Annotated in this window: 116 protein-coding genes and 4 tRNA genes (2 of these 120 only partly in view); 100 read left to right on the top strand and 20 right to left on the bottom strand. The window is 64.3% G+C overall.

Translation table 11 applies throughout. The features are described 5' to 3' along the window. A protein-coding gene (locus tag IIB36_02970; protein ID MCH7530708.1) for a cation acetate symporter crosses the window boundary here: on the top strand, nt 1–1,616 show its 3' portion. Its footprint begins 82 nt before the window's first position; 1,616 of the gene's 1,698 nt are visible here — the last part of the coding sequence; its start codon lies off the left edge, out of view; the stop codon is at nt 1,614–1,616. A 26-nt stretch (nt 1,617–1,642) separates the two neighbouring features. Here the strand turns inward: IIB36_02970 and IIB36_02975 are convergent, their stop codons facing one another. Together IIB36_02975 and IIB36_02980 are read right to left on the bottom strand one after the other, a co-directional pair. After that, a complete protein-coding gene (locus IIB36_02975) occupies nt 1,643–1,861 on the bottom strand; it encodes a HipA N-terminal domain-containing protein (GenBank protein MCH7530709.1) in 219 nt (72 codons plus the stop codon). A gap of 58 nt (nt 1,862–1,919) precedes the next feature. Continuing rightward, nucleotides 1,920–2,564: an aquaporin family protein gene (locus IIB36_02980; protein MCH7530710.1), complete on the bottom strand. Its 645-nt coding sequence runs from the start codon at nt 2,562–2,564 to the stop codon at nt 1,920–1,922. 208 nt (nt 2,565–2,772) lie between these two features. Here IIB36_02980 and IIB36_02985 point away from each other — a divergent pair, with 208 nt between their 5' ends. Then, nucleotides 2,773–3,933, top strand: a complete 1,161-nt coding sequence (locus tag IIB36_02985) for a hypothetical protein (protein MCH7530711.1) — start codon at nt 2,773–2,775, stop codon at nt 3,931–3,933. Nucleotides 3,934–4,094: 161 nt separating this feature from the next. Further along, a complete protein-coding gene (locus IIB36_02990; protein MCH7530712.1) occupies nt 4,095–6,551 on the top strand; it encodes a carboxypeptidase regulatory-like domain-containing protein in 2,457 nt (818 codons plus the stop codon). Between the two features lie 33 nt (nt 6,552–6,584). On the opposite strand, the gene IIB36_02995 is transcribed toward IIB36_02990, so the two are convergent. Beyond that, nucleotides 6,585–7,841, bottom strand: coding sequence for an amidohydrolase family protein (locus tag IIB36_02995; protein MCH7530713.1), 1,257 nt, complete (start codon nt 7,839–7,841; stop codon nt 6,585–6,587). Nucleotides 7,842–7,985: 144 nt separating this feature from the next. Here IIB36_02995 and IIB36_03000 point away from each other — a divergent pair, with 144 nt between their 5' ends. Next, entirely contained in the window at nt 7,986–9,683 is a 1,698-nt protein-coding gene (locus IIB36_03000; protein MCH7530714.1) for a hypothetical protein, read from the top strand. 41 nt (nt 9,684–9,724) lie between these two features. Here the strand turns inward: IIB36_03000 and IIB36_03005 are convergent, their stop codons facing one another. The 4 genes from IIB36_03005 to IIB36_03020 all read right to left on the bottom strand — a co-directional run bounded on the left by IIB36_03005 (nt 9,725) and on the right by IIB36_03020 (nt 16,259). Further along, entirely contained in the window at nt 9,725–11,020 is a 1,296-nt protein-coding gene (locus IIB36_03005) for a beta-lactamase family protein (protein MCH7530715.1), read from the bottom strand. 29 nt (nt 11,021–11,049) lie between these two features. After that, the gene (locus IIB36_03010; protein ID MCH7530716.1) at nt 11,050–11,601 is read right to left on the bottom strand and encodes a hypothetical protein; all 552 of its coding nucleotides are present in this window, start codon (nt 11,599–11,601) and stop codon (nt 11,050–11,052) included. A gap of 371 nt (nt 11,602–11,972) precedes the next feature. Next, nucleotides 11,973–14,108 (bottom strand): dehydrogenase E1 component subunit alpha/beta, encoded by a 2,136-nt coding sequence (locus IIB36_03015; GenBank protein MCH7530717.1) that lies wholly within the window; start codon nt 14,106–14,108, stop codon nt 11,973–11,975. Nucleotides 14,109–14,192: 84 nt separating this feature from the next. Next, nucleotides 14,193–16,259 carry a thioredoxin domain-containing protein gene (locus IIB36_03020; GenBank protein ID MCH7530718.1) on the bottom strand — a complete coding sequence of 689 codons (2,067 nt, stop codon included), beginning with the start codon at nt 16,257–16,259 and terminating at the stop codon, nt 14,193–14,195. 588 nt (nt 16,260–16,847) lie between these two features. Between IIB36_03020 and IIB36_03025 the strand changes: the two genes are divergently transcribed. The 10 genes from IIB36_03025 (at nt 16,848) to IIB36_03070 (ending at nt 26,789) form a co-directional block, all read left to right on the top strand. Beyond that, complete coding sequence (locus tag IIB36_03025; protein ID MCH7530719.1) at nt 16,848–17,054, top strand: hypothetical protein; 207 nt, start codon at nt 16,848–16,850, stop codon at nt 17,052–17,054. Next, a complete protein-coding gene (locus tag IIB36_03030; protein MCH7530720.1) occupies nt 17,047–17,430 on the top strand; it encodes a type II secretion system protein GspG in 384 nt (127 codons plus the stop codon). The genes IIB36_03025 and IIB36_03030 overlap by 8 nt, the downstream gene beginning before the upstream one ends. A 43-nt stretch (nt 17,431–17,473) precedes the next feature. Beyond that, nucleotides 17,474–18,733 (top strand): dephospho-CoA kinase, encoded by a 1,260-nt coding sequence (locus IIB36_03035; protein MCH7530721.1) that lies wholly within the window; start codon nt 17,474–17,476, stop codon nt 18,731–18,733. A 62-nt stretch (nt 18,734–18,795) separates the two neighbouring features. Next, a complete protein-coding gene (locus IIB36_03040) occupies nt 18,796–19,839 on the top strand; it encodes a bifunctional oligoribonuclease/PAP phosphatase NrnA (GenBank protein ID MCH7530722.1) in 1,044 nt (347 codons plus the stop codon). Next, nucleotides 19,836–20,276 (top strand): hypothetical protein, encoded by a 441-nt coding sequence (locus IIB36_03045; GenBank protein MCH7530723.1) that lies wholly within the window; start codon nt 19,836–19,838, stop codon nt 20,274–20,276. Before IIB36_03040 ends, IIB36_03045 begins: the two co-directional genes overlap by 4 nt. Then, entirely contained in the window at nt 20,273–20,773 is a 501-nt protein-coding gene (locus tag IIB36_03050; protein MCH7530724.1) for a transcriptional repressor, read from the top strand. Before IIB36_03045 ends, IIB36_03050 begins: the two co-directional genes overlap by 4 nt. 46 nt (nt 20,774–20,819) lie before the next feature. Further along, nucleotides 20,820–21,785, top strand: coding sequence for an agmatinase (gene speB, locus IIB36_03055; protein ID MCH7530725.1), 966 nt, complete (start codon nt 20,820–20,822; stop codon nt 21,783–21,785). A 163-nt stretch (nt 21,786–21,948) separates the two neighbouring features. Beyond that, nucleotides 21,949–24,399, top strand: a complete 2,451-nt coding sequence (locus IIB36_03060) for an ABC transporter permease (protein ID MCH7530726.1) — start codon at nt 21,949–21,951, stop codon at nt 24,397–24,399. A 132-nt stretch (nt 24,400–24,531) separates the two neighbouring features. Next, the gene (locus IIB36_03065) at nt 24,532–26,061 is read left to right on the top strand and encodes a cardiolipin synthase B (protein MCH7530727.1); all 1,530 of its coding nucleotides are present in this window, start codon (nt 24,532–24,534) and stop codon (nt 26,059–26,061) included. Beyond that, nucleotides 26,058–26,789, top strand: a complete 732-nt coding sequence (locus IIB36_03070; protein ID MCH7530728.1) for a cytochrome c biogenesis protein CcdA — start codon at nt 26,058–26,060, stop codon at nt 26,787–26,789. Before IIB36_03065 ends, IIB36_03070 begins: the two co-directional genes overlap by 4 nt. A 50-nt stretch (nt 26,790–26,839) precedes the next feature. Here IIB36_03070 and IIB36_03075 read toward each other — a convergent pair whose 3' ends face one another. Beyond that, complete coding sequence (locus IIB36_03075) at nt 26,840–28,639, bottom strand: ABC transporter ATP-binding protein (protein MCH7530729.1); 1,800 nt, start codon at nt 28,637–28,639, stop codon at nt 26,840–26,842. Nucleotides 28,640–28,649: 10 nt separating this feature from the next. Further along, nucleotides 28,650–28,805, bottom strand: coding sequence for a hypothetical protein (locus tag IIB36_03080; protein MCH7530730.1), 156 nt, complete (start codon nt 28,803–28,805; stop codon nt 28,650–28,652). Between the two features lie 353 nt (nt 28,806–29,158). On the opposite strand from IIB36_03080, the gene IIB36_03085 reads away from it, so the two are divergent. From IIB36_03085 to IIB36_03095, 3 genes are all read left to right on the top strand, one after another. Continuing rightward, nucleotides 29,159–31,576 carry a hypothetical protein gene (locus tag IIB36_03085; protein ID MCH7530731.1) on the top strand — a complete coding sequence of 806 codons (2,418 nt, stop codon included), beginning with the start codon at nt 29,159–29,161 and terminating at the stop codon, nt 31,574–31,576. 6 nt (nt 31,577–31,582) lie between these two features. Then, a complete protein-coding gene (locus IIB36_03090; protein MCH7530732.1) occupies nt 31,583–31,801 on the top strand; it encodes a PadR family transcriptional regulator in 219 nt (72 codons plus the stop codon). Nucleotides 31,802–32,517: 716 nt separating this feature from the next. After that, on the top strand, nt 32,518–32,844 hold the full coding sequence (locus IIB36_03095) for an iron-sulfur cluster assembly accessory protein (protein ID MCH7530733.1): 327 nt from the start codon (nt 32,518–32,520) through the stop codon (nt 32,842–32,844). Between the two features lie 326 nt (nt 32,845–33,170). On the opposite strand, the gene IIB36_03100 is transcribed toward IIB36_03095, so the two are convergent. Next, nucleotides 33,171–33,680: a hypothetical protein gene (locus IIB36_03100; GenBank protein MCH7530734.1), complete on the bottom strand. Its 510-nt coding sequence runs from the start codon at nt 33,678–33,680 to the stop codon at nt 33,171–33,173. 272 nt (nt 33,681–33,952) lie between these two features. Between IIB36_03100 and IIB36_03105 the strand changes: the two genes are divergently transcribed. Both IIB36_03105 and moaA read left to right on the top strand, forming a co-directional pair. Beyond that, nucleotides 33,953–34,222, top strand: a complete 270-nt coding sequence (locus IIB36_03105) for a hypothetical protein (protein MCH7530735.1) — start codon at nt 33,953–33,955, stop codon at nt 34,220–34,222. A gap of 44 nt (nt 34,223–34,266) precedes the next feature. Beyond that, complete coding sequence (moaA, locus tag IIB36_03110) at nt 34,267–35,283, top strand: GTP 3',8-cyclase MoaA (protein ID MCH7530736.1); 1,017 nt, start codon at nt 34,267–34,269, stop codon at nt 35,281–35,283. A gap of 19 nt (nt 35,284–35,302) precedes the next feature. Here the strand turns inward: moaA and IIB36_03115 are convergent, their stop codons facing one another. Beyond that, nucleotides 35,303–35,518 (bottom strand): hypothetical protein, encoded by a 216-nt coding sequence (locus IIB36_03115; protein MCH7530737.1) that lies wholly within the window; start codon nt 35,516–35,518, stop codon nt 35,303–35,305. 153 nt (nt 35,519–35,671) lie between these two features. Between IIB36_03115 and IIB36_03120 the strand changes: the two genes are divergently transcribed. Continuing rightward, nucleotides 35,672–37,054: a radical SAM protein gene (locus IIB36_03120; GenBank protein MCH7530738.1), complete on the top strand. Its 1,383-nt coding sequence runs from the start codon at nt 35,672–35,674 to the stop codon at nt 37,052–37,054. 184 nt (nt 37,055–37,238) lie between these two features. After that, the gene (locus IIB36_03125; GenBank protein MCH7530739.1) at nt 37,239–37,649 is read left to right on the top strand and encodes a DUF309 domain-containing protein; all 411 of its coding nucleotides are present in this window, start codon (nt 37,239–37,241) and stop codon (nt 37,647–37,649) included. Between the two features lie 67 nt (nt 37,650–37,716). Here IIB36_03125 and IIB36_03130 read toward each other — a convergent pair whose 3' ends face one another. Beyond that, nucleotides 37,717–38,577, bottom strand: a complete 861-nt coding sequence (locus IIB36_03130) for an RNA polymerase sigma factor RpoD/SigA (protein ID MCH7530740.1) — start codon at nt 38,575–38,577, stop codon at nt 37,717–37,719. A gap of 253 nt (nt 38,578–38,830) precedes the next feature. Between IIB36_03130 and IIB36_03135 the strand changes: the two genes are divergently transcribed. Continuing rightward, nucleotides 38,831–39,325: a ferritin gene (locus IIB36_03135; protein MCH7530741.1), complete on the top strand. Its 495-nt coding sequence runs from the start codon at nt 38,831–38,833 to the stop codon at nt 39,323–39,325. A gap of 35 nt (nt 39,326–39,360) precedes the next feature. On the opposite strand, the gene IIB36_03140 is transcribed toward IIB36_03135, so the two are convergent. The 3 genes from IIB36_03140 to IIB36_03150 all read right to left on the bottom strand — a co-directional run bounded on the left by IIB36_03140 (nt 39,361) and on the right by IIB36_03150 (nt 41,371). Further along, complete coding sequence (locus tag IIB36_03140) at nt 39,361–39,756, bottom strand: NifU family protein (GenBank protein ID MCH7530742.1); 396 nt, start codon at nt 39,754–39,756, stop codon at nt 39,361–39,363. A 395-nt stretch (nt 39,757–40,151) separates the two neighbouring features. Next, a complete protein-coding gene (locus IIB36_03145; GenBank protein ID MCH7530743.1) occupies nt 40,152–40,817 on the bottom strand; it encodes a peroxiredoxin in 666 nt (221 codons plus the stop codon). A gap of 59 nt (nt 40,818–40,876) precedes the next feature. Next, on the bottom strand, nt 40,877–41,371 hold the full coding sequence (locus IIB36_03150; protein MCH7530744.1) for a carbonic anhydrase: 495 nt from the start codon (nt 41,369–41,371) through the stop codon (nt 40,877–40,879). A gap of 708 nt (nt 41,372–42,079) precedes the next feature. On the opposite strand from IIB36_03150, the gene murQ reads away from it, so the two are divergent. Both murQ and IIB36_03160 read left to right on the top strand, forming a co-directional pair. Continuing rightward, nucleotides 42,080–42,982, top strand: a complete 903-nt coding sequence (gene murQ / locus IIB36_03155; protein ID MCH7530745.1) for an N-acetylmuramic acid 6-phosphate etherase — start codon at nt 42,080–42,082, stop codon at nt 42,980–42,982. Next, entirely contained in the window at nt 42,979–44,658 is a 1,680-nt protein-coding gene (locus IIB36_03160) for a glycosyltransferase family 39 protein (GenBank protein MCH7530746.1), read from the top strand. The genes murQ and IIB36_03160 overlap by 4 nt, the downstream gene beginning before the upstream one ends. On the opposite strand, the gene IIB36_03165 is transcribed toward IIB36_03160, so the two are convergent. Then, on the bottom strand, nt 44,604–45,164 hold the full coding sequence (locus IIB36_03165; GenBank protein ID MCH7530747.1) for a hypothetical protein: 561 nt from the start codon (nt 45,162–45,164) through the stop codon (nt 44,604–44,606). The genes IIB36_03160 and IIB36_03165 overlap by 55 nt on opposite strands. A gap of 137 nt (nt 45,165–45,301) precedes the next feature. Here IIB36_03165 and IIB36_03170 point away from each other — a divergent pair, with 137 nt between their 5' ends. The 5 genes from IIB36_03170 (at nt 45,302) to rocD (ending at nt 54,695) form a co-directional block, all read left to right on the top strand. Further along, entirely contained in the window at nt 45,302–48,382 is a 3,081-nt protein-coding gene (locus IIB36_03170) for a PD40 domain-containing protein (GenBank protein ID MCH7530748.1), read from the top strand. A 357-nt stretch (nt 48,383–48,739) separates the two neighbouring features. Beyond that, the gene (locus IIB36_03175) at nt 48,740–51,232 is read left to right on the top strand and encodes a vitamin B12-dependent ribonucleotide reductase (protein MCH7530749.1); all 2,493 of its coding nucleotides are present in this window, start codon (nt 48,740–48,742) and stop codon (nt 51,230–51,232) included. A gap of 195 nt (nt 51,233–51,427) precedes the next feature. Beyond that, nucleotides 51,428–52,390 carry a M28 family peptidase gene (locus tag IIB36_03180; GenBank protein ID MCH7530750.1) on the top strand — a complete coding sequence of 321 codons (963 nt, stop codon included), beginning with the start codon at nt 51,428–51,430 and terminating at the stop codon, nt 52,388–52,390. 18 nt (nt 52,391–52,408) lie between these two features. Then, nucleotides 52,409–53,353 (top strand): carbon-nitrogen hydrolase family protein, encoded by a 945-nt coding sequence (locus IIB36_03185; protein MCH7530751.1) that lies wholly within the window; start codon nt 52,409–52,411, stop codon nt 53,351–53,353. A 127-nt stretch (nt 53,354–53,480) separates the two neighbouring features. Continuing rightward, the gene (gene rocD / locus IIB36_03190) at nt 53,481–54,695 is read left to right on the top strand and encodes an ornithine--oxo-acid transaminase (protein ID MCH7530752.1); all 1,215 of its coding nucleotides are present in this window, start codon (nt 53,481–53,483) and stop codon (nt 54,693–54,695) included. Between the two features lies 1 nt (nt 54,696). On the opposite strand, the gene IIB36_03195 is transcribed toward rocD, so the two are convergent. Continuing rightward, on the bottom strand, nt 54,697–54,981 hold the full coding sequence (locus IIB36_03195) for an oxidative damage protection protein (GenBank protein ID MCH7530753.1): 285 nt from the start codon (nt 54,979–54,981) through the stop codon (nt 54,697–54,699). A 98-nt stretch (nt 54,982–55,079) separates the two neighbouring features. Between IIB36_03195 and IIB36_03200 the strand changes: the two genes are divergently transcribed. After that, on the top strand, nt 55,080–56,075 hold the full coding sequence (locus IIB36_03200; GenBank protein ID MCH7530754.1) for a ketoacyl-ACP synthase III: 996 nt from the start codon (nt 55,080–55,082) through the stop codon (nt 56,073–56,075). Between the two features lie 40 nt (nt 56,076–56,115). Continuing rightward, nucleotides 56,116–56,499, top strand: coding sequence for a TraR/DksA C4-type zinc finger protein (locus IIB36_03205; protein ID MCH7530755.1), 384 nt, complete (start codon nt 56,116–56,118; stop codon nt 56,497–56,499). A 10-nt stretch (nt 56,500–56,509) separates the two neighbouring features. Here the strand turns inward: IIB36_03205 and IIB36_03210 are convergent, their stop codons facing one another. Further along, nucleotides 56,510–57,655: an HRDC domain-containing protein gene (locus IIB36_03210; protein ID MCH7530756.1), complete on the bottom strand. Its 1,146-nt coding sequence runs from the start codon at nt 57,653–57,655 to the stop codon at nt 56,510–56,512. A gap of 165 nt (nt 57,656–57,820) precedes the next feature. Here IIB36_03210 and pyk point away from each other — a divergent pair, with 165 nt between their 5' ends. The 66 genes from pyk to IIB36_03540 all read left to right on the top strand — a co-directional run bounded on the left by pyk (nt 57,821) and on the right by IIB36_03540 (nt 109,517). Continuing rightward, entirely contained in the window at nt 57,821–59,239 is a 1,419-nt protein-coding gene (pyk, locus tag IIB36_03215; GenBank protein ID MCH7530757.1) for a pyruvate kinase, read from the top strand. A gap of 10 nt (nt 59,240–59,249) precedes the next feature. Beyond that, nucleotides 59,250–60,029, top strand: a complete 780-nt coding sequence (locus IIB36_03220; GenBank protein MCH7530758.1) for an MBL fold metallo-hydrolase — start codon at nt 59,250–59,252, stop codon at nt 60,027–60,029. Continuing rightward, nucleotides 60,029–61,417, top strand: coding sequence for a glucose-6-phosphate isomerase (locus tag IIB36_03225; GenBank protein ID MCH7530759.1), 1,389 nt, complete (start codon nt 60,029–60,031; stop codon nt 61,415–61,417). The genes IIB36_03220 and IIB36_03225 overlap by 1 nt, the downstream gene beginning before the upstream one ends. A gap of 109 nt (nt 61,418–61,526) precedes the next feature. Beyond that, nucleotides 61,527–61,961, top strand: a complete 435-nt coding sequence (locus tag IIB36_03230; protein MCH7530760.1) for a YtxH domain-containing protein — start codon at nt 61,527–61,529, stop codon at nt 61,959–61,961. Between the two features lie 102 nt (nt 61,962–62,063). Beyond that, nucleotides 62,064–63,068 (top strand): YihY/virulence factor BrkB family protein, encoded by a 1,005-nt coding sequence (locus IIB36_03235; protein MCH7530761.1) that lies wholly within the window; start codon nt 62,064–62,066, stop codon nt 63,066–63,068. After that, nucleotides 63,065–63,670, top strand: coding sequence for a L,D-transpeptidase (locus IIB36_03240; protein MCH7530762.1), 606 nt, complete (start codon nt 63,065–63,067; stop codon nt 63,668–63,670). The genes IIB36_03235 and IIB36_03240 overlap by 4 nt, the downstream gene beginning before the upstream one ends. 2 nt (nt 63,671–63,672) lie before the next feature. Further along, nucleotides 63,673–64,143 carry an SsrA-binding protein SmpB gene (smpB, locus tag IIB36_03245; protein ID MCH7530763.1) on the top strand — a complete coding sequence of 157 codons (471 nt, stop codon included), beginning with the start codon at nt 63,673–63,675 and terminating at the stop codon, nt 64,141–64,143. Between the two features lie 41 nt (nt 64,144–64,184). Continuing rightward, nucleotides 64,185–65,426, top strand: a complete 1,242-nt coding sequence (locus IIB36_03250) for an N-acetylmuramoyl-L-alanine amidase (GenBank protein MCH7530764.1) — start codon at nt 64,185–64,187, stop codon at nt 65,424–65,426. Next, complete coding sequence (locus tag IIB36_03255) at nt 65,423–66,754, top strand: hypothetical protein (GenBank protein MCH7530765.1); 1,332 nt, start codon at nt 65,423–65,425, stop codon at nt 66,752–66,754. The genes IIB36_03250 and IIB36_03255 overlap by 4 nt, the downstream gene beginning before the upstream one ends. After that, nucleotides 66,751–67,689 (top strand): dihydroorotate dehydrogenase, encoded by a 939-nt coding sequence (locus tag IIB36_03260; protein ID MCH7530766.1) that lies wholly within the window; start codon nt 66,751–66,753, stop codon nt 67,687–67,689. The genes IIB36_03255 and IIB36_03260 overlap by 4 nt, the downstream gene beginning before the upstream one ends. Continuing rightward, nucleotides 67,656–68,372 carry an orotidine-5'-phosphate decarboxylase gene (pyrF, locus tag IIB36_03265; GenBank protein MCH7530767.1) on the top strand — a complete coding sequence of 239 codons (717 nt, stop codon included), beginning with the start codon at nt 67,656–67,658 and terminating at the stop codon, nt 68,370–68,372. Before IIB36_03260 ends, pyrF begins: the two co-directional genes overlap by 34 nt. Continuing rightward, nucleotides 68,362–69,795: a cysteine--tRNA ligase gene (locus tag IIB36_03270; protein MCH7530768.1), complete on the top strand. Its 1,434-nt coding sequence runs from the start codon at nt 68,362–68,364 to the stop codon at nt 69,793–69,795. The genes pyrF and IIB36_03270 overlap by 11 nt, the downstream gene beginning before the upstream one ends. A 2-nt stretch (nt 69,796–69,797) precedes the next feature. Beyond that, entirely contained in the window at nt 69,798–70,160 is a 363-nt protein-coding gene (locus tag IIB36_03275) for a hypothetical protein (GenBank protein MCH7530769.1), read from the top strand. 20 nt (nt 70,161–70,180) lie between these two features. After that, nucleotides 70,181–70,253, top strand: a tRNA-Thr gene (locus tag IIB36_03280). 209 nt (nt 70,254–70,462) lie between these two features. Beyond that, a tRNA-Tyr gene (locus IIB36_03285) sits at nt 70,463–70,544 on the top strand. A 39-nt stretch (nt 70,545–70,583) separates the two neighbouring features. Beyond that, nucleotides 70,584–70,657, top strand: a tRNA-Gly gene (locus IIB36_03290). Between the two features lie 35 nt (nt 70,658–70,692). Next, nucleotides 70,693–70,764 (top strand) — tRNA-Thr (locus IIB36_03295). Nucleotides 70,765–70,815: 51 nt separating this feature from the next. After that, nucleotides 70,816–72,012: an elongation factor Tu gene (gene tuf / locus IIB36_03300; GenBank protein MCH7530770.1), complete on the top strand. Its 1,197-nt coding sequence runs from the start codon at nt 70,816–70,818 to the stop codon at nt 72,010–72,012. A 445-nt stretch (nt 72,013–72,457) separates the two neighbouring features. Further along, the gene (rpmG, locus tag IIB36_03305; protein ID MCH7530771.1) at nt 72,458–72,607 is read left to right on the top strand and encodes a 50S ribosomal protein L33; all 150 of its coding nucleotides are present in this window, start codon (nt 72,458–72,460) and stop codon (nt 72,605–72,607) included. A 2-nt stretch (nt 72,608–72,609) separates the two neighbouring features. Further along, on the top strand, nt 72,610–72,822 hold the full coding sequence (secE, locus tag IIB36_03310) for a preprotein translocase subunit SecE (protein ID MCH7530772.1): 213 nt from the start codon (nt 72,610–72,612) through the stop codon (nt 72,820–72,822). Beyond that, complete coding sequence (nusG, locus tag IIB36_03315) at nt 72,822–73,376, top strand: transcription termination/antitermination factor NusG (protein MCH7530773.1); 555 nt, start codon at nt 72,822–72,824, stop codon at nt 73,374–73,376. Before secE ends, nusG begins: the two co-directional genes overlap by 1 nt. 3 nt (nt 73,377–73,379) lie before the next feature. Then, complete coding sequence (gene rplK, locus IIB36_03320; GenBank protein ID MCH7530774.1) at nt 73,380–73,805, top strand: 50S ribosomal protein L11; 426 nt, start codon at nt 73,380–73,382, stop codon at nt 73,803–73,805. Nucleotides 73,806–73,880: 75 nt separating this feature from the next. Next, complete coding sequence (locus IIB36_03325) at nt 73,881–74,579, top strand: 50S ribosomal protein L1 (protein MCH7530775.1); 699 nt, start codon at nt 73,881–73,883, stop codon at nt 74,577–74,579. Beyond that, entirely contained in the window at nt 74,579–75,106 is a 528-nt protein-coding gene (gene rplJ, locus IIB36_03330; GenBank protein ID MCH7530776.1) for a 50S ribosomal protein L10, read from the top strand. Before IIB36_03325 ends, rplJ begins: the two co-directional genes overlap by 1 nt. 61 nt (nt 75,107–75,167) lie before the next feature. Continuing rightward, on the top strand, nt 75,168–75,551 hold the full coding sequence (gene rplL, locus IIB36_03335; GenBank protein MCH7530777.1) for a 50S ribosomal protein L7/L12: 384 nt from the start codon (nt 75,168–75,170) through the stop codon (nt 75,549–75,551). 217 nt (nt 75,552–75,768) lie between these two features. Continuing rightward, complete coding sequence (gene rpoB / locus IIB36_03340; GenBank protein ID MCH7530778.1) at nt 75,769–79,965, top strand: DNA-directed RNA polymerase subunit beta; 4,197 nt, start codon at nt 75,769–75,771, stop codon at nt 79,963–79,965. Next, nucleotides 79,965–84,251, top strand: a complete 4,287-nt coding sequence (gene rpoC, locus IIB36_03345) for a DNA-directed RNA polymerase subunit beta' (protein MCH7530779.1) — start codon at nt 79,965–79,967, stop codon at nt 84,249–84,251. The genes rpoB and rpoC overlap by 1 nt, the downstream gene beginning before the upstream one ends. Before the next feature lie 194 nt (nt 84,252–84,445). Next, complete coding sequence (locus IIB36_03350; protein ID MCH7530780.1) at nt 84,446–84,817, top strand: 30S ribosomal protein S12; 372 nt, start codon at nt 84,446–84,448, stop codon at nt 84,815–84,817. A gap of 12 nt (nt 84,818–84,829) precedes the next feature. Next, a complete protein-coding gene (gene rpsG, locus IIB36_03355; GenBank protein MCH7530781.1) occupies nt 84,830–85,300 on the top strand; it encodes a 30S ribosomal protein S7 in 471 nt (156 codons plus the stop codon). 227 nt (nt 85,301–85,527) lie between these two features. Beyond that, nucleotides 85,528–87,630 (top strand): elongation factor G, encoded by a 2,103-nt coding sequence (fusA, locus tag IIB36_03360; GenBank protein MCH7530782.1) that lies wholly within the window; start codon nt 85,528–85,530, stop codon nt 87,628–87,630. A gap of 44 nt (nt 87,631–87,674) precedes the next feature. Continuing rightward, nucleotides 87,675–88,871: an elongation factor Tu gene (tuf, locus tag IIB36_03365; protein ID MCH7530783.1), complete on the top strand. Its 1,197-nt coding sequence runs from the start codon at nt 87,675–87,677 to the stop codon at nt 88,869–88,871. Between the two features lie 343 nt (nt 88,872–89,214). Continuing rightward, nucleotides 89,215–89,523, top strand: coding sequence for a 30S ribosomal protein S10 (rpsJ, locus tag IIB36_03370; GenBank protein MCH7530784.1), 309 nt, complete (start codon nt 89,215–89,217; stop codon nt 89,521–89,523). 13 nt (nt 89,524–89,536) lie between these two features. After that, a complete protein-coding gene (gene rplC, locus IIB36_03375; protein ID MCH7530785.1) occupies nt 89,537–90,154 on the top strand; it encodes a 50S ribosomal protein L3 in 618 nt (205 codons plus the stop codon). Between the two features lie 2 nt (nt 90,155–90,156). Further along, entirely contained in the window at nt 90,157–90,885 is a 729-nt protein-coding gene (rplD, locus tag IIB36_03380; protein ID MCH7530786.1) for a 50S ribosomal protein L4, read from the top strand. Next, nucleotides 90,878–91,189, top strand: coding sequence for a 50S ribosomal protein L23 (gene rplW, locus IIB36_03385; GenBank protein ID MCH7530787.1), 312 nt, complete (start codon nt 90,878–90,880; stop codon nt 91,187–91,189). Before rplD ends, rplW begins: the two co-directional genes overlap by 8 nt. Nucleotides 91,190–91,191: 2 nt before the next feature. Next, nucleotides 91,192–92,031 carry a 50S ribosomal protein L2 gene (rplB, locus tag IIB36_03390; GenBank protein ID MCH7530788.1) on the top strand — a complete coding sequence of 280 codons (840 nt, stop codon included), beginning with the start codon at nt 91,192–91,194 and terminating at the stop codon, nt 92,029–92,031. A 17-nt stretch (nt 92,032–92,048) separates the two neighbouring features. After that, on the top strand, nt 92,049–92,333 hold the full coding sequence (gene rpsS, locus IIB36_03395; GenBank protein MCH7530789.1) for a 30S ribosomal protein S19: 285 nt from the start codon (nt 92,049–92,051) through the stop codon (nt 92,331–92,333). Nucleotides 92,334–92,338: 5 nt separating this feature from the next. Continuing rightward, complete coding sequence (gene rplV, locus IIB36_03400; GenBank protein MCH7530790.1) at nt 92,339–92,692, top strand: 50S ribosomal protein L22; 354 nt, start codon at nt 92,339–92,341, stop codon at nt 92,690–92,692. Nucleotides 92,693–92,696: 4 nt separating this feature from the next. Beyond that, nucleotides 92,697–93,356, top strand: coding sequence for a 30S ribosomal protein S3 (gene rpsC / locus IIB36_03405; GenBank protein ID MCH7530791.1), 660 nt, complete (start codon nt 92,697–92,699; stop codon nt 93,354–93,356). A 14-nt stretch (nt 93,357–93,370) separates the two neighbouring features. Next, the gene (gene rplP, locus IIB36_03410) at nt 93,371–93,787 is read left to right on the top strand and encodes a 50S ribosomal protein L16 (protein MCH7530792.1); all 417 of its coding nucleotides are present in this window, start codon (nt 93,371–93,373) and stop codon (nt 93,785–93,787) included. Nucleotides 93,788–93,796: 9 nt separating this feature from the next. Then, on the top strand, nt 93,797–94,009 hold the full coding sequence (rpmC, locus tag IIB36_03415; GenBank protein MCH7530793.1) for a 50S ribosomal protein L29: 213 nt from the start codon (nt 93,797–93,799) through the stop codon (nt 94,007–94,009). 11 nt (nt 94,010–94,020) lie between these two features. After that, a complete protein-coding gene (rpsQ, locus tag IIB36_03420; GenBank protein ID MCH7530794.1) occupies nt 94,021–94,365 on the top strand; it encodes a 30S ribosomal protein S17 in 345 nt (114 codons plus the stop codon). Between the two features lie 23 nt (nt 94,366–94,388). Next, the gene (gene rplN / locus IIB36_03425; GenBank protein MCH7530795.1) at nt 94,389–94,757 is read left to right on the top strand and encodes a 50S ribosomal protein L14; all 369 of its coding nucleotides are present in this window, start codon (nt 94,389–94,391) and stop codon (nt 94,755–94,757) included. Then, complete coding sequence (rplX, locus tag IIB36_03430; GenBank protein MCH7530796.1) at nt 94,757–95,092, top strand: 50S ribosomal protein L24; 336 nt, start codon at nt 94,757–94,759, stop codon at nt 95,090–95,092. Before rplN ends, rplX begins: the two co-directional genes overlap by 1 nt. After that, nucleotides 95,089–95,667, top strand: a complete 579-nt coding sequence (gene rplE / locus IIB36_03435; GenBank protein MCH7530797.1) for a 50S ribosomal protein L5 — start codon at nt 95,089–95,091, stop codon at nt 95,665–95,667. Before rplX ends, rplE begins: the two co-directional genes overlap by 4 nt. Nucleotides 95,668–95,682: 15 nt before the next feature. Beyond that, nucleotides 95,683–95,868: a type Z 30S ribosomal protein S14 gene (locus IIB36_03440; protein ID MCH7530798.1), complete on the top strand. Its 186-nt coding sequence runs from the start codon at nt 95,683–95,685 to the stop codon at nt 95,866–95,868. Between the two features lie 16 nt (nt 95,869–95,884). After that, a complete protein-coding gene (gene rpsH, locus IIB36_03445) occupies nt 95,885–96,277 on the top strand; it encodes a 30S ribosomal protein S8 (GenBank protein MCH7530799.1) in 393 nt (130 codons plus the stop codon). A 21-nt stretch (nt 96,278–96,298) separates the two neighbouring features. Then, entirely contained in the window at nt 96,299–96,838 is a 540-nt protein-coding gene (gene rplF / locus IIB36_03450; protein MCH7530800.1) for a 50S ribosomal protein L6, read from the top strand. 8 nt (nt 96,839–96,846) lie between these two features. After that, nucleotides 96,847–97,233: a 50S ribosomal protein L18 gene (gene rplR / locus IIB36_03455; GenBank protein MCH7530801.1), complete on the top strand. Its 387-nt coding sequence runs from the start codon at nt 96,847–96,849 to the stop codon at nt 97,231–97,233. Further along, nucleotides 97,233–97,769, top strand: coding sequence for a 30S ribosomal protein S5 (gene rpsE, locus IIB36_03460; GenBank protein ID MCH7530802.1), 537 nt, complete (start codon nt 97,233–97,235; stop codon nt 97,767–97,769). The genes rplR and rpsE overlap by 1 nt, the downstream gene beginning before the upstream one ends. A gap of 16 nt (nt 97,770–97,785) precedes the next feature. Further along, nucleotides 97,786–97,965 (top strand): 50S ribosomal protein L30, encoded by a 180-nt coding sequence (rpmD, locus tag IIB36_03465; protein ID MCH7530803.1) that lies wholly within the window; start codon nt 97,786–97,788, stop codon nt 97,963–97,965. Between the two features lie 143 nt (nt 97,966–98,108). Beyond that, nucleotides 98,109–98,570 carry a 50S ribosomal protein L15 gene (rplO, locus tag IIB36_03470; GenBank protein MCH7530804.1) on the top strand — a complete coding sequence of 154 codons (462 nt, stop codon included), beginning with the start codon at nt 98,109–98,111 and terminating at the stop codon, nt 98,568–98,570. Nucleotide 98,571: 1 nt separating this feature from the next. After that, nucleotides 98,572–99,885, top strand: a complete 1,314-nt coding sequence (gene secY, locus IIB36_03475) for a preprotein translocase subunit SecY (protein ID MCH7530805.1) — start codon at nt 98,572–98,574, stop codon at nt 99,883–99,885. Nucleotides 99,886–99,891: 6 nt separating this feature from the next. Further along, entirely contained in the window at nt 99,892–100,539 is a 648-nt protein-coding gene (locus tag IIB36_03480) for an adenylate kinase (protein MCH7530806.1), read from the top strand. Nucleotides 100,540–100,545: 6 nt separating this feature from the next. After that, nucleotides 100,546–101,340: a type I methionyl aminopeptidase gene (gene map / locus IIB36_03485; protein ID MCH7530807.1), complete on the top strand. Its 795-nt coding sequence runs from the start codon at nt 100,546–100,548 to the stop codon at nt 101,338–101,340. A gap of 62 nt (nt 101,341–101,402) precedes the next feature. Then, on the top strand, nt 101,403–101,519 hold the full coding sequence (rpmJ, locus tag IIB36_03490; protein ID MCH7530808.1) for a 50S ribosomal protein L36: 117 nt from the start codon (nt 101,403–101,405) through the stop codon (nt 101,517–101,519). 17 nt (nt 101,520–101,536) lie between these two features. Beyond that, the gene (gene rpsM / locus IIB36_03495) at nt 101,537–101,917 is read left to right on the top strand and encodes a 30S ribosomal protein S13 (protein ID MCH7530809.1); all 381 of its coding nucleotides are present in this window, start codon (nt 101,537–101,539) and stop codon (nt 101,915–101,917) included. A 124-nt stretch (nt 101,918–102,041) separates the two neighbouring features. Beyond that, the gene (gene rpsK, locus IIB36_03500; GenBank protein MCH7530810.1) at nt 102,042–102,431 is read left to right on the top strand and encodes a 30S ribosomal protein S11; all 390 of its coding nucleotides are present in this window, start codon (nt 102,042–102,044) and stop codon (nt 102,429–102,431) included. Nucleotides 102,432–102,470: 39 nt separating this feature from the next. Then, nucleotides 102,471–103,106: a 30S ribosomal protein S4 gene (gene rpsD, locus IIB36_03505; protein MCH7530811.1), complete on the top strand. Its 636-nt coding sequence runs from the start codon at nt 102,471–102,473 to the stop codon at nt 103,104–103,106. Nucleotides 103,107–103,165: 59 nt separating this feature from the next. Continuing rightward, nucleotides 103,166–104,209, top strand: coding sequence for a DNA-directed RNA polymerase subunit alpha (locus IIB36_03510; GenBank protein MCH7530812.1), 1,044 nt, complete (start codon nt 103,166–103,168; stop codon nt 104,207–104,209). Between the two features lie 2 nt (nt 104,210–104,211). Further along, nucleotides 104,212–104,565: a 50S ribosomal protein L17 gene (gene rplQ, locus IIB36_03515; protein MCH7530813.1), complete on the top strand. Its 354-nt coding sequence runs from the start codon at nt 104,212–104,214 to the stop codon at nt 104,563–104,565. Between the two features lie 50 nt (nt 104,566–104,615). Continuing rightward, nucleotides 104,616–105,182: a hypothetical protein gene (locus tag IIB36_03520; protein ID MCH7530814.1), complete on the top strand. Its 567-nt coding sequence runs from the start codon at nt 104,616–104,618 to the stop codon at nt 105,180–105,182. Between the two features lie 62 nt (nt 105,183–105,244). Next, on the top strand, nt 105,245–105,463 hold the full coding sequence (locus tag IIB36_03525; protein MCH7530815.1) for a 50S ribosomal protein L28: 219 nt from the start codon (nt 105,245–105,247) through the stop codon (nt 105,461–105,463). Nucleotides 105,464–105,488: 25 nt separating this feature from the next. After that, nucleotides 105,489–106,358 carry an NAD-dependent epimerase/dehydratase family protein gene (locus IIB36_03530; GenBank protein ID MCH7530816.1) on the top strand — a complete coding sequence of 290 codons (870 nt, stop codon included), beginning with the start codon at nt 105,489–105,491 and terminating at the stop codon, nt 106,356–106,358. Nucleotides 106,359–106,503: 145 nt separating this feature from the next. Then, nucleotides 106,504–108,063, top strand: coding sequence for a hypothetical protein (locus tag IIB36_03535; GenBank protein MCH7530817.1), 1,560 nt, complete (start codon nt 106,504–106,506; stop codon nt 108,061–108,063). Nucleotides 108,064–108,218: 155 nt separating this feature from the next. Beyond that, the gene (locus IIB36_03540) at nt 108,219–109,517 is read left to right on the top strand and encodes a nucleotide sugar dehydrogenase (GenBank protein ID MCH7530818.1); all 1,299 of its coding nucleotides are present in this window, start codon (nt 108,219–108,221) and stop codon (nt 109,515–109,517) included. Nucleotides 109,518–109,544: 27 nt separating this feature from the next. Here IIB36_03540 and rfbC read toward each other — a convergent pair whose 3' ends face one another. Further along, complete coding sequence (rfbC, locus tag IIB36_03545) at nt 109,545–110,114, bottom strand: dTDP-4-dehydrorhamnose 3,5-epimerase (protein MCH7530819.1); 570 nt, start codon at nt 110,112–110,114, stop codon at nt 109,545–109,547. A 5-nt stretch (nt 110,115–110,119) separates the two neighbouring features. Between rfbC and rfbD the strand changes: the two genes are divergently transcribed. Genes rfbD through rfbB form a run of 3 tightly spaced genes read left to right on the top strand, consistent with a single transcriptional unit; the run spans nt 110,120 to nt 112,766 of the window. Next, nucleotides 110,120–110,965, top strand: coding sequence for a dTDP-4-dehydrorhamnose reductase (gene rfbD / locus IIB36_03550; protein ID MCH7530820.1), 846 nt, complete (start codon nt 110,120–110,122; stop codon nt 110,963–110,965). Then, a complete protein-coding gene (locus IIB36_03555; protein MCH7530821.1) occupies nt 110,962–111,738 on the top strand; it encodes an NTP transferase domain-containing protein in 777 nt (258 codons plus the stop codon). Before rfbD ends, IIB36_03555 begins: the two co-directional genes overlap by 4 nt. Further along, entirely contained in the window at nt 111,735–112,766 is a 1,032-nt protein-coding gene (gene rfbB / locus IIB36_03560) for a dTDP-glucose 4,6-dehydratase (GenBank protein MCH7530822.1), read from the top strand. Before IIB36_03555 ends, rfbB begins: the two co-directional genes overlap by 4 nt. Nucleotides 112,767–112,777: 11 nt before the next feature. Here the strand turns inward: rfbB and IIB36_03565 are convergent, their stop codons facing one another. After that, nucleotides 112,778–114,619 carry the 3' portion of a polysaccharide biosynthesis tyrosine autokinase gene (locus IIB36_03565; protein ID MCH7530823.1) on the bottom strand. The gene runs 570 nt beyond the window's last position, so the window shows 1,842 of its 2,412 coding nt (coding positions 571–2,412); its start codon lies beyond the right edge, outside the window; it ends in the stop codon at nt 112,778–112,780.

Genomic DNA, 114,619 nt, shown 5'->3' on the forward strand with positions numbered 1-114,619 from the left:
CCTCCACCAAGGACTTCTACGTGGCGGGGACGAGCGTGTCTCCGCTCGCGAACGGCATGGCGACCGCCGCCGATTGGATGAGCGCCGCATCCTTCATCTCGATGGCGGGTCTGATCTCTTTCATGGGGTACGATGGCTCCGTCTATCTCATGGGATGGACGGGGGGATACGTACTGCTGGCGCTGCTGCTGGCGCCGTACCTGCGCAAGTTCGGGGCGTTCACCGTTCCGGACTTCGTGGGCGACCGCTACTACTCACAGACCGCGCGCATCGTCGCGGTCGTGTGCGCGATCTTCATCTCGTTCACTTACGTCTCCGGCCAGATGCGGGGCGTCGGCATCGTCTTCGGGCGATTCCTCGAAGTGGATGTGAACACCGGCGTGTACATCGGCATGGCGGTCGTCTTCTTCTACGCCGTGCTCGGAGGCATGAAGGGGATCACCTACACGCAGGTCGCTCAGTACTGTGTGTTGATCTTCGCGTATATGGTGCCGGCGATTTTCCTGTCGATCATGGTTACCGGCAACCCGATTCCGCAGCTGGGGTTCGGGGGAGTCGATCAGGCGTCGGGAATTCCATTGCTGGAGCGCCTGAACGGCCTCCACCAGGAGTTGGGCTTCGCGGAGTACACGTCGGGAACGAAGTCCATGCTGGACGTTTTCTTCATTACGACGGCGCTCATGGTCGGCACGGCCGGCCTACCGCACGTCATCATTCGTTTCTACACGGTGCCCCGCGTGAGGGACGCTCGCCTCTCGGTTGGTTGGGCGCTCGTCTTCATTTCGCTGCTCTATACGACCGCCCCGGCGATCGCAGTGTTCGCGCGCACCAACCTCATCAACAGCGTGTCTGAAACCCCGTATTCGGAGGTTCCGGAGTGGTTCACCAAGTGGGAGGAGACGGGCCTGCTCAGGTTCGAAGACGCCAACGGGGACGGCCTGATCCAGTTCGTCGGGCCCGACTCCCCGTTGACGAACGAGCTCTTCGTAGACAATGACATCATGGTGCTCGCGAACCCCGAGATCGCGGAGTTGCCCAATTGGGTGATCGGACTCGTCGCGGCGGGTGGCCTGGCGGCTGCGCTCTCGACCGCGGCCGGTCTGTTGTTGGTCGTGTCGTCAGCGATCAGTCACGACCTGCTGAAGCGGTCTCTGATGCCGGATATCAGCGAGCGTGGAGAACTCCTCGCCGCGCGCATCGCGGCGGGAGCCGCCGTGCTCGTCGCGGGCTATCTGGGGGTGCATCCACCCGGCTACGTCGCGCAGGTGGTCGCGTTCGCGTTCGGCCTGGCGGCGTCGTCCTTCTTCCCGGTCATCATCCTGGGCATCTTCTCGAAGCGCACGACGCGGGAAGGCGCGATTCTCGGCATGGTTTCGGGCATCGCGCTCACGGGGACCTACATCGTCTGGTTCACGTTGATGCATCCCGAGCTCAGTAACGCCGACAACTGGTGGCTCGGGATCAGTCCGCAGGGTATCGGCACCGTGGGCATGTTGCTCAACTTCGCGGTGACGATGACCGTTTCGCGCTTCACGCCCGAGCCACCTGCGCACGTGCAGCGCCTCGTGGAGTCGATCCGAGTACCGAGGAGTGGGGCCGGCGAGGCCAGCGCCTAGCGCAGGTGGGAAGGCGCGCTTCAGCCTCACCTGCGCCCAGAATACGATCTCTCCGAGTGGCGTAGAACGACCCGCTCGGTCCATCCCTCCGGAAGTAGATTCTCGAAGAAGGCGGGCATAGCGGGTCCTTCGTAGGAAGCGATCCCCTCCGGGTGAATCGGCAACTGTCCGGAAAGAGGGATCGTCCAGTCTCGGTCGTAGACGAATCGAAACTCCCCGTTCCCGCGTGTAGCGAGCATTCCCACGGGCCAGCCATAGAAGAAGAGCGCGAACTCGCGGTCGGGGGAGCGCCAGCTGTTGCGATCAGCCTTCCGAGCCTTCGGGGTTCTGCATCCGGAAGACCGGGACCGCCAGCGAGGCGCCGGCCAGGGGGCCGACGATGTAGAACCACAGGTTACCCATCGAACCGTCCCCGGCGAGCAAGTCTACGATGATCGGTCCGATGCCGACCGCCGGGTTGAACGCGCCACCCGAGACCGGTCCGACCGCGTAGACGCCCGCGAGCACCGTGAAGCCGATGGCAAGACCGTAGTAAGAATTCCCCTCCGTCGCTTTGGCTGTCGCCACGTTCAAGATCACGAGCACCAGCGCGAACGTGACCAGGACTTCGGCCATCAAGACGGAAAGCGTGCCGTAATCGGTGCCGGGTGCCGGCGCGAAGGTCGACCCCGTGATCACAAGAACGGCTCCCCCGGCAAGCCAGGAGCCGAGGATCTGCGCGGCGATATAGGGCACGAGCTCGGACCCCTCGAGCTTTCCCCTCAGGAAGATCGCCACGCTCACCGCCGGGTTGTAATGCGCTCCGGAGACGTGACCACCCATGTAGACCATCACCATGAGCGTGCAGCCGATCGCGATGGGAGCCGCCGCCAATCCCGCCACGGCGGTCATCCCGATCGTGAAGACGAGAAAGAACGTACCGATCAGTTCAGTCAGATAGCGGGCCATGGGTCCGTGGGGTCGGGGATACGTTACGCAGCATAGTATGCCGGCATCTGAGATTGCGGGAGCGTGGTCCTCGAAGTCGTGCGCGTCAGGCAACCTCCGCGCGGAGGCAACCGCTGGGGTCCCCTCCTGCATCTACACCCGTAGTTTCTGTCACCGCCCCTCGATCGGAGCGATACACTCGATGGTACAGTCTCAGTCAGCCCCACGCATGCTCTCAGTCCTCCTAACCGCCGTTGTCCTGCTCGCGCCTCTGCCCGTGCGGGCTCAGCTGTCTCTCGGCTCGCCCACCGCGGTGTTTCCCGAGGATTTCGGGTCGATCCAAACCATCAGGGAGCTTCCGGACGGGCGTGTGCTCGTAGCCGATCCTCTGAGCAACGCGCTGTATGCGGTCGACATGAACGCGGGCACACGGGTCGTGATCGGGCGGGAGGGGGAGGGCCCCGAAGAGTACCTACAGCCCGACGCGGTGTGGCCGCTGCCCGGCGGCTCGACTCTGCTGGTCGATCTGGGCAACGGGCGACTCACCACACTGGATGCGGATCTCGAGTTCGTCGACACGAGGCCGATCGCGACGGGGGACCCCCGCCCCGGTAGTGACAGTCCGCTGGTGCTCGCGATGCCACGCGGCGTGGACGGGGAAGGGAATATCTATGCGGAGGCAGTTGGAATGGGTTTCAGTGGACCGACTCCCGACTCCGCGGCCATTCTTCGCATCTCCAGCACGGGGCAAGGCGTCGACACCGTCGCGATGGTGAAACGCCAGGAACGGAGGCGGACCGAGTCCGGTGGCGCGAACAACCGCAGCGTCTCTATCAGCCCGATCCCGCTCTCGCCTCAGGACGCGTGGGGCGTCGCGGCCGACGGCTCGGTCGTGGTGGCGCGCACGCTCGACTACCACATCGATTGGGTGAGCGCGGATGGCACAGTGGTTCGTGGCGCCCCGCAGCCGTTCGATCCCGTGCGGATCGGCACAGCCGAAAAGGAGGAGTACGTCGCGGCGCAGAGCCGGAGTGGTGGTGGCGTTGGAATGCAGGTCATGATCAATAACGGCGTCATGCAGATGAGCTTCCAGCGTGGGGTGGGTGGCCGGCGCGAGATCGACCAATACGAGTGGCCGGACCGGAAGCCGCCCGTGTACGGTGGTAGGGTGATCGTCGATCCGCTCAACCGAGCCTGGGTCCAGCGACACGTGGATGCGGGTGAGCCCACGACGTACGATCTCTTCGACCGGGCCGGCTCCCTGACCGGTACGGTCACGCTCGATCACGGCAAGCGGGTCATCGGGTTTGGAAGCAACTCGGTGTACGTGGTCACCTACGACGAGTTCGACCTGAACTACCTGGAGAGGTACGCGTTGCCGTCGACCTAGGCCCGGCGGCGATGTGGCCGAGTTGGGATTGGCACGGGGTATCGCTTGCGGGCGTGCGGTTCCGTCGACCTATTCCAGGTCCGGGCTTTGGTACTGTCGTGGAGGACGGAAGGGCGTGCGTGTTGGAGAATCCGCTTGACGGCCCCGCGGGCTGAGACCGCATGGTACCGCTGAGGGCTCATAGGCGATGGATCCCTGGGCTGGCGCTGCTGGCTCTAGCGGCTGGGCATGGTCCGCTCGAGGCCCAGAGGATCGTCGGTCGAGTGCTGGAAGAGGGAGGGGCTGGACCGGTCGCCGGTGCCATGGTGCGTCTCGTGAACGACACGGGAGTGACCGGTAGCGGCTGGCTCACCGCCGCGGACGGACGGTTTCGTCTGGAGGCTCCGGCGGGCGGCACCTACGAGATCCGTGTCGAGCGCATCGGTTTCGCGACCGTGGTCATCGGTGGCGTCAGCGTGGCCGACAACGGCATCGCATCGATCGACGTGACGGTCGAGACCGAGCCCATCACCCTCGAGGGCCTTCAGGTCGAAGCGGAGGCCGGACGGTGTCGAATAGACGAGTCCGGAGGAATGACCCAGGTCGTGTGGGACGAGGCCCGGAAGGCGCTCGCAGCCGCCACCTGGACTGAAGCCCAAGTGAACTTGCGTTTCGTAGTCTCGGTCTGGGACCGCCAGATCTCGCCCCGCACGAGCCAGATTCTGTTCGAGGAGCGGGAGCAGCGCGAGACCCTGGGAGCGAATTCCGTGCAGAGCCTGCCTCCTGAAGAGCTGGTGCGCGACGGCTACGTGCAGTCACATCCTGGATTCTTGTTCTACTATGCGCCCGACGCGGCGGTGCTGCTCTCGGATGAGTTCCTGGAGACCCACTGCTTCCGTGTAGTCGAGGACCAGGCAGACGGGTCCGCATTCGTCGGTTTGCGGTTCGAACCCGATCGCGAGCGTGACCGGCCGGATGTCGAAGGGGTCATTTGGCTCGACGAAGCGAGCGGCCGTCTCGACCGCGTGGAGTTCCGCTATACGGGGCTGCGGATCGCCGGTGCGAACCGTGCCCGCGGTGAAGTGCGATTCGCGCAGGTCGCCGATGGGCGGTGGATCGTTCGCGAGTGGTTCATCCAGGCGCCCATGGCGAGCGGACGCGTGGGTACGCCGGGCGCGATCCGCCGCGGCAACCGCTCGTTGATCCACGAAGTGGGGAATCGAGTCGAACTTGTCGAGGGGGCCGGTTTCTCCTGGACTCCGGATATCGTGCCGGCGACCGTCAGCGGGCTTGTCTTTGACAGTGTCTCCGGCGGCGTCTTACCCGGAGCCGAGGTGAGGATCGCGGGCAGGGCGGCACGGTCGAACTCGGATCTCTCGGGGCGCTTCGAGCTGCATGATGTGCACCCGGGTATGCACCGCCTGACATTCAGCCACCCTCGACTCGACTCTTTGGGCGTGACCCCTGGTTGGACCACCATCGTAGCCGAGTCGGGGGAGGAGCTCGAGGTGGATCTCGCGGTGCCGCGGTGGGAGACGTTGTTAGCCCTCTCGTGTGGCGAGCAAGGCGCGGGTGCGCTCGTGGGTGTGGTCCGTTCACGGGAGGGACTCACCATAGGCGGAGCGACGGTGGAGGTGCTCGACGCCCTCGGGCCGGACAGCTTACCGATCACCGACATCTCTGACCAGTACGGGGCCTACGTTCTGTGCGATGCCCCGGAGGGTGTGACCCGCGTTCGTGCGTCTCGTGGCGGATCCCGGTCGGAGGTAGCGGAAGCGAGCGTTCTGCCCGAATCTTTCGTCCAGATCGACCTCACGCTTCCGCCCCCGCCTGTTCGCCCCCTGGCGGTGCCTGGCGTCCTGAGGCCAGCGATCGTGGGCACTGTGCTCGCTCGGGAAAGTCGGCAGCCACTCCAGGATGTTGAAGTCCGGCTGCTCGACGAGGACGGCGAAGTCGTCGCCACCGACCTTTCAACCGCCGAAGGTGAGTTCAGGATGGTGCTCGACGATGGCCTGCCGGTCGCATACCTGAGCGTCGCGCGCCTCGGGTACACCGGCGCCGTGAGTGAGGCGCTGGATCTGAGTGAGGGCACGCGGCGGGTCGAGATTCTGCTCCCGTCCGAGGCGATCGAGATCGAACCGGTCATCGTGATCGTGGACGGCCGCGTCCCGCGACTCGAGCGAGAGGGCTTCTACGCCAGAGCGACCTCGATCCCGGGCCTCTTCCTCCGCCGGGACGACATCGACGCCGTCGCACCGGCGAGAACGAGCGACTTGCTCGAGCGGGCACCCGGAGTGCGCAGCTGGACCGACCCCCTCAGCGGCGACCTCAGGAGGCGCATCGTCTTCACGCGCCTCACGCTAGCGGGTGGCGACCGCTGCTACCCGTCGTTGTACGTGGACGGCGACATGGTGCGACTTGGGGGGTCGAGGAACGAGCCGGGTGCGCCGACGATCGAGGGCATCGAACCGCCGGCAGATGAGGACGTTCCCTCCCTGGACGAGCTGATCCCGCCACACGAGATCGAGGCAGTCGAGATGTACCCGACGCCCGGCCAGGTGCCGCAGCGATTTACCGGACTCGGCACGCGCTGCGGTGTGATCGTGGTGTGGACGCGTAGGGGCGGGGACGCCCGCTAGCTCCGTGCCGTTGGATGCACGCGTGGTGGTCCGTCAGCGCATCGGCTTGCCGGCCACGTACACCTGTTCGAGCGTCTGCGTATTGTTGATGTCGGTCATCGGCGAAGACGCGAGCACGATGAAGTCCGCCCACTTCCCGACCTCGAGCGTACCCACGTCCTCCAGGCCGAGACACGCCGCCGCACGGCTCGTCGCGGCGATCAGCGCCTGTTCTGGCTCCAGACCCGCGTCGACCATGAGCGCCAACTCGAGGTGCTCGAAGAACCCCGGGAAGCGCGCGGCCGGCCCGGCGTCCGTGCCGAACGTGACGGGGGCGCCTGCGTCGACGAGGAGCTTCAAATTCCGAAGAGCCTGCCGAAGCGCTACGCGGTAGCCGGCAGCTGCCGAGCTCTGTCTCATGCGCTCCATGAAGGCTGGCTCGCTCAGTCTGGCGACTTCTCGCTCGTCGGCCAATTCGGTGAAGAAATCATTGTCGAAGAAGTCGGGTCGTTCGGCATATACGAAGGTGCTCAGTTCGCGCGTGAGCGTCGGCACGTAACAAGCCCCGCTGTCGATGAGCGCGGCGATGAAAGCCTCGTCCACGTCGGTGTCGCGCACCGAGTGCGCCACCAGGCCTGTCCCCATCTCGAGCAGCCTCTTCGCGTCATCCAGGTAAAACACGTGCGTGGCGACGCGTAGGCCCCGTTCCTCACCGACGTCGAATACCGCTTGCACGGCATCCCACGGCATCTTCCGTCCCTCGCCGAGGTTGTCGTCGACGCGGAGCTTCAGCCAGTCGACGCCGGCTTCGGCGTTCGCGATCGCAGCCGCGCGTGCCGCGGCCGGGTCGCTCCCGGCGACCACGGAGCCGGCCGCGAGCAGTCGCGCCCGAGGGTCGGTCGGGGACGCGGCGTCACGAACGGCGATGACCGCGTCGCCATCACCCAGGCTGTTCACGGTAGTGACGCCGTACTTGGCGAAGAGCTCGAGATCCCCTCGGATGCGGTCCGATTCGCCGGTGACCCCCTCCTGCGCCCATCGGCCGCTGACGTGGCCGTGCGTGTCGATGAGACCAGGGATGATGAACTTGCCATCCAGCCTCACGATCTGCGCAAGCGAGGGCACGTCCCCTGCCGTGGCGATCGCGGTGATGCGGCCGTCCTCCACGATCATCGTGGCGTCGCGGATCGGCGCCGATCCGGTGCCGTCCCATACCGTCGCGCCGACGTAGGCGACGACCTGGGCGTCGAGTGAACCACTGCTCGCCAAGAGCGCGAGCGCGAGAGCCGGAAGAGAGCGTAGTGTAGTCATGTCCGCACCTTAGGTCGCCCGCGTCGCGCACGCAAAGGCTGGCGTCGATTCACTTTCCCCGACGAGGGCTGCTTGCTTGATGGAACGCGCGCTCCCATCGAAGTTGTTGGCGGCACGGCTCTCCTCCGTCACCGCACAGGCACGATGGCACGCACTCCAAGAAAGACGTCTCTGCTCGGAGAGCTGAAGCGGCGCAAAGTCTTCAAGATCGGCGCGACGTATTCGGTGGTGGCGTTCGTGGTCATCCAGGTGGCGGATGTACTGGAGGAGGCGCTCCGGCTACCCTACGGCACGCTCACGACGGTGACCGTTATCGCGATCCTCGGCTTCCCGATCGCCCTCCTACTCGCGTGGGCTTATGAACTGACGGATCAGGGCGTGATGAAGGACGAGGACCTCCCGCGAGAGAAGGCGCTGGTCACCGGAGCTCCGGCACTCACGGCGGGTGACGTCGAGCCCCGTTCGATCGCCGTACTGCCTTTCGCGAATCTGAGCGCGGACGACGACAGCGACTACTTCTCGGACGGCGTGACTGACGACATCATCACGAGCCTGTCTCGCATCCGTGACATCCGGGTGGTCTCGCGCACCTCCGTCATGCGCTACAAGGACAGCAAGGAGCCAATCGGTTCGATCGCGGCGGAGCTGCGAGTCGCGACCGTGCTCGAGGGGAGTGTTCGCAAGGCGAACGGTCGCGTTCGCATTTCGGCTCAGCTCATCGACGCCGTGGAGGATCGACACCTCTGGGTGGAGAGCTACGACCATCCCTTGGAGAACATCTTCGACATCCAGTCTGACGTGTCCCGCCAGATCGCCCAGGCACTCGCTGCGGAGCTGTCAGCCGAGGAGAAGGCGGGCCTCGAGCAGAAGCCCACCGCTGACGTGGAAGCGTACGACCTCTACTTGAAAGGTCGATACCTGTGGGGCCGGCGCACCGTCGACGGCTTGCAGAAGAGCATTCAGTATTTCGCCCGCGCCCTGGAACACGACCCCGAATTCGCTCTCGCGGAAGCCGGTCGCGCGGACAGCTACGTGACCCTAGGCATGTACGGCATGGGCGAGCCGGACGATGTGATGCCGCTCGCACGCGACTCCGCTACCCGGGCGCTCTCCCTGGCCCCGAGACTGGCGGAGGCGTGCACCGCGTTGGCAACCGTCAAAGCTCTCTACGACTGGGACTGGAGGGGCGCCGAGCAGGAGTTCCGTCACGCGATCGAGATCCAGCCCAACTATCCCGTCGCGCACCAGTGGCTGGCCTCGAACCTGCTCACGCCGTTGGGCCGGTTCGAAGAGGCGCGCGCGGCGAACCGAAGGGCCGGCGAACTCGATCCGCTGTCCGAGGCGATAGCCACGACATTCGGCGTGATTTCCCTTTATTCTGCCGAGTACGAGTCGGCGGTGCGGGTACTCTCCGAGGTGCTCGACGTGCACGACCGATTTGGAATGGCCGCGTTCTTCCGAGGGCAGGCGGAGATGGAGCTCGGGCTGTTGGACGACGCCGTGGACTCGTTGCGTCTCGCTTCGCAACTGACCGACTCGAGCAGTGAAGTGCTCGCGACGCTCGCGTGCGCCTACGCGGCAGGCGGCAAGACCGACGAGGCGCGTGACCTTTTGGCGTCGCTCGAAGCCCGTTCGGCGGAGGGCTATGGATCGCCGGTACTCAAGGCTCAGATTTACCTCGGGCTCGGCGAGCAAGATCGCGCGCTGGATCTGCTCGAGCAGGCGGTCGAAGTCCGTGCGGCCGACCTCGTTTGGCTCTGGGTGAGGCCCATCTACCGGCCGCTTCGGGGCAATCCTCGTTTCGAAGCCATCCTGGAGACGGTGGGACTGCGATCCGATTGAGCCGTCCGGGCGGGCCCCACCAGGGGCGCCGATTCGGCTGGCTACATTCCGGCGCGGCGTTCGACGATCGCGGAGTATACGAGCGCCCTGAGCTTGGCGTGGTCGTCGAGGCCGGTCGCCGGGATGATCTGCGTGAAGTACACCACGACGAGGTCCTCCACCGGATCGACCCAGTACGTGGAGTGGTACGCACCCCCCCAGCCGTAGTCCCCCACGGACCCGGCCTCGCCTCCGGCTCCCACGTCCGTACGCACACGGAAGCCCAGCCCGAACCCCACGCCCGCACCGGTCCGAATACCTAGGTGCCCGATGTGGTCGACAGTCATCAGTGCGACGGTGGACGGAGACAGGACCCGGGTCCCGTCCAGCTCCCCGCCGTTCAGCATCATCTGTAGGAATCGCCCGTAGTCTGCCGCCGTGGACAGGAGACCTGCTCCCCCCGAGAAGCTTTTCCGAGGTCCGTCGACGTATTGTCCCTGGGTCTGCATGCCGGGTCCGTCGGGGGCGCGCACGATCGCGCCGTCGGCGTCCTGATTGTACACGGCCGCCAATCGGTCTCGTTTGTCGTCCGGCAAATAGAAGTGCGTGTCTTTCATGCCCAGAGGATCGAGGATCCGGGTCTGCAGGAAGTCTTCCAGGGTAAGCCCGGAGACCTGCTCGATCACGGCGCCGAGAATGTCCGTGTTGTACCCGTAGACGAAACGTTCGCCCGGCTGCGCGTCGAAGGGGAGCTTGGCAAGGCGATCGACCGTGGCACGCACAGGCTCGTCCCTGTGGCCGAAGTACCATCCCTGGATGCCCTCCGCGCCCCACGCGCTGGCAGCCGGTCCGTACCCATATCCGATCCCGGCCGTATGCGTCAGCAGGTCGCGCACGGTGATCGGGCGGTTCCCGTCGACGATCTCGCGGCCCCCACCCTCGCTGCGCACCGCCACCTTGTGATTCGCGAATGCCGGAAGGTATTTCTCCACGCGATCTGAGATCAGGAGCGCGCCGTCTTCCTGGAGCGCGAGAATCCCCACACTCACCAGTGCCTTGGTCTGGGACGCGATACGGAATATCGCGTCCGGCTCCATCGGGGCGCCGGCTTCGACGTCCCGCGCGCCTAACGCTTCGAGGTAGGCCACCTTGCCGTCCCTCAGCACCATCGCGACCACACCCGACAGGCGGTCGGCGTTGACGTAGTCCTGGAGTGCTTGCGTCAGGCGCTCGAGTCGCTCCGACGACATGCCGACGTCTTCGGGCGACGTGTGCCGGAGACTCTGAGCCTGAAGGAGGGTCGTAGCTGCCAGGACGGCGACGATCGCAGCCAGGACGGGACGGCGGACGCTTCGCATGGGGCTCCTCGGTTCCGGTGGTCGACCCCTCAATTGGGCGCCGTCGGCGGACGGGCGCCAGCGTCGGGACGGCTGACCGGCTGGTTGCCGATGCCGCCCGCGTTCGCACAGGCCCAGTTCGCTACTGCCCGCATGGCAACCGAGTCCGGCGCGGCCGGTGCGCGCCAGGCGCGCTCGTTCAGCCGGCTATCGAGTTTCTTGCCCTCTTCGTCGAAGTCGGTGGACTCCCACACGGAGTAGCGTCCGGTCGAACAGCGGATCTCCAGCACCTCTGCGGTCGACGCGTACGCGTCGTAGCCCTCGGTCGGAAGCCCGGCTGCCCTCCGCCAGGCGACCAGGCGACGCCGCTCAGGCTCGCGCTGTCGGACGAGCATGCGATTGATGATCACACGATGCACCCTCAGGGAGTCGACGTCCCCTGGAGATGCAGCGAGAGAACCCGGGTTGACCAGGAAGTCGTAGTCGGGACCCGAGTGTACCCTGCGCCAGTCGTCGAACTGGGCGGCGGCGGCAATCGGTGCGACCAAGGAGAGTATCACCACGCCGGCCGCTATCGCACAGATTCTGAACTGTCCGTTCATGTCCACTGCCCAGCGCTACCAGAAGCGTGATCGATAGCCCAACATCGCGTGGATGGTTCTCCTCGGCCATTGACCCGGGCTCGTGACGCGTAGCGTCCCGAAGGGCTCTGCGGGAGAGCCCGGGCCCCGAATCGCGACGCCGCTGCGCGATGTCGCGATTCGGCTAATCGACGAACGCCCACAGCCAGGTACGGCTCTTGGCATCCAGCTTTTCTGGATCCGCGACGTGATACAGGTCGCCGGCTACGTCTCGGATCACGATCCCCCCGCCCGGCACCTCCATCGGCCAGTCGTCGAGACGACGAGGAGAGACGATGGATCAACCGCGCAACCGCCATGTGAGCGGCCCACCCCCCTTTCCGATCACCCTTCTAGTACGCCGCCAGCTCCACCATCGCCTCGAGCACGTCGGGCGCTTGCGGCAGGATGACGTTCTCGAGCTGTGGCGCGTAGGCGACCCAGGTGTCCATCGACGCCACGCGCTTCACCGGCCCGTCCAGCCAGGGGAAGAGATCGTCGGCGATGCGCGCCGCGATCTCCGCTCCGATGCCCCAGGACAGACTGTCCTCGTGCACGATCAAGACCCTGTTGGTCTTCTTCACCGAATCCGCGATGCGCTCCATGTCGAGCGGCTTCACAGTGCGCAGATCGATCACTTCTGCCTCGATGCCGTTCTGCTCCGACGCCATCTTCGCCGCGTCGAGGCTCCGTTTCACTAGCGCGCCACACGTGACCACCGTGATGTCCGAGCCTTCACGTCGGACCTTCGCTTTCCCGAACGGGATCATGTACTCGGGCCCCGGATTGCGGCCCTTGTTGTAGACCTGGCGGTAGAGGTGCTTGTGCTCGAGGAAGAGCACAGGGTCCTCACAACGGATCGCGGTGCGCAGGAGACCGTTCGCGTCTTCTGCGGTCGCCGGCATGCAGACATACAGTCCGGGGCAGTGCGTGAAGAGCGTTTCACCCGTCTGCGAATGGTAGATCCCTCCACCCTTCAGGTAGCCGCCGTACGGAGTGCGGATCACCATCGGAGAGGAAAACGCGCCGTTCGACCGGTAGCGCATGGTCGCGAGCTCGTTCCGGATCTGCATCATCGCCGTCCAGATGTAGTCGAAGAACTGGATCTCGACGACGGGCTTCATGCCGCGGAGGGCTAGCCCGATGCCGCGTCCTACGATGTTCGCCTCCGCGAGCGGAGCGTTGTACACACGCTCCGATCCGAACCGCTGCTGAAGGCCATGAGTGACCTTGAAGACGCCGCCCTTGCCTTTGACCTGGCTCAACGCCTCCTCACGCGAAGCGTCCGCTACATCTTCTCCGAAGAGGACGATGCGTGGATCACGTTCCATCTCCTCGCTCAGGCACGAGTTCAGGAGGTCGACCATCGTGAGCAACTTGTCGCCTGCGTACTGCGGGTCGTCCTCGGTATCGAAGTCAGAGGAAGTCGGGTCCACATCCTCCGAGTATAGATGGCGCATCGCCGTGCTGGGGTCTGGCTGCGGCGAGGCGAGTGCTTCGTCCGCTGCGGCGGCGACTTCGGCCTCGGTCTCGGCTTCGAGCGCATCGAGCTCTTCGCTCGTCGCGATCCCCGCGCCGATGAGCAATGCTCGCGTCAGGGTCAGCGGGTCGCGAGCCTCTTGCTCAGCGAGCTCCTCCGTCGTCCGGTAGGCGCGCTCGTCGTCGGACATCGAGTGCGAATAGGGCCTCGTGCAGTGCGCGTGAATGAAGGCCGGGCCTTTCCGAGCACGGGCGTACGCGACGGCTTCACCCGCCGCCCGATAGGAGTCCACGATGTCCGTACCGTCACACTCGACGATGTGTAGACCCGGAAAGCCCGCGACTAGCTTCGAGATACTGCCGCCCGCTGTCTGCACCTCGACGGGTACCGAGATCGCGTAGCCGTTGTCCTCGATCACGTAGACGATCGGCAGCTTGAGGTTGCACGCCGAGTTCAGCGACTCCCAGAACTCACCTTCGGACGTCGTACCGTCGCCCGCGCACACGACGACGATCTCGTCGTCCTCGAATCTCTCGATTCGCTCGCGCAGCCCCGGGATGCGCGGGATCTTGGTCGTCGCTTCGGCGGCGCCCACGGCCTGTAGGAACTGCGTTCCGGTCGGCGACGAGGTGTTCGCGATGTTGTAGCGCACGTCGGCGTAGTGCCCGGGCATCTGCCGACCCCCTGAGGCCGGGTCCGCTTCCGCACCCACGGCCTGAAGCAGATGGTCCAGGGGTGTCTGTCCCAGCGCCAACGTCACGGCGCGGTCTCGATAGTAAAGGAAGAACCAGTCGTGTCCGGCCTTGCAGTGCTCGGCAACCGCGACGCCGATCGCTTCGTGACCCGCGCTGGAGATCTGGAAAAAGATCTTGTTCTGCCGCTTGAGACTGATCTCGCGATCGTCGAGGCGCCGCGACGTCACCATCGTGCGGTAGAAGCGCAGGAGCTGCTCGGAGGAGAGTCCCGCCAGATCGTGAGCTTCCAGAACCTCGTTCTCTTGGGTCGCCATGGCGTCCGAGCTGGGTGTTTGCTTCAACCCCGAAAGATAGCCGGCTGCGGCCCCGCCGGCAGGGTTGACGACGGCTTCGCGGAGCTAGCCAAGCGATGTCATCTGCTCACGGACCTGGTCGGGACTCGTGACCGGTTGCCGGCAACTGTACCCGTGGCACACATACGCGGTAGGAAAACCGTCGATGAGGCCACGCGCCTCCTCGAGCAACGGCACGCCTGCTACCAACTCGTCGGGCGCGCGCCCCACGATCGTGAGATTTCGCGCGAAGCCTTGGTGTGCCGCTCGCACGAGCTCGCGGGTGGCGTCGTCTGCTCGGTCCCCGATGATCGCCACCTCGACGGAGTCCGCGAGAGACCGGTCCGCGGCCGACAGCATGCGTCCAAAAGCGGGCCCGAAGCGCTTCAACGCCGCGGCGTCTCCTCCAAAGATCGACAGTGCCAGATCACGGTACCGTGCGTGGTCGAAGACATGCCCCGCTCGAAGAAGCAGCTCGGCGGCCAGGGAGACTCCAGACGGAGTCGCGTTGTCCATGGGGTCTCGTGGCCGGAAGATCAGGCGCTCACCGTCGTCGGGCGTATCGTAGAGCAGGCCGTCCTCGGCACTCAAGAACCGCCCGAGGATGTCTTCGCAAAGCGTGCGGGTCGCCGTGAGCCAACGCGGATCGAGCGAGGCGGCGTGCAACGAGAGTAACGCGTTGCCTAGGGCGGCGAAGTCCTCGAGGAATGCGGGAATCTTGCTCTCACCGTCCTTGAAGACGCGCCGGAGCTCACCTTCTGGGCGCAACTCGGTCCACAGGAAGTCGGCCGCCTCCGTGGCGATGTCCACGTAGTCCCAACGGCCCAGAGTGGCCCCGACTTCCGCGAACGCGCGAATGGCCATCCCGTTCCAGGAGACCAGAATCTTCTCGTCCCTGAACGGTGCCTCGCGGCTTCCACGGGCCTGCAGCAGAGTCGTGCGCGCGGCTCGCATTCGTTCACGGAGGTCCGATTCGCTCATCTCCACGGACCCGGCGATGGCGGCCAGGTCGTGTGGAAGATGCAGGATGTTCCGGCCCTCGAAGTTTCCGCCCGGTGAAACGTCGTAGGCGCGGTGGAACAGCTCGGCGTCCTGCGCTCCGGCGGACGCGTCCAACACATCTCGTATCTCCTCCGCGGTCCATACGTAGAAGGCCCCTTCAACTCCCTCCGAATCCGCGTCGCGTGCAGAGTAGAAACCGCCTTCCGGCGAACGCATGTCCGTCGCCAGATAGTCCAGCGTGTCCTCCGCGACGTCGCGGAGATCTTCCGACGCGGTCAGCCGGTACGCGTCGAGATAGACTCGCGCCAGCAAGGCGTTGTCGTACAGCATCTTCTCGAAGTGGGGCACGAGCCAGCGGGCGTCGACGGAGTACCGATGGAATCCGCCACCCAGGTGATCTCGCATCCCGCCCGCGGCCATCCGACGAAGCGTGTGTTCTGCCATTTCCAGCGCTGCGGGCTCGCCATTCCTCACGTGATGCCGCATCAGCAGCTCCAGCGTGACCGGCTGCGGGAACTTCGGCGCCTCCCCGAATCCGCCGTGTACGCTGTCGTACTGGTTCGCAAGCGCCCGGTATGCCGCCTCCAACGCCTCTCTGGTGCCCGTGTCCGATTCAGCGGTCAGGCCGCCAGCAGCTTGCTTCATCGCCTCGATCAGGCGCTTTCCTGTACTCCGTACCTCCTCAGGGCGCGCGCGATACGCGTCCCCGGCTGCTCTCAGCACCTGCGTAAACGACGGCATGCCGTGTCGGGGCAGCGGCGGGAAGTACGTGCCGCCGTAGTACGGGATCCCGTCCGGCGTGAGGAACGCGGTGAGCGGCCATCCGCCGCCCCCGGTCATCGCCTGCACAGCCTTCATGTAGATCTGATCGATGTCCGGGCGCTCTTCACGGTCGACCTTGATGCTGACGAAGAGCTCGTTCATCAAGGCGGCGACCGTCGCATCCTCGAACGACTCCCGCTCCATTACATGGCACCAGTGGCACGCCGAGTACCCGATGGAGAGCAGGATTGGGCGGTCGTCGTCGCGGGCCCGCGAGAGCGCTTCCTCCCCCCAAGCGTACCAATCGACGGGGTTTTCCGCGTGCTGCAGCAGGTACGGACTCGTTTCCTTGGAGAGGCGGTTCGGCATGCGCCCGATGGGTTCAGAGGAGGAGCCAGGTTAGCGGCGCGAACCGTGCCTGGACAGGAAACATATGTAGCCGGCGCGCTAGAAGGGTGATCCGAACGGGTGGTGGGCCGCCACCCGTGCTGTCGCACGGGTCCCCGGGTGCCACGGCCCCAGAGGGGCGAAGGCGTAGCCATAGCTCCTCCGAGACACTCCAACGACGGAGATGGGGCCGTGCCACCCCAACCCACAGAGGGGTAAGATCCTATCAGCCATGGTGTTGGGCACATGGCGGTTGCGCGGTTGATGCTGCGTCTCTCCTCGTCGGACCACCGCCTTCGGCGGCGGTGCCCGCTCGGCTACGACTCCCCGTCGTTCCTTGCCTGAACGCGCGCAAGCGCGAGGCACCCACGCGGTTAGGCGTGGGTCGCGCGGCCCGCCCCCCGTTCGGATCACCCTTCTATGATCGTTGTGGTGCCGTATCGGGCTACCTAACTTTGGAGTATCGACCTGCCTCCCAGGGGCCGATCTCCGCTGCGAAGGACAAGGATCTTGTCGCTGTACTCGAAGATGGCCGGCTTAGCGCTACGGCGCCCCCGGACGATTCCGTACATGCTCACGAACGCTTGGGCGTTTCGCGCTCGCGGTTGGTACCTGCGGCCTCCTTTCCTTCCCGTCCCGCCCCGCTCGTATATGCGCTGGCGCATGGAGACCGCGTACGGGGACGCCGGTGCGACCCCGAGCGATGAAGAAATCGAGCGGTATCTGCGGTGGACGGCGCACATGAGAGCCCAGATGAAGCGGAGGGTGGGTGGCTAGACTGTTCCTGCTCATCCTGCTCGGAATCGTGGCGGCGTACTACTTCCCGGATTCCCGCCAGGCGATGCAGAATGTCGCCGCACCGGTCATGGCTCCCATCGTCAAGTGGAGCACCCGAGCGGAGATGGCCCAGGTGGGAGGGAACGTAGTGGAGCACGAGCGACTCACAGGTAAGCTCCCAGACCGGCGCAACTGGTCGGGGTGGCTCGACTACCGGTACCTGGTCGACGACATGAAGCAGGACCCTTGGGGCTCGCGCTATCAGCTGCGCGTATGGGCCGACTCCGTGGCGATCGTCTCGGTGGGGCCGGACCGGACGCGCTCGACCGAAGACGACTTCTCAGTCGTGACGCTGCGGGAGCGCAGGGGCCGATAAACGACGCTCCCTGGACTTCGTCGACTCGAGCGTCGCACGACTCGTGCTGAGTGTCGCGCTGACCGGGAACGTCGCATCGGGCAAGTCGACGGTTGCGGAGGTGTGGGAGGCTGCGGGCGTGCCGGTGATCAGCGCCGATGATCTCTCTCGGCGCGCAGTAGAGCCCGGTACGTCCGGTTTTCAGGCGGTGGTCGAGGCGTTCGGTGAGCAGCTCCTCACGGCGGACGGCGCCCTCGACCGGCCCCGTCTGGGCGAGCTGGTCTTTTCAGACGAGGCTGCGCGTGGGCGGCTCGAGTCCATCGTGCACCCCATCATCTGGCAGCTCCGGGATCTATGGCTCGCGGAACGGATGGCGGAGGGCGCGACGCTCGTCGTGTCTGAGATCCCGCTGCTCTTCGAGGCCGACCGGCAAGGTGACTTCGACCGCATCGTGCTCGTCGACGCGCCGGACGAGGAGCGACTTCGCCGCCTCGTGGAGTTGCGAGGCTCTAGCTCCGTCGACGCCCGGCGGATCATGGCTGCACAGATGGATCCCGCAGCGAAGCGAGCGAAGGCCGACTTCGTCATCACGAACGATGGCACGCTCGACCAGCTGCGCGACACGGCCGCCGACGTCCTGCGGCAACTGCGCGTCGGGACGGGCGAAGAGGCCACGCTGCGCATCGACTTGCACTTGCACACGGAGGGGAGCTGGGACTGTCTCTCGGATCCCGAGGCGGTGTTGGAGCGCGCACTCCTGAGGGGGCTCGGTCGGATCGCGATCACAGACCACAACCGACTGGACGTGGCGCTGCGCATGGCCGAGGCGCACACGGATCAGATCATTCCAGGCGAAGAGGTGAAGACCGCCGAGGGCATTGACGTGATCGGGTTGTATCTGTCTGAGGAGATCCCCAGAGGCACGCCGGCCAGGGAGACCATCGAACGCATCCGTGAACAGAGCGGGATCCCATACCTTCCGCACCCCTATGCGGGGGGCAAGGGGGAAGGGGGGCGCCTTGTGGACACGCTGGCCCCGCTCTGTGATGTCGTCGAGGTCTTCAACGCGCGTTTGCACAAGCCGCGGCAGAACGAGCTCGCCGAGGAGTTGGCCGAGCGCCACGGGCGGCTTAGAGGCGCCGGCTCGGACGCGCACACGCTCGGCGAGCTCGGTCGGGCGTACGTCGCTGTGCCGCCACACCCGAACCGACCAGAGGCGCTGCTCACGGCTCTTGAAGGCGGTCGAACCGTGGGCACGGCTTCGTCGCATCTGGTGCATCTCGCGTCCACTTGGGCGAAGGTGCGAAGGGGGTGGAGGCGGTAGCGGCTTCCAGCGACATGGAGATAGCTTCACTGATCTATTCCTCGAGGGTCAGGAGACCATACTTGAGCTACCGGACGCCACGGGCGCGTGCGGCGATGGTCAACGAGGCCAGGGACGCGCTGCTGGCTTCGCGGCGGGCGGTACTCACGACCCACCTCAACGCTGATGGGGACGGGGCAGGCTCCGAAGCGGCCGTCGCGTCGTGGCTCCGCGCCAACGGGACCGAGGTCTGGATCATCAATCCGACGCCGTTTCCGGATTCGTTAGGCTTCCTGATCGAGCGTGAGGAATGGATCGTTCCAGCGGGCTCGTCCCAAGCGCGTGACCTGTGCGACCAGGCCGACCTCGCGGTGGTGTTGGACACCGGTGAGGTGCCACGGATCGGTCGTGTACGCGATCTCATCCGTGATCTTCCGACGGTGGTCGTCGACCACCACCCGTCGTCCGGTGAGCACGCGATCGGAGGCATCTCTGTCCGCGATCCGGAAGCTTGTGCCACCGGAGAGTTGGTATACGACCTCATCCATGCCGCGGACGGTCCCTGGACAGACCACATCGCGCTTGGCATTTATGTGGCGATCCTGACCGACACCGGCTCCTTCCGGTTCTCCAATTCTTCCTCTGCGAGCCACCGGATCGTGGCGGACATGATCGAGCGTGGGGTTGAGCCCGAGAGTGTGTACGAGCGCGTCTATGGCGCTGCGCCCCTGAAGAAGTACCAGCTTCTGCGTCACGCACTGGGCACGCTGGAATACGATGCGGAGCATGGAATCTCGTGGATGACGGTGCCGCACGAGGCCTTCGACGAGCTCAATGCCACCGCAGACGACCTCGAGGGTATGGTGGATGTCCCGCGGTCGATTGAGGGAACCCAAGTCGGACTGCTCTTCCGAAAGACGAGCAAGGGCGATATCAAGGTGTCGTTCCGCTCCAAAGGGCTGGTGGACGTGAATAAGCTCGCTCGCCGCTTCGGCGGCGGAGGTCACGTGAAGGCGTCTGGGGCGATGGTGCCTGGTCCGCTGGACCACGCGATCGAGCGGGTCGTGGGGGCCACCCGCAAGGCCGTCGTACGTGACGCAGCCAAAGGAGAAAAAGAGGACGGATGACGCAGTCTCGAGCGCAGGACCGATCGGCCGACCCAGGTGTTCCGGAGGCGCTGCCTCGGTCGCTCATCCGAGTGCGCGACCGCCTCGGTGTGGACGCGGTCGACCGGCTGTGGATCTTCCCTCCGGTTCGGCGGGGACGGCGGGAACAGGGCCTGGTTGCTGTGAGTACCTTCCTCGTCGGTGAAGACCGACGGGTGATGATCACCGTGGCGTACACAGCGGAGCACACCGGAAAGGGCGTGACGTTCGAGGCGTCGTTCACTCAGGAAGGAGAGGCGCCGCCCGATCGCTTTCCCAGCGTAATGGCCGGAGTCGTGCGCCGCAGCGGGGAGGGACTCGGGGAGGCTCGCGAAGTGGAGATCCACGGTTCCGCCGAGAAGTTCGAGCAATTGCTGGAGGAGGTCGATATGGACTTTTTCGAAGCGCGATATCCGTGAGTTCGCTCCTAGCCCCACATCCGGTCATCCGGCTCTTTGGACGCTTCTTACGTGAACAGGGGCTGCCGGTCACGCATCAGCGCGAAGCGGTTGCGGAAGTCGTGTTCGCCTCGGACGAGCATCTCTCGGTAGACGACATCGAGCAGGATCTTCGTGCACGGGGTGAGCGGATCGGGAAGGCGACCATCTATCGGACTCTGGACCTGCTGGTCCGCAGCCGCCTCGTCGAGGAGCACGACTTCGGCGAGGGCTTCAAACGGTATGAGCACCGCCTCTCGGTGCGCCCCATCCACGAGCACCTCATCTGCCTCAGCTGCGGAAGCGTCGCCGAGTTCGAGAGCAACGAGCTCTACGGCGTGGAGAAGCGCGTGCGGCGCGAGCACGGTTTCGCTCCGGTCCGACATCGGCTCGAGATCTACGGTCTCTGTCAGGAGTGCCGCGAAGCCGGTGTCGAGCTTCCGAGCGAAGGCTTGACCTGTCCGATCGAGACGGTTTGACGGTCCGCTGCGGTCCAAGGTAGTGCCGAATCGACGAGATCCGGAAGTGGCCGGCCGCGGCAACACGGGCCCGGCTCTGTCTGCTCCGCCAGGCGTCCCACCAGAGTTGGCAGAGTTGTCGTGGGAGCTGCCGCATACCTTCCTGGGCCTCGACGAGGTCGGCGGGGCTTTCGAGACGTCGGCGGCGGTCATCCTTCCGGTGCCTTACGAGTCCACCACATCGTGGGGTAGTGGGACGCGTCGCGGGCCTCGGGCGATCATCGAGTCCTCCAGATACGTCGAGCTCCACGACCAGGAGTTCGACTGCGAGCCGGGCAGCGTGCTCGGTGTCCATACGCTTCCTTCGCTCGAACTGACCCGGGCCGGCGCGAAGCCAGCGATGCAAGAACTCGGGCGGGCGTACGGCAGAGTTGCCGACGTGTGCGGTGATCGCTTTCTCGTCATGCTGGGTGGAGAGCACTCGATTTCCTCCCCGGCAGTGCTTGCGCAGGCCGAGCGGCATGAGGAACGGCTGACGGTTCTGCAAATGGACGCGCACGCAGACCTGCGGGGGGAGTTCGAGGGCACCCGCGATTCGCATGCGTCAGCAATGGCGCGCGTGCTTGGCCGCGCGGACGTGTGCGCGGTCGGAGTGCGAGGCGTTAGCCAGGAGGAGGTCGACGTGTCGCGCGCGCATGGTGGCTCGACCCTCATCTGGGCCGACGAGATGTGGGCGGACGACAGCTGGATGGACCGGGCGATGGACGCGCTCGGGCCGAAGGTCTATCTCACCTTCGACGTCGACTACTTCGACCCTTCTCTCGTGCCGTCCACAGGCACTCCGGAGCCAGGAGGCGGCGACTGGTACCCGACGCTCCGGTTTCTCAAGCGGGTCTTCGCGGAACGTGACGTCATTGCGGCCGACGTGGTCGAGCTCGCGCCCACGCCGGGTCTACACGCACCCGACTTCATGGTCGCGAAGCTGGTCTACAAAATCATCAGCTATCGCTTCCAGAGCCGCCTGACGATGTGACTGGCACGGCCCTCGCCGCCGGCCGGACTTGAAATTCGACGCGCTGAGGCCGACGTTGGAATCGTTCAAGACGCTTTCGGCCTTTGGCGTCATTCTGCTCCGATGAAGCGGTGCCGGGATCGTCCCGGGCCGAGTGATGTGGACGTGGGGATAGGGGATCATCATGGTGCGAAACCTTCGTCACGCCGTACGTGGCCTAGTGCGGACCCCTGGATACACGGTCGCGTTCGTATTGACGCTGGGCCTCGGAATCGGCCTCAATACGGCGATCTTCAGCGTCGTCAACGGTGTGCTGCTCGAGCCGCTCCCGTACCAGGACGCGGACCGGATCCTGTACGTGCGTCAGCCGGCTGTTCAGGCGGGCGTCAGAAACGCTCGCTTCTCGTTCAACGAGGTCCAGGACTACCGAGAGCGCTCCCGCACGATCGACCAGTTCGTCGAGTACGGCGACTGGAGCTTCACGGTCGTCGGCGACGATGCCCAGCCCCATCGGGCGGTCGGCGGCCTGGTCACCTCGAACTACTTCGACGTGCTCGGCCTCACGCCGGCGATCGGGCGACTGCTGGGTCCGCAGGACGATGGCGACGACGCCGAACCGGCGGCTCTGCTCACGCACGACTATTGGACCCGCGTCTTCGGCGCGGATCCCGACGTCATTGGCAAGACGGTCCGCCTGTACGCCTTCTCGGCGCCGACGACAACGCGCATCGTAGGCGTACTGGAACCGGGCACGCACTACACTGGATCGGGACAGCAGGACTTCTTCGTCAACTATGCGACGAACGAGCACTACCAGAGCGCGACCATGCAGGACCAGCGTAACCACCGCATGACCGACATCTTCGCTCGCTTGGCTCCGGGTCAGTCCGCCGAGGCGGCGCAAGCCGAACTGAAGGCACTGCAGGCGCCGATGCTCGAGCAGTTCCCCGACGCCTATCCCGACGCGGCCGGCTTCGACATCGTCTCCGCACTCTGGCAGGACGAGCTCACGAGGGATGCTCGTCCCACGTTCTTGATCCTGATGGGAACCGTGGCGCTCGTGCTGCTGTTGGCGTGCGCGAACGTCGCCAATCTCACCCTCACGCGCATCGTGCGGCGTGAGAAGGAGTTCGCCGTTCGTGCGGCGCTGGGAGCCGGGAGGGGAAGACTCCGGCGCCAACTGCTCACCGAGAATCTGGTCCTGTCGCTCGCGGGCGCGGGGCTCGGTCTCTTGCTAGCGGTCTCGGGGCTCGATTTGCTCGTGCAATACGCGAACCGGTTCACGGTGCGCACGGGCGAGATCGGCATCGAAGTGCCAGTACTGCTCTTCACCATCGGGATCGCGGTGGGGGTCGCAGTTCTGCTCGCGTGGGCGCCTTCGCTGCCAGGTGTTCAGGGGCTCGGCAACGCCGCCGGTGCCGCCGGCAGCGCGCGCGGGGTCGTCGGCCTATCCAAGAAGCACCTGCAACGTTTGCTGGCTGTGAGCCAGCTCGCGCTGTCGTTCACATTGCTCATCGGTGCCGGGCTGATGGTGCGTAGCCTCGTGAACCTGACGACGCTCGACACCGGGATCGCATACGAGAACGTGGTTACGATGCAGGCACCGAATACGACCGGAATGTCCGCGCCTGAGAACCTCCTGCTCATGGATCAAGTCGTCGAGGAGATTCGCCAGTTCCCGGGCGTGCGCACGGTGGCGCACGCCTCACGGGCCCCGTGGAGCCCGAACACCGTACTCCGTCCCCTGACCGTCCGCGTGGAAGGGCTGGATCCCGAGGGCGTGGTGAGCCCCATGGTGCAGCGGAACTTCATCTCGCCAGAGTACTTCCAGACAGTAGGCATTCCCCTCGTGGCGGGCCGCGGCTTCATGACGATGGATGACGCCAGCTCCGACACCGTCGCGATCATCAACGAGCGCATGGCGCAGGACCTCTTCCCCAATGAGGACCCGATCAACCGTCGCATCGCGGCGCAGAACTTCAATGGTACCTGGGGTGCATGGACCCGCATCGTCGGCGTCGCGGCAGACACTCGGGAATACGGCCTGTCCGTGGCGGGCGCGCACACGATCTATCGGCCAGCAGCTCAGGGCATTGCCGGCCAGAGCCTCATCGTCAGCACGAGCGGAGAACCCGGTCCGCTCGCGCGGCGCGTCTCCGAGATCGTGGGTGGGCTCGATGCGGATCGCCCGGTCGACAACGTCACCACGCTCTCGGAGCTCCGCGCCGAGAACATTGCGCCAGAGCGTTTGAACGCGACGCTCTTCGCTGCGTTCGCGCTGCTCGCGCTCGTTATCGCGGCGATCGGCGTGCTCGGCGTTCTCGCCTTTGGCGTGAGCCAGAGGACCCGCGAGTTCGGGGTGCGCATGGCGCTCGGGGCGGAACGGGGGCAGGTACTGCGCATGGTACTTCGCGAAGGCGCGCTGTTAGCCGGAGGCGCGCTGTTGGTGGGTGGCGTCGCTGCGGCGACGTTGTCGCGCTTCCTCGTCGGCCTCCTCTACGAGGTCGAGGCTACCGACCCCGCGACGTACGCAGGCGTGGGGGTGATCTTGGCGATTGTGGCGCTGCTCGCCGCGTACGTGCCCGCGAAACAGGCCACGAGGGTCGATCCGATGGAGGCGTTGCGTTCCGAGTGATGGATCGAGCCTAGGCTCACACTGGGTTGATCGGGGGTAGGCGACTCTCGACCTTTCGAGAGCAGTCGCCCCCGATCTCTTTCCAATGGTACCCTACGAGTGCCTGAAACGCTCGATTCAACACCGTCCGCCGTGAAGCCCTCCTCCGCCGTGCCACCGCGGCCCGCTGAGGGTTTCCCGTGGTCTGAAATCGAGCGCGCGACCGGATCTCCCACTCTGCAGGGGAACCGCATCCGGCTCCAGTTCGAGGGCCCGAACACGTTCGAGATCTGGCTCGAGGCGATCAATTCGGCGCAACGCTTCGTCTACTTCGAGAACTACCTGGTCCGAGACGATCGCGTCGGCAGGGCGTTCCGCGAGGCGCTCGTCAGGAAGGCTCGAGAGGGCGTGCCGGTCTTTCTGCTGTACGACTGGATCGGTTGCTGGGCGACCCCTCGCAAATACTGGAAACCGCTGCGTCAGGCGGGTGTCCGAGTGTGCGCGTTCAACCGGCCGTCGCTAGGCGTGGGAGATGCGTTCGGCGTGCTCCAGCGCGATCACCGGAAGCTCGTCGTCGTTGACGGTGAGGTCGCGTACGTCGGTGGATTCTGTGTCGGGAACGAGTGGGCCGGCAGTTCGAGCGAGGCACCTTGGCGGGACACCGGCGTCGAGATACGTGGGTCGGCGGCCCGTGCGGCGGCCGTCGCGTTCGAGTCGCTTTGGGGCGAAATCGGCGAGCCGATCGTCCGGGAGCAGGCGCTTGCGCACCCGCCTGACGCGGGCGAGACGCCCGTCTGGTTGATCGAAGGGGAGCCGGGCAAGACGCGTGTGTATCGAACGCTCCACCTGGTCGCTGCGCGCGCGAGGCAGCGCATCTGGATCACCGATGCGTACTTCGTCGCGCCGCGGTCGATCTCGGAGGCGCTCGGAGCTGCAGCACAGCAGGGCGTCGACGTGCGCATCCTCGTACCCGCCCACAACAACTGGCCGCTGGTGGGCAGCTTGTCCCGCGGCGGCTATCGGTTCTTGCTGGAGTCGGGCGTGCGCATCTTCGAGTGGCAGGGGCCGATGATGCACGCGAAGACTTCGGTTGTCGATGGTCTCTGGTGCCGTGTCGGGTCGAGCAACCTCAACTCGGCCAGCCTGATGGGGAACTGGGAGCTCGATGTCGGCGTTCTGGATGCGGACCTGGCGATGCAGCTCGAGGGGTTGTTCGTCGCCGATCTGGCTTCCTCGGCCGAGATCGTGCTTCCTGGCCGGACAGCAGTCGTGCCTGACCCCGTGTCTTCACAGTCGTTGACGCGGACAGCATCGCTCGATCCGGAGGGCACGGTACCGGAGCGGTTGGAGCAGCAGATCCGTACGCTGGGCAACCCGCCGGGGCAGATCACTCTCGCCCCACTTGTAAGGGCGAGCGCTGCGTTGGGTGAGGCGCTTGCGGGTGATCGGCCTTTGGGCCGCGAAGACCGCACGGTGCTCGGGACGGTATCGGTGATGATCGCCGCGGTTGCGATCTTCGCGTGGTTCTTCCCGACGGCGGTGGGGTGGATCGTATGGGCCGTGGCCGCGTGGCTTGCGGTCACGACGGGGATCCGTGCGTATCTTCAGGCCCGACGCGCGCGGGCGGAGGAGCGCATTGCTGCACTCGACATGGAAATCGAACAGGAAAGCGAGACACCGTGAGCGAAGTCGACATCGGCATCATAGTCGCCTTTTCGGCGGGAATCTTCTCATTCTTGTCCCCTTGCGTGTGGCCGCTCGTGCCGAGCTATCTGGCCCTCGTGACCGGCATGAGCCTCGAGGATCTGCAGGAGGGCGTGAACCGAAAAGCGACGTTCATCCACTCACTGCTGTTCGTGCTCGGCTTCAGCGCGATCTTCATCGTGCTCGGTGCCTCCGCCTCGTTCCTCGGACAGTTCTTCAAGCAGTACGAGCTCTGGATCGCGCGCATCGGCGGCGTGATCATCATCGTGCTCGGTCTGCACCTGTCCGGTGTGTTCAAGCTCACGCCGCTCATGCGCGAGAAGCGCATCCACATCAACGACAAACCGGCAGGCTACCTCGGCACGATAGGTGTCGGCATGGCATTTGCGGCCGGCTGGACCCCATGCCTCGGGCCGATCCTGGGCGCGATTCTCACGTACGGAATGTCCCAGGACACGATGTGGGCGGGTGTCGGGCTGCTCACGGCCTATTCCGCTGGCCTCGCGATACCATTCCTCATGGCGTCGCTCGCGCTGGATGCGTTTCTCCAGGGGTTCAAGCGCTTCCGCCGCTGGATTCCCGTGATCGAGAAGGCGTCCGGCGTCATGCTCATCGGGCTCGGCATCCTACTCCTGACTGGCCAGCTCACGGCGCTGACCGCGATCTTGGCACGCTGGACACCGGACTTCATCTATAATCGGATCTAGTGGCTGCGTCGGCCGCGCCGGACGAACTTGGCCATGTGGCGTAGCCCGGGTCAGTCTCCCGAGCTGGTCGCCAGACGGGACTCCAGATCTTCCTCGAGCATCTGGCGCCGAAGCAAGCGCGCGTACGTCCCGCGGCCGCTGATCAACTCGGCGTGCGTCCCCCGTTCCACCAACTCTCCACCCTCGAGCACGAGGATCTCGTCCGCGTGCATGACTGCCGATACACGATGGCTGATGATGAACGACGTCCGTCGCTTCATCACGGAGCGTAGGTCCTCCAAGATCTTCGCCTCCGTGTGCGTATCGACCGCGGAGAGTGCGTCGTCCAGGACGAGGATCAGCGGGTCGCGCGCGAGGGCGCGAGCTAGAGTGGCGCGCTGCTTCTGGCCCCCGGACAGGTTGATGCCTCGCTCTCCCAACATCGTGCCGTAACCGTCCGGAAAGTCCTCGATCTGCTCGGCAAGCTGAGCGATGCCCGTCGCTTGCGCGATGACGTCGCACGGCTCACCGGACTCCGTGAGGAGCGGCTCCTCTGAATCGAGCCCTAGACCGATGTTGTCGGCGATGGTCGCCGAGAACAGGAAGGAGTCCTGCGGCACCATGCCGATGCGCAGGCGCAGGTCCGCGGGATCGACGTCGGTGAGCTTCACCCCGTCCAGGAGGATTTCGCCGCCCGTCGGGTCGTACAGGCGAGCGAGCAGTCCCACGAGCGTGCTCTTACCCGAGCCGGTGGGCCCGACGATGGCGACGGTAGCTCCCGGCTCCACGACGAAGCTGATGCCTCGGAGCACGTCCCGATCGGTGTCCGGATAGGCGAACGAGACGTTCCGGAATTCGATCCTACCGAGCGCGTGTGCGAGGGAAGCCGGCCGCAGAGGCACTTCGACCGCGGGCTTCACGGCCAGGATCTTGTTCAGGCGTCCCATCGACGCCGCGCCGCGCTGATACAGGTTCACGACCCAGCCGAGCGCGATCATGGGCCAGATGAGCATCACCAGGTAGAAGCCGAAGGCGACGAAGTCCCCGATCGTCATCCGTCCCGCGATCACCTCGAGCGCCCCCATCCACGTTACGATCACAATGGCGATGCCGGAGATCAGCATCAGAACCGGATGGAAGGCCCCCGCCGAGAGCACCAGGCTCATGTTCTTCCGCCGGTAGTCGTCGTTGTAGGCATCGAACTGGCGTGCTTGCTCGGCTTCCTGCGTGTATGCGCGCACGATCCGCACTCCGGTCAGGTTCTCCTGGACGAAGGTCGAGAGCGAGGAGAACTGCTCCTGGATCTCCGCGAAGCGGCGGTGGATGATGCGCCCGAAGCCCAACACGATCGGTGGCAACACGACCATCGGCACCATGGCGTAGAGCGTGAGCCGTGGGCTGATCCAGATCATGAGCGCGAGCGAGAAGACGAAGCCTACGATCGTATTGGCGGTGTACATGATCGCCGGCCCCACTGCCATCCGTACCGCGAGGGTATCGTTCGTCGCGCGGCTCATCAGATCGCCCGTTCGCGTGGTGCCGTAGAACGTCGCGTCGAGCCGGAGGAGGTGCACAAAGAAGTCGTCGCGCAGATCGCACTCGATACGGCGGCTCATCCCGTTGAGCAGTTCACGCATTCCGTATCGCGCCGCCCCTCCGACGAATGCTGTCGCGACGATCAGGCCCGCATACGTCGCGAGCCGCGCCGCGGCAACGTCGGGGTCGGAGTCCTCCATCCCGTCGAGCGCGAGCTTGATGAGGTACGGGCCCGCCATCTGGAACAGGTTGGCGAAGAAGACGAACACCACACCCCAGTACAGCGACCGCATGTACGGTCGGAAGTACGGAAGAATCGCTCGCAGTTCGCCCATCGCACCCTGTTCAGTACGCGATCGCCCGGCCGCCGCGGCGGGGATCGGACCAACCGGTGAGCACTCCGTCAGCTCCGTAGGTATAGGCCGCTACCAGCAGCGCCAGGGCGATCGCGACCGAGCAACGACGGCGAAGGTGCTTGATGTCGAAAGAGGAGGAAGGCATGGAGCCTGGAAGGGTAGGGGGTGCGTTGCCGCGTTCGGTCCGCTCGGATTGCTGTTCGGCGCCCGAAAAGATCCGTGTGCCTCCACGTACCGACAAGCGCTATGCAGGATCCCCGCCTCACAGAACAACGGAACCCCCGGTCCAGCCGCATCGACGAATCGGACGCTCTGGGCATCGTGGACTCTCCTGCCCGATCACATAGTCAGAAGCGCTCCCAGAGAGCGGTTGCGACGACTATGTCCCGCCCGATGCGGTTCTGTTTCTGTGCGCGTCGTGAACCACTCAGGTCGCCATAGCTCCGCGTAGCACCTATCCTGTTGAGTGTCAGTTGCTCCGTTGGAAGGCATCGTCCAATGCACCCGAAAGACAACCCGCGAGGATTCAGCGAGAGCCTCCGCGCGACCGCGCTTCGGGCCTACCGCAGCGTGATGGAAGCTCTAGGTCTCGCGCATGGGGAACCCGACCTCACGCCGCCCGAGGATCCGGCGAAGGCGCCTCTGGCGGTGCGCATTACAGAAGTCTACTGGCGACGAGTTCGGGACACGGGCCTGGGTGAGAGACAGGCCGCGGCCATGCGAGACGAGCTCAGCCTCCGGGTCGCCGAGTGCCTGAATCACTTCCAGAGCACGGCCCCCGAGGACGTGGTCGAGCTGGAGCGAACGCTCGAGCACTATGACCGCCTCCGGGAGGAGGCCGGAATCAACCGAAGGCTGTTGGAGGAGCCCTCCCGACTCCTCCCGGGCGTCCTGGGACATGTGCAGGCGGTGACCGAGGCTCTCTTGGGTGCCATACCGGCGCTGTTCGGCTTCGTCACGGGCCTCCTCCCCTACCTCGTGACCAGGACGTACGCGAGACGATCTACACCGCCTGAGGAGGCAGAGAGCAGGCTCACAGGCAGCCATCTCCTCGTCGGTGCGCTGTCATTCTCCCTGTTCTACGGCGGGCTCATCGGCCTGGTTGCGTGGCAGTTCTCCAATGACGCGACGCTTCTGCTCGCCGTGCTATTAATCCCAACGGGACTGTTCGCCCTGGGCTACGCCAGGCGTATGCGGACGATCGTCGGCCACCTGGGAGATCGCACAGCTTCCTGGTTCAAGCTGAAGGCGGTCGCTCGCCTGCGAGATGCTCAAGGCGAGCTCGTTGGGAGTCTCGACCTCCTGCGCAATCGCTACCGCGAGGAAGTGCTCGGATTGGACCCGCTCCCGGCCCACTTCAAGCGGCGGAGCACCTGGCACGCGGTCGCTCGCGTGTCGGTGATCGGAGTCTTGACGGCCGGAGCCGTGCTCTTCATCAGGGGATACGTAGACCGTGACATCCAGGGGCTGCCGCTCGGCCCTTCACCGTGGCAGGAGACGCGCGCATCCGACCCGGCGGAAGCCCAGCGCGAGCTCCTTCGTGACGCGCGGGGCGTGCTCCTGGCTGCCCAACAACTCGACCGCATGCAGGAGCAAATGGCCGACCTGAGGGCGGAATTCCTACGCGGTGAGCGCGACTTCCTCACCCAGGCGGATCATGACGAGATTAATTCCCTCCTGCTCGTCTACCTGGATTTGCGCTCGGCGCTCTTGAAGACCGTTTGGCTCTACCGCGGAGAGAATACGGAAACTTCAGCCACGACGGACGACCCGCTCGAAGCGCGTGCGTTCCTGACGGCCTACACCGCCGCGGCGCTCCTCGTGGAAAAGGCTTGGGTGATCTACGACACGTTTCGGGACGACCCGACGACGAGACGACAGTTGGACCTCGGCGACCTTGCATGGGGCATTCCTCCAGGCGTCTTCCGCAACCTGGTCGCCGGTCTTTCGAACCAGGCCGTAATGGCCGAGCTCCAGGAGGCCGAGCGCCGATTCGAATCCGATCGCGCTGAAGGTCGCGTGCCCCGGGGAGCTCCATGGAGCGACCTTGCCGTGCGAGCCGCGCTAGCTCGTCCGGCTCTCGAGCAAGTCTTCGACGACATCGGAAGACGCAGGCTCAAGCGTGCGTTCGGGGAGCTGCGCGAGCAGATTCGCGCGCCGGTGGGCGAGGTCACGCCGATGGTGTCGATGGCGATCAGTCGGTTCCGCTTCAAGGAACGCCCCCCTCATCGCGGACTCATCAGTCCGGAGCAACTAGCGGCTCTCAGGGCCGAGCTGCGGCCGGGTGACATCCTCATCGAGCGACGCAACTGGTACATCAGCAACGCCCTGTTGCCTGGCTTTTGGCCCCACGCGGCGCTCTATCTGGGGTCCCCCGAAGAACTGCTCGAGCTCGGGGTCGCGATGGATCCCCGAGCCGCTCCCCACATGGCGGACTTCCAGGGACAGAACGAGCTGGGAGACGACTTCGCGGTTCTCGAGGCGATCGGCGAGGGCGTCATCTTCACGAGCTTGGAGCGATCGGTCGGCGAGGCGGACGCCGTTGCGGTCCTACGACCGAACCTATCCGACGAGGATCTGCGCGAGGCGCTCAGCCGAGCGCTCAGCCACCGCGGAAAGGAGTACGACTTCGACTTCGACTTCGAGACGACCGACCGGCTCGTCTGCACGGAGCTCATCTTCCGTGCCTACGACGGCCTCCTACGGATTCCCGAGATGCGCCTCATCATGGGCAAGCCACGGATCTCGGCGAGCGACTACGTGAGGATGTGGGCGGACGGCCGCCAGTCCGACGCCCCCCAACTCGAGCTCGTCCGCTTCCTCGACTTCGACGAGCCGAACGGCGTCGCCGTGGAAGCCGATGCGGAGACGCTGGTCGAAACGCTCGAGCGCTCCCGGTTCACCTTCCGAAACTGATGGGAGATGCGAGTCGGAACGGTCAGGGCGCGGCTAGCCTGGCACACTCGAGCGATCGACTCGCCCCAGCCGTCGACGGGATACGAGCTCGGCAGGCAGTTCGGGGAAGGAGCCCAGCACTTCTGGTTCGCCGAGCGCAGTCAGATCTATCCGACGCTGAAGCGCATGCGGGATCGGGCGTGGCTCAGCACCAACGCGGATGCTACGGCTGGAGTGTTCGCGTAGCTCCTGCGAAGCCACTCGTCCGAGCGGCGTGCTGACGCCTGAGGCACTGGCGGACGTCCTTCATCCGGCAGTGGCCGCAGCGGTGTTGGGATGGCAGGTTGGGACCCTGCAGGCCCAGCGGGGCAACCCCGACAGCGCACCTCCCGAAGCCGAGCCGTGACTCCACGTGAAGCAAGCGATCAGTTGGGCCTCGACATGCCCGAGCGCCCCTGGCCCAGCCAGTCATGCGGTTTGGCTACCTGGAGGCGACCGGAATCATCAAATGCGCGTATGGGGTGTCAGGCCACATCACCCACGGGCCGCCGGTGAGATGATCAGTCGAGATGCCCTCCAGGTAGGACCGCCCCGAATCCGCATCATCATCGGCTCAGATCAGCAAATCGCGAGCAGATCCAGCCACAGCAACACAAACGGCAGCCCCAGCGCGAAGAGCTCCGACACGATGCTCACGCTCACGAAGCCCGTCGAGGAAGGGCCCCCGCCCACACGAAGGCAACCGGGCGCAGCAGAGGCTGCCCGAAGGGGTGTGGGTCGCCGACGATCTGAGGCGCGCGGCGGACCTCATCCTGTCGGATTCGCGGCGTTGACCCGGTCTTTCGCCTCGGATAGCTTTTCAGGCCAGAAACCTCGCCCTTGGGGGTGGGTATTCAGAGCTGTGGAGACGGACCCGAGGCTCCACGGCAGGTAGATCGAGATATCAGGAGGATGTCGGCGCCATGGTGACGATGACGAGTTCGGCGAGCGAAAAAGTCCAGGACTTCATACGGGAGCACGGCGTCGAGGGTGACGTTGGAGTCCGCGTTGCGGTGCTACCCGGTGGGTGCTCCGGCTTTCAGTACGGTTTGAACGTCGAGGACGGTCCCGAAGCGGACGACGAAGTGCTCGACGTCAACGGCGTGAAGGTGTTCGTGGACCCGTTCAGCGCGCAGTACTTGGAAGGTGTCGAGATCGACTACGTCACGAGCATGATGGGTCAGGGCTTCACTTTCCAGAATCCCAAGGCGAGCGGCGGTTGCGGGTGCGGGAGCTCGTTCACGGTTTGACGCCCAGCCGGCGCTGACGAACGGACTCGGCGCTCTGACCCGAGCCGGTCGGCATCGTTACCTTCACGGCTCGAGTCGCTCCGACTCGCGTAGGATCACGCGCAGTCGAGGCAGGCGATCCCAGGTGTGGAAGGGGTCGGGCGCGCCGGGGCGAGCTCACCTTCTCCCCGCCCTGGACTCCCGAGCGTATCAGCATCCATGCCTACCATCCGGACGTCACGGGTCCCTGTGCGTGCCGGAAGCCGGGCGACGGTCATGTATCTGCAGGCAGCGGCCGACACAATGGTGCTCGCGCCGCCCGGCTCCAGTGATCTAGCAGCCGGCGCTCACGTCCGGATCCGGTCCTTGAAGAAAGCCTGACCGTGCCAGGTCTCGGTTGCCGGCCGCTCGAGCGCGCCCGCCCGAGCTTGCTCCACACGTGTCAGGCTCGTGTCGAACACGCGCGCGTCGGGTCCGATTCCCCCGTCCGCCGCGAGAGCTCGGAACTCGGCGCGCGACAGAGTCAGGATCTCGGTCCCGTCCCGGAACCAGACGGGCGCACGGTCGACCAGGGTGACGCCGAGCTCTCCGCCGAAATCCTCCAGGCGATTCACGAGCGCGTCGATCGCACAACCCGAGGGCGCCTCCGCATCGACGTCCACACCCACGAGCAGGAAGCGGCCTTCGCGCAGCTCCCGACCCGATTTCAGGGGCAGGCCATGTGCCGTCCAGGAGGCCAGAAACTCGTCGACCGCCTCCAGGCATGCTCGGGCCTCGACGTGCGTCAGGGTCCGGCTCGCCGGAAAGACCCAGAGGCGGCCATGGCCCGGCAGCGCTTCGAACGGTACTCGTGGCACGTCAGCCCCGTACCGGCCCGTACACCACGACGACCAGGCACGCCAGGACGAACAGGAGCCTGGCGCACGTGTCTTGTTCCGTACGGTCGAAGTTCATGGACGACTGGTGGAGGCGTTCGGGGCGGCCAGCGGCGAAGGGTACCCTCAACGCCCCAGGAGTGCCATAACTTTCCCAATTCGTGCTGGGCATGAAAAATAGATAACGTACGTAAGAAAATTATTAAATTTCCATAAGGTCGGAGCGTTGCGAGGTGGCGAACAGCGAAAAGCGGATCGATCTCAGGAAAGCACTGCTGAACCCTGCGCTTGTATTCCTTGGTCCCGAGGATGTGCTTAAACGGGACGAGTTGACTCGCGAACAGAAGATCGAAGTCTTGCGTCGGTGGAAATTCGATGCGCTACAACTTCAAGTCGCGGACGAAGAGAACATGCGAAGCGAGCAATCCTCGGATATTCTAGACCGGGTGCTGCAAGCGCTCCATGCGCTGAACGCGAGTCCCAATCTCGAAGATTCGCCGTCCACGAAGCACGGCGGCGTTTGATTTCAACTTTCGCCGCCAGGCAGTTGAGCGGGAGAAGGCGCACAATGCTGGACACGTTCGGCCGGCCTCTCAAGAGCCTCCGGGTCTCACTGATCGACAAATGCAACCTGCGTTGCCAGTACTGTATGCCCGAGGAGGAGTATGTCTGGTTGCCTCGCGACGACATCCTCACCGTCGAAGAGATCGGGGATCTCGTCGATGTCTTCACCGAGCTTGGGGTGGATAAGGTGCGGCTCACAGGAGGCGAGCCGCTGCTCCGCCGCGAAGTTGTGGATGTGGTGGAGCGCGTAGCGGCAAACCCGGACGTTCGTGACCTGAGCATGACCACCAATGGTGTGTTGCTGGCGAAACAGGCGGAGTCCCTCCGGAGCGCGGGCCTGGACCGGGTCAGCGTGAGCCTCGATACGTTACGGCCGCAGCGGTTCGAGCAGCTCACGCGCCGCAACCGTCTCCCCGAGGTGCTCGAAGGGATCGATGCCGCCGCGGAGGGCGGGTTGAAACCCCTCAAGATCAATACCGTGGTTATGCGCGGGTACAACGATGACGAGCTCACCGACTTGATCGACTTCGCTAAAGATCGGGGCGCAGAAGTCCGTTTCATCGAATACATGGACGTCGGCGGCGCAACGCGGTGGACGATGGACATGGTCGTTTCAAGTAGGGAGATACTGAGCCGGCTGGCGAGGCACTATGGACCGATCGAGCCGCTGCTCGACAATGGCTCGGCTCCGGCGAACCGCTATGCGCTGCCCAACGGGACGACCTTCGGCATCATCGCCTCGACAACCGAACCATTCTGCCGTGCCTGCGACCGGAGCCGGCTCACTGCCGATGGGATGTGGTTCCTGTGTCTGTACGGGGCCCACGGGATCGACCTTCGGCGACCTCTGCGAGAGGGGGCCTCCCAAGACGAGATCAGGTCGCTGATCGTGCGCGGTTGGACAAATCGTGCCGATCGCGGGGCCGAGGATCGGAAGGCGCTGGGCTCCCGGGGCCCTCTCTATCAGATCAAGGATCTACGTAAAGATCCGCACCGGGAGATGCACACGCGGGGTGGATGACGGTGCGGCTTGGAAGTCCTCATGGGTCCACCGGGCGATAAACTCGGCGTACGGCTCCCGGACCTCGAGACGGCCCCACGCGCGCGACCGTATAGGCCACCTCGACGCCGTAGAAGAGTGCCAGCAGCACCTGGAACGGCGCGGAGTAGCCCGGGGCGGCGATCAGAAAGTCGACGTAGCGCTGGTACGACCGGGTGGAGCTCGGCGCCCAGAAGGAGGGACCTGGCCTCGGCATGCGCCTCGAACCAATCGAGCTCGTCGCCGAGGGCCGAGAGGGCCCGTGATCAAGGCGCTATCAACTAGCCGGGCGTCCCCCTACGTTCGGACGCCTACTTAAATCTGACGATCGAAGCGGGTCATTATGTACCGCCATGGGGTATCCTCGCCAATGAACGTGCTCCTCATCTCCTGCTATGAGCTCGGCCATCAGCCGTACGGGGTGGCGTCCGCTGGAGCACACCTACTCGCTGGAGGCCGCCATCAAGTGGAGTGCCTGGATCTCGCCGTGGAGGTTCTCGACGAGGCCAAGGTCCACCGAGCTGACTTTGTGGGGATCTCGACTCCCATGCACACGGCGATCCGACTCGGTGTCAAAGCCGGTGAGCTGGTCCGGGGGTTGAATCCGCGGTGCCACATCTGCTACTTCGGGCTCTACGCTTCTCTTAACGAGGACTACCTCCTCGACGGCATAGCCGACAGCGTGATCGGCGGTGAATTTGAGACGCCGCTCACTCAGCACGTCGACCGCTTGGCGGAAAATGGATCGCCCGCCCCCGGAGGCGTCTCTCTCGCTGAGCTGCGCGGTCCGCCGAACCTGTCTCGACAGCAGTTTCTCCCGCCGGCGCGACACTTACTACCTCCCCTGGAGAAGTATGCCCGCCTCAGGACCTCCGAGGGAGAGCTCCGGCTTGTGGGACACGTCGAAGCGAGCCGCGGTTGTGCTCACCGGTGCCGCCACTGCCCGATCCCCGCTGTCTATGAGGGGAGGCTTCGAATAGTTCAGCGGGAGGTCGTGCTCGCAGATATCGACAACCTTGTGCACATGGGTGCGCAGCACATCAACTTTGGTGACCCAGATTTCCTGAACGGTGTGAAGCACTCACTCGGGATTGTTCGGGAGATGCGCAACCGCCACCCCGAGCTGAGCTTCGACTTCACGGCCAAGATCGAGCACCTGATCCAGCATCGTGACGCGGTCATGGAGCTCGCAGCGCTGGGGTGCGTCTTCGTTCTGTCCGCCGTGGAGAGTGTGGACGACCGTGTTCTCCGGTATCTCGACAAGGGTCACACCCGCGATGACGTGGTCGCTGCCCTGGAGATTACCCGGGCCGCCGACGTAGCGCTTCGCCCCTCGCTGCTGCCTTTCACGCCTTGGACGACGCTGTCGGGGTATTTGGAGCTGCTCGACTTCGTGCAGGATCACGATCTGGTATATCAGCTCGATCCAGTACAGTACTCCATCAGGCTCCTTCTGCCTCCGGGGTCATGGCTCCTTGACATTCCGGAAATCCAACCCCACGTGGGGAGCCTGATTCAGGAGGACTTCATGTACACGTGGCGGCATCCGGATCCCCGTGTGGACATGCTACAACGGCAGGTCGCTCGAGCCGCTGAAGAAGCGGCCGGCTCCGGTGAAGACCCGGCGACGACCTTCAACCGGATCAAGGAGCTTGCCCTTTCGACTATTCTCGGCCAGCCGACCGTAGCCCGGCCCCGATACCGCCGTCGAAGTGCTAGACCGCCGCATCTGACTGAAGCGTGGTTCTGCTGAGCTGAGCCGACCGAGAGTCAGTTCGGCTCTGTGGCGACGGGATTGGAAAGCTAGACGATGCCAGGGCCGGGACGGTGCACAGCCTGGGCGGCTCCCCGCACCCTCTCGCCGAGTACACGTCCCTGTAGTGCTGGTAGAGGGCGGCTTGCGCCTTCCCGTCCCCGGCCCAGGATCTTAGATCTCCGTGTCAGATGACGCCTCACTCGAGGCTCGCCTTCCCGACCCCCTCCGGCAGTTCTTGGAGCTTTACGGAGCGAGTCGCTTCTGGGACAGCCACGAGGCTTTGGAGGAGGAGTGGCGCAGGAGCGGGAGCGACTTCTACCAGGGCCTGATCCTTTATGCCAGCGCATGGGTTCACTGGGAGCGGAGGAACGCTCACGGTGTGCGGGCTCAGCTCAACAAAACCTTGGCGCGTCTGGACGCCTATCCAGCCGCTTACCTCGGGCTCGACGTTGCCGAACTGCGTGCCCACTGCCTTGCGGTACGGCAGGAGGTGGCCGAGAACCCCGATGGCTGGCCCGACCGTGTCACGGCCATGCCGCTCTCCCTCGCCGCGAATCGCCTCCGGGGCGACGAGGTGGAGCTTGGGGAGTGAACACCTCCGCGTGTCTGGCACTCTCTTCCGCGTTACTGGCGGGCGCCACGCCCTGGCCGGCACTGCGTCAGTTGGCGTTCCAGAGTCCTGAGAGCGATTCGCCGTGCGGGCTCTCGAGGAGCTTCTCGAACGCTCGGTTGCGTATCTGCCTGATGCGCTCGCGTGTGACGCCGAGAAGCGATCCGATCACCTCCAGGGTCCTCGGCTCGCCGTCGTCGAGGCCGTAGTACAGGTAGAGGATCTTCCGCTCGCGCTCCGTCAGGTACTGCTCGAACATCGCCTCGAGGAAGTCCCTGCAGGCGATCGCTTCGACGTTTTCCTCGATTTCCGACGCCTCGGCCCCCGAGAACCGCTCACCGAAGCTCGCGCCGTTACGGTCGCTGCGGTCGATGGGGGCGTCGAGACTCAGCTCGGAAGCTGCCACGCGTCGGAGCGCACGGATGGTCTCCACCTGCTCTTCCATCTCACTGGCGATCTCGGCGTCGGTCGGCGTGCGGCCGAGCGACTGCGTGAGCTGTGTGTTGGTGCGCGCGAGCTTCGCGAGGTTCGAGTTCTGATTCAGCGGGATGCGCACCGAGCGGGTCTGCTCAGCCAGCGCCTGGAGGACGGTCTGGCGGATCCACCACACGGCGTACGAGATGAACTTCACTCCCCTGTCCGGATCGAACTTCTTGACTGCCTTGAGGAGCCCCTCGTTGCCGATGCACACGAGCTCGCTGAGCTCGAGACCTCGGCCCTGGTACTTCGTAACGAAGGAGATCACGAACCGGAGGTTCGCGGTCACGAGCCGCTCGGCGGCCTCCTTGTCCCCAGCGCGCGCCCGTCGCGCGAGCTCACGCTCCTCCCACCGGTCCTGAATGAGTGGGTATTTCTCTACGTCTTGCAGGTACTGATCGAACGAATCCAGACCATGGGGGGAAGAAAACATTCGTTTCGTGCCGTTCCAGTCGAGGGTCGGTTTGGTCCTGGCCAAGCAAGGCGAGGCGGACCGCGACTACCTGTAGCAGGATTGGGTTATCGAGGGGATCGGGGTAGCCAACCCGGAAAACTAGCCCAGCGTTGGCCGCAGTGGGAGCCACGTCAAATTACACCTCGCGGTCAGCGGGACCCATTCTTCGTCCCGGTGGCTTAAATTCTTTGTAGGTCGTACCCTTGTGGAGACTCACAGCGACCCGGGAGGGCTGTTGGACAAAGAGATCCAAGAAGCGGTCAACGAACAGATCCGCGGCGAGCTGTACTCCGCGTATATGTACTTGGGTATGTCGGCCCACTTCGCGGAGCAGAACTTCGATGGGTTCGCGCGTTGGATGCGCCACCAGGCCCAGGAAGAGCTGCAACACGCGATGCGGCTCTACGGCTACCTCCTGGAGCGAGGTGGCCACGTGGACCTACGGGCCGTGGAAGCGCCGCCGACGAAGTTGGGCAAGCCGCTGGAGGTCTTCGAGGCCGCCCTAGCCCACGAGAAGAAGATCACCACGATGATCCACGCCATCTACGACCTGGCTCGAAAGAAGAAGGACTACGCCACGGAGGCGCACCTTCAGTGGTTCGTCACCGAGCAGGTCGAGGAGGAGGGCAAAGCGGGACTCGCGGTGGAGCAGCTGCAGCTGGCGGGGGACGACACGTCGGCACTGCTCATGCTGGATCACCGCCTCGGGCAACGTTCTAAGGGGTAGCAGGTCGCCCGCAGCAATCCGGCGGGGAGTGCCCGCTACTTCTCGGCGGTGAAGTAGGGGTTATCGCCCGCCGAGTGGTTGGTTACGTCCTGGATGCCCACGATCTCCGGCACCTGTTCCTTGAGGATTTTCTCGATCCCCTGGCTCAGGGTTACCGACGCCATTCCGCACCCCTGGCAGCCCCCGCCCATCTGCAGGTAGACGATGTTGTCCCTCACCTCGACCAACGTTACGCGCCCGCCATGCTGGGCCACTCCTGGGTTCACGTATTGATCGATCGTCTGCTGAACCCGGTCAGCGAGAGGGCCCTCCAACGGCTTGGAGCCGATCGGCTCCAGGTTCGGGTTCTCCACTTTGAACCCGCTCTCCATCACGGTTTCGATCCAATCGATGCGGGCACCGTCAAGGATCTTCGCGCTCTCGGGGTCCATCACAACCTCGAACCCGTTGTCGTCGAACACGAGGTCTTCTTCGCACTTCTCATGGTGCTCGATCAGCGTGATGTCGTAACGGGGATCAAGCGGACTGGGGCTCGCGACGCGGATGCGCAAGGCTAACCTGGTGTCGCTGTCGCTCTCAAGGAAGCCGAGGACCGTCTCTCTTGCGAGGTCCGTGAACTCGACGGGCGCCTTCGTGGTGTTGCTCATTACTTAAGCGTCGACTCTGGGCTGGTCGATGGACGAGCCCCAATCTAGCGGCATCATGGGCCGCCCGTCACGTGGCCATCCCGCCTTCGCCCAGCTCACGCCCTACGCGGTAGCGGCCCTCCAGGGCAGGGGCGGCTGTTCAGGCGGGTGGTGGGGTCAGTCATCGAGGGCAGAACCAGCTAGTCGTCTCGCGGTTGGCGAACGAGTCGGATGTACGGTAGCGGCTGTTCCCAACCATCGGGGAATCGCTCCTTCGCCTCCTCGTCGGAGACCGAGGGAGCAATGATCACGTCGTCGCCCTGCTGCCAGTCCGCGGGCGTCGCGAGCTGTTTCTCGGCGGTCAGTTGGCACGAGTCCAGAAGCCGTAGGATCTCAGCGAAGTTGCGGCCGGTACTCATCGGGTAGGTAAGCGTCGCTTTGATCTTCTTGTCGGGTCCGATGACGAACACGGAGCGCGCGGTGGCATTGTCTGCCGGCGTGCGGCCCTCCGACGTATCACCGGCATCGGCGGGCAGCATGTCGTATGCCTGCACGACCTCGAGCTTCGGGTCGCCGATCAGCGGGTAGGTCACCGCGTGACCCTGCGACGACTCGATGTCTTTTGACCACGCCTCGTGGTCGCTCACACCGTCGACGCTGATTCCGATCGTCTTGCAGTTGCGGGCAGCGAAGTCGTCCTGCAGTGCCGCGACAGCACCTAGCTCTGTCGTGCATACGGGGGTGAAGTCCTTGGGGTGCGAGAAGAGAATCGCCCAGCCGTCACCGATCCAGTCGTGGAAGCTGATCGTTCCTTGTGTGGTCTCGGCGGTGAAGTCCGGCGCGGTATCGTTGATACGAAGTGTCATGGGTCCTCCTGGGTTGCCTTGGTAAGGCGTTGCTATGCGCTGGCGCGCTAGTGCTAGTGCTAGTCAGTCACCTCGCGAAGCGCACCGGTCTTCACGTCGAAGACGAAGCCGCGTACTGCCTCGCTGTGAGGGAGAAATGGGTTCGTTCTCACCCGCCTGAGCGACTGCCGCACGTCCTGCTGCGGGTCGGCGAAAGCCTCCAAAGCGAACGGAGGTCTCATGCCCACATCCTCTGTGATCGCGGCTTTGACCTCGTCATCCCGGAAGGTGAGCATTCCGCAGTCCGTGTGATGGATCAGGATAATCTCGCGGGTCCCGAGCAGGCGTTGAGAGATGACGAGCGACCGGATCGCGTCATCAGTAATTACGCCGCCAGCGTTCCGAATCACGTGGGCCTCCCCGAGCTCGAGTCCGAGGATCTCGTAGACATCGAGCCGGGCGTCCATGCAGGCCACCACCGCGACCTGGCGGGACGGCGGCATGGGAAGCTCGGCCTTGTCGAACGCTTCGGCGTAGGCGTCGTTGTTCCTCAACAGCTCATCAGTAACGCTCATTTCAATCTCTCTTTTTCTCAGTAACGGGAGGGTGAGGACGTGCCTTCGTCCACCGTAGGCACTCACGTCTCGGCGCTCCGTTCCAGCAGCCCGTGGTAGAAGTACAGTGGGCCGCCACCCGCAAGCGGGTACCCGGGGGTCTCGCGAGACCTGGAGTAGGCACGACGACGAGTCGTAGTTGTTCGGGCACCGCCGCCGAAGGCGGTGGTCCGAGGAGGAGAAACGACCTCCAGGGCCGCGACCCCCCTGCGCCCAACACCATGTGTGAAATACATACCGGTTCGTGGGTTACGGTGGCACGGTCCCATCTCCGTCGTTGGCGCTCCTAGCCGTAGCGACGGCTATGGCGTCGTCGCACCGCCTAGGAGCTGGAGCCGTGGCACCGTAACGCGGCCCGCTGTACTTCTACCACGGGCTGCTAGCGTCGTGTGGGTCGCACCGAAATGCGACGGGGAACGCGGCGACGCCGAAGTGTGGGGATGGCTCTCGGGTGGCGGCGTCGCCTAGGAGCGCACGTCTCGCGCGCCACTCGGGTCAACCACCCGAGAGCTGATACAAGCCGCGCGCACGGAGATGAGAATCGACATGGTTGGGCCTATATAGGACGGGGAGAAAGGCTCGTCAACCTCAATGCTGTATCATCTGTAAGCTCGCCGTGCGCCAGGCAGCTGCACTAGATCCGTGAGCCTCCACGTACCGACAAGCGCTATGCGGGATCCCCGCCTCACAGAACAACGGAACCCCCGGTCCAGCCGCATCGACGAATTGGACGCTCTCGGCATCGTGGACCTGATCAACGCGGAAGACGGCATGGTCGCCGCCGCGGTGGGTGAGGAACGTGAGGTGATCGCCCGTGCGATAGAGCTCGCCGAGGCCGCGTTCCGGGCCGGGGGTCGTCTCATTTACGTGGGCGCAGGCACCTCGGGAAGGCTCGGGGTCCTGGATGCCGCGGAGATGCCACCGACGTTTGGCACCGATCCCGAGATGGTACGAGGCATCATCGCGGGTGGGTACGAGGCGCTCGTCCGCGCGCGGGAGGGTGCCGAGGACCGAAGCGAGGACGGCGAGGCCGCGATCGACGAGATCGAGGTCAGCGCGGACGATTTCGTGCTCGGCATCGCCACCTCGGGCACGACGCCCTATGTGCACGCAGCACTCGCCCGCGCGCATGAGCGTGGGGCCAAGACCGGCTTCTTGCTGTGCACGCGTCCGTCCAAGGAGTTGCTCGAGGGGCACGACGTCGTGATCGCGCCTCTGGTGGGCCCCGAGGTGATCACCGGGTCCACGCGCATGAAGGCCGGTACAGCGACGAAGCTGGTGCTCAACACCATCACGACCGGAGCGATGGTCCGGCTGGGGAAAGTGTACGGCAACCTGATGGTCGATCTCCAGGTTACGTGCGAGAAGCTGCAGGACCGGGGTGAGCGAATTCTGTCCGAGACGCTCGATCTCGAGCGGCCCGACGCGGCGAGCCTGCTCGAACGCGCACGCGGTCACGTGAAGATCGCGCTGGTGATGGGACGCCTGGATGTCGATCGGGACGAAGCGACTCGACGACTCGAGGACGCCGCCGGCGCCCTCAACACGGTGCTGGGAGATCTGGACCGTTGAGTGACCGTCGTCGTTCGCGCCTGCTCGCGCTCGCGATCAGCCTCTTCGCGTCGGCGGTGTTGGTGGTCGCAGCGTTCAACCCTGCGCCCCACAACGGCGGAGACAACGCGGCGTACGTGACCCTTGCGTACTCACTCGTGCAACACGGTACGTACACGGACCTCTATGATCCCGCCGGCCTCCCGCATACGAAGTATCCGCCTGTCTTTCCAGGCCTTCTCGCGGTCCTGCTCCTGCTCGGCGTCCGGACGTGGACGGCGCTGAAGGCGGTCACTGCGCTCTCAACCATCGCGGCCGTAGGGTTCACGTTTCTTTGGGCCGAGCGCCGGCTCGGTCCATGGCCGGCGTTCGGGATCTCGCTGCTGCTCGCGATCTCCTCAGCGGTCGTGTACTACAGCCACTGGATTCTGTCCGACCCTCTCTTCGTCGCGTTCAGCATGGCCGCGCTCTGGGCTCTGGAGGGCGCGGACTCCGACGACGCGAAGTGGTGGTGGATCGTCGGTGGTGTGGCGGCGGCGGGCCTAGCCTACTTCACGCGCTCGGCCGGTCTGCCGCTCCTGGTCGCTCTGTTCGCCTGGTTCGGACTCAGGAAACGATGGCGTGCGCTGGGCGGCAGCGCGGTCGCGATCGGCATACCGGCACTGCTCTGGTGGTTGCGAGGGCGCGGCGAAGGCGTTGCCGAGTACGGTACCGAGTTCTGGATGGTCGACCCGTATCAGCCGGCGCTCGGCACGGTGGGTATCGGCGGGCTCGTGAACCGCGCGCTCAGCAACTCGTGGGCGTACGTGAGCGAGCACGGTCCCGGAGGAATCCTCGGAGGGAGCGCAGGGAGCGGAGGCGGCGTTGCGGCGTTCGGAATCCTCCTAACGGTCGCGGCGCTCTACGGATGGTTCCGGAGCTCGAGGGAGCGCGTCGGGGTTGCCGAGCTCTTCCTGCCTCTGTATGCCGGCCTGATCCTGCTCTGGCCGGAGGTCTGGTCCGGCGACCGGTTTGCGCTCCCGCTCTATCCGCTCTTCTTCCTCTTCGCTGCGCTTACACTGCGAACGATCACGAGCAGGGTCGGTGGAATGGGCGGGAGCGCTCTCACCGTCGCCGCGATGTCCGCGGTATTGCTCCCGGCAGGCAGGGATTGGATCGCCTCCGTGCAACAGGCCTCCGCTTGTGCCGACGCGACCAGATCCGGAGGTGCGTGGGCCTGCTACGGGTCGGGCATCGCCGACTTCGCTACGGCGGCGGAGTGGATGGGCGAGGCGCTTCCTGAAGGCTCGGCGGTCATGACGAGGAAGCCTCGGCTCTTCTACGTGCTTTCAGGGATCCCGAGCCGTGTCTTCCCCTTCGACGACGATCCAGCGGTGCAGCTTACAGAAGCCGACCGACTCGGCGCGCGCTATCTGCTGCTCGATCATTGGGACGGGCTTGCGGGGCGGTACGTGGGGGGTGCGCTCCAACGGTATCCGCAGGCGTTCTGTTCGGTGCGGGCGTTTGGGACCGCCGAAGCACCTACGTACCTGATTGGTGTCCGCCCCCCTGCCGAGCGCGGCTTCGGGGCGCCGAGCAGGGGCGACGTGCAGATCGACGGCTGCACGACCGACTTCGCCTTGGCTGGCGCGCCGGGCGTGGGTTACTCGTCGTCGACCTCGATGCGGATTCCGTTGCTCGACCGGCTGGACCCATAGAGGAGCGCGAGCGTGACGCCGAAGATCACATGCTCGACATACGCGCGGTCGTGCGGATCGAGATCCTCCAATAGGTGTCCGATCACGGGCAGGCGGTGTTGGGGGGCGTGTGCCCCGAGCAAGCGGGAGAGGCCTCCGACGGGGTCGACGGCATATTCCGCGGTGCCGTAGAGCGCGCCTTTTACCAGCGTCGGTCCGGGCACTCGCGGTTCCACCACCGCCCCGTAGACGAGGCCCTGCCCAATGCCGGCCAAGAGTCGATCGCCCGTCTCCCTATCGAGCGGACCCACGCCCGACTCACCACGAAGAAGTGGCCGCAGGACGTCGACCATGAGAGCCGCCGCGGCGCCGGCCGCGCCAGCACGCAACAATCGCAGCGTTGGAGTCTTCCTCCGCGGCTTCCAGCCGCTCAACACCTTGGCCACTGCGGCCGTGGCGCCAGACGCCACGATGTCGTCGATGGAGGGCCACGCCAACGCGGGGTCGCTCTCGCCCTCGGCGTTCAACGACTTAGCTTGTCGCTCGGCGAGCCCCTTTAGCGATCGACTAGCGAGCGATCGCCCCGCCGTAGGCGGACCGTGACGGGCACGCTCGAGGGCGTAGCCAAGGCGAAACCAGAAGCTCTGTTTGGGAGGCATGGGCGATGAAGTCAATGTGCGACGCGTTGGAAAGGGTGGCGAGGGCAACGTGCGTTATCAAGCTCTCTCGAGCACTTGTTCTGCTCGCCGTTTTTGCCGCGCCCGTGTCCGCCCAGGTGCCGCCCGACGAATCGTGGCGTACGCTCGAGACAGACCACTTCCGGGTGACGTTCCCGGCCGAGTTGGAGACACTGGGGCGCCGAGCCGCCGGCATCGCGGAGCGCGCATACGACGAGCTCTCCGCTGAGTTCATCGAGGCACCGAGCGGGATGATCGACCTGCTGGTGACCGACCACATCGACATCTCGAATGGGTTCGCTCAGTTGAACCCTTCGAATCGCATTACCGTTTTCGCCCGTCCGCCCATCGATGATCCCTCCCTCGCATATATCGACGACTGGATGGAGCTCGTCATCACGCACGAGCTCGCACACATCGTGCACCTGGACCGGACGGACAACCTCGTCGGCAAAGTCGCCCGTGCATTGTTCGGGAGGGTTACGGGTCCTTGGCCGTTTTTCCCGGGAACCGGCACTCCGCGCTGGATCACAGAGGGCATCGCTACCTGGTACGAGTCCGACCTCACAGAGGCCGGTCGCGTAAAAGGGACCTTCAATGAAATGGTGCTGCGCACCGCGGCGATAGAGGGACGTTTCGAAGGTATCGGGCAGGCCTCGGGTGGCTCGCCCCAGTGGCCCAGTGGCACGAGGCAATATGCGTACGGGTCGCTCTTCTTCGATCACCTGATGACCAAGTTCGGCGAGGAGGGGATGGCATCGTTCGTGGAAGCGATCGCCGGCCAGTGGGTGCCCTACCGACTCAACGCCGCGGGGCGGGACGCATTCGGGGTCTCGCTGTCGGAGGAGTGGGATCTGTGGGCGCAGGAGCAGCACGACGACGGCGCCTCGCTCGACGCGCGGCTCGAGCGCTTCGGGCCCGTGACCGACCCCGAACGGCTGACGGAGGGGGCCCGATGGGGCTGGCACCCCGAGGTGTCTCCCGACGGGCGCTCGCTGGTCTATGTGCGATCCGACGGCAGCTCGGACACCCAGCTCTTCATGGCGAATGCCGATGGCACCGCCGGACGCACCCTGACCCGCACGAACGGGTTGGCGACGTTCGACTGGACGCCCGATGGGCGCGTGGTCTTCGCGCAGTTGGAGTACACGGACCGTTATCGAGCATACAGCGACCTGTACGTTGCGACCCGCGATGGCGCCGTGCGGAGGGTGACGCGCGGAGCGCGCTTGAGCGACCCGTCGGTCGGGCCGGACGGCGCGTGGGCCGTCGCCGTCGCCGGCGGCGACGGCAGGACGGGGCTCGTGAGCGTTGATCTGACGAGCGGGCAGCGGACGACGCTCGTGGCGTCCGAGCCAGATGTGCAGTGGGCGTTTCCGAGCGTGTCACCGAACGGGCGATGGATCGCCGCTACACGCTGGACACTCGGCGCGCATCACGACGTCGTCATACTCGATCGCAGCGGCGCGGTGGTACACGAGGTGACGACGGATCGGGCTCTGGACATGGCTCCGGATTGGAGTCCCGATGGGCGGTACCTCGTCTGGGGATCGGATCGGTCGGGAATCCTCAACATCCTCGGCGCACCGGTCGACCCGGAGACGGGCGTAGCGGGCGCTCCACTGATGCTGACCAACGTGCGCACGGGCGCGACGTTCCCGAGCATCGATCCCAGTGGTCTCTGGATCTACTTCAGCGGCTATCATGTCGATGGCTGGGAGGTCGAGCGCGTGCGCTTCGACCCCCAAGGTGCCCGCGTCGCCCCGTCGCCGGATGCACGATTCGCTTCTGCCGGTGCCGCCCAGATGCCTCCGCCGGTCGAGGGAGAGCTGAGAAACTACTCAGCCGGACCCACGCTCTGGCCCACGTTCTGGGAGCCGGTCCTGCGGGAGCCCGTGGACGCGCGTGCTCGCCAGATCGGTGAGCACTTCATACCGCAGCGGCAGTTGCTGGGCTTAGGTGTCGGCGCGCAGACGAGCGGTGTCGATCTCGTCGGCCGTCATCGCTACTCCGCGATCGGGCGGGTCTTCACCTCCGGCGGGAAAGCCGAAGGTGGAGCGTCATACTCCTTCGCCGGCCTCGGCGATCCGGTCATCCGCCTCACCGCTCGTCAGTCATGGGACGACGACCCTTCGCTGATCGCGCAGCGCGACGCCGACTCGCCCGTCGACACTCTTTTTGTGCTGGAGCGGCGGCGCAACGTCTTGGCGTCGGCCTCCTTCAGCCGACCGACCTGGCGAAGCTTGTTCCGTCTGACGCTCTCCGGCGGAGTGGTCTGGGAGTACCGGGAGCTGCTCGACGAAACGCTCGAGCCGTCCACGCGCTACACTCTCACGCGTCCGAGCTCACGGTTGAGCGACTTCAGCGTTTTCTTGACGTATTCGACAGCTCGCGCCCATTCGTTCCAGATGGGCGCGGCCCGCGGCGCGACGCTGTTCATACGCGCGCGCACGCTGAACGAGTTGAGCCTTCCCGACACCCTCGCGGGCGTGATCGGGTCCGACCGTTCCGTGGACGACGTGATCGGGCGCGCCCGGGTCTATCTGCCGCTCGCCGGTCCCGGATACGCGTCCCATGTGCTCGCGCTCCAGGGCAGCTTCGGAGTAGCCCGCGGACCCAACGCGGCAGCCGGTCACTTCGAGGTCGGCGGTGCGTCCGGAACCGCTGAGAACGCGTCGGGACTCGATCTCTTCGGCGGGGGCCCAATCTTTTTTCCGGTCCGGGGATACGACACGTTCTCGCGCTTCGGCCGCTATGCGTGGGCGGCATCAGTGGAGTATCGGATCCCGCTGGCCCTCGTGAATCGAGGCGTGGGGGCGTGGCCGCTCCACTTCGATCGCGTATTCGCGTCGGTCTTCGGCGACGCCGGAAACGCATGGGGACCCGACAGCTCCCCTGGCGGTTTCGAGAACCCCGCACGACGCGCGTTGGCGTCTGTGGGCGCTGAGGTCACCGCGGAGGTGCTGACCTTCTACAAGGTCACGATGCGGTTTCGCACCGGCGTGGCGGTCCCTCTGGTCGAAGGCGAAGGAGCGCGGGTATACATACGCTTGGGCGTGCCGTTCTAGCCATAGCAGCTACCCCCGAGCGCCTCGAAGCGTCCAAGAATCCCTTGCTCTTGGGTTCAAGAGAAGGGAGGATACCCGAATAAAGCCCGAATATACGATGGCGCTCGCTTGCTTGTCGCGCCAGCAGGAAGAAAATCTTGACCCCAAGATGTAGTGCCCCTACTATGGACCTATTCGGTATCTAGTAGCGTCGTAGGGATTTTGCACACGAGAAACCACGGCGGGAACGCTTTCCCGCCGTTTTTCAACTCTTGTTTCCACTGTTTTCCACTGCGTAGTCCACAAGGAGTCTCGACGAAACCAATGCCGCGCGTTCACAAGCCCCGTCCGCCCCGTGCGTCCGTGATCTTCGACGATGTGCTTCCCGACGATCTGCCCGCTGCGGAGCTGACAGAAAATGCCCGCATCGTCCTCGCCCGCCGCTACCTGAAGAAGGACCCGGGAGGCGAACCCAATGAAGAGCCGGAGGTGATGTTCTGGCGTGTGGCTCGGACCATCGCGGACGTCGACTCGGACTACGGAGCGTCGGAGGCCGGGGTCGACGAGGTCGCCCGTCAGTTCTACGACCTCATGATCAACGGCACGTTTGAGCCGAACTCGCCCACGCTCATGAACGCGGGCCGCCCCCTCGGCCAGCTCTCCGCGTGCTTCGTGCTTCCGGTCGACGACGCGCTCTCGAATGGTCGGAGCGGCATCTACGACACGCTCACCGCCATGGCGCTCGTGCACCAGTCGGGGGGTGGCACCGGCTTTGGCTTCTCCCGCCTGCGTCCCGAGGGTGAGACCGTCCGGTCGACGATGGGGGTCGCGTCCGGCCCCGTGTCGTTCATGAGGCTGTACGACGCGAGCACCGATGTCGTGAAGCAGGGCGGTACCCGTCGAGGGGCGAACATGGGCATCCTGCGCGTCGACCACCCCGACATCCGTGCGTTTATCACGTGTAAGAACGACACTTCGCAGATCACCAACTTCAACATTTCCGTGGCGATCACCGACGTGTTCATGGAGGCGGTGGGCAACGACGAGACGTACGATCTCGTGAGCCCGAAGCGTGGTGAAGTCGTCGGCCAGGAGCGCGCGCGCGACATCTTCGACATGATCGTCCGCGGTGCTTGGCTCACCGGCGAGCCCGGTACCTTCTTCATCGATCGGGCGAACGCATACAACCCGGTTCCGGCGCTCGGCAGCTACGAAGCGACGAACCCGTGTGGCGAGCAGCCGCTGCTCCCGTACGACGTCTGCAACCTCGGCAGCATCAACCTCGGCAAGTTCGTGAAGGAAGATGCGGCGCCGGGTGTCGATCCCGTCGAAGGCATCGACTGGGATGCATTACGGACGGTCGTCCACCTCTCGACGCATTTCTTGGACAACGTCATCGACGCGAATTGCTACCCGCTGCCGGAGATCCACGACCTTGCACAGAACATCCGCCGGATCGGGCTCGGCGTGATGGGTTGGGCCGACATGTTGGTCCGGCTCGGCATCGCCTACGACTCAGATGACGGCGTGGCGCTCGGTCGTCGCGTGATGGAGTTCGTAAACGAAGAGTCCCGCAATGCCTCCGAGAAGCTCGCGGAGACACGGGGCGTCTTCCCCGCGTGGGAGGAGTCGATCTGGGGCCCCGATGGTAAGGCTGCCACACGACCTGACGGTACCAGGGTCCGCAGAATGCGCGAACTGCGACACTGCAACCTGACGACGGTCGCACCGACTGGCACCATCTCGATCTTCGCGGGATGCTCGGGTGGTATCGAGCCGCTCTTCGCGGTCGCGTTCATGCGGAACCAGGCGGGCGTGCTCATGCCGGATGTGAATCCGGATTTCGTGCGGATGGCTGAAGAGGGGGGCTGGTACTCCGAAGAGTTGATGGAGAAGATCGCCAACGAGGGTCACATTCACTTCGAGGAGGTCCCCCAAGAGGCACAGCGGAGCTTCCGGACAGCCCACGACATCACTCCGGAATGGCACGTGCGCATGCAGGCTGCTTTCCAGGAGCACACCGACTCGGCGATCTCCAAGACCACGAACTTCCCACGTGAGGCGACCGAAGAGCAGGTGCGCGAGATCTACGAGCTCGCGTTCAGCCTCGGCTGCAAAGGTGTGACGGTGTATCGCGACGGCTCGCGGGAGCGGCAGGTGCTCTCCACGGGGAAGACGGCGCCGATCGCCGACAACGCGGAAGCCGTGGCTGGCATCTCCGAGCTCGAGCACTCCCTCGCGGACGCCCGCGAGGAGGCGCACAACCTCCGAATCGAGACCGAGCGCCTGAAGCACGAGCTGCAAGACCAGGACGTCACGCGCGGCGCGGCCCGTCACAAGCGTCAACGACCGCAGACGCTGCACGGCTTCACGATGAAGATGAACTCACCGCTCGGGGACCTGTACGTCACGATCAATGAGGACGAGACCGGCAGGCCGTTCGAGGTCTTCTGCACGTTGGGCAAGGCCGGCGGAGCTGCGAACGCGGACGCGGAGGCGATCGGCCGGCTCATGTCGCTCGCGCTGCGGTCGGGCATCCCCATCAGTCAGGTGAAGGATCAGCTACGCGGCATCTCCTGCGACCGGGCCGTAGGACTCGGGCCGAACAAGGTCCTGTCCGTGCCTGACGGGATCGGTCAGGCGATCGAGCGCTATCTGGAGGAGAAAGAGGGCATACAGGAGGCGCTGCCACTCACGACCGGCGCGATCCCCAGTACGAGCACGGCAGCGACGCAGACACAGTCGTCGAGCTATACCTCCGGCGTCCAGGCCTTCGACATGGGTACCTGTCCCGAGTGTGGCACCGGGCACCTCGCCTTCGAGGAGGGGTGTAAGAAGTGCCACGTCTGCGGCTACTCCGAGTGCGGATGAGGGGCTAGCCTCGGCAGGGTGGAGGCGACGCGCGCTACGAGCTCGGAGACCGGGTGGAGTCACCACCGCCTTGGGTCTCGGCGCGCCCGTCGACATCCCGCTCCGCGAGTCGATCGAGAACGGCCTCTTCGTGATGAAGGGAGGCGTGATCTACAAGAACGAGGGTGCGACTCGGATGCGAGAGATCCCCTGAGCATGATGGTGCTCCGCGCTCCGACCGTGCGATTCCTCTACGGAGCCACCGCGCTCCTGGTCGCCGGCTGCTTCGACGCGAACGCACCCTCCGGCCCGACTCCGGGCTCTCCTGGCTTCGACGGCCTGCGAGCGTTCGGCCTGGTCGAGAAACAGGTCGCGTTCGGGCCGCGCGTTCCAGGTGCTCCGGGGCACGAGGCTCAGCTCGACTGGATGCTCGCGCGTCTCGACTCGCTCGCTCCCGAGGTCCTTTCGGACACCTTCGGGCACGTTTCGTCCGCGGGCGACTCGCTGGTGCTGGTCAACGTGATGGCTCGCTTCCGCCCCGAGCTCGACCGGAGGATCGTCATCCTGACCCACTGGGACACCCGTCCGACCTCGGACGAGGCGGCGGACCCGGCGCGGCGATCGGACCCTGTTCCCGGCGCGAACGACGGTGGATCGGGCACGGCGGTGCTACTGGAGCTCGCCGCTCTCATGGCAGAGACGCCCCCGCCCCTCGGGATCGATCTTCTTTTCGTGGACGGAGAGGACTTCGGACCGAACGGGGAAGACATGTACCTGGGGGCCAAGCGGTACGCGCGTCAGATCGCGGTGGGCGAGCAGGTGGGTGCGCGCCCGCTCTACGGCCTCCTGCTCGACATGGTCGGCGACGCCGATCCGAGCTTCCCGGTAGAGGCCCACTCCGCTGAGCACGCGTTCGTGGTGGTGCGCAAGGTGTGGCGTGCTGCGGCTCGGCTCGGCTACAGCGCGTATTTCCCGGAGGCGGTAGCTGGTCGCATCTTCGACGACCACGTTCCGCTCATCGAAGCGGGGCTGCCCACCGCCAACCTGATCGACTTCACCTATGGGGGCGCTGACAACAGGTTCTGGCACACGCCGGAGGATCGCCCGGCCAACGTCAGCGCGGCCACGCTCGGCATGGTCGGGCAAGTCGTGACTGAGTTGGTGTATGCGGGAGGCTAGCACTCGGAGGGGACGTAGATGAGCGAAGCCACGACCGTTCGCGCCGCCGTCGTTCAGGCCGCCGCGACCCCCTTCGACCGCGAGGCGGCCGTCGACAAGGTGTGCGCGATGACCGCGCAGGCGGCCGAGAGAGGCGCGAACCTGGTACTCTTCCCCGAAGCCTACGTCGGCGGGTACCCTTGGGGCCTCTCCTTCGGGACGGCGGTCGGTGGTCGTTCCGAGGCGGGACGTCGTGTCTGGGGGCGATATTGGTCCACCGCCATCGAGGTGCCGGGTCCTGAGGTCGGGCGCATGGGCGAGGCGGCCGAGCAGGCGGGCGTTCATCTCTGCGTGGGCGTCATCGAACGCGACAGCACGTACAGCGGCGGCACGCTCTTCTGCACGCTCCTGTACATCGGCCCGGACGGCTCGCTGCTCGGCAAGCACCGCAAACTGAAGCCGACCGGCGCCGAGCGGCTCATCTGGGGCGAGGGTGATGGCAGTACGCTCACTACGGTCGAGACCGAGTACGGGACCGTGGGCGGTCTGATCTGCTGGGAGAACTACATGCCGTTGGCGCGCATGGCGATGTACGGCAAGGGCGTCGACATCTACCTCGCTCCGACCGCCGATGCGCACGAGCGATGGCAAGCGACGCTTCAGCACATCGCACTCGAGGGCCGTTGCTTCGTGCTCGGCTGCAACCAGTACGCGCGCCGGGACATGTACCCGGAGGACCTAGAGACGCGAGAGGAGCTCGAGGCGTGGCCCGAGGTGCTGAGTCGCGGAGGCTCCGCGATCTACGGGCCGCTCGGCGAACTGCTCGCCGGACCCCTCTGGGAGAAGGAAGGGATCCTGGTCGCGGATCTGGACATGAGCGCGATCGCGCGCAGCAAATTCGACTTCGACGTCACGGGTCACTATGCGCGCCCCGACGTGTTCAAGCTGGAGGTCGACGAGTCCCCGCGGCCGCCCGTGCAGTGACGTAATGCGCGTGTCGCCGACGGGAAGGCTGCGTCGGCGCGAACGTGCGATAGAGTATTCCTATTATTCGCATAATAATGCATATTGTCACTTCTCCAATTGAGTTGATGCCACAGTGAGCACGACGATGACTGCAGCTACCGTGACGAAGACCGGTGCTTTCCTGAGCGAAGTAGACCGGTTCAGCGCGCACAATTATCATCCTCTCCCGGTCGTTCTGGAGCGAGGGGAGGGGTCGTGGGTCTGGGATGTCGAGGGCAATCGCTACCTGGACATGCTCAGCGCGTACTCAGCGCTCAACCAGGGCCACCGCCACCCGGACATCATCGCCGCTGCCACCGAACAGCTCGGCAGGCTCACGCTCACGTCGCGAGCGTTCCACAATGACGTGATGGGTCCGTTCCTGAGGGCTCTGTGCGATGCCACAGGATTCGAAAAGGCGCTTCCCATGAACACGGGCGCCGAGGCCGTCGAGACCGCGATCAAGATGGTCCGCAAGTGGGGCTACAAGGTGAAGGGTGTGCCCGAGGGCAAGGCCGAGATCATCGTCTGCGAGAACAACTTCCACGGGCGCACGACGACCATTGTCGGCTTCTCGTCCGAGGCGCAGTACAAGGATGGCTTCGGGCCGTTCACACCGGGCTTCGTAGAGATCGCGTATGGAGATGCCGACGCACTCGCCGCCGTGATCAACGAGAACACCGTGGGCTTCCTAGTCGAGCCTCTGCAGGGCGAGGGCGGAGTCGTCGTGCCGCCGGAGGGCTACCTGGCGAAGGCTCGCGAGCTGTGCACCGCGCACAACGTCGCGTTCATGGCGGACGAGATTCAGACGGGCCTCGGACGGACCGGCCGCATGTTCTGCTGCGACTGGGAAGGTGTGCGCCCCGACGTGCTCATCGTCGGCAAGGCTCTCGGAGGAGGCGTGTATCCGGTCTCTGCAGCGATCGCCGACTCGGAGTTCATGGATGTCTACACGCCCGGCGATCACGGCTCGACGTTCGGAGGCAACCCGCTCGGCGCCGCCGTCGGTCTAGCCTCGCTCAAGGTCGTGCGCGATGAGAAACTCTCCGAACGTTCGGACGAGCTGGGCAGTTGGTTCATGGCTCAGCTGCGCGAGCTCGACTCTCCGCACGTGGAAGAGGTTCGCGGTCAGGGGCTCATGGTCGGTGTCGTGATCAAGGAGTCGAGCGGCACCGCGCGCCCCTTCTGCGAGGCGCTGCACGCACGCGGTATCCTCGCGAAGGAGACGCACCATCAGGTGATCCGCTTCGCGCCCCCGCTGACGATCTCGAAGGAGGACCTCGAGTTCGCGCTCGAGCAAGCGCGCGAGGTGCTGACCTAGCTCACCACTCGATCGTGCCCTGCTTGCTGGTGTCGATCTCCTTGCCGTCCCCGTCACCCAACAGCACCTGCTCGATCTGCTCGTAGAGGAACTCACGCGCCTTCCGGTCTCGCGGGTCAAGGCCGTAGTGATTGATCAGCAGCGTCTGATGCTGTAGCCAATCCTGCCAACACGACGTGCAGATTTCGGCGAGGATCCGTGCCCCGACCTCGTTTCGGAACGGAGCCTTCTCCAACATCGACGTGTCGTCTCCGCAGCGACGGCATTGGAACGTCTCGGCAGTCATCCCCTATCTTTCCTCGTGTCGGCGTGACTCTGGATCCGGAGTACCCGTGCGCGCCGGACCCGATCCCCCATCCGTCATGCCGTCGCCCTGGAGTCAACGTGCCACGCACAGCTTTCGCTGGAACCGGTTTCTACGTCCCGGACCGCGTCGTCAAGAACGAAGAACTCACGCAGTACATGGATACCTCAACCGAGTGGATCATCGAGCGCACCGGGATCGAGGAACGCCGTTGGGTGTCCGAGGGAATGACCGGTGCCGAGATGGCGCGCCGGGCGAGTGAGATGGCGCTCTCCGCAGCCGACATCGACCGAAGCGAAATCGACGCGATCGTACTTGGCACGCTCAGCCCGGACGTGTTCTTCCCGGGTACTGGTGTCTTCTTGCAACGGGACCTCGGGCTGGAAGGTGTTCCAGCGCTCGACGTGCGCGCCCAGTGTTCCGGTTTCGTCTACGGGCTCTCTGTCGCGGACGCGTGGATAAAGTCGGGTCAGTACCGGACCATCCTCCTGGTCGGGGTCGAGATCCACTCGACGGGCATCGACCTCTCGACCCGTGGCCGTGACCTCGCGGTCCTTTTCGGAGACGGCGCCGGCGCCGTGGTGCTCACCGCCACGGACGAGGAGGGTCGCGGGGTTCTGTCGACACACCTCCACGCCGACGGACACCACGCCGAGATGCTCTGGACCGAGGCCGCGGGGTCCAAGAACCACCCACGGATCTCTGCCGAAGACATCGCCGCTGGACGCCACTACCCTCGCATGGAGGGTAGAGAGGTCTTCAAGCACGCCGTGAAGCGCATGCCAGAGGTCGTCGAGGAGGCGTTGGTGGCGAACAACCTCACCGCGGGCGATATCGATCTTCTCATTCCCCACCAGGCGAATCTCCGCATTTCGCAGATGGTCCAGAGAAGGTTGGGTCTCGAGGATGATAAGGTCGTGAACAACATCCAACGGTACGGGAATACGACTGCTGCGACGATCCCGATCGCCCTCGCTGAAGCGGTCCGGGACGAGCGTCTGGAGAGGGGCGACTTGCTCTGTCTGGTCGCCTTCGGCTCCGGTCTCACGTGGGGTTCTGCCCTCGTGCGGTGGTAGTTAACTTGATAGGCTACCATTCGCACGCAGGAAGGCGGGTATGGCCCTCACGAAAAAACGGCTCGCGCATCTCGAGAAGCGGCTCCTCGATGAGAGGGCTCGCGCGCTGAAGGCGCTCGGACTTTTCGATGAGATGGCGAAGGTGGATCGTGAGTCCGGCGACTCGGACTTGGCTGTGTACACGGATCATATGGCGGACCAGGGCACGGAGGCGCAGGAGCGCGAGAAAGCGGCTGTCTTCGCGACCAAGGAGGGTCGGTATCTCTACCGCGTAGAAGAGGCGCTGCGCAGGTTGTACAACGACCCGAAGACTTTCGGCAACTGCCACACGTGTGGCGCAGATATCGGCTTCAAGCGGCTCGATGCGCTGCCGCATGCGCGCTACTGCATCGACTGCAAGCGGAAGGAAGAGGCGGTGGTTTAGGCGACCACTTTTACTGACTCCCAATCACGGCGAGTAGCTGGTCTCCCAGAACGTCCATCCGCCATCGACGCATACCGGGCATCGCCGCGAGAGCTTCGCTGCTCGTCGGGGCTCCGAGGGCGACCTCGAGCAGTACCGTGTTCGCGAGCAGCGTCCCCCGCGCCAGCCCGAGCTCGTCCGCCTTCTGGTTCCGCACGTCCTTGAGCCTCTCGGCGAGTTGCTCGACCTCGGGGGGCGGGCGCCCTGGCCCGCCGCCCTTCTTGCGCGGGTACGGTTGGAGCTCGGTTTCCGGCATGTCCACGACGGCTCGAAGCCGCCTCACGAGTTGATGACCCTCCGCTTTGGCGAGGCCCCGAGGGAATCCCTTGATGGACGTGAGTTCCTCGGGCCGTCGCGGACGCATGGCGACTACATCGATCAGTGGTCCGTCGCCCACGATCCGGAAGGGCGCCTTGTCGCGTTCCCGTGCCAGCTCGTCCCGCCAGTTCAACGCCACCCTCAAGGCCGTGATCTGCCGGCGCGAGAGATCGCGGGCCCCCTTCACTCGCGTCACCGGATCCCTCGGTTCTGCGTTCTCCTCGGGCACCTTCGCGGACTCCTCGAGCGCGCGGCACTCCTCCTCCACCCAAGCGGAGCGGCCGGCTCCGGCGAGTTCCTCTCCCAACTGGTCCCGGAGGCCGATGAGATGGCCGGTGTCGGCCGCGGCGTAGTCGAGCATGCCATCTGTGAGCGGGCGCTCCGCCCAGTCCGCACGCTGGTACTTTTTGCTGAGCTTCACGCCGAAGCGATCTTCCAGCAGCGAAGCCAAGCCGAGTGATTCGAGTCCCAGGAGCGACGCCGCGATCTGTGTATCGAAGAGCCCGTGCAGTTCGATGCCGAGGTCGCGGTGAAGGAGCCGCAGGTCGAAGTCAGCGCCGTGCATGATGACCTCCCGCTGCGGGTCTTCCAGCGTCTCGCGCAAGAGATCCGAGGGGTCGAACGCAAGCGGATCGACCACGTATGTCGCAGCGGCGGTCGAGACCTGAACGAGGCAGAGCCGGTCTGAATAGCGATGGAAGCCAGCCGCCTCGCAGTCGAGCGCGATACTCCCCCCCGATCTCAGATCGTCCGCGAGGCGGTTGGCGTCGCTGTCGCTTTCGATATGGATGTAGCTCATGCGCCTGAAGCATCCCGACGTGACAATGAAAACGAGCGGCGCGAAAAAGAAGCGGCGCCGGCCGTCGGGCGCCACCCCCGGGTGTTGCCCCCCCTCCGGGTGGAGACCACAATTCGTGGACCCGCCGCCGGCGGGACGGCTCCGCCCTTTTCCTGGTAGCGATTCATGCTCCGTACCAAGGTGGTCTGCACCCTGGGCCCCGCGAGCTCCTCACCCGAGATGATCCTCGAAATGGTGAAACGGGGCATGGATCTCGCGCGCCTGAACATGTCGCACGGGAGTCGCGACGATCATCGGGCGTCGATAGCCGCAGTGCGTGCGGCTTCCGGGGAAGTAGGACGTCCAGTCGGCGTCATGGTCGATCTCTCGGGTCCGAAGATCCGTGTGGGCGAACTCGAAGCTCCGTTACAGCTCGAGGCCGGCCAGACCGTGGTGATGGCTCCGGAGAAGAGCGCCACCGGGAGAGAAATCCCGACGACGTATGCGCCACTCGCTGAGGAGATCGAGCCGGGGGACCAAGTACTGCTCGACGACGGTCTGCTGGAACTCCGTTGCACTGCCACGGAGGGTGATCGCACCAGGCTGGAGGTGGTTCGAGGGGGGCTGCTCAAGCCCCGCAAGGGTATCAACCTGCCGTTGGTCAACCTGCGTACCCCATCCCTTACCGAGAAGGACCTCTCTGACCTGGACTTCGCCCTCGAAGAGGGTGTCGAGTACATCGCGCTCTCGTTCGTACGGTGCGCCGAGGACGTCGTCGACCTCAAGCGTCGAGTGGGGAACCGGGCGTTGGTCGTGGCGAAGATCGAGAAAGTCCAGGCGTTGCGCGCGATCGAGGAGATCCTGCCCGAGACGGACGCCGTGATGGTTGCCCGGGGGGATCTCGGGGTGGAGCTCCCTTTCGAGCGCGTGCCGCTCGCGCAAAAACGCATCATCCAACTCTCAAACTTCTACGGTCGGCCGGTCATCACCGCGACGCAGATGCTCGAGTCGATGATCGAACATGCCCGTCCCACGCGCGCGGAGGTTTCCGACGTCGCGAACGCGATTCTCGATGGAACCGATGCGGTCATGCTGTCCGGCGAGACCGCCGTGGGGAAGTTCCCGCTGAACGCTCTTGAGGCGATCGTGAAGATCGGTACCGAGATCGAGCGCAGCGGGTTCCTGGAGCGTGGACCACGTTACCTGACTCATCCCGGGCTGCGCTCGCGCGGCGGCGCCTCACCACGCGAGCACGCCGTCGCGGCCGCGACCGTGGATGCGGTTCGCCGGGTCAATGCTCCCGCGATCATCGTGCTCACGAAGTCGGGCTTTTCGGCCCGCCTCGTCACGTCGTACCGGCCGACGGTGCCGGTCTTCGCTGTCACGCCTGACGCGCACACGTATCGCCAATTGGCCGCAGTGTGGGGGGTCCGCCCCGTGCTGGCCGAGCGACTCGAGATGAGCTACGAGCGCCAGGCGGAGTTCGGACGGCAATGCGTGCTGGACGCCGGTGTCGGTGAACCGGGCGCGTCCGTCGCGGTCACCGCCGGCTTCCCGTTCCATGAGTCCGGATCGACGAACACGATGCGCCTCGAGCGCCTCTAGAAGGCTGATCTTGAAGCTGACCTTTCTCGGTACCGGCACTTCTTTCGGCGTTCCGGTCGTGGGGTGCGACTGCAACGCCTGCACTTCAGACGATGCTCGCGACCGACGCACACGCCACGGCGCGGTCGTCGACGTCGACGGACGGCGACTGCTCGTCGACACGCCGCCCGAGCTCCGTCTCCAACTGCTCGCATCCGGGATCTCCGATATCGAGGCCGTCTGGTTCACGCATATGCACGCCGACCATGTGCACGGCATCGACGACGTGCGGATCTTCACGGTTCGTGGCCGGGGTGACCTGCCCGCGTACGTGGCATCCGAGTACCGGCCGATGATCGCGCGGTACTTCAAATACATCTTCGACGACGCGTACGAACCGCCGACGGGCAGCTCGAAACCACGAGTCCAGCTCAAGGAGATCGAGGCGGGCCGGTCGGTTGAGATCATCGGTCAGGACTTCGTGCCCTTGAAGGTGCCTCACGGCTCGAGCTCGGTGTACGGCTTCCGCGTCGGTAGCCTCGGATACATCACGGACGGCAAGAGCCTCCCGCCCGAAACGCTTGCGGCTCTCGAGGGAGTCGATGTGCTGGTGCTGAACGCTCTCTGGTTCGGGCGTCCTCATCCGTCGCACTTCAATGTCGAAGAAGCGATCGAGGCCGCGCGGGAGGTCGGCGCGGCGAGGACGTACCTGACACACCTCACGCACAGGGTGACGCACGCGGAGCTTGAGGCGCGTCTACCCGACGGCGTGTTGCCGGCGTACGACGGTTTGACAGTGGAGATCGACTAGTGGACGCGATCCGGCTCGACTATGGCAACTTCATGGCACCGCGCCTGCCCGGCGGTGTCGATCCGAGCACGCTGTCGGGTCGCCTGACGTTGGCGTTCGAGACGGCGCTCTCCGCACTTTCCGCTTGGCGCGAAGAAGGCGACCTGGGCTTCCTGGATCTTCCGTACGCGACCGATAGTGTCGCGCGGGTCACCGAACTGGCGGACGGGCTCGGCCAGTCGTTCGATGACATCGTGGTGCTCGGGATCGGTGGTTCGGGCCTCGGCGCCATCGCATTGCGCGACGCATTGCTGGGACCGTTCTGGAATCAGCGTTCGGCTGAGGAGCGTGACCACTTCCCCCGGCTTCACGTTCTGAGCAATCCGGACCCGCACACCTTCCGGCGCCTGATGAAGCAAATCGACCCCGCTCGAGCGCTCTTCAACGTCGTCAGCAAGTCGGGCGCCACTGCAGAGACCATGGCTCAGTACCTGGTCGTGCGTGAGCTGCTCGACGGGCTCGTGGGACCGGACAATGCGCGGAGCCATTTCCTCTTCACGACGGATTCCACCAGCGGCGCACTGCGGCGGATCGGCGACGCCGAGGGGGTCGCGATGCTGCCCGTGCCGGACAACGTGGGCGGGCGCTTTTCGGTCCTCTCGCCGGTCGGACTTCTGCCTGCCGCGGTGTGCGGCGCCGACATCGGGGCGTTGCTCTCGGGAGCGGCCGAGATGGAGTCCCGGTGCCGCACGAACGCCCTGAGCTCGAACCCGGCCGGCATACTCGCGTGTTTGCTGCACCACGCGGACACGGGACAAGGTCGTCCGATCCATGTGATGATGCCGTACGCGGACCGGCTGCGCTCCACCGCGCTCTGGTTCCAACAGCTCTGGGCCGAGAGCCTGGGGAAGAGGACGACGCTTTCCGGAGAAGATAAGCCCACCGGCCCAACACCGCTCGCCGCGCTCGGTGCGACAGATCAGCATTCGTTACTCCAGTTGCTGATGGAGGGCCCCGCCGACAAGGTCGTGCTGTTTGTCGCGGTCGACGATCCCGGAGCTTTCGTGCTCATCCCCCAGCGGCATTCCGAAATCGATGCGCTGTCGTACCTCGGCGGGCACTCCCTCGGTGAGTTGCTGGCCGCGGAGCACACCGCGACGGCCGAGGCCCTGCGGCGTGCGGGGCGTCCGAATGCGACGATCCACTTGCCGGCCGTCAACGCCCACGCGCTCGGCCAACTCATCATGCTGTTGCAGATCGCCACCGTGCTCGCGGGTTCACTCTACGGCGTGGATCCGATGAACCAGCCTGGCGTCGAGCTCGGAAAACAGCTCACCTATGGGCTCATGGGGCGAACGGGCGTGCCGGCTCCCGAGATCGCCGAGGCCGACCCGCGTTGGGTGCTGTGAGCGCTTGCAACTCGTGGTCGGACTAGTAGATAGCTGGTGCCGGCGTCGTTAGATTCGAATCCAGAGTTGGGTTCACTTCGAGCCCGGCTGAGCGTGGTGGGAGGCAGGCATGCGTGATCACGACGAGGTTCCCTACATCGTCATCGAAAGAGATGGCGGCAGCCAGGTCGGCTCCTTCGTCATAGGAGCGCTCGTGGGTGCGGGGTTGGCGTTGCTTTTCGCTCCCAAGTCGGGGGCGGAGACGCAGGAAGCGTTGAAGGAGCACGCGCGGCGTCTTCGCGGTACCGCCGAGGAGCGGATGCGCGAGGCCCAGAAACAGCTCGAGGAGCGGTTGGATGTCGCTCGAGAAGGCGTGCAAGAGCGGGTTGAGTCGGTCAAGAACGCGGTGGACGCCGGCCGTGAGGCGGCCCGCGAGGCGCGGGGCGAGCTCGAGAAGAAACTCGAGACGTCCAAGGCGGCGTATCGCGCGGGCGTCGACGCCGCTCGGGAAACCGTCGCAGCCGGTGCCGAGGGTGACGAAGACGCGGCGGAGGCAGGGGACTGACTCCCTCCCTTCGTGCCAGCAGCCCGTGGTGGCGCGTCTCTCTCTCCGCGAAAGGGCGCAAGCGCAACATCGCTCCGAGAGACCCGCGCCACCGCGGGCTGCTTGGCGGCGTCGAGTCGTCGTTCCGACGCCGCGGAGGGTGAGGACCCCCTCCGCGGCGCTTCGTCTTGGGGCGTGCACGGTCTCATGACCGCGGCGCGCCCGGTCCCGCGACATCATCGGTTCGGCTACCGCGTGCGAGAGTTCCTCCTCCGCCTCTGGCAGAAGTCCTTCGAGGATGAAGTCTTCTTCATGGCCGGCGCCATCGCATTCAACGTGCTCGTCGCGCTCGTGCCGCTCTTGATCCTCGGCATTGGGCTTACCGGGTACATGCTCAGCGCTCGCTTCGGTGACCCGACGGACGCGGTGCTCGCGCTCGTGGCAGACAACCTTCCCCAAGCCGGCGACGGGGTCGCGCTCGTCGAGGCCTTTCGCGCACCCGTGTCCTCCCTCGTCGAGAGACGCACGGGCTTCACGGTGTTCGGTGCACTCTTCCTCGTCTGGATCAGCACCAGGCTCGTCGCAACCCTACGCGTCGCTCTCCGGGAGATATTCGACATCGGACAGCAGCGCGGAGTCCTGATGGGCAAGCTCTTCGATATCCTGGCGGTCCTGATCGGCGTCTCGCTGCTGACGCTGAACCTGGGGGTGACCGTGGCGTTCGAGGTCACGATGGACTACGGCGTCGGGCTCGTTGGCGTCGATGGCAACACGTTCTCGCTTCTGGAGCGGTTGCTCGGGCACGCGCTGGCTCTCGGCTCCATCTGGACCCTCTTCCTCATCGCGTACCGGTACTTGCCGGCACGCCGGATTCCCTGGCGGACCGCGTGGGTTGCCGCGACGTTCTCCGCGCTGGCGCACGAGGCTCTCAAGTGGGCCTTTTCCTGGTACGTGACAGAGATCGCGGACTACGGCTCCACGCTCGGGAATCTCGCAACCGTCGCGGTGCTGTTTTTCTGGATCTATTACGGGTCGATAGTGTTTATTTTGGGCGGCGAAGTGGCCCAGGTATACACCATGCGAAAGGCGAGTCGAGCCGGAGTGATGAGCTTCGAGGCCGGGCCGTGAGAAGGCTGATCGTGTGCATCGCGGGCGTTGCAGCGATGACCCAGCCGGCGTCCGCTCAGCTCTTCGACTCCGACATCGGCGACTTCTCGTTCTCGTGGGATGCCGTGGAACGCGAGGTCGTGGCCGATCGTCCCCTGGTGCGGCACGACGGTCCCTACGTCGTGGTGCATCTGGCGGAGAATCGCGTGTTCGTCTTCGAAGGAGCTCGCTCGCTTTGGTCGGCACCGGCCGGCACAGGTACCGGGTTCCGACTCGACACCGGGGAACATCGGTGGAAGTTCTCGACACCGCGCGGGCTGTTCCGGATCCAGCGCATGGAAAAGGATCCTATCTGGGAGGCGCCCGACTGGCATTTCGTCGAGGCGGGCGTTCCGATTCCGCCCGACAACGATCCTTCTCGTCTCATGCCGGGCGTGATGGGGAATACCGCGATCTACCTCGGCGACGGCATCGCGATCCACGGCACGAATCAGCCTGAGTTGCTGCTCGACCCAGACCCGGAAGCGCGGCGCGTGTCGCACGGCTGCATCCGGCTCACGAACGAGGCCGCGCGCACGCTGATGGGCATGGTCGACGTCGGTACACCGGTCCTGGTGTTCTGACGATGGCCCGCTATGCCTCCGAGTCGGGGAGAAAGGTTGTCGCACGGAATCGAAAGGCTCGGCACGAGTTCCAGATCCTCGAGACGTTCGAGGCGGGTATCGAGCTGAAGGGTCCCGAAGTGAAGTCCCTGCGAGCCGGAAACGTCTCGTTCCAGGATGCCCACGCGCGTGTGCAACGCGGGGAGTTATGGCTGCACAGCTTGCACATCAGCCCATACGAACAGGCGAACCGATTCAACGTAGACCCCGTGCGCGCCCGGCGACTCCTCTTACACCGTCATGAGATCCGGCGTCTCGTCGGCAAGATCAAGGAGAAGGGGCTGACGATCGTTCCGCTGGAGATCTACTTTGCACGAGGCTACGCCAAGGTCGGCCTGGCGCTCGCCCGCGGAAAGAAGCTGTACGACAAGCGCGAGGACCTGAAGCGGAGCCAGCAAGACTTGGAGGCGAGGCGCGCGATGCAGTCTCGATGACAGAGATGACAGATATAGTCTCGATGACAGATGAGCGTGCGATGAAGCGAGACGTGGCGGGACGGATTGGGCTTGCCGTCGTGACGCTTCTTGCCACGGTTGCGGCGGGTCCGCTCGCGGGTCAGGGGGTCCCTGAGCTGAGGATCGAGCGTGCCGAAGGTGCGGTGGACGTGCGTACACTCGATCTCGAAATGGGCTTCGCCGCGGTCCGCCTCACGCTCTTCGAGGAACTCGGTTGGGCCGTGGCGGAGGTCGAAGGGGCGATCGCGATGCTGGGACCCCACGGGGTCGCGATCTCACTCACGATCGGGTCCCCCTTCTTCACCTGGGACGACGATGTGCTTCAGCTCGCGGACATTCCGTATCACGACGCCGGAGAGACCCTGGTTCCGGTCCAGTTGCTCGCGGATTTCCTACCCAAGCGCTTGCCTGAGCTGTACTCCTTCGACGGGCCCACTCTGACGCTGCAGGCCGCACAGCCCGAGGATTGGCTTGGCACAACCGTGGTGCAGTTGCGTCCGGGCGCCGAGGCGCCGGGTGCGGGACGCTACGAGGGTCCGCGGGTCGTGGTGGTCGATGCCGGGCACGGCGGGGGTGATCCAGGAGCTCTCGGCCTGAGAGGAGTCCCGGAAAAGAGCGTCGCTCTGGGTATCGCGCGGGCGATCGCCCACCTGCTCGAGCGTGAGCCCGACTTCGAAGTGTATCTCACGAGGGACGACGACACGTTCGTGCCGATCTGGGACCGCGGTGATCTCGCGACCGCATGGAAAGGGGACCGCCCTGGGGTCTTCATTTCGATCCACGCGAACTCGTTACCCACCCGCCCCTCAGCGCGCGGATTCGAGACGTATTTCTTGGCCGAAGCGAGAAACGATCACGAGCGTAGGGTCTCGGCGATCGAGAATGCGCCTCTGAGCGCCGGGGGACAGGCTGTTGACCCGGATGCGGAGCCCGACCTTGGATTCATCCTGCGTGAGCTGAAGGCTCTCGATCATCAGCACTGGTCGTCGATGCTCGCCGAGATGGTCCAGACGGAGATGGCCAAGTTCCACCCGGGCCCGAACCGTGGCGTGAAGCAGGGCGTGCTCGCGGTGCTCACCAACGCACTGATGCCCTCTGTGCTCGTCGAGGTCGGCTACCTGTCGAACGAGGACGAGGGGCCGCTGCTCGGCCAACCCACTTTCCAGAACGAAGCCGCGAGATCGATCGCCCGCGCGGTCGTCAGGTTCTTCGAGCGGTACCCTCCAGGCAGCGGGACCGGAGGACCGGGAGACGGCGTGTGAGCCGGCGCGGCGCCGGCCTGCTCGGCGTCATGCTCTTCGCAAGTGGCTGTGCGTACTACAACGCCATCTACAACGCGGAGCGGTCCTACGACGAAGCGGAAGCCCATCGCCGAGCCGGTCGCGACTCGCTCGCGAGCCAACGGTATCAAGATGTGGTCCGGAAGGCCGCCCGTGGGTACCGCAGAGACCCAGAAGGGGAATGGGGGGATGATGCGCTTTTCCTGCTCGGCCGAGCGCGTCTTCGCCTCGGGGAGATCAGAGCCGCGCGTGCGGCGCTAGAGGAGGCGGCGGAGCGATCGGAGGATGCCGAGCTGCGGCTCGCGGTGCTCGTCTACCTCGCACTCGCACACGTGGAATCCGGGGATCTGGAAGCCGCGCTCCCCCTCGTCAATCGTGCGTTGGGCGGATTGAGCGTGGGACCGGCTCTGGCGGAAGCGCACCTGCTTCGCGGTCAAATCCTGCTCTCCCAGGGCCAGGCGGACGACGGGTGGTCCGACTTGGATCGAGCGCCCGAGCTCGATGCGCGCATTCGCGTCGAGGCAGCTTTGATGCGACTGCGTTGGGCGATCCATTACGATGAGCTCCCGCGCGCGGGAGAGGCCTTCACGCTCTTGCTCTCGTATTCGGAAGCCGGGGAGCGGCTGGATACGGTAGTGGCGCTCGCCAACCGAGCCGCGGAGGAATGGAGTCCGGAGGTGGTTGCGAGGCTCCTGTCGGGCGCGGACACCGCGCGCTGGGGAAGGGTCGGGCGTGGTCGGATAGCGCTCGGCAGGGCTCGCCTGCTCCACCGAGCGGGTGACACCGCCACGGCCAACGCAGCCGCATGGGCCGTCGCGCGCGGCGTGGGGGTGGTAGCCGCGGAGGCCCGGGTCCAGATCGCGCGCTGGCGCCTGGAGCTGGCATATGATCTCGCCGAGCTCGATGAGGTAGAGAAGATTCTGTTGCCTGCCGAAGAACATCAGGGTGTCGCGCCGCTCCTCGACGCTTTGGGCGCGCTCGACGACTTAACGGGCGTCGGACTCACGGATCCGCTCGGGTGGTTCGCGGCGGCTGAGATCGCGCGGGACGACCTGGAGGCGCGTCCCTTGGCCCGGGGATTGTTTCTCGCTTATGCCGACGCCGATCCGGACGATCCTTGGGTGCCGAAGGCACTGCTTGCGGCGCTCACGGTTGCGTTCGACGACACCGATCGTGCCTGGCTTCTCGGGCGTCTGGAGACGCATGCTCGGAGCCCGTACGTTCTGGCCGCACGGGGCGCGCCCGCGCCGGGCTTCGAAGCGCTCGAGGAGGATTTGGCGCTGCGTCTGAGGGAGATGAAGAACCGATGAGGTTGGAGACCGAGCTGTTCGGCGTCCGGTTCCAAAATCCGGTGCTTCTGGCGGCAGGCACGTGCGGTTTCGGTCAAGAGTTGAGTGAGGTCGTCGATCTCGAATCGCTGGGCGGCTTGGTGACCAAGTCAGTGACGGTGGAGCCGCGCGTCGGGAACGCGGCGCCCCGGGTGGCCGAGTTCGGCGGGGGGATGCTCAACTCCATCGGCCTCACGAATCCGGGCCTCGCGCTTACCAAGCGTGAAAAGCTGCCCTGGCTACGAAGCAACGTGCGCAACGCTCAGGTGCTCGTGAGCCTCGCTGGTCATACGGTCGAGGAGTACTTCGAGCTGATCGAGGGCCTCGACGGCGAAGACGGCTTTCTCGGCTTCGAGGTGAACCTGTCGTGCCCCAACGACGCCAAACGAGGTGGCCCGCCCTTTGCGCTCGACGTCACCGCCGTCGCCGAGATCCTCGCGGGGTGTCGGGTGCGAACCCAGCGGCCGCTTCTCGCCAAGTTGGCCCCCAACGACCCGGATTTGGCCGGGACCGCGCGCGTCGCCACCGACTCGGGTGCCGATGGTCTTACGCTCGTGAACACTCTCCCAGGTCTCCTGCTACGTAGTGATACGGGCGAGCCCGAGTTGGGAGCGGGGACGGGGGGAGTGAGCGGTCCCGCGCTCAGACCGGTCGGCTTGAGGGCGGTGCAAGAGGCTCGGAAGGCGACGGACCTGCCTCTCCTAGGCGTCGGCGGAGTGCTGGCTGCGGAGGACGCGGTCGCCTATGCCCGTGCGGGGGCCTCGCTCGTTCAGATCGGGACCGCCACGTTTGCTGCGCCCCGCGCGGCAGAGATGGTCGTGGCCGGCCTCGCGAGCTGGGGACGCCGGCACCGAGTCGGCGCGTGGACCGACCTGATGACGGAATCCCCCAACCGAGAGAGTGCGTGGCAGACGTAATCGTGGCGCTGGACTACCCGTCGGCGGAGGAGGCGCTCGCGATGGTCGAGCAGCTGGGTCAACCGGCGACGTTCTACAAGGTCGGACTCGAGCTGTACACTCGTGGTGGCCCCAGCGTCGTCGAGTCGCTGGCCGCCCTGGGCAAGCGGGTCTTCCTCGACCTCAAGCTGCACGATATCCCCAATACGGTCGCAGGCGCCGTGCGCTCCGCTTCGGAGTTGGGCGTGGACCTCTTGACGGTGCACACCGCAGGGGGCCCCGCGATGCTCGAAGCGGCGGCAGAGGCGTCCGGTCCCGACATGCGGATCCTCGGCGTAACGCTGCTGACCTCTCTCACGTCGACCGATCTGGAAGTCGTTTGGGGAAGGGAGATCCGATCGATTCGGGAGGAGGTCGGGCGGCTTACCGATCTGGCTGTCGCGTGCGAGCTCGACGGAGTCGTCGCGTCGGCCCTGGAGGTTTCATGGATACGGAACCGCGTCGAGCAGGACTTCCTGGTGGTCACGCCCGGAATCCGGCCCACGGGGGCCGATCGAGGGGATCAGAGGCGGGTAGCCACGCCCGCCGACGCGGTCTCGGCGGGTTCCGACTACCTGGTGGTCGGGCGGCCGGTCACGCAGGCCGACGATCCGGTTGCGGCCCTGGCGGCCCTGCTTGCCGAGCTGGGGTCGGATGACTCTTAGGGTCCACAACACCGCCACGCGATCGCTCCAGGACTTCGAGCCGCTCGAGGCCGGTACCGTACGTGTGTACGGCTGCGGCCCAACGCTCTACGACGACGCGCACATCGGCAATTTCCGAACATTCCTCTTCTTCGACCTGGTGCACCGCTATCTGGAGTGGAGCGGCTACGACGTCCACTTCGTCATGAACCTCACGGACGTGGACGACAAAGTCATCGAGTCGGCCGTCGAGTCGGGGATGACGGTCACCGAGAAGACCGCGCCCTTCGGCGAGGGCTTTCTCGCAGATTCGAGGACGCTCGGCATCCGCCCGGCCGAGTGCTATCCCAGGGCGACGGACTACATTGGGAGGATGGTCGACTTCGTGCAGCGGTTGGTCGACGGTGGGCACGCATATCCCGCGGACGACGGAGCGGTGTACTTCTCGATTGCGAGCTTTGCGGATTATGGGAAGCTGAAGGGCATCGACACTTCGACGCTCAAGGTGGGCGCACGCGTCGCGCACGACGAGTACGACAAGGAAGATGCCCGCGACTTCGCGCTCTGGAAGGCCGCGACGGCCGAGGACGAACAGGTCGGGGCCGCGTGGGATTCTCCATGGGGCCGGGGTCGGCCGGGTTGGCATCTCGAATGCTCGGTGATGAGCACGACCGAGCTAGGCGACACCCTCGACATGCACCTGGGGGGTGAGGACCTCGTCTTCCCCCATCATGAAAACGAGATCGCACAGTCTGAGGCTGCGACCGGGCGTCCTTTCGTTCGAAACTGGATGCATGTGAAGCACTTGTTCGTCGACGGCAAGAAGATGTCGAAGTCCCTCGGCAACTTCATCACGCTGCGTGAGCTGCTCGACGAAGGTCACGACCCCGCGGCGATCCGGCATCTACTCATCTCGTCACACTACCGCGGAGACCTGAACTTCACGCGGCAGGGTCTGGAGGCCTCGGGCGCCGCACTGCAGCGCCTGCTCGACTTCGAGAGCCGCTTGAAGGGGATCGCTGTGGACGCCACCGCGGATCCGTCGGGGCTTCCCGAAGCTGCGAACCAGGCGCTGGAGTCATTCCGTGCCGCCATGGACAACGACTTCAACTCGGCTGACGCGCTCGCGGTCGTCTTCGTGTTCGTCAGCTCGGTGAACGCCGCATTGGACGGCCACGGGGCGGTTTCGGCGTCGGATCGTGATGCCGCGCTCGACGCGCTCCACTCCATGGACGCGGTGCTCGCGCTACTCGAAGTCGCGCACGCCTCCCGGGCAATTGACGACGAGCTGGCCGCCTACGTCGAGGGGAGGATCCAGGAGCGTACCGAGGCGAGGGCGAACAAGGACTTCGCCACCTCGGACGCGATCCGGGACGAGCTGGCGGGCAAGGGCATCGTCCTGGAGGACGGTCCGGATGGGACTCGGTGGAAGGTGGTGGGATAGATGTGAGTCGAGACCCGGAAGGCCCCGTCGGCGCGTGGGATGAGCTCGAGCGCCGTCGCGTACTTCGAGTCGCGGTGGCATACCTGGCCGCGGCTTTCACCATTGTGCAGGCAGCAGACTTGTGGCTGCCCGGCCTGAGCGCGCCCGACTGGGCCGTCCGCTTCGTGTTGGGTGCCGCGGTGCTGGGGTTTCCGGTCGCTATCGTGCTAGCGTGGACCTACGATGTTTCGCCTGAAGGCATCGAGAAGACGCCGGAGGATGCAACCGCCGACCCGACCTACGACGCGGGTCCGGGAAGGCTTTGGGCCGCGTTCGTGCTAGCGGCCGGCGCAATAGGTGCCGTGCTCTGGACGATGCGTCGCTGACCCGTAGCTTTCTTGCCCGCGCTGGCGTAGCTCAACTGGTAGAGCAGCTGATTTGTAATCAGCAGGTTGGGGGTTCGAGTCCCTTCGCCAGCTTGCCTCGATTCACAGCCCTCTCGGGGCCGAGAGACCCATGCGATCAGGCGCTTTTCGGCCCTTTACGCCTCCAGCGACCCGAGTTACCTTTTTATGCTCGTTCGCAAAAGGCCGCCTCAGTCGCCTGGGGGCGGCTCTTTTCCGCATTTAGGAGGTGGTGCGGAGAGGTCGGCCGGGCGCCCCGATGGGACGGTTCGGGTGCGAGAGCCGGTGGGGTACCGAAGCGGTCAAACGGGGCAGACTGTAAATCTGCTGGCATAGCCTTCGGAGGTTCGAATCCTCCCCCCACCACTTCGTGTCTCGCTGACAGAAGAGGATAGGGGAGGCGCTGCGGGAGTAGCTCAGTTGGCTAGAGCATCAGCCTTCCAAGCTGAGGGTCGCGGGTTCGAGTCCCGTCTCCCGCTTGTAGCGAAGCAGCTGACTAAAAGAATCGATGCGCGCTCTGGTAGCTCAGGGGTAGAGCGCGTCCTTGGTAAGGACGAGGTCGCGGGTTCAAATCCCGCCCAGAGCTTGCTGCCGTATTCGGTAGCGGAAAAACACGACCCGACTTAGAGAGACAGCGATGGGCAAGCCGATATTCGAGCGAACGAAGCCACACGTAAACGTGGGCACGATCGGTCACGTGGATCACGGGAAGACGACTCTGACGTCTGCGATCACGATGACGCAGGCGAAGAAGTTCGGTGGAGACGCGATCTCGTTCGATCAGATCGACAAGGCACCTGAAGAGCGGGCGCGCGGGATCACGATTGCGACGGCACACGTGGAGTACGAGACGGCGAACCGTCACTACGCGCACGTGGATTGCCCGGGCCACGCGGACTACGTGAAGAACATGATCACGGGTGCAGCGCAGATGGATGGTGCGATCGTGGTGGTGAGCGCAGCGGACGGACCGATGCCGCAGACACGGGAACACATCCTTCTGGCTCGTCAGGTGAACGTGCCGTACATCGTCGTGTTCATGAACAAGGTGGACATGGTGGACGATGAGGAGCTGCTGGAGCTGGTGGAGCTGGAGATTCGGGAGCTACTGAGTGAGTACGACTTCCCGGGCGACGACATCCCGGTGGTGATGGGCTCGGCGCTGGGGGCTCTGGAGGCTGAGGGCGAGGAGGGAGAAGCGACGAAGTGCATCCAGGAGTTGATGGATGCGATCGACTCCTACATCCCGGTCCCGAAGCGGGACATCGACAAGCCGTTCCTGATGCCGGTGGAGGACGTGTTCAGCATCACGGGCCGGGGGACGGTGGCGACGGGTCGTATCGAGCGCGGGATCGTGAAGAAGGGCGAGGAAGTGGAGGTGGTGGGAATGACGGACAAGAGCCGGAAGACGGTGGTGACCGGCGTGGAGATGTTCCGGAAGATTCTGGACGAAGGCCGAGCGGGCGACAACGCGGGACTGCTACTGCGTGGTGTGGGCAAGGACGAGATCCAGCGAGGCCAGGTACTGGCGGCTCCGGGCTCGATCACGCCGCACACGAAGTTCAAGGCGGAGGTGTACGTTCTGACGAAGGAAGAGGGAGGCCGGCACACGCCGTTCTTCAACGGCTACCGTCCGCAGTTCTACTTCCGCACGACGGACGTGACGGGCGCGGCGCAGCTACCGGAAGGTGTGGAGATGGTGATGCCGGGCGACAACGTTCAGATGGAAGTGGAGTTGATCATGCCGATCGCGATGGATCCGGAGCTACGGTTCGCGATTCGTGAAGGTGGTCGTACGGTTGGTGCTGGTGTGGTCACGGAGATTATCGAGTAGGGTAGGGTTCAGGGTTCGACGGAGAACGGGTCTCTCTCCGCGAAAGGGCTAGCGCAACATCGCTGCGAGAGACCCGTTCTACGACGAACCCGGGACATAGGAGGGCTCCGGGGCGAGGTAGCAACAACCTGGGGGCACGGAAGCACGTCGGTAGGAAGGCGCTCCGGATCCGCCGCAATGCGGATGAGTTGGGGCACGGGGAACACGAGTTTGTATGAAGACCAAGACGGTGGCCCAACCACCGTGCGAAAGAGAGAGCATCTCAGAAGAAAACGGTCGAGGGGACCGCAGACCCGTCCCCCGCTCTGACGACGCTCTGCTGCGCGTAGCAGCAGAGAGAGGCAAGCGGAGGAAGTAGGAGAACGGGAGTGACAAGCGGCCGAACGGCTGAGGAAGAGCGGGGGACGGGTCTACGGTCCCCCCTCCACGAGAGGAAAAGAAAGGGATGCGCGACAAAGTGATCCTTGCCTGTCAGGAGTGTAAGGAGAGGAACTACAACAAGACGAAGAACAAGCGTCTCCACCCCGAGCGCGTGGAGTACCGGAAGTACTGCCCTCGGTGCCGGACGCACACGCAGCACAAGGAAACGAAGTAGCGATGGTTGTTGTCGAGAAAATCCAGGAAACGAAGACCTTCGTGGAGGAGTGCTGGATCGAGCTCCAGAAGGTGACGTGGCCTGACGCGGATCAGCTCCGGAGCGCGACCATCGTGGTCGTGGCTTTCACGATCGTGGTCTCGATCATCATCTGGATGATGGACAAGTTCTCTGGTTGGGTTGTGGGGTTGATCATGGGGATCTTCGGAGCCTGATGGCTGAGACTGCGGCGGAAACGCGCTGGTACGCGATCCAGACCTATTCCGGGCACGAGAACAAGGTCCAGCGGCTCATTGAGCGCCGGATCGAGGATGAGCCGGGCGAGGGGGACGCGCAGGAGATCCGCGAGGTTCTGGTCCCGACGCAGGAAGTGACCGAGATCCGCAGCGGGAAGCGTGTGACCGTTACGAAGCGACTTTACCCCGGCTATGTGCTGGTAGAGATGGTTCTGAACGAACGGACCCAGTACGTGATCAACAACATCCAGGGCGTGATCAAGTTCGTTGGGCAGGGGCGTGTACCTCAGCCGCTGCGCGAAGAAGAGATCAACAAGATTCTCGGCGTCGAGGTCGAGACCGAGACTCAAGACCGCGAGGAGATTCTCTTCCACGTGGACCAGGTCGTCGAAGTCACGCAGGGGCCGTTCACGGACTTCAGTGGAACGGTTCAGGAGGTGTATGCCGACAAGGGGAAGGTCAAGGTCGAGATATCGCTGTTCGGTCGACCGACCTCCGTCGAGCTCGATTACACGGACCTGAAGGGTTACTAGACGATGGCGAGAAAAGTCATTGGCTTCATCAAGCTCCATGTGCCGGGTGGCCAAGCCAACCCGGCGCCGCCGGTCGGTCCCGCTTTGGGCCAACACGGTGTCAACATCATGGAGTTCTGCAAGCAGTTCAACGCGAAAACCCAGGACAAGCAGGGCATCACGATCCCTGTGGAGATCACTGTTTACGCGGACCGGTCCTTCTCGTTCATCACCAAGACGCCGCCGGCGTCGGTGTTGATCTTGCGCGCGATCGGGCTGCCGAAGGGCTCTGGTGAGCCCAATCGCGAGAAGGTCGGAAAGATCTCCCGGGGGCAGCTCGAAGAGATTGCATCGACCAAGATGGAAGACCTCAATGCCAACGACATGGACGCCGCCGTGCAGATGATCGCCGGCACGGCCAGATCGATGGGTGTGGAAGTAGAGGGGTAGCAGCCACGGACCCCGCCCAGACCACCGGCTGAGAGCCGTCAGGCGGTGGGAGGGTTCACGAACGGCTCGTAAGAGATGGCTACAACAGGCAAACGTTACGCTTCCGCACGCTCCGGCGTCCCGGTGGGCGTCAAGTTCGCTCCTGACGAGGCGGTCAGGCTCGTCAAGGAGCTCGCGTTCGCGAACTTCGATGAAACCGTCGAAGTCGCGACTCGACTCGGGGTCGATCCCCGACAGGCAGACCAACTAGTGCGCGGCACCGTCGTTCTCCCTCACGGGACGGGCAAGGCCGTGCGCGTTCTTGTCATCGCCCAGGGTGAGAAGGAGACAGAGGCAATGGAGGCCGGCGCGGACTATGTGGGTGTCGAGTACCTCGAGAAGATCCAAAGCGGGTGGCTGGATTTCGACGTCTGCGTTGCGACCCCGGACCTCATGGGCAAAGTCGGCCCCCTGGGCCGGGTGCTCGGTCCTCGCGGGCTGATGCCGACTCCGAAAGCCGGGACCGTGACATTCGACGTCGGTCGGGCGGTCAGCGAGATCAAGGCGGGCAAGATCGAGTTCAGAGTCGACAAGACCGGGAACGTGCATGCGCCGATCGGGAAGGTGTCGTTCTCGGAAGATCAGTTGAAGGACAACCTGGGCGCCTTCATGGACCAGATCGTGCGTTCGAAGCCCTCCGCAGCCAAGGGCACGTACCTCAGGAGCGTGACGGTCTCCAGCACCATGGGACCGGGCGTCGCCATCGACCCCAACCTGTACCGCAAGGGGGCCTGATGGACCGCACGACGAAAGAGAGCTTCGTCTCGGATCTCCGCGACCGCATCAACAAGGCGCCGGTGGTCTACCTGACGGACTTCACGGGGCTCGACGTGAAAGCGATGACGGCGCTGCGTCGGTCCATCAAGGCGTCGGGTGCCGAGTACCTCGTCGTCAAGAACCGTCTCGCCAAGCGAGCCTTTGCGGAGACGGAGCTTCCGGACATCTCAGGGAGTCTCGAGGGGCCGACGGGCATGGTGTTCGGATACGAGGACGTGGTGGCGCCTGCCAAGGCGCTCAGCGATTTCGCGAGGGACCACGATCAGAAGCCGGTGTTCAAGCTCGGGATCATGGACAACAAGATCCTGCCGGCCGAGCAGGTGGACGCGATCGCGAAGCTGCCGTCACGGGCCGTGCTCTACTCGATGCTTGCCGGCGTGTTGGAGGCCCCGATGGCTGCTCTCGCGAGCGCGCTCGAGGCCAAGCTTCAGGAGATGGCCGGACTGATCGATGCCCTCAGAGAAGAGCGCGAGAAGGCAGGCTGAACAAACAGGGTCAACCCAATCGCCGGCAGACAGCCGGGTGAATCAGGAGGAAGCAGGAACCATGGCGACGAATCAGGAAGAGCTGCTCGAAACCATCGGCAACATGACCGTTCTCGAGCTGTCGGAGTTCGTTGACGCCTTCAAGGACAAGTTCAACGTCACTGCGATGGCTGCTCCGGTTGCGATGCTGCCGGGCATGGCCGGTCCAGGCGCTGAAGCTGCCGCCGAGGAGAAAGACGAGTTCGACGTCGTTCTCGAGAGCTTTGGCGACAAGAAGATCCAGGTCATCAAAGTCGTGCGCGAGCTCACCGGCCTCGGTCTCAAGGAGGCGAAGGATCTCGTAGATGGTGCCCCGGGCACGATCAAAGAAGGTGCGAGCAAGCAGGAGGCCGAGGAAATGAAATCCAGGCTCGAGGACGTCGGCGCCGCAGTCGCGCTCAAGTAGGGCTCTGGCGTTGCAGCCTGCCTTCAGGGCAGCGAACGCGAAGCTGGCCTGCGGCCCGCGCCGCCGCGCGGGTCGGAAGCTATCGCGCGACAACATGGGCTAGTCACACGGAACGCCGCTCACCCGTCGTCAGGGTGAGCCGTTATAAGGGGGACGTACGTTGGAACTGCGCAAAGACAACCGCCCGATCCTGGATTTTGCCAAGCTCGGTCGTGTCATGCCGATGCCGAACTTGCTGGACGTTCAGCTCCGCTCGTTCGAGCAACTCGTCGATCCCGACAGCAATCCCGACGAGCAGTGGGATTTCGGGCTCGACCGTGTCTTTTCTGAGATCTTTCCGATCTCGGATGTGAACGACTACTTCACGCTCGAGTTCGTCAGTGCCGCGCTGGGCGAGCCGAAGTACTCCGTCGAGGAGTGCATGGAGCGTGACATGACCTACGCGGCGCCGCTCAAGGCCACGCTCCGCCTCATCGTCTGGGAACAGCCGGAAGAAGACGAAGAGGAGAGGAGGAAGAGGAGGAAGAGGAAAAAGAAGGAGCCGCCCCCGGCGGACCGTCGGCCGGTCGATATCATCGAGAAAGAGGTCTACCTCGGTGACCTGCCGCTCCTGACCGAGCTCGGCACGTTCATCGTCAACGGCGCCGAGCGCGTCGTCGTGAGCCAATTGCACCGGTCCCCGGGCGTGGTGTTCGAGGAGAGCATCCACCCGAATGGGACGAAGCTATATAGCGCTCGGATCATTCCGTTCCGTGGATCATGGGTCGAGTTCACGCTCGACATCAATGACATCTGCTACGTCCACATCGATAAGAAGAAGAAGTTCCCGGCGACCGCCCTCCTGAGGGCGCTCGGCTACGGAACCGACGCGGAGATCTTCCAGCTCTTCTACGACGTGACCCAGGTCAAGCTCACCGGGAAGAACGCGACTACGCTCGAGGAGCTCGAGGGCAAGGTCGTTGCCGAGGAGTTCGTCGATCCGGAGACCGGCGAGATCCTCATTGAGAACGGCGAGGAGATCGCTGAAGAGGTCAGGGAGATCCTCGAGCGTCTCGGCACGAAGAAGCTCAAGATCTATACGACGGATCGGCAGACGCCTCGCGGCGACAGCCCCATGATCAAGAACACGATCAAGAAGGACCCGACCGACAGTGAGGAAGACGCGCTGTACGCGATCTACTCGCTGCTCCGACCGGGTGACGCGCCGAACGTCGACACAGCTCGTGCCGCGCTCGAAAGGGTCTTCTTCAGCCCGAAGCGCTACGACCTCGGCCGGGTTGGCCGGTATAAGATCAACCAACGCCTGGGCGTGGACATCCCTCGCACCCAGACGGTGCTCACCAAAGACGATTTCATCTCCATCATCCGGCACCTCATCGAGCTCAACGAGGGCCGCGGCTACACGGATGACATCGATCATCTCGGCAATCGCCGCGTGCGTACGGTCGGTGAGCTCATCGCCAACCAGTTCTCCGTCGGCTTGAGCCGCATGGCGCGCCTCGTGAAGGAGCGCATGTCGATCAATACCGACCCGGACAAGGTGAATATCGACGACCTGGTCAACGCGCGGACCGTGTCCGCCGTGATCCAGGCCTTCTTCGGCTCGTCGCAGCTCAGCCAGTTCATGGACCAGACCAATCCTCTCGCCGAGCTGACGCACAAGCGTCGGTTGTCTGCGCTCGGGCCGGGTGGTCTGACGCGTGAGCGCGCGGGCTTCGAAGTCCGTGACGTGCACTATTCCCACTATGGGCGCATGTGCCCGATCGAGACTCCGGAGGGTCCGAACATCGGGCTCATCACATCGCTCACGACCTACTCGCGGATCAACGATCTCGGCTTCGTCGAGACGCCGTACAGGGTGGTCAAGAAGGGCAAAGTCACGAACAAGATCGAGTGGCTTTCCGCCAACGAAGAGGAAGGCGCCCGCATCGCCCAGGCCAACGCGCCGCTCGGCGAGAAGGGAAACTTCTTGAAGGAGTTCGTCCTCTGCCGTGCGAAGGGTGACTTTCCGCTGCTCCGGCCCGGGGAGATCGACTATATGGATGTCTCGCCAGACCAGCTGGTCTCGGTCGCCGCGGCGTTGATTCCCTTCCTGGAGCACGACGACGCGAACCGGGCGCTGATGGGCTCGAACATGCAACGCCAGGCGGTGCCGCTCCTCTACACGGATGCGCCACTCGTGGGCACGGGTCTCGAGGCGAAAGTAGCGTTGGACTCGGGTGCGGTGATCACCGCACGCCGGGGCGGCACCGTCACGCACGTCACCGCCGACGAAATCCTGGTCGACACCGGCTCGATAAAGCCGGGCCATGCGGACCAGCCGCTCGCGAAGCTCACGCGGTTCGACCGATACCGCCTCAAGAAATTCTGGCGGACCAACCAAGACACGGCGATCAACCAGCGTCCGCTGGTGTCGATCGGCGAGACCGTTAAGCCTGGCGACATCATCGCGGACGGCCCGAGCACCGACGCGGGCGAGCTCGCTCTGGGCCGCAACGTGCTCGTCGCCTTCATGCCCTGGTACGGTTCGAATTTCGAGGATGCGATCGTCATCAGTGAAAAGCTGGTGAAGGACGACGTCTTCACCTCGATCCATATCCAAGAGCTCGAACTGCACGTCCGGGACACCAAGCGCGGCATGGAAGAGATCACGCGCGAACTCCCGAACGTCGCCGAGGAGAGCCTCGTTGATCTCGACGAGCGCGGCATTGTGCGAATCGGGGCGAGGGTCAAGGCTGGCGACATCCTGTGCGGCAAGATCACCCCGAAGGGCGAGACCGAGCTCTCTCCCGAGGAGAAGCTGCTCACCGCGATCTTCGGTGAAAAAGCGAAGGACGTGAAGGATTCGTCGCTGCGCGTGCCCCCGGGAATGACGGGCACGATCATCGACGTGAAAATGTTCTCTCGCCGGATCGACGATCCGCTGCTCGAAAAGGAGCACGGCGCCAAGATCGGTGACTTGCGCACCTTGGAACGTGAGGAGATCCAGCGGATCTCCGAAGCGCGTGACGAGGAGCTACGCGGCATCCTCAATCGCCAGACCGTAAGCCTGATGCTCAAAAAGGGCACGGTCGAATCGCTCTTGAAAGAGGGCGAGAAGTTCACGAAGGAGAGCATCGACGAGATCAACTTCAAGAAGGTCGATCTCGCGACGTTCAAGCTTCAGAACAAGGAAGCCAGCGAGAGGATCCGGCGGCTCGTGGATGAGGCCCAGAGCCGCATCCAGCGGGTCAAGGAGAAGACAGAGGAGCAGATCGACAAGGTCTTCCAGCCCGATGAGCTCCCGCCAGGCGTGGTTCAGCTGGTGAAGGTCTATGTCGGAGAGAAAAGGAAGATCTCCGTCGGCGACAAGATGGCCGGACGTCACGGGAACAAGGGCATCGTCGCCAGGATCGTGCCCGAAGAGGAGATGCCGTTCCTCCCGGATGGGACCCCGGTCGAGATCGTTCTCAATCCGTTGGGCGTGCCGTCACGCATGAACCTCGGGCAGATTCTGGAGACTCACCTCGGATGGGCCGGCATGATACTCGGCTTCGAGTCCAAGAGTCCGGTATTTCAGGGGGCCAACGAGAACGAAGTCGGCGCCCTTCTCAAGCTTGCCGGACTGAAGTGGGTCACGGATGCCCTGCACCTCGAGGCCCAACCGCCGGTCACGGAGGACGGGATCGAGCAGCTCGTGAGTACGGCCAACTTGCTTCCCGTCGTTATGGCCGGCAGCGATGAGGGCAACGGGAACGGCACGCACGCGGTGGGACACACCCATGGTATCGGCCAACCTCTCGACGCTTACCTGGCGCTCGATCTGCGTAAGAAACAGCAGAAGTTCATCGACGACCTCGCAGGGTTCTTGGTCGCCGCTGCCGAGGAGATCTCGGCGCGAGGGGACGACAAGATGGCGACGCTCTTCCCGGCGATTCAGAAGCTCAAGGGCCGCTCGAGCATCAAGTCGGGTCTCGACGACGCGGTCGTCGAGCTCATGGAGTACGCGGAGATCTTCCCCAACGGAAAGATTCGGCTCCGAGATGGCCGGAGCGGTCGCCGCTTCGACTTCCCGGTCACCGTTGGCTCGGTGTACATGCTCAAGCTCAGTCACCTCGTGGATGACAAGATCCACGCGCGCTCAATCGGACCGTATTCGCTGGTTACACAGCAGCCGCTCGCCGGGAAGGCACAGTTCGGCGGGCAACGCTTCGGTGAGATGGAGGTGTGGGCGCTCGAGGCATACGGTGCGGCGCACACGCTGCAGGAGATCCTCACCGTCAAGTCGGACGACGTGCAGGGTCGCTCGAAGGTCTACGAGGCCATCGTGAAGGGTGAGAACATGCCGAAGCCGGGAATTCCGGAGTCGTTCAACGTGCTCGTGAAAGAACTTCAGGCTCTCGGCCTGAGCGTAACGCTCGGGGAGGAAGGGTAATGATCGATTTTCCTAGGACCCGCGATCAGAGCGGATCGGACTTCGAGTTCATTCGGGTCAAGATCGCCTCTCCGGAGGAGATCCGGGGCTGGTCGTTCGGCGAGGTCGTGAAGCCCGAGACGATCAACTACCGCTCGTTCAAGCCGGAGCGCGACGGTCTGTTCTGCGAGCGCATTTTCGGGCCCGTAAAGGACTGGGAGTGCCACTGCGGGAAGTTCAAGCGCATCCGCTTCCGGGGTCATGTATGCGACCGGTGCGGTGTCGAAGTGACGCTCTCCAAGGTGCGGCGCGAGCGCATGGGGCACATCGAGCTCGCGGTGCCGGTGGCACACATCTGGTTCTTCAAGACACTCCCGAGTCAGCTCGGATACCTGCTCGGCATGACGCTGCGCGACCTCGAGAAGGTCATCTACTACGCGGCGTACGTCGTCACGCATCCCGGAAAGCAGGAAGTGGAGTTCCAGGATCTGCTCGACGAGGACGAGTACTACGATCTGCGCGTGAAAGCGCGAGACGAGAACGACGAACAGTTCAAGGCCGAGATCGGTGCGGAGGCGGCGCGCACGCTGCTCAAGCTGCTCGATACACCGGACAAGAAGATCAAGGATCGGAATGCCGATGGCCGTGGGCTCGACCGGCTCGCCGAATGGCTTCGCTATGAGATCGTGCACGAAACGTCCCAGCACCGGAAGAAGAAGAAGCTCAAGCGGCTCAAGGTGGTGGACGCGCTGCGCAACTCGGGCGATACCGCCGACACGCGGAACCGTCCAGAGTGGATGGTCATGGACGTGGTTCCGGTCATCCCGCCCGATCTTCGTCCGCTCGTACCGCTGGACGGTGGTCGCTTCGCGACCTCCGACTTGAACGACCTGTACCGGCGAGTCATCAACAGGAACAACCGGCTCAAGAAGCTCATAGACATGCGCGCTCCGGAGGTCATCCTCCGCAACGAGAAGCGCATGCTGCAGGAGGCTGTCGACGCACTCTTTGACAACGGTCGCCGATCGAAGGCGATCCGGGGTCGCGGCAAGCGTCCGCTCAAGTCGCTCAGCGACATGCTGAAGGGCAAGCAGGGCCGTTTCAGGCAGAACCTGCTCGGCAAGCGTGTGGACTACTCCGGCCGTTCGGTCATCGTAGTCGGGCCGGAGCTCAAGCTGCACCAGTGTGGCTTGCCGAAGGCGATGGCGGTCGAGCTGTTCAAGCCGTTCATCATCCACGAGCTCGAGAAGCGCGGCGAGGCCGAGACGGTGAAGCGCGCCAAGAAGATCGTGGAGCGCGCGGACCCGCAAGTGTACGAGGTCCTCGAGGACATCATCAAGGACCACCCAGTTCTGCTGAACCGTGCGCCGACGTTGCACCGGTTGGGTATCCAGGCGTTCGAGCCGGTGCTCGTCGAGGGCAAGGCGATCCGTATCCACCCGCTGGTGTGCGCGGCGTTCAACGCGGACTTCGACGGAGACCAGATGGCGGTACACCTGCCGCTGTCGTTTGAAGCCCAGCTCGAGGCGCGCGTGCTCATGCTGGCGTCCAACAACATCTTGCTGCCGTCGAACGGTCGTCCCGTTTGTACGCCGACGCAGGACATGGTCATCGGACTGCACTACCTGACGAACCCCGGGCTCGAGATCACGGGTCTGGAGCGCGTGGCGAACGACTCGAAGGGGCCGAAGGCACAACGGGAGGACGCGAACGCCAAGTTGGACAAGATCTACGAGAGCGCACCCCACTTCTCCACCTATGGAGAGATCGAGATGGCGCTTGAGCAGGAGAAGATGACGTTCCAGAGCCCGGTCCATTACTGGGTCGGAGAGCAGCACGGCGAGGAGGACGGATACTGGGTGCGAACGTCCGCGGGTCGCGTGCTCTTCAATTCGATCATCCCCGACGAGCTCGGTTTCAAGAACCGCACTTTCGGGAAGAAGGAGCTCGGGGATCTGGTCTTCGACTGCTTCGACAAGATCGGTCTCGCCGAGACGCCGGCTTTCCTGGACGATCTCAAGGACTTCGGTTTCCGCTATGCCACAATGGGCGGCATCAGCGTCGGTATCGACGACCTAGAGGTGCCCCACGAGAAAGCCGAGATTCTCAAGAAGGCGGATGAGCAGGTGGCGCGTTTCCAGGAGGCGTATGCCAGCGGCTTTATCTCGAACGGCGAGAGGTACAACAAGGTCATCGACACGTGGACCCACGCGAACAACGACGTGGCGGACGCGATGGTACGCCGCTTGGAGCGATCCAAGGGCGGCTTCAACCCTGTGTACATGATGATGGCCTCCGGCGCCCGGGGTAACCGGGACCAAATGCGTCAGCTAGCCGGCATGCGGGGGCTGATGGCCAAACCGCAGAAGAAGCTCACGGGTGGTATCGGCGAGATCATCGAGAGCCCGATCAAGTCGAACTTCCGAGAAGGCCTGTCGGTCGTGGAGTACTTCATCTCCACCCACGGTGCCAGGAAGGGTCTGGCCGATACGGCGCTCAAGACCGCGGACGCGGGCTATCTCACGCGCCGCTTGGTCGACGTCGCTCAGGACGTGACGGTCATGACCGACGATTGCGGGACGATTCTCGGCCTGGACATGACCGCGCTGAAGGAAGGTGAGGACATCATCGAGCCGCTCGCGGACCGTATCGTCGGTAACGTGGCGCTCGAGAACGTCTACGACCCGATCGATGGCGAGCTTCTGGTCGAGGCGGGTGCGCTCATTCTCGAGGACAAGGCCGATGCCATCGAGGATGCGGGTCTCCAGATGGTGAAGATTCGTTCGGTGCTCACGTGTGAGGCGAAGCGCGGTACGTGCAAGATGTGCTACGGCCGCAACCTCGCGACGATGAAGATGGTTGATACCGGTGAGGCAGTAGGTATTCTCGCAGCGCAGTCGATCGGTGAGCCGGGCACGCAGCTCACGCTGCGGACGTTCCACATCGGTGGTACGGCATCCCGCATCGCAGCGCAGACGCAGCGCAAGTCGAAGATCAAAGGCATCGTGGGCCTCGAGCGTGTCACCACGGTCGTGACGCCCGACGGTGATCGGATCATTACTTCTCGGGAAGGACAGATCCTTCTCAAGACCCAGGACGATGCTGTCCGTAGCCGCCTCTCAGTTCCCTACGGCGCGACGCTGGCCGTGGTGGAGGAGCAGGCGATCGAGGCTGGGGATCTACTCTTCAGCTGGGATCCGTACGCGGAGCCGATCGTCGCAGACTCGGCCGGCGTCATCGAGTTCGTCGACATCGTCGACGAGCAGACGATGCGCGAGGAGTTGGACGAGTCCACGGGTCGGCGCCAGATGACGATCATCGAGGATCGCGAGAAGAAGCTCCACCCGACCATTCAGATCTGGAAGAACACCAAGAGGCGGGAGAAGCTTCGCGAGTTCATCATCCCGGTCGGTGCGCAGCTCACTGTCCACGATGGAGACGAGATCAAGGCGGGTGACACCGTCGCAAAGATCAGCCGCGAGGTCTACAAGACACGCGACATCACGGGTGGCCTGCCCCGCGTCGCCGAGCTGTTCGAGGCTAGGCGACCGAAGGATCCGGCGGTCATCACCGAGATCGACGGTGAGATCAGCTTCGGCGACATCAAGCGCGGCAAGCGTGAGGTCCACGTCACGCCAGAAACTGGTGAGTTGAGGACGTATCCGGTTCCGGTCGGCAAGCACATGCGAGTGCACGAGGGCGACCGTGTCCGGGCGGGTGACCGTCTGAGTGAGGGGCCCATCAATCCACACGACATCCTGCGCATCAAGGGGACGCGGGCCGTTCAGGAGTACTTGCTGAACGAGATACAGGAGGTGTACCGGCTCCAGGGCGTCAAGATCAACGACAAGCACATCGGGGTCATCGTTCGTCAGATGCTCCAGAAAGTGCGCGTCACCGATGCCGGCGAGACCCAGCTGCTCGAGGGGGAGAACGTCGACCGGGTAGAGTTCCGCAACGTGAACCAGAAGGCGATCGAGGAGGGCACGAAACCGGCCCGTTCCGAGCCGCTTCTGCTCGGAATCACCAAGGCGAGCCTCACCACCGAGTCGTTCATCTCGGCGGCTTCGTTCCAGGAGACCACCAGGGTGCTCACCGACGCCGCAGTACGCGGTGCGCTCGACGAGCTCAAAGGTCTCAAGGAGAACATCATCATTGGCCACCTGATCCCGGCCGGTACGGGTGCGCACCGCTACCAGGCGGTGGAGTTCATGGTCGAGCAGTCGTTCTACGACGAGGAGATCATCCCGTTGGGCGAGCCCGGGGAGCTGGTGGCTGGGCTGGGGGTAGGCGGGGAGTCCGATTAGACGGGCCCCTCGGGCCCACATGTTTTGAGGGTGAGGGGCGCTTTCCTTCTCGGGGGGCGCCCCTCGACTCCGTTGACACCCTCTGGACCCTTCTCTACCTTTATGTGCTGTAGTCGGACCGGCGATTCGCAACGACAGCGAAGAGCCAAATACGACGCGCCGAGAGGCGCGTTTTTTTCACTATCAGAGGGCAAATGCCGACGATCAACCAGCTCGTGAGGAAGGGCCGAAAGGCTGTTCAGAAGAAGAACAAAACCCCGGCTCTTCAGCGGAGTCCGCAGAAGCGCGGTGTCTGCACGCGCGTGTATACGACGACTCCGAAGAAGCCGAACTCGGCGCTTCGGAAAGTTGCTCGTGTGCGGCTCACGAACGGGTACGAAGTCACCGCATACATCGGGGGTGAGGGACACAACCTCCAGGAGCACTCGATCGTGCTCATCCGTGGCGGCCGAGTGAAAGACCTTCCGGGTGTTCGGTACCACATCATCCGTGGTACGCTGGATACTTCAGGGGTCAGCGATCGTCGCCAGGGACGCTCCAAGTACGGGGCCAAGCGGCCCAAATAAGGCAAGAAATAGATGAGCCGTCGTTCCCGGGCTGAAAAGAGGGAGACTCCTCCCGATCCGCGCTTCGAGTCGCGTACCGTCACCAAGTTCATCAACAACTTGATGCGGGACGGTAAGAAGTCGGTCGCCGAGAAGATCTTCTACGACGCGGTCGACATTCTCGAGCAGCGAACCGGTCAGTCGGGGGTGCAGCTGTTCGAGCAGGCGCTGACCAACACCAAACCGACGCTCGAGGTGAAGAGCCGCCGCGTCGGTGGCGCGACGTATCAGGTGCCGATCGAGGTTCGCCCGGAGCGCCGCGCGGCTTTGGCGATGCGATGGTTGATTTCATACGCGCGTCGCCGTTCGGAAAAGAGTATGTCCGAGCGGCTCGCCGCAGAGCTTCTCGCCGCGAGCCGCGGCGAGGGCGCGACGGTCAAGAAGAAGGACGACACGCACCGGATGGCGGAAGCCAACAAGGCGTTCGCGCACTACCGCTGGTAACCAGCGTCTAGAGGGACTGGTAGGACCGCGCCGCCCGCATGGGGTGCAAAGACAATTTGGGACGCGATGGCCCCCTTTGTTTGGGGAACCGGGGCCCTCTCCGATCGAAGGAGCGCGGACGACTGTGGGCCCTGCGGGGCCGCAGCGGCAGGAGCCGCGCTCCTTTTTTGCGCCCCAATGACTGACAGTGACCAACGATGCACGGATGGATAGACGGACCTAGATAGATGCCCAGAAAGACTCCACTACCGCAGCTGCGCAACATCGGCATCATGGCGCACATCGATGCCGGGAAGACCACGACCACCGAGCGCATCCTGTTCTACACGGGACGGGTGCACCGTGTGGGCGAGGTACACGACGGTGCTGCCACCATGGACTGGATGGAGCAGGAGCAGGAGCGAGGGATCACGATTACGTCCGCTGCCACCACAGCTCATTGGCTCCGCAACGGTACCGATTACCGAATTAACATCATCGACACACCCGGCCACGTGGATTTCACGGCCGAGGTCGAACGGTCGCTGCGCGTTCTGGACGGTGCGGTGGCCGTTTTTTGTGCGGTGGGTGGTGTGGAGCCGCAATCCGAGACGGTTTGGCGCCAGGCGGACCGCTACACGGTCCCGCGCATCGCGTTCGTCAATAAGATGGACCGTGTCGGCGCTGACTTCATAAACGTCGTCGGCATGATGCGCGACCGGCTGGGTGCGAACGCGCATCCGGTCCAGTATCCGCTGGGCGAGGGTGAGCTCTTCACAGGGGTCGTCGACATCGTCGAGCGGAAGGCGATCATCTACGAAGGCGAGATGGGCTCGAAGTTCAGCGACGGTCCCGTCCCCGACGGCCTCGTCGACACGGTCGAGGAGTTGCGTCACACGCTGCTCGAGGCCGCGATAGAGCACGACGACGATCTCATCGAGAAGTACCTCGGGGGAGAAGAGCTCAGCAACGATGAGCTCCGTCACGCGATCCGTGCGGCGACCATCAAGGGTGTCATCTTCCCCGTCTTTTGCGGCTCTGCCTTCAAGAACAAAGGCGTGCAGGCGCTCCTGGACGGGGTGATCGACTACCTGCCGTCGCCGATCGACGTGCCCGCGATTCAGGGGCACCTCCCACACCACGACGAGACCTTCGAGACCCGCGAGGCGAGCGACGACGCCCCCTTCGCGGCTCTTGCGTTCAAGATCGCGACGGACCCCTACGTCGGTAAGCTGACGTTCTTCCGGGTCTACTCCGGCTCACTACCCGCCGGTAGCTACGTGTACAACGCCAGCAGGGATCAGCGAGAGCGCGTGGGCCGGATCCTGCAGATGCACGCCAACAAGCGTGAGGAGCGAGACGAGGTGTTCGCGGGCGACATCGCCGCAGCGATCGGCCTCAAGCACGTGAAGACCGGCGACACTCTGTGCGTCGAGACCCACCCGATCATCCTGGAGGCGATGAGCTTCCCGGAGCCGGTCATCGCGGTCGCGATCGAGCCGAAGACGAGGGCCGACCAGGACAAGCTCACGAACGGGCTGGTCAAGCTCACCGACGAGGACCCGACGTTCCGCGTCTTCACCGATCCGGAGACGAACCAGACGATCATCTCGGGCATGGGTGAGCTCCACCTCGAGATCATCGTCGATCGCCTCAAGCGCGAGTTCGGCGTCGAGGCCAACATCGGTCGCCCGCAGGTCGCGTACCGCGAGACGATCCGCAAGCGAGCCGAGAAAGTGGAAGGCAGGTTCGTCCGCCAGACGGGTGGGCGCGGTCAGTACGGCCACGTGGTCATCAACATCGAACCGGGCACACCCGGTTCGGGCTTCATCTTCGAGGACAAGATCCACGGTGGCTCGATCCCTCGAGAGTACATCGGCTCCGTCGAAGCGGGGATCCGTGACGCGCTCGACTCGGGCGTGCTCGCCAGCTACCCGGTCATCGACGTGAAGGTCGAGCTGATCGACGGGTCGTACCACGATGTCGACTCGAGTGAAATGGCGTTCAAGGTCGCCGGCTCGATGGCACTCAAGGCGGGCATCAAGAAGGCCAAGCCGATCCTGCTCGAGCCGATCATGGACGTCGAGGTCGTGACTCCGGCCGACTACATGGGAGATATCATCGGCGACCTATCGGCCCGTCGGGGCAAGGTCGGCGGTATGACCGAGCGTGCGGGCGCGCGCGTCATCGGCGCTTCGGTGCCGCTCGGTGAGATGTTCGGCTATTCGACCACGCTTCGCTCGATGAGCCAGGGGCGGGCCGTGTATACGATGCAGTTCGCGCACTACGACGAGGTTCCGAAGTCGAAAGCCGAGGAAATCATGGCGACCGACGGCGGCGGAGCCGACTGAGCTGGGAAACCAACCCTTTAGCCTGCCGAGCAAAGAGGACAGCGATGGGCAAGCCGATATTCGAGCGAACGAAGCCACACGTAAACGTGGGCACGATCGGTCACGTGGATCACGGGAAGACGACTCTGACGTCTGCGATCACGATGACGCAGGCGAAGAAGTTCGGTGGAGACGCGATCGCGTTCGATCAGATCGACAAGGCACCTGAAGAGCGGGCGCGCGGGATCACGATTGCGACGGCACACGTGGAGTACGAGACGGCGAACCGTCACTACGCGCACGTGGATTGCCCGGGCCACGCGGACTACGTGAAGAACATGATCACGGGTGCAGCGCAGATGGATGGTGCGATCGTGGTGGTGAGCGCAGCGGACGGACCGATGCCGCAGACACGGGAACACATCCTTCTGGCTCGTCAGGTGAACGTGCCGTACATCGTCGTGTTCATGAACAAGGTGGACATGGTGGACGATGAGGAGCTGCTGGAGCTGGTGGAGCTGGAGATTCGGGAGCTACTGAGTGAGTACGACTTCCCGGGCGACGACATCCCGGTGGTGATGGGCTCGGCGCTGGGGGCTCTGGAGGCTGAGGGCGAGGAGGGAGAAGCGACGAAGTGCATCCAGGAGTTGATGGATGCGATCGACTCCTACATCCCGGTCCCGAAGCGGGACATCGACAAGCCGTTCCTGATGCCGGTGGAGGACGTGTTCAGCATCACGGGCCGGGGGACGGTGGCGACGGGTCGTATCGAGCGCGGGATCGTGAAGAAGGGCGAGGAAGTGGAGGTGGTGGGAATGACGGACAAGAGCCGGAAGACGGTGGTGACCGGCGTGGAGATGTTCCGGAAGATTCTGGACGAAGGCCGAGCGGGCGACAACGCGGGACTGCTACTGCGTGGTGTGGGCAAGGACGAGATCCAGCGAGGCCAGGTACTGGCGGCTCCGGGCTCGATCACGCCGCACACGAAGTTCAAGGCGGAGGTGTACGTTCTGACGAAGGAAGAGGGAGGCCGGCACACGCCGTTCTTCAACGGCTACCGTCCGCAGTTCTACTTCCGCACGACGGACGTGACGGGCGCGGCGCAGCTACCGGAAGGTGTGGAGATGGTGATGCCGGGCGACAACGTTCAGATGGAAGTGGAGTTGATCATGCCGATCGCGATGGATCCGGAGCTACGGTTCGCGATTCGTGAAGGTGGTCGTACGGTTGGTGCTGGTGTGGTCACGGAGATTATCGAGTAGGCAGGGTTCAGGGTTCGACGGAGAACGGGTCTCTCTCCGCGAAAGGGCTAGCGCAACATCGCTGCGAGAGACCCGTTCTACGACGAACCCGGGACATAGGAGGGCTCCGGGGCGAGGTAGCAACAACCTGGGGGCACGGAAGCACGTCGGTAGGAAGGCGCTCCGGCTCCGCCGCAATGCGGCGGATCTGGGACGCGGGGCAGGCAGGTAGAAGGACCGAAGCGGTCTGTGAAAACAGGAAGGATTGGCCACCTAGGGGTTCCTAGTGGGCTGATGAAGCAGGTGCGGTAAAAGAATGGCCGGAGGGACCGCAGTCCCTCCGGCCCGCCAAACAGAGGCCAAAATGGCTCAAAGAATCAGAATCCGACTGAAGGCGTTCGACCACTGGCTGATCGATCAGACCGCGGCCGACATTGTTCGGACAGCGCAGAAAACGGGCGCGACGGTGCGGGGGCCTATCCCGTTGCCGACGCGGCGTGAGCGCTGGACCGTGCTTCGCTCGCCGCACATCGACAAGAAGAGTCGTGAGCAGTTCGAGCTGCGTACGCACAAGCGACTCATCGACATCGTCGATAGCCGCCCACAGACGATCGACGCGTTGACCAAGCTGGATTTGCCGGTAGGGGTCGACGTGGAGATCAAGGTCGACTGACGGAGGACTCCGAATGCCCGGATTGATCGGAAAAAAGATCGGCATGACGCGGATCTTCGATGACGAAGGGGTGCAGATACCCGTCACCGTCATTGAAGCCGGTCCGTGCGCCGTCGTTCAGGTGAAGTCCGAGGAGTCGGATGGCTACCGTGCCATCCAGCTCGGCTTCGGCGCCCAGAAGGCCAAGCGCGCTTCAAAGGCCGAAGTGGGACACGCAGCCAAGGCGGGCCTCGAGGCCGCGCCACGGCTCATGCGTGAGTTCGCCCCGGACGACGGTGAGGAATACGAGGTGGGCCAGCAGCTCACCGTTGAGGTTTTTGAGGCCGGTGACCGCGTCAAGGTCACAGGCCGGTCGAAGGGTCGCGGATTCCAGGGCGTGGTGAAGCGCCATGGTTTCGCGGGGCGTCCGGCTTCGCACGGACACTCCCATTCCCGTACCCCAGGGTCCATGGGCCCGGGTACGGACCCGTCCCGCGTCATCAAGGGCAAGAAGTTGCCCGGGCGTATGGGTGGGACCCGCACGACCATCCGGAATCTTCAGGTCGTCCGCGTTGATGGTGAGCGGAACCTGATTTTCGTGAAGGGCGGCGTTCCGGGCGCCCGTAATGGCTACGTTCTGATCTCGAAGTGACCATGTACAAGGCGCGATATTACAAGGCTGACGGCAAGAAGGGGAAGGCACGGGCGTTGCCCGACAACCTCTTCGACGGCGTCGTGAATGAGGGCGTCATGCACCAGGCGGTGAGGACGTACCTCGCGAACCAGCGACAAGGGACGGCATCCGCCAAGGGGCGTTCCGACGTCGCCGGTGGCGGCCGTAAACCCTGGCGTCAGAAAGGCACGGGTCGCGCCCGAGCGGGAACCATCCGGTCGCCCATCTGGGTGGGCGGTGGCGTTGCGTTTCCACCGATCCCCCACTCGTGGCGTCAGCGTCTGCCCAAGAAGGTGAAGGCGCTCGCTCGGCGCTCGGCGCTCAATGACCGCGCCGAGCGCGACAGGGTCGTTCTCGCGGATTTGCCCGTCATGGAGGCCCCCAAGACTCGTGATCTCGTGAGCTTCTTGAGCTCGATCGCACCGGAGGGGAAGGTTCTCGTGCTGACCGATGGCAAGAACGAGAACCTGTACCTGTCAGCTCGTAACCTCTCGAACGTGTCGGTAGTGCCCTTCGGCGGCGAGTCCGTATACGACGTGCTCTGGGCGTACACGGTTGTCATCGAACGCTCGGCGCTAGACGACAAGGCTGAGGCTCCGGCTGAGGTCGAGGAGGTCGAGGTTGAGCCCGCCACGGAAGCGGAAGCAGAGCTGGAAGAAGAGCCAGAAGCAGAGGCCGAAGTGGGGACGGAGGAAGACGACGATGCGTGACGCTTACGACATCATCTACGCGCCGGTGATCACCGAAAAGACCAGTGAGCAGATGGAGACCGACACCGTCTACACGTTCATCGTGAGCAAGCACGCCAACAAGATCGAGATCGGGCAAGCCGTCGAGCAGATCTGGGACGTGACCGTGAAGGACGTCCGCACGATGCGCTATGCCGGCAAGGCGCGCCGGTCCCATATGGGGCGCATGGCCCGGAGCCAGACCCCGGGTCGTCGCGCGTCCTTCAAGAAAGCCGTGGTCCAGCTCTCTGAGGGCGACCACATTGAGCTCTACGAGGCCGGCTGATCATGGGAATCAAGAAATTCAAGCCGGTTACGCCCGGCCAGCGAACCCGGTCGGTTCTCGACAATGAGGTGCTGACCCGCAAGGGGCCGGAGAAGTCGCTCACCGAATCGCTGAGCTCCAGCGGTGGCCGCAACCATCACGGGCACGTGACGGTTCGACGCCGGGGTGGCGGCCACAAGCGAAAGTACCGGATCGTCGACTTCAAGCGGAACAAACTCGATGTGCCGGGCTTGGTGAAGCACATCGAGTACGACCCGAACCGCTCGGCCAACATCGCGCTGATCTTCTACGAGGACGGCGAGAAGCGGTACATCCTGCATCCGAAGGGACTCAACGTCGGCGACACGATCATGTCGGGTCCCAACGCGGACGTCCGCATCGGTTCGGCGATGCCGCTCGAGTTCGTGCCTCTCGGCACGGCGGTCCACAACGTCGAGCTCAAGCCGGCCAAGGGCGGTCAGCTGGCGCGTTCGGCCGGGGCTTCGGTCCAGGTCGTGGCGAAGGAAGGAGGCTTTGTCACGCTGAGACTGCCTTCGACGGAAATGCGCCGGTTTCGCAAGGAGTGCATGGCTACCATCGGAGAGGTCGGCAACTCGGACCACGAGTTGACCGTGATCGGCAAGGCAGGTGCAAACCGTTGGCGGGGCAAGCGCCCGAAGGTACGCGGTGTCGCCATGAACCCGGTCGATCACCCTCTGGGTGGTGGTGAGGGCCGGGCATCGGGTGGACGTCCTCCGGTCTCGCCGTGGGGCAAGACCGAGGGCAAGAAGACACGCAACAAGAAAAAGGAATCCACCAAGTACATCGTGCGCGGCCGCAAGCGCGGCAAAGCCACGCAGTGACCAGGGGCTGACCAACTATGCCGCGTAGCCTAAAGAAGGGTCCGTTCATCAATGACAAGCTTCTTCTCAAGATCGAGATCATGAACTCTCGTAATGAGAAGAAGGTCATCAAGACATGGTCCCGTGCCTCGACGATCTCTCCGGATTTCGTGGGTCACACGGTGGCCGTACACAACGGCAACAAGTTCATCCCCGTGTACATCACGGAGAACATGGTCGGACACAAACTCGGTGAGTTCGCGCCAACCCGCCTATTCCGCGGGCACAGTGGCAGGCTGGCCGACAAACGGTCCGGACGGTAAGCCCAATGAAAGCTCGAGCAATCGCCCGGTACGTTCGCATGAGTCCCCGCAAGGTCCGGCTCGTCGTGGACCAGATCCGGGGTAAGTCGGTGAACGAGGCATACGCCATTCTTCAGTTCTCGAAGAAAGTCGCTGCCGAGCCTGTCGGTAAGACTCTTCGTTCGGCGGTAGCGAACGCACAGGACAGATCACAGGACGAAGGCGACCTCCTCGATGTGGACGACCTGGTCGTTCAGGAAGCCTTCGTAGACGAGGGCCCGACGCTCCGTCGCTGGCGCGCGCGCGCGCAGGGGCGAGCAGCGCCGATCCGTAAGCGCACGAGCCACATCACCGTGGTCGTCGACAAAAAGGACGCCTGAGGATATGGGACAAAAGACACACCCCCTCGGGTTCCGGCTCGGGATCGTCAAGGACTGGACGTCCCGCTGGTACGCCGAGCGCGATTTCCCGCGCCTCCTCAAGGAGGACGAGACGATCCGCAAGTACCTTCGTCGGCGCCTGGCTCATGCCGCGCTTGCGCTGGTTGAGATCGAGCGCAAGCCGAGCAAGATCGTCGTCACGCTGCACACCGCCCGTCCGGGTGTCGTGATCGGCAAGAGGGGCGCCGAGGTCGACAAGTTGCGCGACGAGCTCGCGATGCTCACCAACGCCGAGATCTCCGTGAACGTCGAGGAGATCAAGCAGCCGGAGGTGAGCGCGTATCTGGTAGCCGAGAACATCGCCCACCAGTTGCGTCAGCGCATCTCGTTCCGGCGCGCGATGAAGCGCGCGGTGCAGTCCGCGATCCGTGCCGGGGCCGAGGGCATCAAGATCCAGTGCGCAGGCCGTCTGGGTGGCGCCGAGATCGCAAGAACGGAGGGATACAACGAGGGCCGGGTGCCGCTGCATACGCTGCGCGCGGACATCGACTACGCCCAGGTGCCTGCGTTTACGACGTACGGCGTCATTGGTGTGAAGTGCTGGATCTTCAAGGGCGAGGTCGTCGAGGAGCGGCGTGGCCGCACCTACTCGACCGGCGGCTGAGCGAGGAATAGACGATGCTAGCTCCAAAACGAGTAAGGCGACGGAAGACCCACAAGGGTCGCATGCGCGGAATGGCGTACCGGGGAAGCAAGGTCTCCTTCGGGGAGTACGGCCTGCAGGCGCTCGAGCCGACTTGGATCACCAACCGACAGATCGAATCGGCCCGTGTCGCCATGACCCGTCACATCAAGCGTGGTGGCAAGGTCTGGATCCGGATCTTCCCGGATAAGCCGATCACTTCAAAGCCCGCTGAGACCCGCATGGGGAAGGGCAAGGGCAACCCCGAAGGTTGGGTCGCGGTGGTCAAGCCGGGCCGGATCATGTTCGAGCTCGAGGGCGTGAACGAGAAAGTGGCAGAGCAGGCGATGCGACTGGCCGCTGCGAAGCTGCCGATCAAATGCCGGTTCGTCGTCCGCGACCGCCAGCTTTAGGAGAGAATGATGAAAGCCGATGACATCCGCGATTGGGATGACACTGAGATCGAAGCCCGGCTAAAAGAGCTTAGGGAAGAGCAGTTCAAGTTGCGTTTCCAGGGCTCGATGATGGCGCTCGAGAACGCGGGACTGCCGAGGCAGATCAAGCGCGATATCGCGCGCCTAAGGACCGTGCGTCGCGAGCGCGAGCTCGCGCAGAACTCCGCTGAGAACGCGTGAGCCAGGAAGCCATGAGCGAGAACGAGAGCGAACAGGTCGAGGCCGAGACCCCGGAGACGGAGGTATCAGAAGCTCCCGCCGCCGCCAAACGCGAGGCAACGGGCGCGCGCAACCGACGCAAGGTGCGTGTTGGCCTGGTCGTGAGCGATAAGGGTGACAAGACCGTGACCGTCGTGGTCGAGCGTCGATTCGCCCACCCGTTGTACGGCAAGGGGGTCAAGCGCACCAAGAGATATCGGGTGCACGACGAGAAGAACGAGTATCACGTCGGCGACGCCGTGCGGATCGTGGAGACCCGCCCGCTGTCCAAGACCAAGCGTTGGCGTGTCACCGGTTTGGCCGAGCGCCAGGCCTAACCGAACGTCAGAGGAATCGAGAGATGATTCAGCAGGAGTCGATCCTCCGGATCGCCGACAACACGGGCGCCAAGTCGGCACTCTGTATCAGGGTGCTGGGAGGTTCGGGACGCCGGTACGCCGGGGTGGGCGATGTCATCGTCGCAACCGTGAAGGATGCCATCCCCAACGCGGGTATCAAGAAGGGTGAGGTCGTGCGAGCCGTGGTCGTGCGGACCGCCAAGGAGACGCGTCGTCGGGACGGGACGTACATCCGGTTCGAGGACAACGCGGCGGTCATCATCACCCCGCAGGGTGAGCCCCGCGGCACCCGGATCTTCGGACCCGTCGGCCGCGAGCTACGCGAGAGGAAGTACATGAAGATCGTTTCCCTGGCGCCTGAGGTACTGTGATGGCCAGGACCAAGTTTCAGATCATGAAGGGCGACCGTGTCCGAGTGATTCGCGGCAATGACCGCGACCTCGAGGGCGCGGTGCTCGAAGTCATGAAAGAGAAGGCGCGCGTGCGCGTCGAAGGCGTAAACATTCGCAAGCGGCATACGCGCCCGACGGAGGCGAACCCCGACGGTGGCATCATCACCTTCGCGGCGCCGATCCACGTTTCCAACGTGATGCTCGTCGACCCGACGACCGAAGAGGCCAGCCGCGTACGCACGCGCGTCGAAGAGGACGGAACCAAGGAGCGGATCGCCGTGAAGACCGGCAATCCGATTCCCAGACCACAATGAAGATGGAACCGCGACTCAAGACTCACTATGCCGAATACGTGAGGCCAAAGCTCCAGGAGGAGTTCGGCTACGCGAATTCGCACCAAATCCCGAAGGTCGTGAAGGTCGTGATCAACGTGGGCGCCGGTGAAGCGGCTAAAGACCGGAAGCTGCTCGATAGCATCATGGCCGAGCTCGAAGTGATCTCCGGCCAGAAGCCGCTGATGAACCGCGCCCGACGCTCGATCTCGAACTTCCAGCTGCGGGAGGGCATGCCGATCGGCGCTTCCGTGACGCTGCGCGGCCAAAAGATGTGGTTCTTCCTGGACCGCCTGATCAGCACGGTGATTCCACGTGTCCGTGACTTCCGGGGGCTCAAAACGCGCTCCTTCGACGGTCGCGGGAACTACACGATGGCCGTGAAGGAGCAGATCACCTTCCCCGAGATCGACTACGAAAAAGTTCGCAAGATTCACGGGATGGACATCACGGTGGTCACATCCACCGACAAGGATGACGAGGGTCTTGCCCTGTTGCGTGAGTTGGGCTTCCCGTTCCGCGGCGCGGTGCCGGTGCAAGTCGGCGCGACCGCCTAGGAGAGAGAGTTTCGAATGGCCAGAAAGGCGCTCATCGAGAAGTCCAAGCGCAAGCCGAAGTTCGCCGTGCGGCAGCGGAACCGCTGTCAGCGTTGCGGGAGGCCACGGGCGTTCCTGCGGAAGTTCGGAATCTGCCGGATCTGTTTCCGGGAGATGTCGCTCAGGGGCGAGATCCCCGGTGTCCGCAAGTCGAGCTGGTAGGAGGAACCAGACAGTCATGATGACCGACCCCATCGCGGACATGCTCACCCGCATCCGGAACGCCGGCCAGGCGGCCCACAAGTGGGTGGACATGCCCGTGTCCACGCAGAAGATCGAAATCGCACGGCTCTTGCAAGAGAGCCATTTCGTGCACGCCCATAAGGTGCTCGCGGACGGACGCTTCGGCGTGCTCCGGGTCTACCTGAAGTACTACGAGGGCAAGCCGATCATCCGTCACATCGAGCGTGTCTCACGTCCCGGCCGACGCACATACGTCGGCAAGGATGAGATCCCTCGGATACGGAACGGTCTCGGCATGGCAATCCTGTCGACCTCGGCCGGCATGCTCTCCGACCGCAACGCCCGTGAGCAGGGCGTCGGTGGCGAGTTGATGGCCGTGGTCTGGTAAGCAGCGAGCGAGAGAGAAACGATGTCTCGTATTGGAAAGATGCCTATCGTGCTCCCCAAGGGAGTCGAGGTCGAGCAGACTAACGGCACGCTCAGCGTGAAGGGTCCGAAGGGCTCCTTGCAGCTCAACGCACACCCGGACATGAAGGTCGTCATCGACGGGGGAGAGGTCCGCGTAGAGCGGCCATCCGACGAGAAGAAGCACCGCGCGTTGCACGGGCTCACCCGCTCGCTGATCGCGAACATGGTGACTGGCGTGACCGACGGCTTCGCCAAGACGCTGGAGATCGTCGGTGTGGGCTACCGCGCAGATGTCACAGGGAAGGGCGTGACCCTAAGCCTCGGGTTCAGCCATACTATCGACTACATGCCGGCAGACGGTGTCAGTATCGAGTGCCCGAACCAGACGACGATCGTCGTGTCCGGCATCGACAAGCAGAAGGTCGGCCAGGCAGCAGCGGAAATCCGCGGGTTCCGGCCGCCCGAGCCCTACAAGGGCAAGGGAATCCGATATAAGGGTGAACATGTCCGGCGCAAGGCCGGTAAGACTGCCGGGATATAGCGATGACGATGATCAAACAGAGCAAGCTCAGGAAGAGCCGTTCGCTTCAGCGGATGCGTCGCCACTTCCGAGTTCGGAACAAGGTGCGTGGCACCGCGGAGCGTCCGCGCCTCGTGGTTTTTCGCTCGTTGAAAAACATCGAGGGTCAGGTCGTCGACGACGACGCCGGCCGCACGCTCATCGGGCTTTCGACCCTCAACGCGGAGTTGAAAGACTTCGCGGCCGAGGGTCAGAACTGCCGCGTAGAGCACGCCTACGTGGCTGGGAAGCTGCTCGGTGAGCGCGCGAAGGCCCTGGGAATCGACACCGTGGTCTTCGATCGCGGTGGATACAAGTACCACGGCCGGGTGAAAGCCTTCGCCGACGGCGCCCGAGAGGGAGGTCTGGAGTTCTGATGGCTGGAAGAGACCAGAAGAAAAAGAAGAAGCAGGGGCGCGGTCGGGAGACCGATCTCGTCGAGAACGTCATCTTCATCAACCGCGTCGCCAAGGTCGTGAAGGGTGGACGGCGGTTTTCGTTCTCGGCGCTTGTTTCCGTGGGTGATCAGAAGGGGAACGTCGGCATCGCGCTGGCCAAAGCGAACGAGGTCGCCGAAGCGATTCGGAAGTCCTTCGAGCAGGCCCGCAAGAACATGGTGAGCGTGCCGATCCAGAACGGAACGCTCCCCCACGACATCGTAGGTCGGTGGGGCGCAGCCCGCGTGCTGCTTCGCCCCGCCGCCCCCGGTACGGGTGTGATCGCGGGTGGTCCTGTGCGAGCGGTGCTCGAGGCAGCGGGCGTGAAGGATGTGCTCACGAAGAGTCTGGGTTCGAACAACCCGATCAACGTCGTACGCGCCACGATGAACGGCCTGACGGAGCTCGTCACCGCCGAGCGAGTGGCCGAAGAGCGTGGCGTCACGGTGGCGGAATTGGGAGTGCATCGTGGATAGGAAGAAGAAGCCCAAGATGATCAAGATCACCCAGACGCGCAGCGGGATCGGCCGGCTCACCAAGCACCGCCGCACGCTTCGGGCGCTGGGAATAAAGCGTCACCAGCAGAGCGTGATCCATGAGGATAATGCGGCCATTAGGGGAATGATCAACCAAATCTCCTACATGATCGATGTGACTGAAGCGAATGACTGACCGCTGAAATCGGCGCTGAACGTCGTTAGGCTCCGGTCGTCGACCTGCGAAGTAGCGTTGCTACTCCTCGGTCGCCGATCCTCGCCTGCCTAGTTCAGCATCCAATTTGAGCGGTCTTGGTGACAACAACGAGAGTTTGTGACATGGCAGAACTACATGATTTGAGCCCTCCCCTCGGCTCCCGCCGCCGCCGCAAGCGCGTCGGTCGCGGACAGGGTTCCGGTTTGGGCAAGACCGCGGGGCGGGGACAGGACGGCCAGAAGTCGCGCTCGGGCGGACGCATCCGCCGGGACTTCGAGGGTGGCCAGATGCCGCTCATGCGCCGGATTCCGAAGCGTGGCTTCAAGAACATCAACCGTGTCGAGTACCAAGTGGTCAACGTGCGGGACCTGGGCCGGTGTGACGGTGACGTGAGCCCGGACGCGCTCAAGGCGGTCGGACTCATAGCGTCGCTTCGCAAGCCCGTGAAGATTCTCGGGGAGGGCGATATGGAGAAGTCGCTGTCCGTGAGCGCGCACAGGTTCAGCAAGAGCGCTCAAGAGAAGATCGAGGCGGCAGGGGGATCGGTGACGGTCATTGGCGCCACGGTCGAGGACGCTTCGTAGCATGACGAATCCCGTACAAAACCTCTTCCGGGTTCCGGAGCTCAAGGAGAAGGTCCTCTTCACCTTGTTCATCCTGCTCGTCTATCGAGTGGGATCGCACATCACGGTGCCGAGCCTGGACGTGGCCGCGCTTCGTGAGCAGTTCAGTCAACTCGAGGGGACCTTCTTCGGCATCTACGACATGTTCGTGGGTGGCGGGCTGTCTCGCGCGACCATCCTGGCGCTGGGCATCATGCCGTACATCTCCGCGAGCATCATGTTTCAACTGCTCGCCGCGGTCTTCCCAACGATCGAAAAACTGCAAAAGGAAGGCGAAGAGGGCCGTAAGAAGCTGACCCAGTGGACGCGTTATACCACGATCGTGTTGTCGGTCGCCCAGTCCTACGGGTACGCGTCGTTCCTGCAGGCGATTCCCGGCGCGGTCAGCACGCCTGGTGCGATGTTCACGTTCACGACGGTCGTCACGCTCACCGTGGGCGCGATCTTCGTCATGTGGCTCGGTGAGCAGATCACAGAGCACGGGATCGGCAATGGCATGTCGTTGCTGATCTTCTTCTCGATCATCCAAGGGTTCCCGGCCGCGGTCGTGCGCACCTTCGAGTCGTTCCGGCTCGGTCAGCTCACAGGGTTCGCACTCGCTGCGCTGATCTTCGTGGTGGTCGGTGTCACCGCGGCGGTGGTCTCGATGACGATGGCGGCCCGAAAGATCCCGGTTCAGATCCCGCGCAAGGTCGTCGGCCGCGGTCGGATTCGAGAGGGCCAGAAGAGCTTCATTCCGCTGCGCTTGAACTCCGCGGGCGTCATGCCGATCATCTTTGCGCAGTCGTTCATCGTCGTACCGGGCACTTTGGCCGCGTTCTGGGACAACCCTTACCTCAACACCATCAACGAAATTTTCGCGCCGCAGGGCTGGCCCTACTACATCACGTATGGCTTCCTGATCGTGTTCTTCACGTACTTCTACACGGCGATCATTTTCAACCCGATCGACCTCGCAGAGAACCTGAAGAAGCAGGGTGGTTTCATCCCCGGTGTAAAACCGGGCGCGCGCACGGCGGAATACATAGACCGCGTTCTGACACGTGTGACCCTACCCGGCTCGGTCTATCTGGCTCTCATAGCGCTCGTGCCGTTCTGGATCTTCGACTTCTTCCAGATCAACACCTTCTTCTTCGGCGGCACGAGTCTGCTGATCGTCGTGGGTGTGGGCTTGGACACCGTGCAGCAGGCGCAACAGTTGCTCATGCTCCGTCACTATGACGGTTTCATGAAGAAGGGTCGCGTGAAGATGCGGGGCCGCTCGCGGTTCATGTAGATGTCGATGGTCGTCATCCTTCTCGGTCCGCCGGGTGTCGGAAAGGGCACGCAGGCCGTGCGTCTCGCGGATGCGATAGGTGGCGAGCACATCTCTACCGGAGATCTGCTGCGCGCGGCCCGCCGTGATGGCACCGAGCTCGGCAAGCAGGCTCAGGGCTATATGGATGCCGGCGAGCTCGTTCCCGACGCGCTGATCCTCGACCTCGTTCGCGACCGCTTGAGAGGCGTGGCAAGCGAGGCGAGCCTCCTGTTCGACGGCTTCCCACGAACGACCGCTCAGGCGGACGGACTCGATGCCGTGCTGTCCGAGGTTGGTCGGCAGGTCGACCGGGTCGTGCTCCTGGAGGCATCCGACGAGACGCTTCTCGAGCGGCTGAGTGGGCGGCGGAGCTGCACGGACTGTGGGGCGATCTTCAACGTGCACTTGAACGCCGCGGAGATCGATGGGATGTGCGACCGCTGCAGCGGTCGGCTCATCCACAGGACGGATGACGAGCCGGATACGGTGGCCCACCGCCTGGAGGTGTATCAAGAGCAAACATCACCGCTGGTGGCCCACTACGAAGCGCATGATGCAGGCCTGGCACGGGTCCAGGCCGAGCGGGGCATGGACGACGTGTACGTGGACGTGCGAACCGCCGTGGGCGTCTGAGTCGCGATGATCCATCTACGGACTCCCGAGGAGATGAACGCAGTCGGTCGCGGCGGCGCGATCATCGCCGGACTGCTCGGCGAGCTTCATAAGCGGGTTGTTCCTGGCGTCTCGACCCAGGACCTCGACAGCGTCTGCGATGAGTATATCGTCTCACACGACGGTGCCGTGCCGGTTTTCAAGGGTCTGTATGGGTTTCCTGGAAGCGTGTGCACTTCGGTGAACGAGGAGGTCGTTCACGGCATTCCGAGTGCGAAGCGCGTGCTGCGCGAGGGCGACATCGTTTCAATCGACGTAGGTGTCAAGCTCGACGGGTGGTGCTCCGATTCGGCTTGGACGTTTCGCGTCGGTGAGGTGAGTGACGACGTGCAGCGATTACTGGACGTGGCCGAGCAGTCCCTGTGGGCCGCGATCGAGGCTTCCGTCCCAGGGAATCACGTGGGGGACATCGGTGCGGCGGTCGTGCGTACTGTGGACGGAACGAGCTTCGGCATCATCAGGGACCTCGTGGGACACGGCGTGGGACGGGACGTGCACGAGGAGCCACAGGTGCCGAACCAGGGACGGGATGGACACGGTCCGTTGCTGAGAGAGGGCATGGTTCTGGCCATCGAGCCGATGCTCTCGGCAGGTTCACCGAACATCAGAACCCTCGATGACGGATGGACGGTCGTTACTGCCGACCGAACGACGTCGGCACACTTCGAGCATACCGTCGGAATCACGGCGGACGGTCCAAGGCTGCTGACTGCTTCCGGAGCCCCTGTTCATGCGGGTTCTGGCGCCCCGAACGGCGCTTGAGGCCGCACCAGAGCCGGGTTATAATATATGGCTATGCAACAAACGAAGGTGGAGATGTCGAAGTGAAGGTTCGAAGCAGCGTAAAGCCAATCTGCGAGCACTGCAAAGTGATCCGCCGGAAGGGTGTCGTGCGCATTATTTGCTCGCGGGATCCCAAGCATAAACAGCGCCAGGGATAAGAGAGAGCAAGTAAGACATGGCACGTATCGCTGGCGTAGACCTTCCGCGTGGGAAGAGAATCGAAGTCGCTCTGACCTACATCTACGGGATCGGCGCGAGCCGAGCGAAGGAGATCATCCGGGAGTGTGGCGTCGACGGAGACCGGCGCACGCAGGACCTCGACGACGATGACGTGAACCGCCTCCGTCGGCAGATCGAGGGGAACTACAAGGTCGAGGGCGCGCTGCGTACCGAGACCTCCATGAACATCAAGCGACTCATGGACATCGGTTGCTACCGGGGACTCCGGCACCGGCGGGGTTTGCCGGTGAGGGGTCAGCGGACGCATACCAACGCGCGCACGCACAAGGGCTCCAGAAGATCCATCGCGGGAAAGAAGAAGGCGCCGAAGAAGTAGGCTGTCCGACAGGCTCGCTGAGCCATCACTCGACGTGGCGTCACCCGAGGCACCAAACCCCGGATCGCCGCAGCCGCATTGTTAGAAGAGCAGGAACCAGGAACCAGGGATCAGGTGAGAGAACGTGGCAAATCCAAAGACCCGTGCCAAGCGCTCGAAGAAGGTCGTAGAGGCTGAAGGCGTCGCTCACATCAAAGCGACCTTCAACAACACGATCATCACGATCGCTGACAACCAGGGGAACGTCATCGTGTGGGCCAGCGCCGGAAAGGCGGGTTTCAAGGGCTCCAAGAAGTCGACCCCGTTTGCTGCCACCGTGGCCGCCGAACAGGCGGGGCGTGAGGCCGTCGGCATGGGCGTGAAGCGCCTCGACGTGCGTGTCCAGGGCCCGGGCTCCGGCCGTGAGTCCGCGATCCAGGCGCTCGCCGCCGTTGGTCTCCAGATCAAGTCCATCCAAGACGTGACGCCGCTGCCGCACAACGGGTGCCGGCCGCCGAAGAAGCGTCGCGTCTAGTCGCGTTTAGTCGCGTCTAGAAGGGAATACCACCAAGCCATGGCTCGTTATACCGGTCCCGTTTGTAAGCGTTGCCGCAGAGAAGGCCAGAAGCTCTTCTTGAAGGGGCAGAAGTGCTACACCGAAAAGTGCCCCGTCGAGCGGCGCCAGTACCCGCCGGGTCAGCACGGCCCCGCGCAGGCTCGCCGACGCAAGCAGTCCGACTACGCCGTTCAGCTCCGAGAGAAGCAGAAGGTGAAGCGGATATATGGGCTCCATGAGAAGCAGTTCCGCGCGCTCTTCGAGCGCGCTGCTCACGTCCCGGGCATCACCGGCGCGAACCTCATCGTTTCGCTCGAGACGCGTCTCGACAACATCGTCTTCCGCATGGGCTTCGCGGTCAGTCGTAGCGCGGCACGGCAGCTCGTGCGGCACCGTCATGTAGAGGTGAACGGCCGCATCGTCGACGTCCCCAGCTTCCACGTGAAGGCGGGCGACGAGATCGCGGTGAAGGCCAAGTCGAAGGACATCGTGCCCGTGCAAGGGGCTCTCGAGGCACGGACGCGTCCGGCGCTGGCAGATTGGCTCGCGCTCGACGAGAAGGCGCGTGTGGGTCGCTTGGTTCGCGAACCGACGCGTGCGGACATCCCGCTGGCGGCGCGGGAACAGCTCATCGTCGAGCTCTACTCGAAATAATCGGGTCGCGGGGATTTCGTTGGGCGGGTCCCGGCGTCCAAGGCTAAACAGGAGGCAATGTGGAATTAGATCTCACCGGACTGATACTCCCCGAGCGCATCGAGGGCATCGCGGATCCGGACAACGCTCGGAACGCTCGCTTCGTCATCGAGCCGCTCGAGCGCGGCTTCGGCCATACGCTGGGCAACTCCGTTCGGCGTGTGCTGCTGTCGTCGCTGCGCGGCGCGGCTGTGTGGGGCTTCCGCATCGATGGCGTGGTGCATGAGCACCAGACGATCGCGGGTGTGGTTGAGGACGTTCACCAGGTGATCCAAAACCTGAAGGCGCTCGTGGTCACGCTCGATGACGACGTCGACGAGACGATCCTCGAGATCCGCCTCGGCAAGGCGGGTGTCGTCACGGCTGGTGATATCCAGCCGGTGTCCGGAGTCGAGATCATGGATCCGGATCACCATCTGTTCACGCTCCAGGAGGATCGTCAGCTCAACGTGGAGCTGCACGTGAACAAGGGTCGCGGCTTCGTGCTCGCCGACGCGCACCCCATTCCGCGGGGCGCCCCAGTGGACCTCGTACGCATCGACTCGATCTACAACCCGGTCCGCCGCGCGAACTTCACGGTCGAGGAGACCCGCGTGGGTCAGCGCACCGACTTCGATCGTCTGACCCTTCACATCGAGACCGACGGCTCGGTCGACCCGGAGCGCGCGGTGGCGTACGCCGCCGAGCTCGTTCGCAAGCACCTCGAGTACATGCTCTACTTCGGCGAGGGCGGCATTCCCGAGGTCGCGCCTCCCGGAGCGGTTGCGGTTCCCGAGCGCCTTCAGGACCTGTTCGAGCGGCCCATCGAGGATCTTGCGGAACTGTCCGTGCGCTCGCGAAACTCGCTGCAGAAGGAGAACATCCAGACGCTGGGTGATCTCGTGCAGCGCTCGGAGGACGACATGCTGCGGATCGAGAACTTCGGCAAGAAATCGCTCAAGGAGATCTCCGACTTCTTGGAGGAGCATGCGCTCCGTTTCGGCATGCAGCTCGAGGAAGGCGAGGACGGGCGCCTCTTCTTCGTGGAGGAGGAAGCCGGGGCCGCAGCGGGCGGGGAGGAGTAGCCGTGCGGCACCGCAAGAAGGGAAGGAAGCTCTCCCGTACCGCAAGCCACAAGAAGGCGACCATGCGCAACATGGCCACGTCGCTGTTCCGTCACGAGAGAATCGAGACGACCACCGCCAAGGCCAAGGAGCTCCGTCCGTACGCCGAGCGTCTCATCACGCTCGCGCGCCGCGGGGACCTGCATGCGCGCCGCCTTGCCGCGACGAAGATCCAGGATCGCGAAGTGCTAGGGAAGCTGTTCGGCGATATCGCTCCGCGTTTCGCGGAGCGTCCGGGTGGCTATACACGTATCCTGAAGCTGGGGCATCGGAAGGGTGACGCGGCAGAGATGTCGCTCATCGAGCTCGTCAACTAGTTTGTCGACCGCTTCCGACGGACAAACTCAAACTGGACAGGATTTCGCACATGGTGGACAACGCTTCCCGACGCGGCGCTGCCGACCTGGGCATGCCACTGATGTTCATGGCGTTCGTGGTCATCGGTGGTTTCATGTATTGGCTCAAGGGCGAGGCTGACGCGCAGCGCGAGCTCCGACTCGTGGAGGACACAACCGAGGTCGCCACCGACGATGTCGGTACGGCGACCACCGTCGCGGCGGCCGACCTGCAGACGGATCCCACGCTTTTCGAGGGTCAGAACATCCGCGTAGCGGGGCTGGCTGTATTGAGCACGCTCGGGACACAGGGCTTTTGGCTGCAACTGCCGAACCAGAACCCCTTCCTGGTCTCGATGTCCGAGCAGGTGATGGCCGAGGGCCTCGTGCTTTCAGCGGGTCAGCCCGCAGGCGTGATCGGCGTGCTCTACGCCATGAGCGACTCCGTCGTGACCGCGTGGGTGGCCGCCGGCACCATCAGCGAGGGTGACAGACTCGCCGCCGAGTTCGCGACCTACTTCCTGGAAGCGAGTCAGGTCGTGCTCGGTAACGCGCCCACCGGTGATGGCAACGAGGGTGGCGCTGGCGCGGGGAAGTAGGAGCTCCGACGAAGTTAGGCAGGGTGCATCGCCGCCCGGCTAGGGAAAACCGAAGAGGTTACATGTCTAGAGTTTGCTACGTGTGTAATAAAGGCCCCGGGACGGGCAACAACGTGAGTCACGCGCACAACAAGACGCGGCGTCGCTGGCTGCCGAACCTTCAGACGTTCAAGATCGTCGACGAGAAGGGCGAGCGCCGTCGCGTGCGCGTGTGCACACGGTGCATCTCGGCGGGGAAGGTGACCAAGGCTCCGGCGCTGGTGGTGGAGGGGAATCCCTAGCCCTTTCCTAGCCCAGTAGGCGCCCATGCGCGTCTTGGTCACGGGCGGTTCCGGTTTCATCGGATCGTACCTCGTCGAGCGTCTCCTGGATCGGGGGGACGAAGTCTTTGTGGTCGACAACCTCTCCACAGGAAGCCTCGACAACCTCTCGGCGGTGCGCCACCACTCTGACCTGCACCTCAACGTCGATACGATCCTCAACCATCCCATGATGGACGAGACCGTTGCCAAGTGCGATCAAGTGATTCACCTCGCCGCGGCTGTGGGCGTTCGCAAGATCATGGAGCGGCCTGTCGAGACGATCACCACCAACGTGCGCGGTACGGAGATCATTCTGGATTGCTGCCACCGCCACGGGGTACCGCTCTTTCTCGCGTCGACCTCGGAGATCTACGGCAAGGCGGGCGGGAGTCTGCACGAAGAGCAAGACCGGGTGATGGGGAGCTCGACACATCGGCGCTGGGCGTACGCGTGCACCAAGATGCTCGACGAGTTCCTGGCGCTCGCGTACCACCACGAGAGAGGCTTGCCGGTCATCATCGCCCGTTTCTTCAACACCGTAGGGCCTCGGCAGGCCGGGCAGTGGGGCATGGTGCTGCCGAACTTCATCGCTTCCGCGATCCGGGGCGATCCGATCCAGGTCTTCGGCACCGGTGAGCAACTGCGGTCGTTCTGTCACGTGCAGGACACGATCCGCGCGGTCGAGGGCCTGGTCGCTGAGGAGGCGTACGGCGAGGGCTTCGAGGACATGGAGCGGCGCCAGCCCGACACCACTCGCATCCGCGAGCTGATCGCATGGGTTCCGGAGAACGACCTGGACGCGATCATCCGCTCGACGGTCGATCACATGAGGGCCCAAGCGGCCGAGTCGGCTTACGCCAAGGAGATTCGGTAGCTTGCCTGAACCACTTCAGGAGGCGGTGCAAACTTGGCTCGACGACACGGCTCCGTCGCCTACAAAATGGCGTTGGTCGCCGTCCTGGCGGATGAGACTACGCCGACCTTCAACAAGGCCACGACTAGGCGTGCTCGGAGGGCCGTTGCTCGTTCTCCTGGTCCTCCTACCGTCGGTGTCGTCCGCCCAGGACTCGGCGACGCTGCCCCCTCTCGATCCCGTCTATGAGGATCTGGCGCTCCTACAACGACACGGGCTGGTCCCGCGGGGCGTGGCTGCCCTCCGACCGCTCTCGCACGGACGCGTTGCCGGCCTGGTGAGAGAAGCGAGGTTGCGGTTCGAGGATGACAGCAGCGTGGGCCGACCTCGAGCCGACCTCGACGTGGTCTTGTCCCGGCTAGAGCGCCGATTTAGCCCTGAGCAGATAAACGCCGTGACAGGGCTCGCGGAGATCGAGATCGGTGGAGGCCGCAGCCCCGGGCGTGGCGTACCCACGAACGGCCTCGGAGAGCTGGACGTCGTTGTGAACCCGCTCTGGTCCGACCGAGGGGGCCGTGCCTATGGCGACGAACTGACGGGCGCGGTGGCGCTCCGCGGCTCGGTCTCAGTGGGGCCCAACGTCGCGATCGGCCTGGCAGGCCGCGGTGCGACGCTCCGCGCTTCGGGCGTCACGCCCAGGCGACGGGGCGCTGCCCTCGAAGCTGCATACGTAAGAGTCAGGCTGGGATCTATCGCCATGCAGATCGGACGCGATTCCTGGTGGCAGCATACCGGCGGTGACGACGCGCTCCTGATGTCTCGCGACGCGCCGCCAGTCGATCTCATACGAATCGTCACGGACCGACCCTTGAGCCTCATCGTGCTCGGCGACACCGAATTCGCACTCACGGTCTCTGACCTGGGCCCGAATCAGAACTTTCCCCACGCGAAGCTGTTCGGCCTCAGCGTGACGACTCGCCCCGCGTCGTCGCTCCGATTGGGCCTCACTCTGGTGAACAAGCAGACGGGGGAGGGCGCTCCAGGCGCCTCGTTTTCGGACCGCGTGAAGGACCTCAGCTTCTTCTGGGACCTTTTTCGGACCGGGCGCGACTACACGTTCTCCGAGAAGATGTTCGGCTTCGACGCAGAGGTGGTGCTTTCCGAGGTATCCGGCGTTGGCCTCTACGGCGAGATCGCCTTCACGGACTTCGCGACCGACCGGCTGGGCGATGTTCTGACGTCGGATGCCGGTTATCGCTTGGGCGTTCAGTTCCCACGGCTCGGCAGATCGGAGCGGCACAGCGTGGAGGTAGAGGGGGCGGTGACCACTTCGTTGCTCTACCGGCACCATCAGTTCACCACCGGGTGGGCCGTAGACGGCTTCAGCCAGGGCTCGGTGCTCGGTCCCGATGCCCGCCGCCTGGCCGCTCGCTATCGATTCGACGCACCGGCCACCGGGTGGGCGGCTGGACTGGGCGCCACGCTCGAGTCTCGCAGCGTAGATCCGCACGACGTCGTGCAAGTGCCTGTCAAGGACATCTCGCGTGCCGGCACGCTTCCCCATGAATGGCGCGCACGAGCTCGAGTGGATCTAACGAGGTGGTTCGATCAAGTCTCGGGGATCGAGCTGACGCTCGGTGTGGAGCGCGTCCGCAACTTCGCGTTCGAGGCGGACGCAACGCAGACCAACGGCTCTGCGCTCGTGCGCCTGTGGAGAACGTTCTAGAAGGTAGGCATGTCCCCCATCCTTCTGGCGGACGTTGTCGACGACTTCCTGAGTCTGCCACCGCTCTGGTAGCGACCCGCCGGCCAGCTGTATGTTGGGCGCCTCCCGTTCGAAGTTGTCAAGTCATTTCGTCTCCTCTTTTTCGACGGCATTCCATGTCCCAGGACATCGTCACCTTCGGCGTCATCGGCCTCGGCTACGTTGGCCTCCCGCTCTCTGTCGAGGCCGGTCGGAGCGGGTTGAAAGTGATCGGGTTCGACGTCAACGACGCGGTCGTCACGGGCGTGAACGCGGGCCGGTCGCACATCCAGGACCTGACGGACGCTGACGTTGCAGCGTTGCTCGAACAGGGCCTGCTCGAGGCGACCACGGACATGAGCCGGCTCGCTGAGTGCGACGCGATCTCCATCTGCGTCCCGACCCCGTTGTCGAAGACGCGGGACCCCGACGTCTCCTACGTCATCGCCGCTTCGGAGGCGGTCGCGGCGGCGCTGCGACCGGGCCAGCTCATCGTGCTCGAGTCGACCACCTATCCCGGAACGACCCGGGAGGTCATGCAGCCCACGCTGGAGCGCACGGGACTCGTGGTGGGAGAGGACTTCCACCTCTGTTTTTCCCCGGAGCGCGTAGATCCCGGAAACGAGACGTGGACGACCAAGAACACACCCAAGGTCATCGGTGGGCTGACGGCGGCGTGCAGGGACGCCGGGGCCGCGTTCTACGAGCGGTTCATTGACAGCGTGGTACGTGTGTCGTCCGTGGAAGCGGCGGAGCTCACGAAGATTCTGGAAAACACCTTCCGGGCGGTGAACATCGGACTCGTGAACGAGGTTGCGCTCATCGCCGACCTGCTCAGGGTCGATGTGTGGGAGGTCATCGATGCTGCAGCCACCAAGCCGTTCGGATTCATGAAGTTCACCCCCGGTCCGGGTCTCGGCGGGCATTGCATTCCAGTCGATCCCCACTACCTGGCGTGGAAGATGCGGACGCTCAACTACAAGACCCGCTTCATCGATCTCGCGTCGGAGATCAATGCCGAAATGCCGATCTTCGTGGTCGGCAAGGTGCGCGAGGTGCTGAACAGGAAGCAGCGGGCCGTGAACGGCTCGAAGATCGTATTGCTCGGTGTCGCCTATAAGCGTGACGTCGATGACGTGCGTGAATCACCGGCGCTCGACGTGCTCAAGCTTCTCGAGGCCGACGGGGCCGAGGTCGTCTACCACGACCCGTATGTGCCGGAATGGAAGGAAGACGGAGTGATACGGCAGTCGCAGGCCCTCACGGAAGAGCTGCTGAGCGGCGCCGACGTGGTCGTGATTCTCACCGACCATACTGGTTTCGACTATGCGTGGATTCTGCAGAACGCCAAGGCGCTCGTCGACACGAGACACGCCGTGGTTGCGGCCGGGGCGGTCCCCGGGGGTGGTGTCGGCAGCTGGATCGTGAAGGGCTGAACCGGCTGACGAGACGTGCGTACCGTCCTACTCGAAGAGGGTCTCCGCCTCAGAGAGCAGCGGCAGGGCCCGGTCCTTGTCCGAGACGATGGGCTCCATTGGCCCGATGGGCCCGATGTTCGGCCACTCGATCCCGATGTCTGGATCGTCCCAGCGGATGCCGCGATCGAGCGTCGGCTCGTACTCTGCAGTGACCTTGTACACGACGTCGGCGCCGTCGCTAGTGACTGCGTAGCCGTGGGCGAAACCGGGCGGAACCCAAAGCAGGTGCCCGGTCTCGGCGGAGAGCGGAGTGCTGACCCATCGCCCGAACGTCGGAGACGACCGCCGAATATCGACGGCGACGTCACAGATCTCGCCGCTGACGACCTGGATCAGCTTACCCTGGGCCTTCGGCTCCAGCTGGAAGTGAAGTCCGCGCAGAACGCCTGCCGCCGACCGCACCAGGTTGTCCTGAACGAACGGACCCTGATGGACATGCTGCTCGAACGCGGAGGCGCGAAACGTCTCGCTGAAGAAGCCTCGATCGTCGCGGTGCCGCGTCGGCAGAATCAGTACGACCTCGGGCAACGAGAGGCGTGTGAAGTGGAAGGTCATAGGCGATGAAGGTACTCGTCACCGGCGCGAGCGGGCTACTGGGTAGCGAGTTGGTCTCGGCGTACCGAGTCCGCGACGCGCGCGTCGTCGCGTGCGACTCCCGAGCGCTGGACGTGACCGATGCGTCCGGCGTCAGCGATCGCATCGGCTCGGAGGCACCAGATCTGGTGCTGCACTGCGCCGCCTACACCGCGGTCGACGAGGCCGAGTCGGAGCCGGAGCGAGCCCTCGCCACCAACGTCGACGGCACGCGAAACGTCGCCCAGGGGTGTGCCGCGGCCGGGGCCCATCTCGTGTACTTCAGTACCGACTTCGTCTTCGACGGCTGCAGCGAGACTCCGTATCGGACGGACGATGAGCCACACCCCCTGTCCGTCTACGGGAGGTCGAAACTAGCTGGAGAAGAGGCCGTGGCGGGTGCCGGCGTAAAGTGGACGACGGTTCGCAGCAGTTGGCTCTTTGGGGCAGCCGGCGCCAATTTCGTCTCGACCATCCTGGAGCGCGCGCGGAGCGGGGCGTCACTTCGTGTCGTGGACGACCAGCGAGGAAGCCCGACGTGGGCGCGCGACCTTGCAGAGACTACGGCGGCACTCGTCGACATCGGGGCGACCGGCCTCGTACACGTGACGAACGGAGGCACGGCCACATGGTACGAATTGGCTAGGGCAGCGCTCGAAGTGGCGGAGGTGGAGGCCGATCTCCAGCCGGTCTCGAGCGAGGAGTGGAAGGCCGCGGCGGCCAGACCGCGCGATTCAGTGCTCGATGTCACAGAGACGGAAACTCTGCTCGGACGATCCATGGTCCCATGGCCCGAGGCGCTTCGAGCCTTCCTGATGGGTAGCGCGTCATGAAGGGCGTTGTTCTCGCCGGCGGTCTCGGCACCCGGTTGCTCCCGATGACGAGGGTGACGAACAAGCACCTGCTCCCGGTCTACGACCGACCGATGATCTACTACCCGCTGCAGCAGCTTGCGCACGCCGGTATCGACGACATCCTGGTCGTGACGGGGGGCGACAGCGCAGGCGACTTCCTGCGCCTGCTGCGTAACGGACACGAGTTCGGGCTCGAGCACGTGCGGTACGCGTACCAGGAGGGAGAAGGGGGGATTGCGGAGGCGCTCGGGCTCGCCGAGCACTTCGTGGGCGACGAACCGATGGTCGTGATCCTCGGAGACAACCTCTTCCAGCATCCCATCCGACAGGCGGTGGAGTCGTTCGCGGCAGAGCCGGAGGGCGCGATGATCCTCATCAAGGATGTCGACGATCCCGAGCGGTTCGGCGTCGCGCGCCTCGAGGGGGATCGTGTGGTCGAGATCATCGAGAAGCCGACGGATCCACCGACGCGGTATGCGGTCACTGGCTGCTACTTCTACGACGGCGCGGTCTTCGACATCATCAACGCGCTCGAGCGCTCCCAGCGAGGTGAGCTCGAGATCACCGACGTGAACAGCGCCTACATCGAGCGCGGCGCCTTGCGGCACCATGTGGTGGACGGGTGGTGGACCGATGCGGGTACCGTGACGTCGTTGTACCGGGCTGGCACGTTGGTCGCGGCCGAGCACGGGAACGCGGTCCTGCGACGGATGCGTCCGGAAGACGACAGCTTCGACCTCGGTGGCGCATGAGGTATCTCGTGACGGGTGGCGCCGGTTTCATTGGCTCCAACCTCGTGCGCTACCTGCTCGAGAGCGATCCAGAGGCCCACGTGACCAACCTGGACGCGCTCACCTACGCCGGTAATCTCGGGAGCCTGGCCGACATCGAAGAGGACAGTCGGTACACGTTCGTCCACGGTGACATTTGCGACGCCGACGTGGTACGCCCAACGATGGACGGGGTCGATGTCGTGCTCAATCTGGCGGCCGAATCCCACGTGGACCGCTCGATTCTGTCCGATGCGCCGTTCGTGCGCACGAACGTCATGGGGACCCAGACCCTGCTCGCAGCGGCGCTCGAGGTCGGTGTGCGGCGCTTCGTTCAGGTCTCGACCGACGAGGTGTACGGGGAGCTGCCCTGGTTCGATCCGGAGGACGTCGAGAGGCTGGCGCATCGATTCACCGAGCAGACTCCCGTCGCGCCCAGGTCACCCTATTCGGCAACCAAGGCTGCGGCCGACCATCTCGCGCTGGCCTACCACACCACACATGGCCTCGACGTGGTCGTCACCCGGTGCTCGAACAACTACGGCCCGTACCAATTCCCCGAGAAGCTGATCCCTTTGATGATCACACATGCTCTCGAGGACCGACCGCTGCCTGTCTACGGGGACGGTTTGCACGTGCGGGACTGGATCCACGTGAGGGATCACTGCCGCGGCCTGCTCGCGGCCGCGGACCGAGGCGAGCCAGGCGCGGTCTACAACTTCGGCGGCAATGCGGAACGAACGAACCTCAGCGTCGTCCGAGCGGTCTTGAGCGTGTTGGGAAAGCCTGAAGACCGAATCGAGCGCGTCACGGACCGGCCCGGCCACGACCGACGCTACGCGATCGACGCCTCACGCGCCGAGGCCGAACTGGGGTGGACTCCCGACGTCGTGAACTTCGAAGAAGGCCTCGCCGATACCGTCGAGTGGTACCTGGCGCACGAGGCGTGGTGGCGCCGGGTGCAAAGCGGAGAGTACTGGGAGTACCACCAGCAGCAGTACGGATCTTAGCCGCTCTCGTTCTACTTCTTGCCCCGCTTCTTGGTCCCGTCGTCCCCGTAGTAGTAGTCGTGGTAGTACCCGTACTTGCCGTAGCTGCTGTAGTAGCGGGAGTCCCTGCGGTAGTCCACGTCGTTCAGGATGGAGCCCAGGATCCGCGCGTTCACATTATTGAGCTGCTCGACCGCATAGGTGAGGGCGCTCTTCTCGGTTACGTTGGCCCGGGCGACCAGCACCACGCCGTCCACCTTGGTGCCCAGCACGGCTGCGTCGGTCACCACCGTGAGAGGAGCGGAGTCGATCAGCACGAGATCGTACTGCTCGTCCAGGGCCTGCAGAAGCGTCTTCATGCGCTCGGAGCCCAGGATCTCCGCCGGGTTGGGCGGATAGGCGCCACACGGCATGAAGTCCATCTTTCCGCTTTCGAGCAGATCGATCTCCTGGATCGCGTCGCCGATATCGGCGGTTCCGCCGAGCACATCGGTGAGGCCCGGTTCGCGATCTACTCCGAAGACGCCGTTCAACACGCCCCGGCGTAGGTCGGCGTCGACGAGCAACGTCTTGATGCCCTGTTGCACGAGCGTGATCGCGAGGTTGGCTGCGCTCGTGGACTTGCCATCCTGGGGTAGGGGGCTCGTGAAGACGATCGTCTTGGGTGGCTTGTCCGGGTTCGAGAACGTGAGGTTGGTCCTCAGGTTGCGGTACGCCTCGGAGACCGGGTTGCGCGGGTCGCGGCCGGCAACGAGCCGGGCGCCCAGCTCGCCCGTGCCACCGATGGGCGACTTCACAGCCTTCGCGTTCCTTCCGTTCAGTCCGGACTGGCGGATACGCGGGATCATGCCCAGGATCGGCGCGCCCCCCGTCGAGTTCTGAACGTCTTCACGCGTGTGAACGGTCTCGTCCAGGTAGTCGCGGGTGAAGGCGATCCCGACGCCGAGCATGCTACCCGCGAGCAGGCCGAAAAACAGGTTGAGCAGGGCACGTGGCTTGACTGGCTCAGGCGGGAGAATCGCCACGTCCACGACGCGCACGCGCGCGTCGTCCACGGCCTCCAGGATCAGGGCTTCTTGCAGGCGGTTTCGGAGGGTCGTGTAGACCTCCTCGAGCACGTCCGTCTCTCGCCTGAGCCGGAGCAGCTGAACCTGGGTCTCAGGGATGCGTTCGAGGTCCGCTCCAAACCGCTCGAGCATGTCGTCGAAACCGACCACTTGGTTTTCGAGCCCCCGCAGGTAGGTGAGCACCGTGTTGCGGAGCTGCAGCTCGATCTCGTGGACCCGGTTGGTCAGGTTGGCGACGTCCGGATCCTCCATCAGCCGGCGCTGAAGAAGCAGTGATCGCTCCGAGACCGCCGCGTTCAGACCCCGCAGTAGCTCGGAGGCCGCCGCGTTGGGAAAGATCGTCGGAAAGGAGATCAGCTTCGTGTACGGGGACGGGTCCGATGGGTCGGCCAGCGCAGCTTCCTGCTCGATTTCGCTGACCAAGGTACGTAGAGCGTCCCGTTCGGCCTCGATGACGCTCCGCTGCGCCTGCAGCGAAGCCATCTGCGTCACCTGTGCGTCGGCTTCTGCCTGGATGCTCACGACTTGGTTCAGCTCACGGAACTCGGTGAGCTCCTCCTCGGCCTGCCGGAGCTGGATCGAGAGGGTGTCGATCTGGTCCTCGAGGAAAGCGACCGTGCTCGTCGCTTCGCGCTTTCGAACCCGTTGCCCCTTGGCCATGTATTTCGAGGCAAGCGTGTTCGGAACCAGGTGTACCATCTGGGTGTCGCTCGACTCGTACCGCACCGTGACGATGGCGGCCTCGCGGTTCGGGCGGGAAACCGCGATCGCCTCGCGCAGATTCTGGACTGCCATGTTGAAGGTTGA

The sequence above is a fragment of the Gemmatimonadota bacterium genome (assembly GCA_022560615.1).
Lineage (GTDB): Bacteria > Gemmatimonadota > Gemmatimonadetes > Longimicrobiales > Gaopeijiaceae > UBA1138.

Coding starts and splice junctions, on each gene's coding strand:
- IIB36_03080 (MCH7530730.1), bottom strand. CDS start 28,805: ATGCCTTCCTCCTCTTTCGACATCAAGCACCTTCGCCGTCGTTGCTCG.
- IIB36_03480 (MCH7530806.1), top strand. CDS start 99,892: ATGGTCGTCATCCTTCTCGGTCCGCCGGGTGTCGGAAAGGGCACGCAG.
- rpoB (MCH7530778.1), top strand. CDS start 75,769: ATGCCGATGCCGAACTTGCTGGACGTTCAGCTCCGCTCGTTCGAGCAA.
- IIB36_03270 (MCH7530768.1), top strand. CDS start 68,362: ATGACTCTTAGGGTCCACAACACCGCCACGCGATCGCTCCAGGACTTC.
- IIB36_03350 (MCH7530780.1), top strand. CDS start 84,446: ATGCCGACGATCAACCAGCTCGTGAGGAAGGGCCGAAAGGCTGTTCAG.
- IIB36_03020 (MCH7530718.1), bottom strand. CDS start 16,259: ATGCCGAACCGCCTCTCCAAGGAAACGAGTCCGTACCTGCTGCAGCAC.
- IIB36_03005 (MCH7530715.1), bottom strand. CDS start 11,020: ATGCGAAGCGTCCGCCGTCCCGTCCTGGCTGCGATCGTCGCCGTCCTG.
- smpB (MCH7530763.1), top strand. CDS start 63,673: ATGGCCCGCTATGCCTCCGAGTCGGGGAGAAAGGTTGTCGCACGGAAT.
- IIB36_03260 (MCH7530766.1), top strand. CDS start 66,751: ATGAGGTTGGAGACCGAGCTGTTCGGCGTCCGGTTCCAAAATCCGGTG.
- tuf (MCH7530770.1), top strand. CDS start 70,816: ATGGGCAAGCCGATATTCGAGCGAACGAAGCCACACGTAAACGTGGGC.
- IIB36_02990 (MCH7530712.1), top strand. CDS start 4,095: ATGGTACCGCTGAGGGCTCATAGGCGATGGATCCCTGGGCTGGCGCTG.
- pyk (MCH7530757.1), top strand. CDS start 57,821: ATGCTCCGTACCAAGGTGGTCTGCACCCTGGGCCCCGCGAGCTCCTCA.
- rplE (MCH7530797.1), top strand. CDS start 95,089: ATGAAGATGGAACCGCGACTCAAGACTCACTATGCCGAATACGTGAGG.
- IIB36_03195 (MCH7530753.1), bottom strand. CDS start 54,981: ATGACTGCCGAGACGTTCCAATGCCGTCGCTGCGGAGACGACACGTCG.
- IIB36_03090 (MCH7530732.1), top strand. CDS start 31,583: ATGCGAGTCGGAACGGTCAGGGCGCGGCTAGCCTGGCACACTCGAGCG.
- IIB36_03140 (MCH7530742.1), bottom strand. CDS start 39,756: ATGGACCCCGAGAGCGCGAAGATCCTTGACGGTGCCCGCATCGATTGG.
- IIB36_03015 (MCH7530717.1), bottom strand. CDS start 14,108: ATGGCGACCCAAGAGAACGAGGTTCTGGAAGCTCACGATCTGGCGGGA.
- rplJ (MCH7530776.1), top strand. CDS start 74,579: ATGGACCGCACGACGAAAGAGAGCTTCGTCTCGGATCTCCGCGACCGC.
- IIB36_03045 (MCH7530723.1), top strand. CDS start 19,836: ATGACGCAGTCTCGAGCGCAGGACCGATCGGCCGACCCAGGTGTTCCG.
- moaA (MCH7530736.1), top strand. CDS start 34,267: ATGCTGGACACGTTCGGCCGGCCTCTCAAGAGCCTCCGGGTCTCACTG.
- IIB36_03525 (MCH7530815.1), top strand. CDS start 105,245: ATGTCTAGAGTTTGCTACGTGTGTAATAAAGGCCCCGGGACGGGCAAC.
- IIB36_02995 (MCH7530713.1), bottom strand. CDS start 7,841: ATGACTACACTACGCTCTCTTCCGGCTCTCGCGCTCGCGCTCTTGGCG.
- rpmG (MCH7530771.1), top strand. CDS start 72,458: ATGCGCGACAAAGTGATCCTTGCCTGTCAGGAGTGTAAGGAGAGGAAC.
- IIB36_03250 (MCH7530764.1), top strand. CDS start 64,185: ATGAAGCGAGACGTGGCGGGACGGATTGGGCTTGCCGTCGTGACGCTT.
- rplO (MCH7530804.1), top strand. CDS start 98,109: ATGGCAGAACTACATGATTTGAGCCCTCCCCTCGGCTCCCGCCGCCGC.
- rfbC (MCH7530819.1), bottom strand. CDS start 110,114: ATGACCTTCCACTTCACACGCCTCTCGTTGCCCGAGGTCGTACTGATT.
- IIB36_03555 (MCH7530821.1), top strand. CDS start 110,962: ATGAAGGGCGTTGTTCTCGCCGGCGGTCTCGGCACCCGGTTGCTCCCG.
- rpsQ (MCH7530794.1), top strand. CDS start 94,021: ATGAGCGAGAACGAGAGCGAACAGGTCGAGGCCGAGACCCCGGAGACG.
- murQ (MCH7530745.1), top strand. CDS start 42,080: ATGCGGGATCCCCGCCTCACAGAACAACGGAACCCCCGGTCCAGCCGC.
- rplK (MCH7530774.1), top strand. CDS start 73,380: ATGGCGAGAAAAGTCATTGGCTTCATCAAGCTCCATGTGCCGGGTGGC.
- rpsS (MCH7530789.1), top strand. CDS start 92,049: ATGCCGCGTAGCCTAAAGAAGGGTCCGTTCATCAATGACAAGCTTCTT.
- IIB36_03520 (MCH7530814.1), top strand. CDS start 104,616: ATGGTGGACAACGCTTCCCGACGCGGCGCTGCCGACCTGGGCATGCCA.
- IIB36_03060 (MCH7530726.1), top strand. CDS start 21,949: ATGGTGCGAAACCTTCGTCACGCCGTACGTGGCCTAGTGCGGACCCCT.
- rpsH (MCH7530799.1), top strand. CDS start 95,885: ATGATGACCGACCCCATCGCGGACATGCTCACCCGCATCCGGAACGCC.
- rpsG (MCH7530781.1), top strand. CDS start 84,830: ATGAGCCGTCGTTCCCGGGCTGAAAAGAGGGAGACTCCTCCCGATCCG.
- rplF (MCH7530800.1), top strand. CDS start 96,299: ATGTCTCGTATTGGAAAGATGCCTATCGTGCTCCCCAAGGGAGTCGAG.
- rplL (MCH7530777.1), top strand. CDS start 75,168: ATGGCGACGAATCAGGAAGAGCTGCTCGAAACCATCGGCAACATGACC.
- IIB36_03025 (MCH7530719.1), top strand. CDS start 16,848: ATGCTCACGAACGCTTGGGCGTTTCGCGCTCGCGGTTGGTACCTGCGG.
- secE (MCH7530772.1), top strand. CDS start 72,610: ATGGTTGTTGTCGAGAAAATCCAGGAAACGAAGACCTTCGTGGAGGAG.
- IIB36_03145 (MCH7530743.1), bottom strand. CDS start 40,817: ATGACACTTCGTATCAACGATACCGCGCCGGACTTCACCGCCGAGACC.
- IIB36_03120 (MCH7530738.1), top strand. CDS start 35,672: ATGAACGTGCTCCTCATCTCCTGCTATGAGCTCGGCCATCAGCCGTAC.
- rpsC (MCH7530791.1), top strand. CDS start 92,697: ATGGGACAAAAGACACACCCCCTCGGGTTCCGGCTCGGGATCGTCAAG.
- rplC (MCH7530785.1), top strand. CDS start 89,537: ATGCCCGGATTGATCGGAAAAAAGATCGGCATGACGCGGATCTTCGAT.
- IIB36_03000 (MCH7530714.1), top strand. CDS start 7,986: ATGGCACGCACTCCAAGAAAGACGTCTCTGCTCGGAGAGCTGAAGCGG.
- IIB36_03540 (MCH7530818.1), top strand. CDS start 108,219: ATGTCCCAGGACATCGTCACCTTCGGCGTCATCGGCCTCGGCTACGTT.
- rfbD (MCH7530820.1), top strand. CDS start 110,120: ATGAAGGTACTCGTCACCGGCGCGAGCGGGCTACTGGGTAGCGAGTTG.
- rplN (MCH7530795.1), top strand. CDS start 94,389: ATGATTCAGCAGGAGTCGATCCTCCGGATCGCCGACAACACGGGCGCC.
- IIB36_02980 (MCH7530710.1), bottom strand. CDS start 2,564: ATGGCCCGCTATCTGACTGAACTGATCGGTACGTTCTTTCTCGTCTTC.
- rpsD (MCH7530811.1), top strand. CDS start 102,471: ATGGCTCGTTATACCGGTCCCGTTTGTAAGCGTTGCCGCAGAGAAGGC.
- IIB36_03180 (MCH7530750.1), top strand. CDS start 51,428: ATGATGGTGCTCCGCGCTCCGACCGTGCGATTCCTCTACGGAGCCACC.
- rplP (MCH7530792.1), top strand. CDS start 93,371: ATGCTAGCTCCAAAACGAGTAAGGCGACGGAAGACCCACAAGGGTCGC.
- IIB36_03210 (MCH7530756.1), bottom strand. CDS start 57,655: ATGAGCTACATCCATATCGAAAGCGACAGCGACGCCAACCGCCTCGCG.
- rplW (MCH7530787.1), top strand. CDS start 90,878: ATGCGTGACGCTTACGACATCATCTACGCGCCGGTGATCACCGAAAAG.
- rplD (MCH7530786.1), top strand. CDS start 90,157: ATGTACAAGGCGCGATATTACAAGGCTGACGGCAAGAAGGGGAAGGCA.
- IIB36_03150 (MCH7530744.1), bottom strand. CDS start 41,371: ATGAGCGTTACTGATGAGCTGTTGAGGAACAACGACGCCTACGCCGAA.
- IIB36_03095 (MCH7530733.1), top strand. CDS start 32,518: ATGGTGACGATGACGAGTTCGGCGAGCGAAAAAGTCCAGGACTTCATA.
- IIB36_03325 (MCH7530775.1), top strand. CDS start 73,881: ATGGCTACAACAGGCAAACGTTACGCTTCCGCACGCTCCGGCGTCCCG.
- rpsJ (MCH7530784.1), top strand. CDS start 89,215: ATGGCTCAAAGAATCAGAATCCGACTGAAGGCGTTCGACCACTGGCTG.
- IIB36_03075 (MCH7530729.1), bottom strand. CDS start 28,639: ATGGGCGAACTGCGAGCGATTCTTCCGTACTTCCGACCGTACATGCGG.
- IIB36_03010 (MCH7530716.1), bottom strand. CDS start 11,601: ATGAACGGACAGTTCAGAATCTGTGCGATAGCGGCCGGCGTGGTGATA.
- rocD (MCH7530752.1), top strand. CDS start 53,481: ATGACTGCAGCTACCGTGACGAAGACCGGTGCTTTCCTGAGCGAAGTA.
- map (MCH7530807.1), top strand. CDS start 100,546: ATGATCCATCTACGGACTCCCGAGGAGATGAACGCAGTCGGTCGCGGC.
- IIB36_03115 (MCH7530737.1), bottom strand. CDS start 35,518: ATGCCGAGGCCAGGTCCCTCCTTCTGGGCGCCGAGCTCCACCCGGTCG.
- IIB36_03205 (MCH7530755.1), top strand. CDS start 56,116: ATGGCCCTCACGAAAAAACGGCTCGCGCATCTCGAGAAGCGGCTCCTC.
- IIB36_03440 (MCH7530798.1), top strand. CDS start 95,683: ATGGCCAGAAAGGCGCTCATCGAGAAGTCCAAGCGCAAGCCGAAGTTC.
- rfbB (MCH7530822.1), top strand. CDS start 111,735: ATGAGGTATCTCGTGACGGGTGGCGCCGGTTTCATTGGCTCCAACCTC.
- rplR (MCH7530801.1), top strand. CDS start 96,847: ATGATCAAACAGAGCAAGCTCAGGAAGAGCCGTTCGCTTCAGCGGATG.
- IIB36_03130 (MCH7530740.1), bottom strand. CDS start 38,577: ATGTTTTCTTCCCCCCATGGTCTGGATTCGTTCGATCAGTACCTGCAA.
- IIB36_03170 (MCH7530748.1), top strand. CDS start 45,302: ATGAAGTCAATGTGCGACGCGTTGGAAAGGGTGGCGAGGGCAACGTGC.
- tuf (MCH7530783.1), top strand. CDS start 87,675: ATGGGCAAGCCGATATTCGAGCGAACGAAGCCACACGTAAACGTGGGC.
- rpsM (MCH7530809.1), top strand. CDS start 101,537: ATGGCACGTATCGCTGGCGTAGACCTTCCGCGTGGGAAGAGAATCGAA.
- IIB36_03230 (MCH7530760.1), top strand. CDS start 61,527: ATGCGTGATCACGACGAGGTTCCCTACATCGTCATCGAAAGAGATGGC.
- secY (MCH7530805.1), top strand. CDS start 98,572: ATGACGAATCCCGTACAAAACCTCTTCCGGGTTCCGGAGCTCAAGGAG.
- fusA (MCH7530782.1), top strand. CDS start 85,528: ATGCCCAGAAAGACTCCACTACCGCAGCTGCGCAACATCGGCATCATG.
- rplV (MCH7530790.1), top strand. CDS start 92,339: ATGAAAGCTCGAGCAATCGCCCGGTACGTTCGCATGAGTCCCCGCAAG.
- IIB36_03085 (MCH7530731.1), top strand. CDS start 29,159: ATGCACCCGAAAGACAACCCGCGAGGATTCAGCGAGAGCCTCCGCGCG.
- nusG (MCH7530773.1), top strand. CDS start 72,822: ATGGCTGAGACTGCGGCGGAAACGCGCTGGTACGCGATCCAGACCTAT.
- rpsE (MCH7530802.1), top strand. CDS start 97,233: ATGGCTGGAAGAGACCAGAAGAAAAAGAAGAAGCAGGGGCGCGGTCGG.
- rpmC (MCH7530793.1), top strand. CDS start 93,797: ATGAAAGCCGATGACATCCGCGATTGGGATGACACTGAGATCGAAGCC.
- IIB36_03530 (MCH7530816.1), top strand. CDS start 105,489: ATGCGCGTCTTGGTCACGGGCGGTTCCGGTTTCATCGGATCGTACCTC.
- rpmD (MCH7530803.1), top strand. CDS start 97,786: ATGATCAAGATCACCCAGACGCGCAGCGGGATCGGCCGGCTCACCAAG.
- rplB (MCH7530788.1), top strand. CDS start 91,192: ATGGGAATCAAGAAATTCAAGCCGGTTACGCCCGGCCAGCGAACCCGG.
- rplX (MCH7530796.1), top strand. CDS start 94,757: ATGGCCAGGACCAAGTTTCAGATCATGAAGGGCGACCGTGTCCGAGTG.
- rpoC (MCH7530779.1), top strand. CDS start 79,965: ATGATCGATTTTCCTAGGACCCGCGATCAGAGCGGATCGGACTTCGAG.
- IIB36_03185 (MCH7530751.1), top strand. CDS start 52,409: ATGAGCGAAGCCACGACCGTTCGCGCCGCCGTCGTTCAGGCCGCCGCG.
- IIB36_02985 (MCH7530711.1), top strand. CDS start 2,773: ATGCTCTCAGTCCTCCTAACCGCCGTTGTCCTGCTCGCGCCTCTGCCC.